We start from the raw sequence: 86,832 nt of genomic DNA, 5'->3' as shown, positions 1-86,832 counted from the left end.
TCAATGTCAAAGAGCAAACACCCAGAGGTCAAAAACAGGACCGTAACGCCAATCTCTCAGCGCACACAGCCACCAAATCTCTCCAAATGCCCCAGTCTTTCCTAAGCGTCAAATCGTCTCTCCGATCCGTCAATCCCCGTCTCTCCGGAGCGTCCCTAGCAGCGTCTCCGCCGCCCCGTTGTGCGCCTCAGCGCCGCCGGTGAGAGGCCTTCTAGACCTACTAACACCGACTCGCAACCCCTAATCATAAGAAAAATGACAGAATTACAAAAAATAACAAAAATAACCCAACATCAATCGCTTAGAGACCTAAATAAAACAAACAACAGTCGGTGAGAACATAAGCACAGTACTTATAAAAATATTCCGAACCTCGTTGCTCGCATACACGGTGTTGCGGCCACGATTGACCGAGCCCGCTATCTAATGGCAAGGCTGCGGTCAAAGACCCACAGCCGTGGCGCTGTTTCCTTGAAAGACATGGCTGTTCTGACGGAACCACGCAACCAGCATCTCTTTCAAGGCATTCACCTTCGGGCTTTGCTGTAAGTCTTCATGATTGAGGAGCCACACAGGCGCATAGGGCGTGAGCGGCAAATGCGGAAGCCGCACCAGCCCAGCGCATGCAGCCTCAAGAAACAAAGGCATGCGCAACACCCCCATCCCCGCTTGGGCAGCCGCCATCAGCGATCCCATATCGTCAAGACGCGCCCGAATCCTGACATTTGGGTGCACAGTCTGCACGATTTCCGGCACGGTGTCCTGGTGGATAAACAACAACCACTCAACCTGCGCCTTGTGGTCAAAAGCGGCAGCTTGAGAAATCTCGGGCGTCCCAAAAAACGCGCTTCGCTGGTCGCACAAGCGACGCCCGATCAAATGACCCTGCGGTTCATGGCTGATCCTCAGGGCGAGATCCGCTTCGCGGCGGCTCAGATCCAGAATGTCATAACTTGCCTTCACCTTCAGATCGATCTCAGGATACCGGGAAGTAAACTCCGCCAGTACCGGCGCCAGATGTGATTGGATCAAAAGCTGTGGAGCTGTAAAAGTCAAAGACCCAGAAAGTGCCGATTGTTTCCCCGCCAAACGCCGCATCAAGCTGAATTCTTCGTGCTCCATCCGCTCGGCCGTATGTGCGATTTCATGTGCCTCAGGCAAAGGCACATACCCTTCCGGGTGACGTTCAAACAAAGGATGGCCCAATGCATCTTCTGCACGTTGAATACGACGAGACACGGTTGTGTAGTTCACACCAAGGTGCATCCCCGCCTTGGACAGGCTACCCAATTGCACCACAGCTAGGATTGACCGGATGTCCTCCCAATTCAAATTTGCCATAAGACATCCTCGATTTGACCCCCATGCGAAATAGCACACCGGACTTGCAGCATCACGTATTTTCGCACGCAAAGCCTTCCGCCATACCTTGGGCATCTATTAGACGTGGAGATACCTTATGGCCTTTGCATATGTGAACCTGATCGTAACCAACCCTGAAAGCCTCGCGGCCTATCGTGAAAAGGCGAGCGACGCGCTTGCCCGTCACGGCGGCAAGGTTGTAGCAGCCGCTCCCAGTCAGACTGTTCTTGAAGGTGATGCAGAAACCGGTTTGGGCGTAATTTTAGAATTTGCCACAACCGACAATGCCAAAGCATGGATCGCTGATCCCGATTTGGCAGATGTACATGCCCTGCGCAAAGGTGCGGGCAACAGCACCATCACATTGCTTGGATAATATCTCAAGTTAAGCGAATGCTCAAATTCAATGAGTTCGCTGTTATCCGCTTGTCCAGTTGGGGGCAACATCGCGCCACGAGAAAGCACGATGCAAGTTTCTTTGGAACTGGCCGAAGCAAAACTGATATTAACACGAGCCCGTATCCGTAATGTGCCTACAATGACGGATACGGTGCGCGCCACACCCAAGCCATTTGGGTGAATGCTATAAGCCTGCATAAACAGAGGCAGGCGATCACCACCTGAAACGCGTAAAATACCCACAAAGTTCCATAGGTGGATAAACTGATTGTTAGGGCGCCTGACTGATACATCATGCCGGAAATTGATTTAGATAAGGACATTCCGCATGATTGGCTTCAATCGTTTTATAGCAACCTGCAGCACGGCACTTTTGTTGGGCACCGGTGCGATTGCTGCAGAATACAAGATCACGTCGTTGAACTGGGAGCCCTATGTGGGAGAAAACCTCTCCGAAGGCGGCGTTCTGGTAGATGTGCTGCGCCAAGCCTTGGCCCAAGCGGGTGACACACTTTCAGTAGACTACCTGCCTTGGGCCCGCGCAGTTTCAAAAGCCAAAGGCGACCAGGCAATCAGTGGCTACTACCCTGCTTGGCCCAGCGATATCGCAGAAGGATTCTTCGCGTCTTCGATTGTCTACAAATCCCCGCTTGGATTTGTGCAACGTACAGACAACCCCATCACGTGGAATACTCTTGAAGACCTAAAAGGCAAGTCTATCGTGGTAGTGAAGTCTTATGGCTACCCACCAGAATTTGAAGCTCTGATGGAAAGTGGTGATGTCACCATCCACGGCACTTCAGACGATGCTATGGTCGTAAAGATGGTCGCCGGAGGACGTGCGGATATCGGCGTGGTTGACCCATTTGTTATGGCAAACTCATTGGCCACAGACGCCAGCATGACTGGCCTGAGCGACAAAGTGGAATATAATACCCGCCATCTGGTGGAATACCCCTTGGTTCTGGCGCTGCGCGATACCGCCGAAAACCGAGCTATGGCTGCCAAACTCGAAGAAAGCTTGGACAACATGCCAATCGAGCAAATCGTGTCTGACGCGCTGAACTGATTTCAAAGCACGTGGTCAAACAAAAAAGTCGGTGCAAATCGCACCGACTTTTCTTTTTACAGAAACCTGCAGCTTATTCCGCCGCTATAGGATCTTTGATCTTTTCAACCTTCACCGCCGAGAACTTAAACTCCGGAATTTTCCCATAAGGATCAATCGCCGGATTGGTCAGAATATTAGCGGCCGCCTCCACATAGGCGAAGGGCACAAATACCATGTCCTCGGCAATCGCGCGATCCGCCCGCGCCATGATCTCTATCGAACCGCGGCGCGTCGACAGGCGCACCATCTCACCGGGTTCGACTCCCATCAATTTTAAAGTGCGCGGGTGCAGTGAACAATTGGCCTCTGGCTCCACCGCATCCAAAACACGAGATCTCCGCGTCATCGCCCCGGTGTGCCAATGTTCCAGCTGGCGACCAGTTGTCATAATCATCGGATAATCGGCATCGGGCGCCTCATCTGGCGGGATGACGGCCGCAGGTGTGAACCGTGCACGGCCTTCTGCCCGCGGGAAGCCATCTCCGAAGACAATAGCCTGACCGGGGTCGTTTTCTGACAAAGATGGATAGGTCACACTTTCGGTCTTGAGACGCTCCCATGTGATATTGTCGAGCGACTTCATGTTGAGCTTCATCTCATCAAAGACCTCAGACACGTCGCGGTAGCCCCAGTCCAGGCCCATTCGATCTGCAAGCTCAGTTGTGATCGACCAATCTTCGCGCGCCTCTCCTGGGGGTGGCACCGCGGGACGGACCCGCTGCACCTGCCGGTTGGTGTTTGAAACCGTGCCGTTCTTTTCATAAAGAGCCGAAGCAGGTAGGATAATATCTGCGTAGTTGGCAGTTTCTGTCAGAAAAATATCCTGAACGATCAGCAAATCCAGCTTCGCAAAGGCGGCGCGCGCGTGATCAACGTCTGGATCAGACATGGCCGGGTTTTCACCCTGAATATACATGCCCCTGATATTCCCCGCATAAACCTGATCGACAATCTCGGTCACTGTGAGGCCCTTCTCATGCGAGAAATCGCCGCTGTCCCACACTTGGGTAAAGGCTTCGCGCACGCCAGCATCCGTCACGGTCTGATAATCAGGTAGGAACATCGGGATCAGACCTGCGTCAGATGCGCCCTGAACGTTATTTTGCCCACGCAACGGGTGAAGCCCAGCGCCGGGTTTGCCTACATTGCCTGTCATCAAAGCAAGCGAAATCAAACAACGTGAATTATCGGTGCCGTGAATATGCTGTGAAACCCCCATGCCCCAGAAAATCAGCCCTGCTTTGCCATTGGCAAAGGTACGCGCCACCCGGCGCAATTGATCCGGAGACACACCACAGATATCTGACATTTTTTCAGGCGAAAACTGTGCCAGATGCGCCTTTTCTGCCTCCCAGTTCTCTGTGAATTTCTCGATATAACTCTGATCATACAGTCCTTCTTCGACAATCACATGCATGATTGCATTCAGCATGGAAACATCCGCGCCGGGCCGGAACTGAACCATTTCACTGGCAAAGCGACGCAGACCAATTCCACGGGGGTCCATAACGATCAACTTACCACCGCGTTTGGTGAACTGTTTGAAATAGGTCGCCGCAACGGGGTGGTTTTCGATCGGGTTGGATCCAATCACAATCGCCACATCTGCGTTCTCGATCTCATTGAATGTTGCGGTCACCGCACCGGATCCAACGTTTTCAATCAACGCCGCAACAGAAGAGGCATGGCACAGACGTGTACAATGATCGACGTTGTTGTGCTTAAACCCGTGCCGGATGAACTTCTGGAACAGATAAGCCTCTTCATTGGTGCATTTGGCAGATCCAAACCCAGCAACCAAACGGGGATCTTCCGCACGCAGATCCATCAGGCCTTTTGCGGCCAGATCCAGGGCTTCATCCCATGTGGCTTCGCGGAAATGCGTGCTCAAATCACCTGGGTCTACGTTCAGACCTTTTGCGGGTGCATCTTCACGACGGATCAAAGGCTTGGTCAGGCGATGCGGGTGATGAATATAATCATACCCAAAGCGCCCTTTTACACACAGGCGTCCCTCGTTGGCAGGGCCATTGATGCCCTCGACATATTTCACCTTGCCGTCCTTAACCTTCAGACTGACCAGACAGCCAACTCCGCAGAAGGGGCAGACACTTTCTGTCTCACTGTCATAATCTTGCAAGTCTCCCTGTCCGGTCTCATCCAAGACAGAGGATGGCATCAGCGCCCCCGTTGGGCAGGCCTGCACGCATTCGCCACAGGCGACACATGAAGACGCGCCCATATCATCCGCAATATCAAACACCGGGTAGGCATCATGGCCCCGCCCCGCCATCCCGATCACATCATTCACCTGCACTTCGCGGCACGCGCGCACACAGAGGTTACACGAGATACAGGCATCTAAATTGACCGACATCGCCACATGGCTGTCGTCCAGCAACGGAATGCGACCTTCCTCCAACGTGGGAAAGCGACTCTCAGCGATTTCGTTCAGCTCTGCCATATCCCACAAGTGCGAGGACTTATCATGCGCCTCTTCCTGTTTGGGCTGGTCGGTGACCAGCAGCTCCATCACCATTTTGCGGGCGTTTGTAGCACGCGCGTTGTTGGTGGTGACGACCATGCCTTCGGAAGGTTCGCGTATACAAGACGCCGCCAGCGTGCGCTCGCCCTCAATCTCAACCATACAGGCACGGCAATTGCCGTCCGGGCGATACCCCGGCGCAGGTTTGTGGCACAGATGCGGGATCTTGATGTCACGGCCATTGGCAACTTCCCAGATCGTCATGCCTTTTTCAGCCGTGACGTCCTGACCATCGAGGGTAAATGTAACTGTTTCTGACATGTCTTAAACCTCATCCGGGAAGTGTTTCATGGTCAGGCGGATCGGGTTTGGCGCAGCTTGCCCCAGACCACAGATCGACGCGTCCACCATCGTCTGGCTCAGCTCTTCCAAAAGCCCTTGGTCCCATTTCTTCTGGCTCATCAACTTCACCGCTTTTTCGCAGCCAACACGGCACGGCGTGCATTGTCCGCAGCTCTCGTCTTCGAAGAAGCGCAGCATATTCAGCGCGGCCTGTTTCGCGCTGTCTTTATCCGACAGAACAACCACAGCGGCCGAACCAATAAAGGTTCCATGAGGTTGCAACGTGTCAAAATCCAACGGGATGTCATTCATCGACGCGGGCAGCAGACCCGATGATGGTCCGCCCGGCTGATAAGCTTTGAACGCATGGCCATCCAGCATACCGCCTGCAGCGTCTATGATATCTGTGATTGTAGACCCCGCAGGCAACAGATGCACGCCCGGCTTCTTGACGCGGCCTGAGACGGAATAAGAGCGCAGACCGGTACGGCCGTTTTTCTCAACCGAATTTAGACACTCCGGGCCTTCGCGGTTGATCTTGCAAATCCAATAGAGCGTCTCAACGTTGTGCACCAAAGTCGGGCGGCCAAAGATACCCACCTGCGCCACAAACGGAGGGCGATGACGCGGCTCCCCCCGCTTGCCCTCAATCGATTCAATCATCGCGCTTTCTTCACCGCAGATATAGGCCCCTGCCCCGCGACGCAGATCGATATAGCCCGGTTCAACAATACCCGCGGCTTCCAGCGCAGCAATCTCACGCCGCAAAATCTCCAACACCGCTGGGTATTCATCGCGCATGTAGATAAAGGCTTTTTCCGCCTCAACAGCCCAAGCTGCGATCAACATGCCTTCAAGGAAGATATGTGGCGTGCGTTCCAGATAATAACGGTCTTTGAACGTTCCCGGTTCACCTTCATCACCATTTACAGCGATATAGCGCGGCCCTTCATTCGCACGTACAAAGCCCCATTTGGTGCCCGAAGGGAAACCCGCCCCACCAAGGCCACGCAAACCTGCCTCTTTGATTTTGGCTTGAACCGCTTCCCAATCACCGTCTGCGCGCAGCGCTTTCAGAACCGCATACCCCCCCTCGGCCGCATATGAGGCAAAGGTTTCATAATCAGGGATATGAGCATGGGTGTCATTTGCGGCAATTGCTGCCTGCACCTTTTCAGGGGTGGCATGATCAATATGATTGTGCCCGATTTCCAGCACCGGCGCAGTATCACAGCGGCCCATACACGGAGCACGCACAACGCGTACCTCAGACGCATCCAACCCATCTTCCAGTGCTTTTTGCAACTGCTCAGCCCCTGCCAATTCACACGACAGCGAGTCACATACGCGGATGGTCAGCGCAGGCGGCGGGGTCTCTCCTTCGCGCACCACATCAAAATGCGCATAAAACGATGCAACCTCATAGATTTCGGCCTGTCCAGTGCGCATCTCTTCAGCCAACGCCCGGATATGTGCAGCACTCAAATGGCCATAGGCATCCTGAATCAGATGCAGGAACTCGATCAGTAGGTCGCGATTACGAGCGCGCTCTCCCAGCAGGGCGCAGACTTCTGCATGGGCCTGATCGTCCAACTGGCGACCCTTTGGGGTTTTGCGCCCTTTACCTTTGCCAGATTTCCATACGCCTTTGTTCGTGTCCAACGGTGCCACTGCCTTCTCCCTTGCATGGGTGCCTTGTCCCTGATCTCATCACGAAATCATATCGTCAAATCCCAAATTTGGATTGCACGATAACGCAATCTTATTGACCAAATGCGTCAGCCACCTCTTTTAACACCCGCACCGTAGTGAGTTCGGGCTGTCGCTCCAGCGTTACCAGACAAATGGGTTTGCGCGGCGAAGGATCCACCAGATCCAACACACGTGTGCCTTCAATTGGGCCGATCGCCTCGATCAAAGCTCGTGGCAGGATCGTTGCAACAGACCCTTCACGCGCCATGATCATTGCAGACATAAAGCCCGTAGATTCTGACATCACATCTGGCCGAATGCCCTGTTCCTGAAAAATCCGATCCAAAATTGAACGGTTTTGCATCTGAGGTTCCAACAGGCTCAGCGGCAACTGCCCCGCCTCCTGCCAGCTGATCTCTTTCTCAAAGGCCGCAACCATCTTTTCAGGGGCAAACAGCACATAGCTCTCTTCATACAGGGGCTGCACCGTGATCAACTCCTGCCCGATGTTATCGGCATAGGTAATGCCTGCATCCATCGTTCCCTCATACAAACCCTGTTGTATGGCAAGTGCATTGGTCACCTCGAACCGCGCAAGCAGGCGTGGATGGGTTTTGTGCAATTGATTCACAATCTTTGCAGCATAAGCCGTCGCCGTCGGGATAACCCCGATGACCACAATGCCGGTCACTTCACCACGAAACGCTGAAATCTCCTGCTCCAGCGCACGCGCATCGTCCAACAAAGGCCGCGCACGGCGGACAATCATTTCCGCCTCTTCTGTCAGCCCCTGAAATCGGTTCCCGCGCCGCACCAGCGGCAAACCCAGGCGTTCTTCAAGATTTCGAATACGCATGGAGAACGCAGGTTGCGACATCCCACACTCTTGGGCTGCGCGGGCAAAATGGCGCAGACGCGCCAAGGCTGACAACAGTTTCAGATCGCGCAGTTCAATCATGGCCTAAATCTCTCACACTCAAACTCAGTTATCATGGTGCACCATGACGCAAATGGCACGCGAGAAGTCAGCGCCCCGTAATCTTTGTTCGACATCTGTATAATGTGGGCGCAAACATGGAAAAATTTCCGAAAAGGTGAATTTTATTCCAAAACAAGACAGGAAACAGAACACAAACACGATCTGCAATATGGCTATTTTATGACAAATGCGGTAACTCCACTGCAACATTAACTGGCAGAGCATGAAAAACAGTGTTCGACCTTCCTGCGCTACGCGCCACCCTCTCCGAAAAATATGACCTAGAGCCGTCTCCGACTCTGGCGTCTGAAATGGCTGACACTTATGCGCGCATGTCGCGTGTGGTAACGCCTGCTGACTGGGCGATTTATGCGCCCTACGTCAAAGCGATCAACCAGCTCAAGAAAGAGCGCAACGCTGTGATTTTGGGGCATAACTATATGACTCCAGAGATTTTTCACGGCGTCTCTGACTTTGTTGGGGACAGTCTGCAGCTCGCGATCAAAGCAACCGAAGTGGATGCAGATGTGATCGTGCAGGCCGGCGTGCATTTCATGGCCGAAACCTCAAAGATTTTGAGCCCCGACAAAACGGTGCTGATGCCCGATATGGAGGCTGGCTGCTCGCTCGCAGAATCAATCACCGCCGAAGGTGTTGAAGAAATGCGACGCCGCTATCCCGGTGCGCCTGTTGTGACTTATGTGAACACAACCGCCGAAGTGAAAGCCGCATCAGACATCTGCTGCACGTCTTCCAATGCAGCCCAAATCGTCGCTGCACAGGAAAGTCACACGGTCATCATGACGCCAGATCAATATCTGGCCCAGAATGTGGCCAAAGACGTGCCACAGAAAAACGTGGTCTGGTGGGAAGGCTCTTGTATTGTTCACGAACAATACACGGCAAAAGACCTGCGTGATTTTCGCGAATGGAACCCAGATACGCGCCTCATTGCACACCCGGAATGCCCACCTGATGTGGTTGCCGAGGCCGATTTTTCAGGTTCGACCAGCGGTATCATCAAATATGTGACCGACGAAAAACCGCAAAAGGCACTGCTGATTACCGAATGTTCAATGGCCTCAAATATCGCCGATGAGCTGCCCGAGGTTGATTTTGTTGGCCCCTGCAACATGTGCCCTTTCATGAAGAAGATCTCACTTGAAAAGGTCCTTTATGCCTTGGACACAATGACAGGTCAGGTTGAAGTGGACGCATTGGTGGCAGACAAGGCCCGTCTGTCTGTACAGCGTATGATTGACCTATCGCGCAAGCTGGGGCTCTAAACGCAAATGCACATGATCAAAACTGAACAGGTCGTCATCGTCGGGGCGGGCCTTGCAGCGCTTTATGCTGCGCTGAAACTCGCCCCTCGACCTGTTGTTTTGATCTCACCTGATCCACTGGGCTATGGGGCTAGTTCCGCGTGGGCGCAAGGCGGTGTTGCCGCCGCGATGGCGCAATCTGACAGTCCAGAAGATCACGCCCGCGACACGCTCATCGCGGGCGCTGGCACGGTCTCATCTGAGGTTGCAGATTTTGTAACCCAAGCAGCACGCGAACATATCTACGACCTCTCCGAAATCGGCACCGCTTTTGATCGCACAAAGACAGGCGATTATGTTCTGTCCCGTGAAGCTGCCCACAGTGCCGCCCGTGTTGTGCGTGTTCTGGGCGACCGCGCAGGCGCCGAAATCATGCGCGCACTGATCGCAAAGGCACAGAAAACCCCATCCATTCAAGTGCTTGAAGGCGTTCTGGCAGAAGGGTTGAAGCAGTCAGAGGGCAGAGTAACTGGCGTCTATATCACTGCGGCCAGTGGTTCTGATCCAATTCTCCTACAGGGTGCCGCCCATCTTCTGGCCGGGGGTGGATCTGGCGGGCTTTATTCCCGCACCACCAATCCAGCCCGAATTTGCGGGCAGGTGATTGGTATCGCGGCCCGTGCAGGCGCAACAATTGCAGATGCCGAATTTGTTCAGTTTCACCCAACCGCCATTGACGTAGACGAAGACCCTGCCCCGCTCGCCACCGAAGCCTTGCGCGGGGAAGGTGCTACATTGATCAATGCTGCAGGTGAGCGGTTTATGGCGGCGGTTCATCCAGATGCAGAACTGGCCCCCCGTGATATCGTCGCACGTGCAATCTACCAACAGACACAGGCGGGCAATCGCCCCATGCTGGACACCCGCAGCGTTTTGGGAGCACAGATCACAACGCTCTTCCCCTCCGTTGCAGCCGCTTGCCAACGCCACGACATCGATCCGGCCCGCGCACCAATCCCGGTGGCCGCAGCAGCTCATTACCATATGGGTGGCATCGCAACCGATTTAACCGGACAAACATCTCTCTCAGGTCTCTGGGCCTGTGGTGAGGCCGCTTCAACCGGGTTACACGGCGCAAATAGATTGGCCTCAAACGGTCTGCTAGAGGCTCTGGTTTTTGCGTCTTCCTGTGCGCTGAGCATTGCAGAAACCCTTGGGCCCTCCACATCTGTGGCGCATGAAATCACACCCACCTTCAATAAGCAGTCAACAGAACCCAATCCCAAGGCGGTTCTGGCTTTACGTCAGGCCATGACTGATGGCGCTGGTGTTGTGCGTGATGCGACCGGGCTGCAAAACACATTGGCAATCATCGCAGCCCTGGAAGATGCGCATCAAGACAACACAGGCTTTTGCAATATGACCGCAACAGCCACTTTGATTGCTGCAGCAGCCCTTTTGCGCACCGAAAGCCGCGGAGCACATTACCGCACAGATTTCCCAGAGCCCTGCGACGCGCAGGAAGAACGCTCTGAACTTACACTTGCAACCGCACTGGCGTTACGTGCCTCTGTTGTAAAGGACCTTCCATGACCTTCGCCGCCCTACCCGACCTTGTTCTGGAACCCCTCGTCCGCGCTGCCTTGATGGAAGATCTGGGAAGTTATGGCGACATCACCACGCGCACGGTGATCCCTGCAGGCACAACCTACAAAGCTCGCATCAACGCCCGCGAGACCGCCATCGTGTCCGGTATGCAAGTGGCTTCGCTGGCTTTTCGTTTGGTTGATCAAGGACTTGAAATCAAAACTGTAATCCAAGACGGCACTCCCTGCCGCGCCGGAGACACCTTGATGGAAATTACAGGCGATGCAGCAGCTATCCTGTCTGGTGAACGTGTCGCACTAAACCTTTCCGGCCGCCTGACTGGTATTGCCACGCTCACCGCTGCTTTGGTGGCAGAAACCAAAGGCACCAAAGCCCGGATCACCTGCACGCGCAAAACAACGCCGGGCCTGCGCATTGTTGAAAAACAGGCCGTGCTGCACGGCGGCGGCTTTAATCACCGCTATTCCCTATCTGATGCAATCCTGATCAAAGACAATCACATCGCCGCTGCAGGCGGGATCAAAGCTGTGCTTGAAGCAACCAAATCGCAGGCCTCTCACATGATGAAGGTTGAGATCGAAGTCGATACGCTTGCCCAACTGGAAGACGTGCTCAGCATCGGGGGAGCAGATGTTGTCCTTCTGGATAATATGTCACCAGACACATTGCGACGCGCGGTTGATATGATCAATGGCCGCCTCGTCAGCGAAGCCTCAGGCAATGTCAAACGTGAAACCGTGGCAGAAATTGCGGCCACGGGAGTTGATTATATCTCATCTGGCGCATTGACCCACTCCTATCGCACGATCGATCTTGGGCTTGATTTTTAGCGCGTGTTTCACGTGGAATCTTAGTCCGCTGTCTGGGCTGGCCGCATCGTGGCGACCAGTTCGGCCACTTTAATGCCCCACATCCGCATCTCAGACTTGTTCAGGATCACGCCATCCTCGGCCAGATACATCCAATCGGTTGCAGACAGTGTGTATCCGCCTGATGCTTCGGGCAAAATGATCTTGTAGATCAATCGCACCGTGGACCCGGATACCACGCCTTCGGCCTCTCCAACGACATCTGGGGCGGTCGCGGTAAAGCGATTGCCTTCCTGTTTGGTCAGCGTCCAATTACGGGTTTGGCTGGCTCCGTTGGAATAGGTGAAATCTTCAGCCAGCGTGCCTTTTCCATCTGCCCAAGCGCCTTGCATTTGCGCCACAAAACTATTCGTCACCTTGCCCAAAGGGCCATAGACAATCCCCTCAGCAACAATTGGCCCTGACAAATGTTTTTCAAGGATAAAGGCAGGCTCAGTTCCGGCATAATCCGCTGGTTTCTGTGCCCGAAAGCCAAAAAACACCGGCTTGGCGATCAACACACCCACCAGCAACAACAGAAGTAACGTGAGGAGTTTCATGAGGAGGTCTCCGATTTGGGGAGGGATAGAACAAGGCCAATGGCCAAAAGTTTGAGGAACAAGGGCAAGATTGCATAGGCAAAAACCAAGGCCCGCTGCCCCGTCGCATCATTGATACGTCCCGGCTGAAACCCTGCCCAATCCAAGAGGGGCAAGGCGACAAAGGCCGCCAACGCAAGCGCAAGTTTGCCTGCGCCAGACCAAATGCCAAAGGCAAGGCCGGCATTCAGCCCCTGACGTGCCAAGGCACGCGAAAACATAACGGGCAAAAGCAAAAGATCTGCCCCGCTTGCGGCGCCAGACGCTACACAGATCACCGCAAAGGCCAAACCATGCCCTGCAGACAGACCAGCAGCTCCAGCGAAAGAGACAATCGCCAAGCTCATGGCAATCAGCAGTGTTTTACGAATGCCGAGGTAATCGCTGATACGCCGCCAGACAGGCACCGAAATCGCGGCCGCCAGAAAGAAAAGCACCAAAAAACCGCCCGCTTGTCCGGGCAGGTGCAAGTGATCTTCGACAAAGAACAAAAACAAGGTGGCGGTCAGGGCAACTGGCAGGCTGTTCACCAGATAAAGCAGAACAATGCCCGTCGCTTTGGCCTTGGTAAGGGCGCCCCATGTCAAAGGATCTGTTTTTGCAGGGTGCTCTTTCCAGATCGGTCGGCATAACAGCGCGCACAGCAGGCATATCACTACCATTACCCAGCCAAAGACGGCATAACCATCGGTCTCTGCACTGATTTGTGACAACAGATCCGGTGCCAGCGCGGCCAAAATCACACCAAATAGCAAACCCGCCTCACGGTAACTGGCCATTCGGGTCAACGCCACGGTGTCTGCGCCCCCGGCAAGAACGGTGCTGCGCGCATAGATCAGCACCATCCCAAGGCTGTAAGCCGTAAATAAGACCACAAGCCCAAAGACCAGCCCGCCCAGCCCCTGCGCGACAGAAAAGACGAGAGGAAACCCAATCGCCAGCCCAACGCTCGCGATCAAAGCCAGCCAGCCATGCGCCGTGCTAAAACGATCTGCGATCCAGCCCAGCAGAGGGTCCTGCACCAGATCGATGATGCGCAGCAGCAGCAACAGACCACCCAGCGTCGCCAGCTCTAATCCCAAATGGACAGAAGCAAACCGAGGCAGGTGAATGTAGAGCGGCAATCCAGCCGCTGCCAACATCACCCCAAATAGGCTGAGCCTCAGCGGCCTCACCCGTTCGCCCCCCGGATTGTATCAATATCAGGCATGGGCCAGCTCAACCTGCACTACGTTTGTGTGCCCTACCGCAAAAGAAGCCGCGCAAATTTCCAGATAATACTGCCAGGTGCGCAAGAAACTTTCATCATGGCCCAGCGCATGAATCCGCCGCGATTGTCCTTGCAGGCGTTCGGCCCAGATCCGGCAGGTGTGCGCATAGTCTTGTCCAAATGCGAAATTATCCCGTACAGCCAACCCGGCACGGCTGGCTTGATCTGCGATCACCTGATCCGACAGAAGCATCCCTCCCGGAAAAACATATTGGCGAATAAAATCAGACGTCTTGCGATAGGTGTCAAAATAGCTGTCGCGCACGGTAATCGCCTGGATCACGCATCTGCCACCCTCTGCAAGGTTGCGCTTCAAGGTGGCGAAATAACTTGGCCAATGGCGTTCGCCCACAGCTTCGATCATTTCCACAGAAACGATATTGTCATATTGCCCCTGAACATCGCGATAATCACGTAGTTGAATGTCCGCTTTTCCATCCAGCCTGCAATCCGCATAACTGTACTGACTGGGAGAGACTGTCACACCGGTGACATCCCGCCCCTGATCGGCGGCTTGTTCTGCAAATCCACCCCAGCCGCAGCCGATTTCAAGCAAGCGTTCCCCAGACGACAGACGTGATAGAATACGTGCATTTTTATCATGCTGCGCCTGCGCAAGATCCGTCCCTGAATTGGCAAAAAGACCCGAAGAATAGGTCAGACCTTCATCCAGCCAAAGCTGATAAAATTCATTCCCCACATCGTAATGCGCGCGGATGTTTCTGCCTGATCCCTTGCGCGTGTTTGATCGCAATACACGGTCTACAAGGCGAAACCTTGCATTCGCCAAAAGCCCCGCTTTGTCGAATTGTCCCAATTGCTCCCGGTTCTGCAATGCAAACACCATCAGATTTTCAATCGATGATGTCTCCCACAACCCCGCAACATACGCCTCGCCAAGGCCGACCTGCCCATGCGCGGCCAAAGCTGAGACCGCTGCCCAATCCCGGATGTCCAGATCCACTTCAGCACCCGTATTGCCAAAACTGTAGATTTGCCCATCAGGCGTTTTCAGACGCAACCGACCGTTTGGAAGCGTTTCGCAGGTCGAAAGAAATTTCGTTTTCAACGCTTTGTCTGTCAGTCGCATAAGTCTCTCCTACCTGCGGGCCGCTTTGTTTGTTGATCTCGTTTACCAAGCGCATTGCACTGGCGATGCCGTCTTCGTGAAAACCATGCCGATTGTAAGCTCCGGCAAACCACGTGTTGTTTTGCCCCTGCATTGCGCGGATCTGGGTCTGCGCTTTTAACGCTGCGCGATCAAACATCGGGTGGGCAAATGTCACCTGATCATAGATTTTGTCTTCCGGGATATCGGCATCCGGGTTCAACGTCACAAACAGCGGATCCGTTTCTGGAATGCCCTGCAGCGCATTCATCCAGTAGGTGACACCAATAGATCCACGCTGCGCCCGATACGACCAGCTGGACCAGCAGGATCTGCGCTTGGGCATCTGGCTTTCGTCACAATGCAGAACCGCCTTGTTCGGTTGATACCGGATATTGCCTAGGGCCTCCGCCTCAGCGGCTGTTGCTCCGTCTCCAAGGATCGCAAGCGATTGATCCGAATGACAGGCAAGAATGATTTCATCAAATACCGCATCCTGACCGGTCTCTGTTTTGACATGCACACCCAACGCGTCTCTGTGAACATGCCGAACCGGCGTTCCCGTATGAAGGCGACAACCACGTGCTAGCAGTGCCGCTTTGATCCGGGTCACATATTCAACGCTCCCACCCTTAACAGTCCACCACTGATGCTGGCCAGATCCGGCAAGCAGCGCGTGATTGCGAAAGAACCTTACAAGGGAGCGCGCCGGAAAGGCTTCGACCTCTTCCGCAGGGGTCGACCAGATGGCACCACACATCGGCATCAGATATTTATCACGAAACCAATCCCCCAGCCCAAGATCCGTGACCAGTTCACCAATCGTTTGATCATCCCGTGTTGCCGCCGTTTCAGCCTTGCGGCCAAACCGCAGGATATCTGCAATCATGCCGTAATATTTTGGCTTCAACAAATTCCGCTTTTGTGCCGCGATTGCTTTGAGAGAGTTCAAACCATATTCAAGCTGGCCATCGTTAATGCTAACGCCAAAGCTCATCTCGCTTTTGATGACTGGCACATCCAGCGCGTTGAACAGCTTGGTAAGATGAGGGTAGGTTACGTAGTTGAACACAATAAACCCGGTATCCACGGGCTGATCGCCATTTTTCCCTGCAAGCACCGTTCGCGCATGCCCGCCCAGACGATCTGCGGCTTCGTAAAGCGTCACGTCATGTTGCGGCGACAGGTAATACGCGGCAGAGAGGCCCGAAATACCGCCCCCAACAATCGCAATCTTCTTGCGGGGCGCTTGGGTTTGATCCAACATTGATACCTCATCTGTTGTTTGTTTTGTAAAAGTTACGCAGCGTGCCCCCCCGCTGGATCACATTTCTCAAAAAAATAATCTTTACACGACCTTAGATGATCCAACGCTCCTTTTGCCACGTAATGCCTATATGATCGAACATATTGCAGCCCAGACCTATCACCGTCGCCAAGGCGCACTGCACAATGCATTCACTTATGGTGTCGATTTTGTGCTAACCGACCTGACTGAACCACAGCCAGGGCTGATTTCGAAAAACCGCTTTAATCTCTGGTCGTTACATGATCGCCACCATGGCGGACCACGCGGCAAAGGCCAAGGCCTGCCTTGGTTTCAGGAGGTTTTAAAAGCACATGATTTCCCGGTTGAGCAGGCAGAATTTCTGCTCCTGACACAGCCAAGCCTGCTGTGGTTTCACTTCAATCCCGTCAGTTTTTGGATAGCCTTGATTGATGGAAAGCCCTGCGCCTTTGTCGCCGAGGTCAATAACACCTTTGGCCACCGCCACTGCTATTTTTGCGCCCTGGATGGTTTTCGCAGCATCCAAGAACGCGACGTACTCCATGCGACAAAAATTATGCATGTCTCGCCCTTCCAACAGGTGGCAGGAACGTATCAGTTCCAACTGGCCTACACAGAAGACGACATCAAAATTCGTATTGATTACAAAAACCAAGGCGAAGGCGTGCTTGCCACCCTTAGCGGAAAACGTCGGCCCGCCACCAATAGGTCTTTGCTGTATGCAGCGATGCGTCGGCCTTTCGGGGCTGTGCGTGTCATCGGTCTGATTTACTGGCAGGCCCTCAAACTCTGGATAAAACGCGCGCCGTTTCTCAAAACCCCACCCCCACCCAAATTACCGCTGAGCAGTCAGATCACCCACGACACACGAGACCCTTCCTAATGGCGTTTCACGGGAAAACCATATGGCTGGTTGGGGCAAGCGAAGGTCTGGGCCTAGCCCTTGCGAAGCAGCTTGCTGCTGAAGGCGCGCAGCTCATTCTGTCAGCCAGGTCTGAAGATCGCCTGCACGAGATCGCCAAAAATCTGCCCAATGCCCGTGCGCTGCCGCTTGATGTCAGCGATCTGTCATCCATTCAACACGCCTATGCGCAGATCAAACATCTGGATGGCGTAATCTACAACGCTGGCGCGTATGAGCCGATGTCAGCACAGAACTGGAACACCAAATCTGCCCTAAATATGGTGGAGGTGAACCTTTCCGGTGCGCTTCGAGTCATCGGATGCGTTTTGCCGGATTTTCTGGCACAAGAAAGGGGTGACATCACGCTGATTGGGTCCTTGTCCGGCTATCGCGGACTGCCAAAAGCGATCGGATACGGCGCAAGTAAATCTGCTCTCATCAGCCTGGCTGAAACTCTGCGTCATGATTTGAAAGGAACCGGCGTCGGTGTGCGCCTTATCAACCCCGGCTTTATCCGCACCCGCCTGACAGATAAAAACACGTTTAAGATGCCAATGCTGATGGAACCAGAACAGGCCGCTCAAAAAATCTGCGCAGCCCTATTGCGAAAAAGATTCCGCACAGATTTTCCAGCACCTTTTTCTTGGGCAATCAGGCTATACGGCCTTCTCCCTGACGGGATTGTCTACCGCGGCAAATAAGCTGGAATGTCAGATCCGGAACAAAGGCTGCAACAACCGCGGCATCAACGCGCGAAACCGCAAGGGGGCATCCGTCGCGGCCAGACAGATACACGGCATCTCTGTGTCTGCAGTCGGTGTGTGTTCAATATCCTCATCGCCGATCTCAACATCGCCGACACCAAAAGACCCCAGTTCATCGTGAAAACTACCCTGCAGCACCAGTGTCAGCTCCAGACCATTGTGACTGTGATCCGGCACAGCTTGCCCCGGCGGGATATGCAAAAGACGCACAATACCACTGTCATCCGCAGACAGGATTTTCTGACGCACCCCCATGCCCAGACGCTTCCACTCTGGCTCCTTCCCACCCAGTGCCGCAATCACCGGCGCAGGGTAAATGCCCCTGCGCTCATAGGTTGGTGCAGGCCTGAACGGCTCGTCCAGCAAGGCCATCGTTTGGCCGCGTAGATGTCCAGACACTGAAATCCCGGGTGTGTCATCCAAAATGACACCACCAACGCTTTGATGCGCATGTAAGGCAGACCGGCATTCTGCACACATCGAAACATGTGTCGCCACCACGACAGAAAAGGCATGCGGCAACGTTCCGGCGGCATAGGCTGCCAACATACCATCGGGAATATGATGTTTGATTGCAGACACTTATCGCAACCCCTTCAATTCTTGGCGTAGCCGATTCAATCCAAGCCGGATGCGTGACTTGATTGTACCCAAAGGCAATCCAGTGCTTTTGCTTATCTCGCTATGGCTCAACTCACCCAAATAGGCCTGCTCAATCACGGCCCGTTGATCTGTGGTCAAATTGTTCAGGGCTTCGCGCAGCTGCGCTGCTTCCTGTTCAACACCGACAATCTGGCTGGCATCTTCCTCACATTCCGAGGCGTCACGCAGTTCTTCTGGAATAGGGCGGTTTTCTTTACGGGCCACATCGATCTGGCGGTTTCGCGTGATCTGATAAATCCAGGCAGAAACCTGTGCACGCTCAGGATCAAACAGCGCCGCCTTACGCCACACCGTCAGCATGACGTCCTGCACAATCTCTTCCGCTTGCCCGGCTGACGTCCCACCACGCATGACGAAACCTTTCAAACGTGGTGCGAAATGATCAAACAAATGCGAAAATGCCTGTTTGTCCCGCTGATCGCGGACCGCTAACATCCAGATGGTCTCAGGCGTCATCTGTGCTGTTTTAGTTTCTGCCACGGTCTTGCCCTGCCGAAATCGATCGTAACGGATCAGCGAAGCGTTTGACCGGTCACGCGGAATATCTAGACTGGGCATCATCATACACCCAATTACGCAGCAATCATCATCCTGGATCACTGCCTGACGACTATTTTTCACACCTCACAGAAAAAAGATAGAAAACGACCAGGCAATAGGCAATTTAATCCCCTAGGTAACGCTGCAACGCAGCCGGTGGGTTGTCCATCAATCGGGCCACAGCAACCGGCATGGTCACGGTGCCTTCGGCAACAACCACTGCTTCATCAGCGATACGTAAGGCATCTGCAGGATCATGGCTTACCATGATCGCATGCATCCCCGTCTCACGGCACAACTCAGCCACCAGATCCAGCATCCGTTTTTTTAACGCCGGACCAAGAGCAGCAAAGGGTTCATCCAGCAGCATCAAGGGACGCGCCTGTAGCAACACCCGTGCCAATGCCGCGCGGCTTTGCTGCCCGCCCGACATCTCTGCCGGTTTACGACGCTCAAACCCGGACAGCCCCACACGTTCCAGCGCGCCGGAAATCTGTTTGCGCTGCGCCGCATCTGGACGGCCTCTGGTCAAGGCAAGCGCAAGATTTTCCTGAATGCTAAGATGCGGAAACAGGTTGTTGTCTTGAAACACAATCCCCACTGGGCGCGCCGCCGGTCTGGCATGGCTGATATCACGATCTTGCCAGAAAATCGCACCGCTCACAGGATCGCTAAATCCAGCGATCACATTCAAAATTGTAGACTTCCCCGCCCCTGACGGTCCCAGCAGCGCAGTAATCTGCGCACCAAAGGCCAGATTGGCGCGGATCTCAAAATCCCCCTGTACAACTTTGATCTGATCAAGCCTCAGCACCGCTGCGCCCTCCTTTGTCAAACAGCCAAAACAGGCCAAGGCTCAGCCCCAACAGCAGCACTGCAGCCCCACGTGCTGCCTCCATCTGATAGCTGCCCATCAGGCGGTAAATCTGCAATGGCAGGGTTGAACTGTCACCATCGGCAAACAGCATAATGACCCCCAGATCCCCCATCGACAGCGCGGCTGTCAGCCCAGCAGCAAATCCTAAAGGACGGCGTAGCCGGGGCAGATAAACCACCCGCCACAGATGCCAGCCCGTCAGGCCAAGCGCAGCTCCAAGGTGCCCAAAATCCTGTCGCGCACTGTCCAATCCAGGCCGCAAAATACGCAACACAAAAGGCAGTGCCATCAAGGCGTTCACGATCATCGTCACCGGCAAAGCCACATCCGCAGGGCGTATGATCGGCTGCAGTAGCAAAAACGCACCGGTGCCAAGCACCAAACCCGAAACGGAAATCCCCAATAGTGCTGCTGCCTCGCCTGCACGCGACAACAGAGGAAGCGCAAGCGCAAGGGTAAGAAGCGTGGCCCCAAGCGCTAAGATCAGCGACCGCCCGGCAGCGCTCCAGACGAGGCTGGGCATATCCCCAAGGCCGGGCGCCCCCGCCACAGCCACCGCCAACAGGGGCACCAGCAGAAAGCTCGCAGCGAGCACAATCCAAATGACATCGCCCAACCGCGCGTCAATGCTGTGACCATCCCACCGGGCGACCCGACGGTCCAGACCTGCTCCCATCCCGCCTTTCGCTGCAAACCGCAGCGCAATGCCACCAGCAACCAAGCCCAGACACAGTTGCACAACCGCGAGCGTTGCCGCCTTACCCAGATCAAAATCAAACCGAAACGCTTGATAAATGGCCAACTCTAACGTCGTGGATCTTGGCCCGCCCCCCAAGGTCAGCGCCACCGCAAAAGAGCCAAGACAAATAACAAAAATCACCGCAAAGGCGCCCGGCACCAGCTGTTTCAGCATCGGCCATTCCAGCACGCGCCAGACCGGCGCATTCAGGGACGCGGCAAGCCGAAACCGTTCGGCTGGAATGGCCAGCCACCCCTGCAAAAGCAATCGCACGGCCAAGGGCAGATTAAAAAATACATGCGCAAGAATAACGCCGTGAAATCCATAAATATCCAAACGTGGCACGCCCAAAGGCGCCAGCGCCTGATTGATCAGCCCGCGGCCACCAAACACCGCCAAAAGCCCAAGAATCGCAACAATAACAGGTAAAATAAAAGGCGCGCCCATCACCGCAATCAGCGCCTCCCGTCCCCAAAACCGTCGACGGGCCAAAGCGCGGGCCACCGGAATGGCCAGCACCACACTGAACAGCGCTGAAACAGCCGCCTGTGTCAGGGTAAAGCGCAGGGCGGCCCAATCCGCAGGCCCAAGGCTGCCAAAACCGCCCCCACGCCACAACACCGCCGTCACGGGGAGAAGGATCATCCCCGCAACGATCAGTGCTGTGCTTATTGTGACAAGGCGCGACGCCATGCCTCGATTGCCTCATCGCGCAGCGCTGCTGCTTCATCTTCGCTATAAAACAGCACTTTTTCAGGGGTCGGCAGGCTCTGGAAACCTTCCGGCCACTCGCTTTCTGCCAAGGCTGCCGGGAACGACCAGTTTGAAGTCGGGATCATTGACTGGAATTCATTGCTCAGGATAAAGCCCATGAACTGGTCAGCCAGATCTGATTGATCCGTGGTTTTCAGCTTTGCGGCCAGTTCGACCATGAAATAATGTCCATCCTCAAAGATCGCTGCCGATTTGGTCAGGTCTTCTTCTGCGATGATGTGATAAGCCGGGGATGTCGTGTAAGACAGCACCATGTCAGCTTCACCATCGGTGAACATGCCATAGCTTTCAGACCAGCCTTTGGTCACGGTGACGATCTTTGGCGCAAGCTTGCTCCAAGCTTCCTCCGCCTTGTCGCCGTAAACATTCTGCACCCACAGAACCAGCGCCAATCCCGAGATCGAGCTACGCGGATCCTGAATAACCAAACGCAGATCGTCCGGCGCGTTCAGCAAATCGTCAAAGCTGGTCGGCGCTGTCTCAACCTTGGTGTTGTCATAGATAAAGGCCGTATGGCTGTAGTTAAACGGCAAGAAGGTATCATCTGCCCAGTCAATTGGCAGCGTCAGCGGTGAAGTATCCAACCCATGCGGCGCAAACAGACCGCTTTCGCGCGCTTTCTTGGTAATGTCGGAATTAAAACCGATCGCAACATCTGCTTCGGTGTTTGCGCCTTCCAACAACAGGCGCGGCAACAATTCACCCGTCTTATACTGAAGATCACAGCCACATTGTGCTTCAAACGCGGCTTCAATACCGGGGCCAGGTCCCCAGTCCGAAGCAAAGTAATCCGGGGCGTAGACCGCCAGCACAGGCGTATCTGCTACAGCCGCGCCAGCAAGCATCATGCCCGCAACAAAAGGAAGCGCTTTCATCGCAATCTCCAAAACTAGGGGCGGAGATTCGGGCATCATGTAACGAGGCCACCTTCCCTCCGCCGGTTCTAACCGGTTCAGGTTCAGCGGGTTTGCAGAACGCATCTCAGCCTACAGCAGGCTCCCCGAGGTATGAGTTCAATAATTCAGCATTTAAGCGGCGACAAGCAACAAAATTTCCCTACCTCGCAGCTGATATCACTTCGGTGAAACCAAACCCGCAATTGTCTCTGAAAATTCAGCCAATTGTGGCGCAAGCGGCGTCGTTTTGCGCCAAATCATGCCCAATGTGCGCGTCGGTCGGTCCGAGGGAAAGCGCGAAATCGCGACAGGCGTGGACCGTGTTTCAACCTCAACCGCCATTTCGGGAATCAACGTCAAGCCAATGCCTGAGGCCACCATCTGCACCAAAGTAGACAATGCACTCCCATCCAGCAGCTCACGCGGTTCAGCTGGGCGCATATCACAAAACGAAAGAGCCTGATCCCGAAAACAATGCCCCTCCTCCAGCAACAACAGTTGCATCTCGCGCAAACGGTCCCGACTGGGCACCGGCCAATCCCCCTGCCCCTGTGGACGCACCAAAACAAACTCTTCCTTAAACAGTACATGTTCAGAAAATCCGCTCTCTGAGAGCGGCAGCGCCACGATTGCACAATCCAGCCGCCCATCGCGAAGCTCAGCAATCAGATTTTGGGTCAACGTTTCCCGAATGCGCAATTCTATATTTGGGTATGCTTCAGACACACCAGATACAATTTGAGGCAACAAATACGGTGCAACCGTTGGTATGATCCCCAAACGAAAGCGCCCCGACAGCCCCGCCCCCGCCGCACGCGCGAGATCACCCAATTCGTCAACCGCGCGTAAAATTTCCTTGCTACGCTTTTGAAACTCTTCGCCAAAACTTGTCAGCCGCACATGCCGCGCCCCACGTTCAAACAGCAAAAGGCCCAAGGTTTCTTCAAGCTCTTTAATCTGCACAGACAAGGCAGGTTGCGATACCGCGCACAGGTCTGCCGCATGACCAAAGTGTTTTTGATCTGCCAAAGCTTCAAAATATCTCAACTGGCGTAAAGTGATTTTTGAACTGTGAAAACTCATAACTTTTTCTTATCGCAACTATGAAAAAATGCAACTTTTTTTAAACCCCCGCCTGCTGTTAGTGTGCCGACAAGAGACGATTCTGAACAGTATCGCACTCCTACGCACCATGACGAAAGCCAGATCGGAGATATTCAGCTATGACTGCACATGAGAGCAAAGGTGCCGGTAAATGCCCGGTGATGCACGGTGCCGCTGCAAGCGCTACCAACGACAAAGGACAAGGAAATAAAGATTGGTGGCCAAACCAACTTGATCTGAAAATCCTGCATCAGCACTCAACCAAATCCGATCCAATGGGTCCTGATTTCAACTACGCCGAAGCCTTCAAATCGCTTGATCTGAAAGCCCTGAAAGAAGATCTGTTTGCACTGATGACAGACAGCCAGGACTGGTGGCCAGCCGATTATGGCCACTATGGCCCACTGTTTATCCGCATGGCTTGGCACAGCGCCGGCACTTACCGCACCGCAGATGGTCGCGGCGGTGGATCAACCGGCAATCAGCGCTTTGCGCCTCTGAACTCCTGGCCTGATAACGTCAACCTCGACAAAGCGCGTCGTCTGCTGTGGCCGGTCAAAAAGAAATATGGCAGCCAGATTTCATGGGCTGACCTGTTCATCCTCGCAGGCAACTGCGCGATTGAAAGCATGGGTGGCAAAACCTTTGGTTTCGCAGGCGGTCGCGAAGACATCTGGGAACCCGAAGAAGATATCTACTGGGGCTCTGAGGACGAATGGCTGGCGGACGAACGCTATACTGGCGATCGTGAGCTGGAAAACCCGCTGGCAGCGGTTCAAATGGGTCTCATCTATGTAAACCCAGAAGGTCCAAACGGCCAACCCAGCATCCTGGCTTCTGCCCGCGACGTGCGCGAAACCTTTGCCCGTATGGCGATGAACGACGAAGAAACCGTGGCCCTGATCGCAGGTGGCCACACCTTTGGTAAATCCCACGGCGCAGGCCCCGAAGCGCACAAAGGCCCCGAACCCGAAGCGGCAGATGTCGAAGAAATGGGTCTTGGCTGGAAAAACGACATGGGCACCGGCGTTGGTAAAGACGCAATCGGCAGCGGCATCGAAGGCGCATGGACTCCAACCCCAACCAAATGGGATATGAGCTACTTTGGTGTTCTGTTCGGCTACGACTGGGATCTGGTCAAAAGCCCTGCCGGTGCATGGCAGTGGCAGCCTGTGAACCCAGCCGACAAAGACATGGCACCTGCAGCCCATGATCCAAACGAGAAACACTTTATCATGATGACCACCGCAGACATGGCCCTGCGGATGGATCCAGCCTATGAAAAGATCTCTCGTCGCTTCATGGAAAACCCAGAAGAGTTCGCGGATGCCTTTGCCCGCGCATGGTTCAAACTGACCCACCGCGATATGGGTCCACGTGCTCTGTATCTGGGTGACGAGGCCCCTACCGAAGAGCTGCTGTGGCAAGACAACGTTCCTGCTATTGATCACGCATTAGTGGACGACGCGGATGTGGCAGACCTGAAAGCCAAGATCCTCGCAAGCGGGTTGAGCGTCTCTGAACTCGTGTCCACGGCTTGGGCGTCTGCCGCAACTTTCCGCGGCTCTGACAAACGCGGTGGGGCCAACGGCGCCCGCATTCGTCTGGAACCACAAAACGGCTGGGAGGCGAACCAACCAGAGCAGCTGTCACGCGTGCTTGATGTGCTGGGAAAAATCCAATCAAGCTTCAACGCGGCGCAATCCGGCGACAAGAAAATCTCACTCGCAGATGTGATTGTTCTGGGTGGTTCTGCAGCGATCGAACAGGCGGCCGGCGCGGCGGGCGTTGACATTCAGGTCCCCTTCAACGCGGGTCGTACAGACGCAAGCCAAGAGCAGACAGATGTGAACAGCATCGCTGTTCTGGAACCTGAAGCAGATGGTTTCCGCAACTATCTGAAAAAGGACTATTCTGTTCCTGCCGAACGCCTGCTGCTGGACAAAGCTCAGCTGCTCACCTTGACGGCCCCTGAAATGACCGTTTTGGTCGGTGGTCTTCGGGTTCTGGGCAACAACCATGCTGGTTCAACGCACGGTGTCTTCACCCAGACTCCCGGTGTTCTGACACAGGACTTCTTTGTCAACCTGCTGGACATGGGCACCCAATGGACGCCTGCTGAACAAAACGGTGTCTATGAAGGCCGCGACCGTGCAAGCGGTGAAATCAAGTGGACTGCAACACGCACCGACCTGGTGTTTGGCTCCAATTCACAACTGCGCGCATTGGCAGAAGTCTACGCACAAGACGATGCAAAAGGCGCCTTTGTCAGTGATTTTGTTGCAGCTTGGGTCAAGGTGATGGAAGCAGATCGATTTGATCTGGTCTAAGATCTACACCCTTTAAAGACGACAGGCGGTCCAGCAATCCTGGGCCGCCTGTTTTGTGTTCGGCTCCTCACAAAACTTATCGTTTCCGAATGTTTCTACGGAATTTATGCCGCGCTTTGCTCTGCGCGCAGCAGCAGGCGCATGAAAACGCTTGCTGGATCTTCAACATAATCCCCAAAGGGCGCGCAATATTCATAACCAAGCGCTTCATAAAGCGCACGAGCAGCTTCAAATCCCGGGTGTGCCGAAGATCCCGTTTCCAGTACCAACGCCTTGTAACCCACTGCGCGCGCTTCTTCGGCAAGGTGATCCATCAACCGTTTGGCAACGCCGCGCCCCCGCAAGGCCTGTGCAACGTGTACAGATTTCACCTCAGCCGTGCCGTCTGGCAAGGCCACCAATCCACCGCAGGCCACGGGGGAATCCCCGTCATAGACAGCCCAAAACTGCATGCCCTGTGCCCGCATGTCCTGTGGTGTCAAAGCGTGGTCACTTCCATCAGGTGAATGGGCCTTGGAATGGGCAAGATGAGCTTCCAACAGAGGCAACATTTCGGGTGCAGCGGGATCAGCTAAGCGAATATCAATCATTTCGAAGCCATCACTCCTTTCTGTGAGTTACCTATTTAGGCGCTAAACACCCCCATGATCGCAAGTCTCCCTTATGCAGGTGACCTCTGTCTCAAGAGTATTTTATGTCCATCTATTGATAGATAGTCACATTTTTAAGATCCTAGCATTCTATTTTCAATTTAGCGGTAAATTTTGATCGTTTTTTAATCGCCACGATTTGTTGAATGGTTGAAAGTAGAACTTTATAATAATCTTTGGCTGGGTTTCTTATCCCACTCCACCCTCGACACAACGCCTTACTCGCACCTATTCAGACGTGCATATATTCCTCAAAAAACTGCATGAAACGATGCTCGCGCCTAAATCTCGAGGAGCATTTACTGTGACAGGAAATCGCACAAGATATTGCCCAAGTTTATTCAGCCGATTTCAAGCGCACTAAACTCAATACGCTTTTCACAGAGTTTGTTTCAAACGAGTTCTCCACTTCCCCGGAAGGCTTAGTTGCACAAATCGGGTGATAGATTCTCTGTTTGAACCCAGTGGGGTACCGTGGCAGATCTGGGTTACTACATCTGCTGATTGATGCACCAGGGTCCAGGCCGTGGGTGAATGAAACGCTCGCAGAAGTAAAAAGCGCCTGTGGTGAATGCTTCACTTTGGGGTGGATGAAAAATACTGGAAATCAGCGCGGTCGAGATCACGACAAGCAACGTCGGCGACGCCCCAACGCTGCCCGACCTGTTGGCGCAAATTCCACCGGATCAAAAGATCAACCCGGCCACCAGCGTTGGGGCCTATGACACGCGTAGATGCCATTATTCCTCCGCGTAAAAACGCGCAGCTTTGGCAAGCCAGCAACAGCTGGCGCCATTGCACCATTGCGCCAAACGAAGCCTTAAGAGCCTGCAAATATCTAGAGCAGGCTTTGTGGCGAAAACTGACCGGCTATCACCGTCAAAGCCGCGCAGAGAAAAAGATGAATTGCGTCAAACTTCTTGGCCCAGTGTCATGGCCCGAGACTGCGATCGCCAGGCTGCTTCGCTCCAGGTCCACGCCGCAGTGCTTAACCGCATTTGGCATGCCCGTCACAGAGTCCGGAGGATAAGTACCTGTGAAAAAATCATAAATCGACTTTCACCCAATCTATGCAACAGAGCCCACCTGAAACCTAAAGTCATATCATTGCTGCACAACATCTGAGCTATATTCGACACAGGAACAAGCAATTGCAGGATCTTTATTCGGCAACTTTTGGACGCTCAGACACCGAAGCTCCGGTTGCCCCTTCTTCTTCCATCTCAGGACTGTAAAAGAAATGCTGCGCTCGACCTGCATTCTTTGCAAAATACAAAGCCACATCAGCCTGATGCAACATGGTTGCAATATCCGGCTTTTCAAACGCTGTGGACAGAGATGTTCCTGCGCTTCCAGAAATATGGCATAGCTTATCCTCAAACGGAATCGGCTCTTCCAACCGAGCAATCAGGCGCTCTGCGATTTTTCGCAACATTTTACGATCCGTGAGATCGTCCAGAATCAAAACAAACTCATCGCCGCCCACGCGTACTGTCGTATCTGTTTGGCGCGTACATTCCACCATCACTTGCGCCACATGCTGCAACACCGCATCGCCTGCAGCATGCCCCATCGTGTCGTTGACCTGTTTGAAAAAATCGAGATCCACATGCATCAGCGCAAAATCGCGACCTGATTTTAGCAAACGTCCCAGCACGTGATCCATAGCACGGCGATTTTTCAGACCGGTCAACGTATCAGTAAAGGCCTGCTCCTCTGCGGCGATCTTTGCCCCTTGCAAGCGCGTGTTCAACTGTCGGGACGCTTCCATCGCCGCTGATTTCGCCTCAACAAGATACAACATCTCAATTGTTAGATCCGTTGGCGCAAAATCGGCGCTGGTCAGATCGTAATCCTGAACTGCTTCCAGAACAGATATACCAAAAGACAAATTGATAAACGCCCCACCGCAATTTGGTAACGGAGCAAGCATTCCTTTGATACCTGTTGAAGGTTCGCCCCGCATATTCATATGCAGCTTTGATCCTGCCGTGCTCAACAGATCCTGAAAGGAATGAACCCAGCGTGGCCGTGAAACTTCAAAAAAATCAAAGAAAGCCTGACCCACCCACTCTTCATCGGGGCGCAGTTTTTTGAGCGTAGGACCGGCAGATAAAATCTGCCCATCAGCGTCGACAATCACATGCATTGGGCTGACCTGATCAGCCAATTGTGCAAGCTGCTGTTGGGTAATCATCGCGCGCGCCCTCCAAGGTCAAAGACACGGCCTTCCGCAAATTGCGTTTCCACCAGTGAAATCGAAATCACATCTGCATCTTCGCGTTGGCCCGCATGATCTAGGATCACCAAATCGCCATAATCATCTGCCATCGCACGTAAGATGCCCATCATGACATTCGCATATCCTGCCAAACCCTCTTGGCAATAAAGGTCAAACTGCCCTGGCGCCTGCTCCACCAATTCCAATCCCGGCAGATGCAAATCAGACACGGCCAACCGCGCACGATCCGGCAAATCATCTAACGAATGTAAGAATTCGACGTAAGTAACCCCCCCAAAGCGAAGCAACCGTCTTAACGCTTCGGCCTTCGGATTCGAAACAAGAAACGTTCCCATATCTTCAAGCGTATCCGCCAGCGGACGCCCCAGAACATTTTCAAGTGCAACCAATACCTTTGCAGACTGCTCGTCAGGATAGATCAGCATCGCCTCGAACTCGGTGAACCCAAGTCCTGCATGTTCCATCACGTCTTTCCAGCGTTCCGTGCCGTAGGTGCTGGTAACAAACGCCTGTATCGCCGTATTGATCAGACCGTGCATTGGCGGGCCCCTTGATTCGTCTTTGCACCACTATGAATGCAGCTTCCTTAACAAAGGCCCAACATAAGTGGCTCACGAAAAATTCACCAAAACGAAGGAAGAAGGCACAAAACAATAGTGTGAAATCTTAGATATGCCCTTCGAAAAGAACGGCAATCTTTGATTTCACACCGCACTGGTTACAGTACGATTAATGATATTTTTGCGATATTTTCTTCAAGGGGAATTCCTGAGAGTTTTCGACATCCAAGCGGGGATTTCACCGATATTGTCCAAAACCACATCGGCAAAAGGCGCCAATTCAGAAGCGGACGCTGGCCCAGTCAAAACCGCAACACGCTGCATTCCGGCGGCGTGCCCCGCAATCAGATCGTGGCGACTGTCACCAACCATTGCGCAGCATTCAGGCGCAACATCCACCGCATGCGCAAAAGCCAGCAGGGGAGACGCATCTGGTTTTGCACCAAAACCACTGTCATACCCTGCAACAAAGGCAAATCGCTCTCTCACCCCGATCCGATCAAGCTGCTGAAATGCAGAATGCTCAGAATCATTTGTCATCACGCCCAGCGCCAAACCGCGCGCAAGCAGATCATCCAGAAAAGGGGCCAAAGGAACCGCTTCCGCAAGGGGAGCACGCGCTGCATTCTCCGCCAGATAACGTTCCAATTCAATCGCGTCCCAAGCAGGTAAATGCGGCAAAAGCGCCGCGGTCACCTCACCATTCGTCCCTGCGATAGCAAAGCTTTCAGGCAAAAAGACCTGTTGTTCCAAATCAAATTGCAGCGCCCCAGCCAATATCTGCGCTAGATCTTGATCGCCTTGCGCAAGCGATCGGATGATTTCTGCCGACCAGCGGTTCCATGTCGCTGCGAAATCAAACAACGTGCCGTCTTTATCAAACAGCAATGCTTCAACTGCCATAGCCCCTCCGATGCTTACCGAACAGTCTCCTATCAGGTCCAGTTGACCTGAGCACCCCCCGGCAGCATGTGCCGTGCCTGCATTGGCAACTCATAGCTGATACCGATGTGATCGCAGCACTGAATGACCCAGGCATCATCCATCATAAGAAAATCCAGAACGGATCCCAGAAACTCGGGTTCCGCGGCACGGGCACGTAAATCAGCCTCGCTCGCCCCGCTGGCACCAAGAAAGACAGGCAGCAACTCATCATTGCCCACCAGCCAGGCGAGAATTTGAAGGGCGAGGGTTTCAGCGGAGTGAGCGGATATTTGCATAGTTTCAACTTTAACAGAATACGAAATGATTTGTTAACCACTGTCGTAAACACTCAACCTTAACAGAGTGTAAGCGTCGAAAGGATCACAGGGTGCAAGGGACAATCCTTGTCATAGATGGCGTGGCCACCAATCGCATCATGTTAAAGGGGCAGCTTGCCGCTGCCTATTTCGATGTCTGTCTGGTCCAAGACCTAAACGCCGCGCGCGTGGCGATGACTGCAAACCGTCCCGACCTTGTTTTAACAGCAATGCAATTGCCCGATGGCAATGCCAACCTTCTCAAGGCTGAGATGCGCCGCGATCTTGATCTTTGGGATGTTCCCGTGATCGCGCTCAGCCCCTCTGACTGCCCAAAGACACGGCTGCATGGTCTGGCCGCTGGTATAGATGACATCCTACCGCTGCCAGTGGACGATGTCATTTTACAAGCGCGCATTCGCAGCCTGCTGCGCGCCTGCAATAGAAAGCATGAACTCCAACTCCAACGCAACGCGCACCAAGACATCGCACTGCCTTACAGCGACCCTGCCGATTTTAGCGACCTACATGAGGCACATATTGGATTTGTCATGGCCTCTCAGCACGCGGGCAGCTCCTTTGCAAACCCTTGGTCTCATGACCTTAAACACCTGCTCCCCGCCCGCATGACGGATCACTCTTTGGAAGATGTCAGTGATCTGATGTCCGCCTCCTCGCCTGATGTTATTGTGTTAGAGCTGACTGCAAACTCACATCCTCTGGCATTACGGCTCATCGCAGATCTGCGCGCCCGCGCCCCGACACGGCATTGTGCCGTCATCGCCATTCCCAATGGGGTGCCGTCCGAGGTCATCGCTGATGCATTAGATCGCGGCGCGCATGATATCCTTCACGCCGGTTTCAGTGCACAAGAGCTTGCCCTGCGTGTGACTGCATTGTTGCGACAGAAACGCCGCGAAGATCGTTTACGCGCCACCGTCAGAAAAAGCCTGCGTGCCGCCGTTGAAGACCCGATGACAGGGCTTCACAACCGCCGCTATGCGATCCCGTTTCTGGAACGTACAATTGCGCATTCCAAAATCAGCGGTCAGCCTTTTGCCGTGCTGATTGCAGACCTTGATCACTTCAAGCAGATCAACGACCGATATGGGCACCCGGTAGGGGATAAAATTCTCGTGGAAACAGCCCAGCGCCTGCAATCCCTGTCCCGCAAAAATGACCTTTTGGCCCGTATCGGTGGCGAAGAATTCATGATGGTGCTGCCCGATATGTCGCCGGTGGACACCGCACAAGTGGCCGCAACCTATTGCGAAGCTATTAACAATCACCGCTTTGAAATTGAAGGACAGGATCAGGCGATTACAATGACAATCAGCATTGGGGCAATCATTGGCGGTGGAGATCGTGAGGTCCCTGATACTGATACGCTTATCGCCAGTGCCGATCGCGCGCTCTACACCGCAAAGAACAACGGCCGCAATCGTGTCACCTTAGGCACCACAGATCCCGTAGCTGCCTAAAGAGGGCAGCACACCGTTAGGGATCTTTGGGCTTGTGGAATTTGCGGTGTTTTCCGCCGCGTTCAAGACGTTCTGCAAGATCGGCACGCGCTTCATCACTCATTTCAGCCACTTTCGCGAGCCAGGCGTCCTGCACCCGATCCTGAAACTTCTGGCGCGTCGCGCTCTGTTCCGTCAACACCGCCTCAACCGCTTGCACATCAAAGGGCTTGGCCTTCAAGGCCGCTGCAAGCGCTTGTGCCTCTGCCTGACGTTTGGCATGGAAATCCTTATGCCCTCCCTCGGCGTCACGCCGCAAAGACTGGCGGGTTTGTCGATCTAGATCCCGAAACAGCATACGCCCAAACGACTGGGATCCTCCAGTCTTAGGATGATCTTTCGCGCTGAAACGATACGCCGCCCCGGCCGCAACACCCACAACCGCAAGATTCAGCGCCAAAGACAGGCCCAATAGGATACGCAGCCATCTTGGAGATTTTGCTGTACTGTCAATCTTCATTCTATGTCCTCGGCAAAGACGTCTGCCAAATCAAAACTATCCACGGGCAACGCAGTGTCAAAAATTGCCCATACCTCTGGGTCCGCAAAAACCCCCGGCGGAGAAAGCCCAATCAAAAGCCCCGCGACACAGGCCGTCGCCAGCCCGGCTACCCCCAAGAAACCGCCCAACATATCAACCACAAGTCGCCAGCCTTCGGTCGGCGTTGCAGACTGATTGCGCGCCTCTTTCACCAGATTGTGCTGAACACTTGCGGCATCCGCAAGAACGGCCTGCTTTAACGCATCCGGCATCGAAGGTGGCTGTGCTCGGGCGGTAGCAAACAGCGCATCTAACGCATCATCAGAAATGTCGTCTTGCTTATCCATCTGCATACCCCAGTTCCGCACGCCTGCTTTGCAGCCCCTTGGCCAAAGCCCGTTTCCCACGCGCGGTCAAGCTTTCCACCGCTTCGACACCAATCTCCATAATCGCCGCAATCTCAGGATTAGACAAATCCTCTAGATGGCGCAAAACCACTGCCTGACGCTGGCGTGGTGGCAATTGCATCAGGGCAGCCTGCAACGCATCAAAACGTGCGTTTTCCTGCAACTGATCGACTGCGCTTTTTGCATCATCCTCGGGTTCGGGCACGGCATCAAGATCCAGAAAACCGCCACGCTGTCGGCGCTTCAAATCGATGCACAGATTCATCACAACACGATACACCCATGTTGAAACTTGGGCCTGCCCCGACTGCCAATTCGGCGCCATACGCCACAGGCGCATCATCGCCTCTTGGGTGATATCTTCGGCCTCGGCACGATTGCCCAGAACCCGCAAGGCAACGCCAAAGGCCCGCGGCATCAGCCGATCCGTCAACGCGCCTGCGGCATCTGGATCACCATTGGCAAACAACACCAAAAGCGCATCGTCGGTCAGACGGTTCGCTTCTTTCATAGGAGCCCCCACGTGTTGGGCGCTCCTTCTTGCAAGGTGTTGTGATCCATTGGACATCTTTCAGCAGTTAATTTTGCCCCGTCTGGGCCGCATCTCCCTTGGGATGTTTCTTGTGATGGCGATGTTTACGCGCCTCTTCAAACTCTTGTTTTGAGATAGCACCACTTTTGTCCGCATCCAAGCGCGCAAACATACGGCCTTCTCGTCCCGTTGCCGAAAGCTCGTCCTGACTCAACTGGCCATCTTCATTGGAATCAAGCCGTTTCATCATCTTTTCAGCCCGTTTTGCGGCCCGCTCACTCCCCTTTGCTGAAATTTCCTCCAGGCTCAATTGCCCATCTCCGTTGCTGTCTGTTGCCGAAAACCGTGCCGCTTTTACGGCATCCAGCTCTGCACGTGAAAGCTCTCCATTCCCATCTGTATCGATCTGTTCAAACCCAAGCCGCTGATGCCCTGCGCCGCCCGGTTTCGCGATCACAGCTCCGGTTGCCACAATGCTTGCCGCCGTTACCAACACTGCCATAAGCTTTACCTTGTTCATATCGCCTCTCCTTCGGCTCAAAATATCTCACAAAGCAGCCCTGTGCTGCTCTCTACACAGGCTAAAACGCAGCAACTGACGGCTTCCGTCGCAAAAAATTCAGAAATTTATGCTTGCCTCGCTGCGGCATCCCGCCGCACAGTCGCTCTACCTCTTTTTTCGCAGGTCTCTTTGCCCCACATAGAGCGAAACAATAGGAATGATCACATGTCAGATATCGTCGCGACAGACGCTGCCGACCGCCCATTAAAACCAGCCCTCTTTAAAGGCTGGCGTTGCCGTTGCCCCCGCTGTGGCGAAGGGCGGGCCTTGCATTCTTATCTCAAGGTCAACGAGACCTGCGGCAATTGCGGGTTGGACCTCAGCAAAGCGCGCGCTGATGATGGTCCTGCCTATCTGACCATTCTGATCGTTGGCCACCTGATGGCCCCAATCATGCATGTGGTTTACTTTGAATGGCAACCAAACCCATGGGTCACATTTTCTGTGTTCAGCTTAGGCTGCATCGTCTCTTCCCTGTTGTTGCTGCCCCGTATGAAGGGCATGGTCATCGCCTATCAGTGGGCGCGCAAAATGCATGGATTTGACAAAGACGACTAAGTCACGCCCTATGATGGCATCCATTTTTCGGAGGCCACATGTCCGCTTCATCTCCCGCGCAAGCTCAGGATAAATCAGCCATTCGTCAGGCCGCGACGGTGATCGTGCTGCGCGATGCACAAAGCGTTGATCCCAAAATTCTCATGGGGCAACGCGGGGCACAAGCGGCCTTTATGCCCAATAAATTTGTCTTCCCGGGCGGTGCCGTCGATGCATCGGATGCCGAGATCCCGCTGGCCACGCCCCTATCCGCACAAACCCTGCGCCAGCTTTCAGATCAGTCAGATCCTGCCTTGGCCCCTGCCTTAGCGGTTGCCGCCATTCGTGAACTCTGGGAAGAGACAGGCCTTGTTCTGGGCCATCCCGGCCACTGGTCTGTCCCTCCTCCTGCAGATTGGCAAAGTTTTGCGGAACAAGGCTATTTACCCACAGCCGGGGCCCTGCAATTTGTGTTTCGCGCCATCACACCACCCGGTCGCCCCCGCCGCTTTGACGCACGGTTTTTCCTTTTGGATGCCAGCGCAATTGCGTCTGACTTGGATGATTTCACCGCAGCCTCAGATGAACTCTCGCATCTGCAGTGGATCCCGCTCAGCAAGGTGCGCCAGTTTGATCTGCCCTTCATAACCCAGGTGGTTCTGGCAGAGGTGAGCGCCCGACTCCCAGACCTCACCCCGCCGGCAAGCGTGCCGTTTTTCAAAAACGATGATGAAGAAAGTCTGTTCCTGCGCCTCAAGGGGGCTACAGCGCCAGAACCAACCCCAGAATAGAAATCACCAACAAGCCCATTCCAACGATCTCGCGCTGGGTGATTTTTTCCTTAAAGAACAAAACAGAAGCCAAAAGCGATAGTAGCAATTCAGCTTGCCCAACCGCTTTGACATAGGCTGCGTTTTGCAGGCTAAAGGCCCAAAACCAGCAAAATGACCCGCCCATACTGGTCAGCCCAACCCAAATCGCCACGCGCCGCGCCTGCCAGACCCGTTTGATCTCATTGGGATCTCGCAGCAAAAGCCAACACAGCATCATTGTCGTCTGCAGACACACCACGATCGCCAGTGTGATCCCTGCACGCAACGCCGCATCCAGATCCCCCAACTGCAACGAAGCACCCCGATACCCAACCGCAGAAAAGGCAAACAGGATCCCTGACCCCAGCCCCAATTGCGAGGCCCGATTGGTTAGGTTCTGCCACCATTTTCCCTGCCCATCAGGCGATTTGGACAAGATCAGGACAGCCGTAAGCCCAACCAGAATAGCCCCCCAGGCGCCAAGGCTCATCTGATCGCCCAGCACAACCAACCCCAAAAGCGCAGTTTGAATCACCTCTGTCTTTTTAAACGTGATCCCAACCGCAAAATTGCGCTGTTTAAACAGCGCAACCACACAGACCGTTGCAAGGATCTGCGCCAGCCCGCCAATCGTCGCATAGACCCAGAACTGTCCCGTAAGGGAAGGCACCGCCTGCCCGCTTTGCTGCAGATATAGAAACAATAGCGCCAGAATAAACGGCGCAGAATACACAAATCGCGAAAACGTTGCCCCTGCCGGGCTCAGCGATACGCTGCTCAGAACTTTTTGCAACATAAAGCGAACAGTCTGAAAGCTTGCCGCGGCAAGCGATACAAAGATCCAAATAAACATACCGCCGTTATGTCAAACGCGCCGTGCACACTCCAGCGCTATTTCAGGCCCCATAGGATGCGCGACCAGATCCGTTCATAGACGATGTAGCAGCAAAACCCGACGCAGGTGTTGATCAGCGCTGTGGCCCCGCCCAGCATCACAGATCCCGTTGCCAGAAACCCGACAAGGCCCATCGTAATCAGCCCGATCACATTCCAGATCACCGCTTTGGTCAAAGATCTTTTTGTGGTTTCCATCTGCGCCTCGTGTTCTTTTTTGATTTCATCCAAAAGTAGAACAGATGCGCACTGTGCACTATTCTGAATTTAGTTCACAAATTTTAGCAACTGTGACAAAATAAAACACATGATGAATAAAGTAGACAAACGCGTAAGATCTGAACAGTTTCGCCGACGCCTTTTACAAGCGATGGAACGCAGCAACACCAATCAAAGCGCCCTCGCCCGCGACATTGGCGTCGACCGTTCCACAATTTCGCAACTGCTTAGCGATGATGGCGCGCGATTGCCAAACGCCCATGTCGTGGGCAGCTGCGCTGCTGCCCTTGGGGTGTCCGCAGACTGGCTGCTTTCTTTGTCAGACCGCCCCGAAAGCGCGGCAGAATTGCTCGCCATGAGCCTCAGCCTCAGCGAAGCGCCCCGCGCTTTGGTCGATGAACGTATCCTGCAATGGTATCTTGAGGCCGAGGGCTACAAAATCCGCCACGTGCCAGCTGCCCTGCCCGACATGCTGAAAACCCGCGCGGTCTTGGAATGGGAATACGCCCCGCATCTGGGACGCAGCGCTGATCAGGCCATCGGCGCCTCACAGGACCGGCTTGAACTCATGCGGCAAACCCAATCGGATCATGAAATTGCCCTGCCCGTCTACGAATTGGAAACCTTTGCAAAGGCAACCGGCTATTATCAGGGTCTGCCCAAAGATCTGCGTCTGGCGCAGCTTCAGCACTTTGCCGACCTCGCAGAGCAGCTCTACCCGCGGCTGCGGATCTATCTATTTGATGCGAAGCGTCTTTACTCAGCGCCGGTCACGGTCTTTGGTCCTTTGCTGTGCGTCTTTTATGCGGGCAGTCACTATATGGCCTTTCGCGATCGCAGCCGTATTGAAACCTTTACCCGCCACTTTGATCACCTAGTGCGCGAGGCCGATGTCACGGCCCGCGCGTTTCCGGGATACATTGAAGCCCTAAAGGCAGAGATTAGCTAACAGGCGACCGTGCCGCCCCCACCGCACGCCCAGCCCCCTCGGGCCGGGGCAATCCAGCTTGCGCCTTGCTGATCCGTTGTAAATTTGCCGCCAGATCAGGCCTAGGATCGCTTGCACGCCGGGTTTGAAGATTCACGTGCAACAGCATATGCTCTGCGGTGGCCAGCATCGTATCGCCGCGCCGCATTTCATGCCACAGCTGCATCTTTTTGCCTTCAGCCAACAAGACTTGCGTGTGAACCGTGATCGGATCTCCCGCATGGGCTTCGTCCAAATGGCGCAAATGCGTTTCAGCGGTGAAAAAGCTCCCGTCCGCCGCAATGTAGGCTGCATCACACCCAATGATTTCCATAAACCGGTCGGTGGCTTGCGCAAACGCATCCAGATATCGGCTTTCTGTCATATGGCCGTTGTAATCCGTCCAATCCAGCGGGATCACACGGTTCTGTGTCAACACGGGCTGCGTCAGATCCTTCAAATCTTCCAGCGTGGCCGCCAACCCGGCCGCCGGCAGGCCTTTGCGATCATGCGCGTTCTGCAAAGCACCTGCGCCTGCATCATTGGCCGCAAGCGCACGCATCATCGCCACAAGATTATCATCCCGCACCCGTTCCAACGCGCGGATCGACAGGTGCCCCGATTGCGCATCTGATTGCGACGCGATCAGATCCACCAGATCATCCGTGAAGTCTGGCACATCCATCAATTTGGTCCAGGGCCATTTCAATGCAGGCCCAAACTGCGCCATGAAATGCTTCATCCCCGCTTCACCACCAGCAATTCGATAGGTCTCAAACAATCCCATCTGAGCCCAGCGCAACCCAAAGCCGTAGCGAATGACGTTGTCGATCTCTTCGGTCGTGGCGATCCCGTCACGCACCAGCCACAAAGCCTCGCGCCACACCGCTTCCAGCAACCGATCCGCGATATGGGCGTCAATTTCCTTGCGGACATGCAGCGGATACATGCCCAATCCCTCAATGATCCCTTTTGCTCGGGTGAGCGTCGCCTCCGCAGTCCCGGCACCGGGCACCAGCTCCACCACGGGCAGCAGATAAACCGGGTTAAACGGGTGCGCGACCAGAATCTGTTCCGGGCGCACCGCCCCCTGCTGCAGCTCAGACGGCTTAAAGCCGCTCGTTGACGAGGCAATGATCGCTGTGGGATCAACATGCGCCTGCACCTCAGCCAACACCGTCTGTTTCAAATCAAGCCGCTCCGGCACGCTCTCCTGCACCCAGTCCGCGCCAGAAAGCGCCTCACGCAACGTCCCGCAAAACGTCAAGGTACCTTCAGGCGGCAGCACAACATTTCCCAAACCCGGCAAGGCTCTGCGGGCATTTTCAAGCACCTCACCCATCTTGCGCGCAGCATCCGGATGCGGATCAAAAACCCGCACATCCCAGCCATTCAACAAAAAGCGCGCGGCCCAACCGCCGCCAATGACGCCACCGCCAATAATCGCTGCTCTCATTTCATCTTGCCCCGTACTTACCAGAGAATGCCAATTGGATCTGCGCCCCGCGCAAGATCCAGCGCCGGGAGGCCCCTCGATGGGGCAGCCCGGCGCATATACCTTGCTTGAAACGCTTAGCGCGCAAGTGGTGCACGTTTCACAAGGCCAAGCCGCTTACGCACCTCTTCCGGCCCAATCACCCGCGCGCCCATGTTTTCAACCAGATTTGCCGCGCGCTCGACCAGCTGCCAGTTTTCCGCCAGCACTCCTTTGTCGAGCCATAGATTATCCTCCAGCCCAACCCGGATATTCCCCCCCGCAAGCACTGCCGCCGCCGCATAGGCCATCTGGTTGCGCCCCAGTGAAAAGGCCGAAAAGGTCCAATCCTGCGGCACATTGTTCACCATCGCCATAAAGGTGTTCAGGTCATCTGGCGCCCCCCAGGGCACCCCCATGCACAATTGCACCAGGGCCGGTCTCTCCAGAATACCCTGTTTCACCAGATGTTTTGCATACCAAAGATGCCCAGTATCAAAGGCTTCGATCTCGGGCTTGACACCAAGGTCGGTCATCATGCGCCCCATCGCAGTTAACATGCCCGGCGTATTGGTCATCACATAATCCGCTTCGGCAAAGTTCATCGTGCCACAATCCAACGTGCAGATCTCAGGCAGACATTCCGCCACATGGGCAACGCGCGCACTTGCTCCGATCATATCCGTACCATCCCGCCGCAGCGGCAAAGGGGCTTCGACGTCGCCAAACACCATATCACCCCCCATGCCTGCGGTTAGGTTCAACACCACATCCACATCCGCCTCGCGCACGCGTTCTGTCAGCTCACGATACAGCGCCAGATCCCGCGAGGGCGCACCCGTGTCAGGATCGCGCACATGACAGTGCACAATCGCCGCCCCCGCCTTGGCCGCAGCAATCGCGCTGGTCGCTATTTCAGCCGGGGATCGCGGCACATGGGAGCTGCGATCCTGCGTCGCCCCCGACCCGGTAACAGCACATGTAATGAAGACCTCACGGTTCATTTTCAGCGACATCGCAATATACCCCCTTTTCCTATGATTTATCCCCAGAGTGATCCCCGGATTCCTGTTTGAGACTCCCAGCACAGTGGCGCAGCCTTAGGGCAGACAGTTTACAACATGCGAATCGTACTTGATGAAATCCGCAAAAAACATCCTTCAGCCTGAACACCAGCCGCTGAAAACCGCCGTTCTGGTGCTTGATGAAAGCAATACTTTGTCTTTCGCAGCCGCCGTAGATCCCATGCGCGCTGCCAATCGTCTGGCCGGTCGTCCCGCCTTTGATTGGGACTATATCAGCGCCACAGATGAAACCCCGATGCTGACCTCAGGCCTCACCGTGCCCAGTTTTCCTCTGGCCCGGCTGGATGGCTGCGATCTTCTGATCGTGGTTGCAGGCTTTCAGCTTGCGCGGCATGCAACACCCAGCCTGCTGGCGGGCCTGCGCCGAATTGCGGCCAGCGGTGCAACCATCGCAGGTATTGATGGCGGCCCCTGGCTTCTCGCCGAAGCTGGCCTGCTAGACGGGCACACCGCCACCACCCATTGGGAAGATCTGGAAAACTTTGCCAGCCGCTTTCCCAATGTGAACAGCAGCACAGATCGCTTTGTCGTCTCAGAAGGGCGCATGACCTCTGGTGGAGCAACGCCTGCAGTTGAAATGATGCTGCATCTGATCAGCGCCCGCCATGGGGCCGGTTTTGCGGCGCGCGTGGCCGGGCTGTTTCTTTACGACGGCGAAGCCACAGCAGCCCGCCCGCAAAGCCGCCTTGGTGGACACAAGCACAATGCGCTCACCGCCAAAGCAAACGCGCTTATGGAAGCCTCGCTGGACGATCCCCTGCCCCTCGCCCAGATTGCCGAGGAACTGGGCACCAGCCCCCGCAGCCTGCAGCAGCAGTTTCGCCTGCGCCTGAACACAACGCCACAGGATCACTATCTGCAATTGCGCATGGCCGAAGCCCGACGGCTGGTCACAGACTCAGATCTGCCTTTGATCGAGGTCGCAATGGCCACGGGCTTTACCTCGCAATCCAGTTTTGCCCGCGCCTTTCGCACAGCCCACGGCCTGTCCGCGCGGGAATTGCGACAGGAAGAATTGCAGGCAGACCCCAAAGGCGAAACCAGCCTGCGCTCTGATGCACCAGCTCCCCGCGACACGCGCACAACCGCCACGCCGCTTGTGGTGCCGTCAAACACACCGCTCGGCGCGCTCCTTAGCAATCGGGCACGCCCCCACTGATCCCAGAGCGCCCACCGCACCGCGCACCGCGCGGTGCCACGCCCAACAGGCGCAAGCAGGCTTTGCCTGTTTCAGCGCTTGGCGGGAGCCCCCCGCCAAGCCTCAGCTGATATAAAACCAAACTGGTTTAAAACGGCATCGGATGGGCTTTATGCACCGCATTGATGTCCGCCAGCACCGCGTCGCTCAGCACGACGTCTTTGCCTTCAAGAATGTGCGCCAGCTGCGCTTCTGACGTCGCGCCAAAGATGGTCGAGGCCATAAAGGGACGCGTATTGCACCAGGCCAATGTCATATGCACCGGATCCAGATCATGGCGCTTTGCAACCTCAAGATAGGCTGCAACGGCCGCTAAAGCCCGCTCCGTCAGACGCCCCCCCAAATCATCACCGCCATGACTGCGGCTGACCGCCAAGCGCGACGCCTCAGGCGCTGCACCACCCTGATACTTGCCGGTTAACAGCCCTGTCGCCAAAGGAGAATAAGACAACAACCCCACATCCTCATAATGGCTCAGCTCAGCCAGATCCGTATCATACATCCGATACAGCATCGAATATTCATTCTGGATCGTCTGCACCCGTGGGCCACCGGTTTTCTCTGCCAATTGCAGCCATTGCGCAGTGCCCCAGGCGCTTTCATTGCTCAGACCAAAGGCCCGGATATTGCCTTTTGCGACATGGGCTTTCAGCCCCTCCAGAACCTCTTCCATATTGGCCAGAACATCCGCCCGCGTCTGTTCTGAGGCCGCAGGGTCGTAGGTCCAGTTCTGACGGAAGCAGTAGCTTCCACGGTTGGGCCAGTGCAGCTGATAAAGATCAATGCAGTCTGTCTGCAGACGTTTCAGCGACCCTTCAATGGTTGCATCCAGCGTTGCCCCTGAAATCGGCGCACCATCGCGCACGGCTGCAAACCCCGCACCGGAATGCTTGGTGGCGACCACATAATCATTGCGCCGGCCGGTTTTGGCAAACCATTCACCGATAATCTCTTCCGTGCGCCCAACTGTCTCGGCGCGGATCGGATTCACCGGATACATCTCAGCCGCATCGAGGAAATTAAGTCCGCCGTCCAAAGCCATATCCAATTGACGATGCGCACCCGCAACATCTGTTTGTGCACCAAATGTCATCGTGCCCAGACACAGGTCCGTGACCATAATATCGGTCTGCCCAAGAGCTTTCATTTTCATGTGTGAGATCCCTGAAAAGCTATAGTGTTGGCCCTAACCTATGCATTCTGGCCTACACTACAAGCCGCACATGACAGCCTGAAAACCGAAAGGGCCGCACCAAGGCGGCCCTTCTTCAACACTCTTTCCAATATCGCCCGTTATGCGCTCTCAGCGTCCTTGCGCTCCGCAGCGATCGCTTTGGGCGCGTCCGATTGATCCTCATCCGCCAAGGCACCGTTCACGACACCAGAAATCCCATTGTCCATCGACAAGCCCAGCTCTTCGCCCAGTTTCTTCAACGCAGGCATCTGCACCGCCATGCCCATGATCGAATCCAGCGCCTGATTAACAACGGGTTTGTCCCCTTGCCCGGTTCCGTCGCCACCCGATGTGCTGGCGCCAATGCCGCCAACCTGATGGATTTTGATGGTTTCGATCTTTTCAGCCGGTTTGACCATTTCCGCGACAATACCCGGCATCGCCTCCAGGCGAGCCATATCGATCTTCATCTTGATCAGCTCGGCAGACAGAACATTTTCCGCCTCAACAATGGCGCGTTTGCCTTCCGCCTCGGCGAGCATATCGTTTTTCTTCGCTTCCGCCCGAATGTTCAGCGCATCCGCCTCGGCCTGTGCTTCTTCACGACGCGCTTCTGCACGGTCTGCAGCCGCCTCTTTTTCGGCCTGCGCCGCCAGACGAATTGCGGTGGCTTCCTGCTCGGCCAGACGTTCGGCATTGATCAGCGCAATCCGCTTTTCACGCTCAGCCTCTGCAACCTCACGCGCGGTGGCAACAGCTTCTGTTGCTTTGGTCGCTTCCGCACGTGCCAGATCAGCTGATGCCCTTGCCCGGCTTTCTTCTTCAGACTTCTGCGCGATGATGATCTGGCGTTCCTGATTGGCCACCTCCAATTCGCGTTCTTTGGCGATTTCAGCTTCCTGCACCGCCCGTTCCTTGGCAATTTCCGCATCACGCAGCTTCGCCTCGCGGGCAATTTCAGCCGCCCGAACCGCCTCTTCACGGGCAATCCGCGCCCGTTCGGTTTCGCGTACACTGTCTTCAGAACGCGCTGCGATCTCAGCCGTTTGTGCCGCCTTTAAGGTTTCCAGCTCTTGCTGTTGTTCAATCCGCGCCTGTTCTTCATCGCGCTGAATATGCAGGCGCTGGCGCTCTGCTTCCATTTCCGCACGACGCACGGCCACGGCGGCCTCTGCATCAATCTGCGCGCGTTCCTTTTTGGAATTGGCAATCACCTCAGCCAGCTTGCGCATCCCCACCGCGTTGAACGCGTTGTTTTCATCCAGCGCCTCAAAGGGGGTCTGGTCCAAGGCTGTGAGCGACACAGATTCCAACGACAATCCGTTTTTCAACAGATCCTCAGACACCGCATTTTGCACCTCTTGTACAAAATCCGCCCGGTTTTCATGCAGCCCATCCATCGTCATCTGCGCCGCAACCGCGCGCAAACCGTCAATCAGCTTGCCTTCAATCATCTCACGCAGCTGTTCCACATCAAATGTGCGATCCCCCAGCGTTTGAGCCGCGCGCCCAATGCCTTCCACGGTGGCCATCACCGACACGTAAAATTCAACACCCACATCCACACGCATACGGTCTTGCGTGATCAAAGCCGCATCGCCGTTGCGCTGCACTTCCAGACGCAGGGTCTTCATGTTGACCGGGCTCACCTCATGCAGCAGCGGGATTACAATTGTACCGCCATCCATAATGACCTTTTTGCCGCCCGCGCCCGTCTTCACCAGACTGATTTCACGGGTAGAGCGGCGGTAAAGTCGCGACAGAACAATGCCCAGAAACAGCAGGCCAACAACAACCACGCCAACGACTAATATAATGAACTCCATAAGAAGCCCTCCTTCTTTGAAAATGTTGATAGTTCAGAAACCGTCCAAAACAGTGCGCCTGCGGTGTGGCTTGCGACACGGGTTAGGACACGGGGATCAAAACGTAACGGTTTTGCCGTCGGTCCCGCATCACCAGAACCTCGGTTCCCTGTGCAAGGCTTGTGCCCCGTTCAAGAGGAACAGCGCGCAGATGATGGCTATTGCCAAAACCATCAATCACCCGCACCTCAGCGGGTCGCCCGTCCGAGGCCGTGCCTTGCGTGATCACACCCCGACGGCGGCCCAGACTGCGTTCGGACAGGGCTTCGCTTTCGGTCTGCGGCAACAGGCGCGCAAAAGCTGCACCAAACCCACGGGCACAAAAAAGCGCAGTGGCGCCAGCCGCAGGGAGGGCAAGACCCAAGGGCGCGGTCAGGCCCCAAAACCGGTCCAACCCAAACTGCACGCCGGTGCCGATCAACCCAAAGGCCATTAGAAACACGGCCAGCCAGATCAGAAACGGCACTTTGCCCAAACCCAGCCACGCGGCAGGACCAACAGCAACAGCAGCCCCGCCACCGCCAGCGGCATCAAGCTCCATCATCTCAATATCTGCCGCCTCAATCGAACCAAGGTCGCCCAAGTCCAGATCAGAAATATCCGCGATGTCCGGCCCGTCTACATCCAGCCCCGCCTCTGCGTCACCGCCCATCAGGCTGCCGCCGATGACCAGCATCACCAGTTCAAGAGCCGTCAATCCAAGCACCACAGCCAAGGCCGTGGTAAAGGGGAGGAAACTTGGAAGCAGTAAAAAGTCGAACATCAAATTCCTTATCTGTATACTGTAGTATACCACATGTGGTAACGCGTCTGTGATATTACAAGAGACGCTCGCGTATAAATTGCACCTGTGCGCCTCCTTATTCTTCTATGCTGCATCGCCGCTGCACCGGGGGTGCATAAAGGGTGCATCGATGTCACCCCCCATTTTGTGAGGATCAAAGGAAACCACACCCACCTGCACCAGTGGGGGTTTCCGTACCCGCGCCCATGCGCTAGACGGGCACCAAACGTATTACGGGATAGATGGCATGGCACGCATTCTGATTACTTCGGCGATCCCCTATATCAACGGGATCAAACACCTGGGCAATCTGGTGGGCAGCCAATTGCCTGCAGATCTTTATGCACGCTTTCAGCGCGGTCGCGGCAACGAGGTGATGTTCCTCTGCGCCACAGATGAACACGGTACACCAGCCGAACTGGCCGCCGCAAAAGCAGGCAAACCGGTGGCTGAATATTGCGCCGACATGCATCAGGTACAGGCCGATATCGCCCAAGGATTTGGCCTGTCGTTTGATCACTTTGGCCGCTCGTCCAGCCCGCAGAACCACGCGCTGACACAGCATTTTGCAGGCAAACTGGCAGAGGCTGGTCTGATCCGTGAAGTGGTCGAAAAGCAGGTTTACTCCAATGCCGATGGTCGCTTTCTGCCTGACCGTTACATTGAAGGCACCTGCCCCAACTGCGGCTATGAAAAAGCGCGCGGCGACCAGTGTGAAGAATGCACCAAACAGCTGGACCCAACTGACCTGATCAATCCGCGTTCTGCTGTTTCGGGATCAACAGATCTGGAAGTGCGCGAAACCAAACACCTGTATCTGTGCCAATCCCAGCTCAAAGATGATCTAAACGCTTGGATTGACAGCAAATCTGATTGGCCCATCCTGACCACCTCCATCGCAAAAAAATGGCTAAACGATGGGGACGGTCTGCAAGACCGCGGCATCACACGTGATCTGGACTGGGGCATTCCGGTTAAAAAGGGCGATACAGACTGGCCCGGCATGGAAGGCAAAGTGTTCTATGTCTGGTTTGATGCGCCCATCGAATATATCGCAGCTTCCAAGGAATGGGCTGATGCCAACGGCAAAACAGATGCCGACTGGCAGCGCTGGTGGCGCACCGATATGGGCGCAAATGATGTGAAATATGTCCAGTTCATGGGCAAGGACAATGTGCCATTCCACACCCTGTCTTTCCCGGCCACAATCCTTGGATCAGGCGAGCCATGGAAGCTGGTCGATCACCTGAAATCTTTCAATTACCTGAACTATGATGGCGGTCAGTTCTCTACCTCGCAGGGGCGCGGTGTCTTTATGGACCAGGCGCTGGAAATCCTGCCTGCGGATTATTGGCGCTGGTGGCTGCTCAGCCATGCGCCGGAAAGTTCAGATTCTGAATTCACCTGGGAAAACTTCCAGCAATCCGTGAACAAAGACCTTGCCGATGTTCTGGGGAACTTCGTCAGCCGGATCACAAAATTCTGCCGTTCCAAATTCGGCGAAGAAGTGCCTGCAGGCGGCGCATATGGCGAACAGGAAGAGGCGCTCATTGCCGATCTCACCTCCCGCATTCAAGCCTATGAAACCCATATGGACGCCATGGATGTACGCAAATCCGCGCAGGAATTGCGCGCGATCTGGGTGGCTGGCAACGAATATCTGCAGTCCGCCGCACCATGGTCTGTATTTAAAACAGATCCAGAACGCGCAGCGGCGCAGGTGCGCCTTGGCCTGAACCTGATCCGTCTTTACGCCGTGCTCAGCGCGCCTTTCATCCCGCACGCAACAGAAACGCTGATGGCCGCACTAAAGAGCGAAGATCACATCTGGCCTGATAGCCTCGCAGGCTTCTTGAGTGCGTTGAAACCCGGCCATGCCTTCACCGTGCCCGACGTACTGTTTGCCAAGATTACAGATGATCAGCGCGAAGACTGGCAATCGCGCTTTTCCGGCACACGCGACTAAGCATAAAAATTACGCAGTCTCGCAAACGCTCCCGAAGCCGGGAGCGTTTTTCATTTATACGCGCCAAAACTCATGGCGCGGCATTTTGTCAGATTTGCACCGAATCAGATGATTCGAAAATGCCCTTTAACACGAAGGCGCGAACATCCATTTCGCCTTTTAATTAGGCTCTCGGCGGGTCGTTTTAGAAAAAAACAACCTCACCCTCGTTTTTTATCAAACCAGAAAGCCGCGGACCCCTAACTTTTATAAATTGAAAAAGATTCGAACCGCGCCACATTTCGATATCGCCAAAAAATTTAGCACACCGTTCAGAATAAACCAGATTTACCGAAAGATTGAGGCGAAAACAGAGCTGAATTTTCGCAGATCACACCGCTATTAGCGTCGACACAATTTGGCGAAATCCTACTTCCCGGCTTCGGAATGTCAACGCCTTGCAACTCAGATAATTTTGGTCAGTCTTAACTTTATGACAGATTATTTCGACGAGATGCTAAACCCAGACGGCTCGTATCGCGCCGCCTACAGTGACATTGGCCAATGGTTCAGCGAAGAAGACGCCGCGCGATTGCGCGCAAAGCAACGTGAGGCCGAAGAAGTCTTTCGCCTGACCGGCATCACCTTCAACGTTTATGGACAAGCCGACGCCGAAGAGCGGCTGATCCCTTTTGACATTATTCCACGCGTGATCTCTCGCAGCGAATGGCAAAAGCTATCGCGCGGGATTGAACAGCGCGTGCGTGCCATCAACGCTTTTTTGCATGATATTTATCACCGGCAGGAAATCGTGCGCGCCGGCCGCCTCCCCGCCGAGATGATTGCTGGCAACGAAGCATTTTTGCCGCAAATGCTGGGTGTTTCTCCGCCGGGCCGTGTCTATACGCATATCGTAGGCATCGATCTGGTACGCACCGGCCCTGATGAATTTTACGTTCTGGAAGACAATGCCCGCACCCCATCCGGAGTGAGCTATATGCTCGAAAACCGGGAAACTATGCTGAAAATGTTCCCCGAACTGTTCAGCAAAAGCCGCGTTCAGCGCGTATCAGACTACCCAACCAACCTGCGCCGGTCTTTGGCCGCCAGCGCCCCGGCCATGACCACGGGCGACCCGACAGTCGCCGTTTTGACCCCCGGCATTTACAATTCTGCTTATTATGAACATGCCTTCCTTGCCGATCAGATGGGCGTTGAATTGGTGGAAGGTCACGATCTGCGGGTCCGTGATGGACGGGTGTGCATGCGCACCACGCAGGGTTACAAAGCCATTGATGTGCTCTATCGCCGGGTCGATGATGAATTCCTTGATCCGCTGAATTTCAACCCCGACAGCGCACTGGGCGTTCCGGGCATTATGGATGTCTATCGTTCTGGCGGGATCACAATCGCAAACGCGCCGGGCACCGGTATTGCTGATGACAAGGCAATATATTCTTATATGCCTGATATTGTTGAGTTTTACACAGGCGAAAAGGCGATTTTGCAGAACGTCCCCACCTGGCGCTGCTCAGAACCTGATTCACTGGCCTACGTGTTGGATAACCTGAACGAACTGGTGGTCAAAGAAGTGCATGGATCAGGCGGCTACGGCATGCTGATTGGCCCGGCAGCAAGCAAAAAGGAACTGGCAGCGTTTCGTGCGAAACTGAAAGCCAAACCCGGCAATTACATCGCACAGCCCACGCTGTCGCTTTCAACGGTTCCGATCTTTGCCAAATCCGGGCTGGCGCCCCGCCATGTTGATCTGCGCCCCTTTGTTCTGGTGTCACCCGAAGGGATCAATATCACCCCCGGCGGCCTGACCCGCGTTGCGCTGAAAAAAGGATCTCTTGTGGTCAATTCAAGCCAAGGCGGCGGCACCAAAGACACCTGGGTACTGGAGGACTAAGCGATGCTCGGAAAAACTGCCGGAGGGCTGTTCTGGATGGCGCGCTATCTGGAGCGCGCGGAAAATACCGCACGACTGCTGGAAACAGGCCAACGCATGGCCCTGACTCGATCCAGCGGAAGCGATGATGAATGGGTTTCGGTCCTGCAAACGGCGGGTGTGTTGCAAGGATATCAAGCCAAATACGACGAAATCAGCAAAGACAATGCTATTGATTGGCTGCTGCGCGATCCGGACAACCCGTCATCGATCCGTTCCGTCGCCAAACTGGCCCGCGACAACGCACGTCTGGTTCGTACCGCCCTGACCTATGAGGTCTGGAGCGCGGTCAACGGCGGCTGGATGAGCCTGGAAAGCGCGCTGAAACGCCGCGTCGGAGAGCGGGATCTGCCCGGTGTCATCGAATTGGTCCGTGAACGTACCACATTGGTGCGTGGGGCCATTCTGGGCAGCATGATGCGCTGCGATATCTATGATTTTCTGCGTCTTGGCACCTATATCGAACGCGCGGATAATGTTGGGCGCATTCTGGACGTGAAATACTTTGTCCTGTTGCCGACCGCCTTTTCAGTGGGATCATCGCTCGACAACGTGCAGTGGGAAATCATCTTACGATCCGTTGGCGCAGGCGGCGGCTATCGGATCTTGCACGGACAAAAAAATGGTCCGGCTGAAATTGCTGATTTCTTGATTCTCGATGAACGGATGCCACGCAGTCTCAGTTTTTCTACGCGTAAATTGCTCGAAAACCTGAATTATCTAGGTAAGGATTACGGAACCGAAATGCCATCTGCCAAACTGGCTGCAGATCTTTATGGAAAATTCTCGGGCCGTGACATTTCCGAAATAATTGATCAAGGTTTGCATGAGTACATTCAAGATGTCCTCGGTGAGCTGGGGCGTCTCAGTGCCCAAATCGAAGTCGACTACCGGTTTTATGAGTAAACCTATGCAACTCAGGATTAAACACACCACCCGCTATGCATTTGATGCGCCTGTTCCTTTTGGATTGCAGCAGGTGCGCAAAACACCCAAATCCTTCCGAAACCAGAGCGTGCTATCCTGGTCCACCACTGTGATTGGCGGCAAGAAAGAACTGCAATTTGAAGATTTTCACCGCAACACAGTGGAACTGGTCAGCTTTGACATCAACACTGAGAGCATCGAGTTGATCTCAGAAGGGGTGGTTGAGGTTGCAGATCAAAATGGCATTACCGGCCCACATGAAGGGGCCGCGCCTTTGTGGTTGTTCAAGCGCCAAACTGATCGCACCAAGCCCGGCAAAGGAGTGCGACAGCTTCTGAAAAACATCACGGATGGATCCACCCTGGATCAATTGCATGCACTGTCAGCACATATTAAAACACAGATCGCCTATGAAACTGGCGCATCACAACCAGACTGGAGCGCTGAAGATGCAATCGCAGCCGGACGCGGCGTGTGCCAGGATCACAGCCATGTCTTTGTGTCTTGTGCGCGTGCCCTTGGCATTCCAGCCCGGTATGTTTCAGGATATCTGATGATGGATGATCGCGAAGTCCAGGATGCAACCCATGCTTGGGCAGAAGCCCATGTTGATGGATTGGGATGGGTTGGATTTGATGTCTCCAACGGCATTTCGCCCGATCAACGCTACGTGCGTGTTGCAACTGGTCTGGACTATAGCGAGGCGGCTCCGGTAATAGGAAGCCGAACAGGAGCCGCAGGTGAGGCGTTGAACGTCCATCTCGAAGTCGCTCAGCAATAGACGGAGACCAGCATGACCTATGCGGTTGGGATGCGGCTGAGCCGCGGCTTAGTGTTCATGTCAGACACGCGGACCAATGCCGGGGTCGACAATATCTCCACCTTCAAGAAAATGTTCTCCTGGAACACTCCGGGAGAGCGCACCATCACGCTTTTGACCGCAGGCAATCTGGCCACCACACAGGCGGTTGTCAGCCTTCTGGAAGAACGCACGAAATCCCCCGAAAACCGCGCGCCTTCAATCCTTGAAGCACCGACGATGTTTCAGGTCGCACGTATCGTTTCAAAGGCGCTAAAAGAAGTCATCGAGGTCCATTCCCGCGGCGGCCAGCAGGCAGATAGTGCGTTTCATGCAACCCTTATTCTGGGTGGGCAGATCAAAGGCGGGCAATCCCGTCTGTTCCTGATCTACCCTGAGGGAAATTTTATCGAAGCCGGAGACGACACACCGTTTTTCCAAATCGGTGAAACCAAATACGGCCGTCCAATCCTTGTCCGGGCATATGATCCGAATATGTCCTTTGCGGAGGCCATTAAACTGCTGCTGGTCAGTTTTGATTCGACCATAAAGGCCAATCTTGGCGTTGGCGCCCCGCTTGATCTGCAGCTTTACGACGAAGACAGCCTGGAAGCTGGCCGTAAAGAGCGTTTCGAAGCCGAAGATCCCTATTTCAAAACCATCTCCGAAAGCTGGGGCGGTGCTTTGAAACATGCGCTTGAACAATTACCGGATTTTGAAACTTAGGCGCTTTGACGAGGGAAAATACCCCCTCTCTCAACTCGATCGCTCGCGATCGTTCTACTTTTTGCGCAATTCGTTCAAACATCTGTACAACGCGCGTCGAGAGAGTATGTGTTAGGGATGCTTGATCTTCTTAGTGATATCCTGACGACGCTCTCCATGCGGGGCACGCTTTATTTTCGCACCTCTTTCACACGCCCCTGGGGCGTGGCGGTGCCCAATTATGAAAACGTCGCCCGGTTTCATTTTGCCCATCGGGGATCATGTCTGGTCGCTGTGGAAGGGGTGGAGGAGCCTGTGCAACTGGCACAGGGGGATTTGATCATCATCCCCCATGGTGCTGCACATGATCTGGTTTCAGATCCGGCCTCGGAGCGCACCGTTTTGCCGCTTGATAGGGTGCTCGAACAGTCCGGCTATGATGGCAGCGGTGTTTTGGTCTATGGCGGTGAAGAGCCACAAAGCGAAACACAGCTTATATGTGGTCATTTTTCGTTTGAACCGCATGCAAAACATATCTTGGTTGAGCGCCTGCCCCCCTACGTGCATCTTAAAAACTATGGCGAAACCGCTGGGAAATGGATGGAAGCCACCTTGCGGATGATCGGAGACGAGGCCGGGCGGCGCAGGATGGGGGGGGATCTGATCGCGCTCAAGATGTCTGAGGTTATTCTTGCGCAGGCCATTCGCGGATTTATCGAAAGCAACGAAGCCACAGCTTGGGGGCTGGCCGGGTTTTCAGATCCAAATCTGAGACGTGGGTTGGATGCGTTTCATCAGGCGGTCGAGCAAAGCTGGACGGTTGAAAGCCTTGCGCGGGCTGCAGGCATGTCCCGCACCAGCTTTGCTGTCTTATTCCAGCAAAAGATGGCCATGACTCCGATGGAATACGTAACGGGCTGGCGGATAGAAATTGCAAAACAGGTGCTGTTGAGCCCTGCAATGTCAATAACAGATGCGGCAGAACGGGCCGGGTATGCATCAGACTCAGCCTTTGCTCGCGTCTTCAAAAAAGAGACAGGGCTAACGCCTGCACGGTTTCGCAAGCTTGGACAGACTGAGGATGCGGTTTCTTGAACGATCTGCAATAAATCGAGAACGCGCGCACATGGGATAAAGCGCGCTCTTTCCCTAGGTTTCTTCCATCAAATGTTTGCATTCAACACAGGAAGAAAACCTCATGTCTCTGCGTTTTGTCACCAAATCCATCCATGCATATCTTGACTATCCCGTCGCATTTGGCCTGATCCTGATGCCGTTTATTTTTGGCCTCGGCACTGAAAATATGCTCGCGTTCTGGCTGTCTGTTGTGACAGGGGTTGCAGCCTTTGGGCTGACCGTTCTTACGGATCATCACCTAGGTATCTTTCGGGTGCTGCCTTACAGTCTCCACCTTGCAGTAGACGGCGCTGTGGGAGTGGTGTTTGTGGCCGCCCCCCTCTTACTGGGCTTTGCAGGTATCGACTTCTGGTACTACATGCTGCTGGGTCTGACCGTGCTGTCTGTGGTCAGCCTGCACAAAGCAGAGGACGTGCCCAGCGCAGCCTAAAGTACATGTCTCAGCGGCACGATCGCGCACAGGTGACATAAATCGGGGCTGACAGTGTCAGCCCCTTTTGTTTCAGTAAGAACATTAAAAATTACAAAAATGAAGGCTGGGAAACCCGCATTCCTTTCATCAAAAATTCCCTTATTCAAATAAACCAGATCGTTCCAACTTTTGTACAGTTAGTTCATAATACAGCTACCCACATTGCTATAACGGGCGACATATCCCAACTTATTTTCACGATCTAAGAGACGCGATGGTCGCACTCAGATCACAAGAAAAGGGAAATCCTATGATCAAGAAACTTGCATCCGCATCCGTTTTGATGACAGCTCTTGCCCTGAGCAGCACTGCAGCATTTGCAGCGGATGAATATAATGTCTCAAACGGTATTACAGCCGCAGGCGCGCCACTTGGCCTGCACGGTGTGGACCCGGTTGAATTCATCGCGACCGCAAACCCAACCGAAGGATCTGCAGCCTACGCAGCGGTTCACGATGGTGTTGCCTACTACTTCACCAGCGAAGCCAACATGAAAAGCTTTGAAGCCAACCCCGACGCATACCTGCCCCAAAACGGTGGTTTCTGCACCTTTGGTGTGTCTGTTGGCAAAAAATTCGACGGTGACCCAGAATATCACGCCGTCATCGACAACAAGCTTTATGTCTTCTTGAACCGCGCGATCTATGACGAGTTTGTAAAAGACAAAGCAGGCACCATCAGCAAAGCAGATGCGCAGTGGAAAAACATCCGCAGCACCGCTGTAAGCGACCTGTAAGACAGGTTCATATCCTACGACAAAGGCGGGCTTTTGGCCCGCCTTTTTTGGTTTCTGTGCGCTGCCAAAACTACCCTGTTTCAGCAAGATGATCTCGAGAGCGGGCGTAAAAAATAATACCTGATTAAAAAAGTCAGATTGACAATTCTTAGTAAACGAGTCAGATATGCTTCATCTAGCCAATCTGGCCGCGCCAGACCAGCCCGATGTGAGGATGACTTAATGACTGTTTTAGCGCGCACCCCCGGTGCGTTGAAATTACGCAACCAAACATAGGGCGATAGAGATGAACCAGATTGTGACCCCCAAAATGACCACCGCCACCGAAGTTTTCCCAACTTATCACGCGGAAGATCTGACCAAGAGCGGCACACAGGCCCGTATCTTGTTGAATGGTCAGGTTTACAGTCTGCGCATCACCCGCGCCGGAAAACTCATTCTTACAAAATAAACACGCCCTCTTTGGGGCACTCTCTTCTTTTGGTCAGGTTCTGCGTCACCGTCGGGCCTGTCCATTTACGACCTGACGTTTAAACCCGACAAGGAAATATCCCAATGATCTCTACCGCTCTGCGCGCCAGCACCGCAGCCGCTTTGTGCCTTGCTGCCAGTTCTGCATTTGCTGTGGAAAAAGCTGACGTACTAAATACTTACGCGGACATCGCCGCGGCCAAGTATGACGACAGCCTGTTGACTGCAAAAATCCTGCAAGCCGCTGTGGATGCGCTGATCGCAACACCATCAGCCGAAACCCTGCAAGCCGCACGCGACGCGTGGTTTGCAGCGCGTGTGCCTTATCAGCAGTCTGAGGTGTTTCGTTTTGGCAATGCCATCGTTGATGATTGGGAAGGCAAGGTAAATGCCTGGCCGCTGGATGAGGGGCTCATCGATTATGTTGATGCCTCTTATGGTGGTGCCACGGACGAAAACGCATTTGCCGCGCTGAATGTTGTGGCAAACCCCACGTTCACGCTCTCGGGCAAGACCATCGACACCAGCGATATCACACCTGCCCTCTTGGAAGGAGATCTGCATGAAGCCGACGGTGTTGAGGCCAACGTGGCCACAGGCTACCACGCGGTCGAATTCCTGTTGTGGGGGCAAGATCTGAACGGCACAGAGCATGGCGCGGGCAACCGGTCTTGGACCGACTATGCGACCGGAGCCGACTGCACCAACGGCAATTGCGAGCGTCGCGGCGATTACCTGAAAGCCGCCACTGATCTTTTGGTCAGCGATCTGGAATGGATGGCGGCACAGTGGACCGCAAAGGGCGACGCACGCAGCACGCTTTTGTCAGATGAAGATGCAGGGATTTCTGCCATCCTGACCGGTATGGGGTCTTTGTCTTACGGTGAGACCGCAGGTGAGCGAATGCGCCTTGGTGTCATGCTGAATGACCCGGAAGAAGAGCATTCCTGTTTCGCTGACAACACGCACAACGATCACTACTATGATGGTCTTGGCGTGCAAAACGTCTATCTTGGCCAATATGTGCGCGTTGACGGCACTCTGATCTCTGGCCCATCCGTTTCAGATCTGGTGAGCGCGGAAAACGCCGCTCTTGATCTTGAAGTTCGCGGCAAGCTTTCCACCACTATGCGTGCTCTGGGACAGATTAAAACCGCTGCTGAATCGGGTTTTTCCTATGATCAAATGTTGGCAGCAGGCAATGCGAAAGGCGAAGCCCTGATCATGTCTGGTGTAAACGGGTTGATCGATCAAACCCGCTCGTTTGAACGCGCGATTGTTGCGTTAGACCTGAACAACGTGGCCATCGAAGGGTCCGATTCATTGGACAATCCAAACGCTGTCTTCCAATAAACAACACACCCGGAGCGTTGATCCGCAATGCTCCGGGCTTTTTATAATATTGCATCCCCCAGCCCTGCGTTTCAGACTAGATTTCGGCTAAATTGCTGCGCATCGCCAGAGAGTTTCAGACACAACATGCCTCGTTTCGTCTTCAATACCGATATCATGCGGACCTCGGTGTCGTGCATCGCCACATCCCTGCTTCTCTGCGCTCCAGTACGGGCAACAGATCTGCCAGAAATGGCTTTTGCGGATCCACACCTAAACAGCCTGCCACGCACCGCAGATGAAACCGCGCGCATTGCAACGGTTACCGCACCCGCCACAGATTTCAGCGCGCCAGAACCCTTTGAAACACGACAGGCCGGCACCGCAACAACACGTGCGCGCCATGATCGTGATGCCTTTTCCCAGCCAAGTGCAAACCTGACATTTGAACAGGAACTGGGGTTCAAACTTGGCAATGCATTGTTTGAAAAACTCTGGGTCTTTTCGCCCTCTTCCACGCTGGCCTCTGATGGGTTAGGGCCGCTTTACAACGCGCGATCCTGTCAAAGCTGCCATGTCAAGGATGGGCGCGGCCATGTTCCGCAAAGCGCTGATGACAATAGTATTTCCCTGTTTCTACGCGTTTCAATACCTGGCCCAACACCTGCCGAAATGGCAGCGGTTCACGACTATATCGGCACGCTGCCTGATCCCACCTACGGGGGGCAGCTGCAGGACTTTGCAGCGCCCGGCCTTGCGCCTGAATACAGGTTGGATACCACTTACGAAGACGTCAACGTCACGCTGAATGGTGGTGAAATTGTCACCCTGCGCAAACCAACCTATCGCGCGGCCAATCTGGGCTATGGTCCCTTGCACACCGATGCCATGCTGTCGCCCCGGATCGCCCCCAGCATGATCGGCCTTGGCCTGCTGGAGGCCATTCCTGCCGCAGATATCCTTGCCCATGCAGACCCAGAAGATGCAGACCGCAACGGGATTTCAGGGCGCGCCAATCTGGTGTGGTCTGTTGAACATGATCAGATCATGTTGGGTCGCTTTGGCCTGAAAGCGGGCATGCCAACGGTGCATGAACAATCCTCGGGTGCGTTTTCTGGTGATATCGGCATCTCCACCCCCCTATTTCCGGCCCCCTGGGGCGAGTGCACAGAGGCGCAGGCAGCCTGCCGCACAGCACCACATGGCGATGATGATATACGCGAAACTGAAATCAACGCGCCCAACATGGATCTGGTCAGCCACTACAGCCGCAATCTGGCTGTTCCCGCGCGGCGCGACGTCGATGATCCACAGGTTTTACGCGGCAAAGAGGTGTTTTACACGGCAGGCTGCACCAGTTGCCACACACCTAAATTTGTCACCCACCGTCTGGAAGAACGGCCAGAACATAGTTTTCAGCTGATCTGGCCTTATAGCGATATGTTGTTGCACGATATGGGCGACGGCCTTGCCGATCACCGCCCCGAGCATCGCGCAACAGGCCATGAATGGCGCACGCCGCCGCTTTGGGGCATTGGCCTCGCCCAACAAGTCTCCCCCATTGCGAGCTTTCTACACGATGGCCGCGCACGTACCCTGTTAGAAGCCATCCTGTGGCACGGCGGTGAAGGCGAAACAGCCCGCGATCATGTTATCGCCCTGCCGCCAGAGGAGCGCGCAGATCTGATCCGCTTTCTGGAGAGCCTGTGATGTGGAAATCATATACATTAGCCCTGTCTCTGGCTCTGTCCGCGCCCTCGCTCATGGCGGCCCCGCTTGCGCCTGAAATCACCACATCCCAGATCCAGCCAGCCTTTGCTGCTTTGGCGCAACGGGCAGACAGCCTTGCGCACCGAACGACAACCCATTGCCTGTCTGACCCGGCCCAGATGACCCAAGCCTATCATGACGCATTTGATGCCTGGATTGCCGCCAGCCACTGGCGCTTTGGCCCGACAGAAACCAACACACGCGGCTTTTCGCTTGCCTTTTGGCCCGACAATCGCGGCAAAACCCCAAACGCCGTGCGCGCACTTTTGGCCAAAGCGACGCCTGAAACATTAAAGCCTGCGAATTTTGCCGACCAAAGCGTTGCGGCCAAAGGGTTTTACGCTTTAGATTTCCTGCTGTTTGATGTCGATCTACAAGGTAAGGTACCCTCCCAAAACCGTTGCGATCTGGCGCAGGCGATCACCCACGATATTGCCAGAATTGCGGCAATACTCAACACAGAATGGCAACACGAGTTTGCCTCTCTCATGACAGCTCCCTCTGCGCGCTACGCCACCGCAGCAGAGGCCACCCAAGAGCTGTTCAAAGCTCTTACAACCGGGTTGCAGTTGAATGATGATCTGCGACTGGGGCGCCCTCTTGGCACGTTTGACCGTCCCCGCCCCAAACGTGCCGAGGCCTACCGATCAGAGCGTTCCCTGCGCCACCTTATGGTCTCTCTCGAAAACCTGCACCTGCTTGCACTGGCCCTCGCGGTTGAGGCACCAGAGGTCAGGTCCACCTTGGATCGCCAGTTTTACCGGGTGATCAGCCGCGCCGCCCGGCTGGATGACCCCACGCTGGCTGGCGTGAGCGATCCGCAAAAACGCCTGCGGATTGAGGCCGTCAAACAAGGCATACAGGATTTGCGCAGCACCGTCGCAACACAGCTGGGGCCACATCTTGGCGTGTCTGCTGGGTTTAATTCGCTGGATGGTGACTGATGGCAAAATCTTCAAGACGCAGCTTTCTTGCCGGTCTGGTCGCAGCCAGCGCATGGCCGCTTCCCAGTTGGGCGGATCTGGGCAGTCCCGCATTTCTATCGGCCGGGCGCGCGCCCTCTGGGCAGGATATGGTTGCCGGGCTTGATTTACAGGGCAATAGGCTGTTTCAGCAGGTCTTGCCGGGACGTGGTCATGCGTTTTGCGCGCATCCACGCCTCCCCCACGTCATTGCCTTTGCACGCCGACCAGGCCGATTTGCGCATGTGCTTGACTGCAGAACCGGTAAGACACTTGCGCAGCTGCAGCCACCTGACGGCTACCATTTCTATGGTCACGGTTGCTTTTCCACCGATGGGACACGGTTGTTCACCACTGAAAACGACTATGAAAATGCGCGTGGTGTGATTGGCGTGTGGTCGGTCCAGGACACCTACCAGCGTATTGGCAGTTTTTCCTCTGGCGGTATCGGCCCGCATGATATGGCAGGTTTACCAGATGGCTCTTTTGTTGTCGCAAATGGAGGGATTGAAACCCACCCCGATACCGGGCGCAGCAAGCTCAATCTGGCGACAATGCAATCAAACCTCAGCTACCTGTCTGAAGAAGGCGTGCTGCAGGACCAAATCACACTTTCGAATGACTTTCGCTTAAACTCTATTCGACACCTTGCTATCGCGCCCGACGGCACGGTGGCCTTTGCTATGCAATGGCAGGGCGACATTGGATTAGACTTGCCGCTTGCAGGCCTGCATAAATTCGGCACACCTGTCCGCCTTTTGGCAGAAGACGATATCAGGTGGCGCGAAATGAAAGGGTATGGCGGCTCTATCGCTTTTGATCACGGTGGCACCCATCTGGCGATCACCTCTCCACGTGGCAACAGGCTTTTAGTACTCGATACAGCGTCTGGCTCAATTCAGGTTGAGCACGTTCTGTCAGACGTCTGTGGCGTCGCACCACAGGCGCAGGGCTGGTGCGCCACCTCTGGAACCGGTCAAATCCTCACCATTGGGGCGGCGCAGGCGACCCTTCTTAAACAAACCCAATTTCAGTGGGACAATCATCTGGTCGCACTATAAGGCATACATCCAAGCAAAACCCAAACGCAGCCAATTCGAAAGCATTTCGAAAATTAAGCGTGACTCCGTTATTCTAATTTGCTACCCAATCGCAAGCGAAAGGAAAGCAAATGGATGCTCTTGAGCGGCAAAACGAAATTCTTCAACTGCTGGAACAATTTGATCGGGTCGAGGTTGATGACCTTTCCCAGCGCTTTGCTGTGTCGTTGCAAACCATTCGCACCGATCTCAGAGATCTATCTTCGCGTGGCGCGCTTTCACGGGTGCACGGGGGGGCCGTGCGTATCAGCGCAGGCGCAAGCCGCGACTATGCGGACCGGAGACGCCTGAATGCCGATGGCAAACAGGCCATGGCGACCCTCGCAGCGGATCTGATCCCCGACAATTGCTCTTTGACGCTGAATATCGGCACATCAACAGAACAGGTTGCACGCGCGCTGTCCAATCATCGCGACCTAACCGTGCTGTCCAATAACATCAATATTATCAATCTCATGATGGGTGGCCCCGCAAAAGAGCTGGTTTTGATGGGCGGCACAATCCGTCAAAGCGACGGCGCGATTGTGGGGGAAGACGCGGTTGAATTCATCAACCGATACAAGGTTGATTTTGCCATCATAGGCGCCTCTGCCATGGATGCGGACGGCGCAATCATGGACCACGACGCCCGCGAGGTCTCTGTTGCACGGGCAATTTTGCAAAACGCGCGCACCAAAGTGCTGGTCTGTGACGGAAGCAAATTTGACCACGCAGCCCCGGTTCGCATCTGCGATGTCTCGGATCTGGACGTGATGATCACAGACCGCGCCCCGCCTGCCTCTTTCCTAAAAGCCGCAACAGCGGCTGCTACCCGAATTCTAACAACTGAGGAAACACCCTCAGAAACCGAAAGTTGACCTCATGACAGATCAAAAGATCACAGATCTCTTTATCATTGGCGGCGGCATCAACGGCTGCGGCATTGCGCGTGATGCGGCAGGTCGGGGCCTGAGCGTATCACTGGCTGAAATGAACGACCTTGCCTCTGCCACCTCATCAGCAGCAACCAAACTGTTCCACGGTGGGTTGCGCTATCTGGAATTCTTTGAGTTCCGTCTGGTTCAGGAGGCCCTGATCGAACGTGAAGTTTTGCTGAAAGCGATGCCCCACATCTCATGGCCGATGCGGTTTGTGCTGCCGTTTCATAAAGACATGCGCTTTGACAGCGAGACACCAACCTCCCGTCTGTTGACCAAAATCATGCCATGGATGAAAGGCCGCCGCCCCGCGTGGCTGATCCGTCTGGGGCTGTTTCTGTATGACACGCTTGGCAAACGCGGCATCTTGCCCGGCACCACCAAAATTGATCTGACCACCAGCCCGCTGGGCCAGCCAATCAAGGATAAGTTCAAAACCGCTTTTGAATATTCCGATTGCTGGGTCGAAGATGCCCGCCTTGTGATGATGAATGCCCGTGACGCACAGGCCCGCGGTGCGGAGATTATGACGCGCACCAAAGTCATCGGTGCCGAACGCACCGACGATCACTGGATTATTCGCTTGGAAGACACCACAACCGGTGAGACGCTGGAGCGACGCGCAAAACTGCTGGTCAATGCGGGCGGCCCTTGGGTTGCAGATGTTTTGCATCAGAAACTTGGCCAAAACAGCAAAGAAAACGTGCGCCTTGTGCGTGGCAGCCATCTGGTTGTGCCCAAGCTTTATGATCATGATCGCTGCTATTTCTTCCAAGGCACCGATGGTCGGATTATTTTTGCCATTCCGTATGAAGAAGATTTCACCCTAATCGGGACCACGGACGCAGATCACACAGATCCGCAGACCAAACCTGAATGCACGGATGAAGAACGCGATTACCTCTTGGCCTTTGCGTCGCAATATTTTGAAAAACCCATCGCCAAAGATCAGGTGGTCTGGAGTTACTCTGGCGTGCGCCCACTGTATGATGATGGCGCCAGCTCTGCCACAGCGGCGACACGCGAATATGTCTTGTCACTCGATACAAAAGCGGCCCCACTTCTGAATGTGTTTGGCGGCAAAATCACCACCTATCGCAAACTGGCCGAAGCGGCGCTTGTGAAAATCGGCGCAGCCCTCCCCGGCGTCAGCGGCGCCTGGACCGCAGGCGTCGCACTTCCCGGTGGGGATTTCCCAGTTGAAGACGTAAAGGTGCTGCAAGATAAGCTTGCGATGGATTACCCCTTCCTGGACCCTTATGCGACCCGCCGCATGATCCGCGCCTATGGCACCGAAGCCTGGGAGGTTCTGGGCGACGCAACTCAGGCCGAAGACCTCGGTCAGGCTTTTGGAGCAACGCTAACAGCGCGGGAACTGGACTGGGCAATTGCACGCGAGTGGGTGCGCTCAGGCGAAGACTTCCTGTGGCGCCGCACAAAATTAGGTCTGCGCTTGGACGAATCTGAACGGTCCGCAGTTGAGACCTACATCAAAGAAAAAGTCGCACTGCCAAACTCATAAAGGCAAAAGAGTAAAGGGGCGGCTCCCGCCCCTTTTCCGTGACCCCGATTTAAAATCGGCCTCCCTCAAAAGCGTTGGGCCGGGCGGTGGCGCTGCCGAAGGCAGCGCCACCGCCCCCCGGCGATTTGCGAAGCAAAGCGCAAAACCTCTAGCCGAAGCAATCAGCTTTGCTCCAAACGTCAGCTCAGAATTCGACCCCTTTCTGTGCTTTGATACCTGCGCGGAAAGGATGTTTGATCTGCTCCATATTGGTCACAAGATCAGCGATCTCAATCAATTCTTCCTTGGCATTGCGCCCTGTCAAAACCACATGGGTCATTGCCGGTTTCTGCTCCACCAGAAACTCCAGCACCTCATCCAGATCCAGATATTCATAGCGCAGCGCAATATTGATCTCGTCCAAAAGCACCATCGTGTTGCGCTCATCCAGGATCATCTCTTTGGCCTTTTCCCAGCCTTTACGCGCCGCCGCGATATCGCGCGCCTTGTCCTGCGTTTCCCAGGTGAATCCCTCGCCCATCGCGTAAAACTGGCATAAATCACCAAAGTTTTCTTCGATCAGGGTCCGCTCTCCAGTGGCCCAGGCGCCTTTGATAAACTGCACCACCGCGGAGGGCATCCCATGGGCGATACAACGCATGATCATACCAAACCCAGAAGAGGATTTCCCCTTCCCTGGCCCGGTATGGATGATGATCAGGCCTTTTTCGCCATCTTTATTCTGCATCATTCGATCGCGGGCGGCTTTCTTCTTGGCCATCTTTGATGCATGGCGCGCCGCGTCTTCTTCCGAAATGTCCACCTCAGATTTCTCACTCATGCCAATCTCCTCATGGTTTCACATCTCTTGACAAGGAAGCCCCCTATGGCGCAAGGGGATTGTTGTTGGTTCCCGGGGAAACCTGGGCGAAGAGGGAATGTGACAAAAAGCAGACTCAAAACTCTGCCTTTAAAAGCACAGCCGCCCCCGCGACCGTGACCGGATGAGACGACCAAATGCCACTGGGGGCCAAACCCCGGGAAGGCTGGTCGTTCACAAAGCAGCTGCTTTGACATCCGCAAGCCGGGAGACCTGCCAACACAGATGTAAACGGGCGGACGGGGTGTTCCGCGACCTGTCACGCAACGTCAGACTGGCGTTCGTGCTGGCCATCCCCAACCTGCCGGACGCAAAAGGAGTTGCGCCCAGATGGCTGAAGAAACCAAACCCGCAGAGGTCTTGCTGACCGTCTGTACAACCTGCCGCCGCGCAGATGTGGACCCGGAAGGTCCCCGTCCCGGCGCAATCCTGCTTGACGCACTCACCGAGGCTGGCCTGCCCGAAGGCGTTGCCATTCGCGGCGTCGAATGCCTCTCGGCCTGCACACGGGGCTGCTCCATGGTGCTCAGCGGTGGGGCTGATCGCTATTCTTATGTTTACGGTGATCTTGATCCAGCTGAACACGTGGCAGATATTCTGGCCGGTGCTGCGGCTTATGCCAAAACCACCGATGGCCTTGTGCCCTGGCGCGAACGCCCAGTTGTGTTTCGCAAACAATCCATTGCCCGCATCCCGCCCCTTGCCTTGCCGGAACAGGAGTGATCCCCATGACCGCATTGAATAAAATTCCCGTCACTGTCATCACTGGGTTTCTGGGCGCTGGTAAAACCACGCTGATCCGCCATCTGATGCAAAACCCACAAGGCAAGCGTCTGGCTGTGGTAGTCAATGAATTTGGCACCGCCGGTGTAGATGGTGACATTCTGAAATCCTGTTCAGATGACAATTGTCCAGCTGAAAACATTATGGAGCTGGCCAACGGCTGTATCTGCTGCACCGTGGCCGATGATTTCATTCCCACCATCGAACGCCTGATGGCACTGCCTGAGACACCTGAACACATCATTATCGAAACTTCGGGTCTGGCCCTGCCGAAACCTTTGCTCAAAGCCTTTGACTGGCCTGCAATCCGCTCTCGCATCACTGTAGATGGGGTGATTGCACTGGCCGACGCGGAAGCCGTCGCCAAAGGACAATTTGCCACCGATCTTGATGCAGTTGAGGCCCAGCGCGCCGCCGACGAGGGGATTGATCACGAAACGCCTTTGTCAGAACTGTTCAAAGATCAGATCTCATGTGCGGATATCATCCTGTTGTCCAAAGCAGATCTTGCTGGCGGAGACGGCGTTGAAACAGCCCGTGCCGTGATCGAAAAAGAAGCGCCGCGTAAATTGCCCGTTCTGCCGATGACAGAAGGCGTGATTGATCCGCGCGTGATTCTTGGTCTGGAAGCGGCCGCCGAAGACGATCTTGAGGCGCGCCCCAGCCACCACGAACATCACCATCATCACCACGACGACGATCATGATCACGAGCACCACCATCATCACGATCACAGCCATGATGATTTTGAAAGCATCGTGGTTGAAATGGGAGAGGTTGCCGACCCCGAAGACCTGCAAAATCGCATCATCGCCATGGCCCGCAGCCGAAACATTCTGCGCGTAAAAGGCTATATCGCGGTTCAAGGCAAACCGATGCGCATGTTGGTTCAGGCCGTGGGCGAACGTCTGCGCGCGCAATATGATCAGCCTTGGGGCAGCCAGCCGCGCAAAACGCAGCTGGTTGTGATTGCGGAACACGACAATATTGATACCGCAGGCATCCACGCAGATCTGGGGGCGTAATATGCCCACCGGCGCGTCCCTTTTGTCACGCATGCCTCCGTCTGGCCTGACAGCCCGGCGGTGCCTGCATTGGAGCTGATCCATGCACGTCGTCTTTCGTGAAAGCCACGGTCTAGATCAGACAGACACGCCACAGGATTTGGGGCAAACGCCTGCAGATCTTGTGGTCTTGTCGTTTTCCGACAGTGATCTCGGCGCGTTTGCCGCCGGGTGGCAGCGCGGGCGTGCGCGCCTGCCCAGCCTGCGCCTTGCCAATTTGGTGGCTCTGAAACACCCGCTTTCTGTTGATGTCTACGCAGAACAAACCCTTGATGGCGTAAAAGGCATTCTTGTGCGCCTGATTGGCGGGGAAAGCTATTGGCCTTATGGCCTGGCAACACTGCAGGATCTGGCGCGGCGTAAAGGCCTTGCGCTTGCCATCCTGCCTGCCGATGGTCGCGAAGATCCCCGGCTGGATGAACTTTCGACCCTACCTGTCTCTACGCTGCGACGTCTGCAGGCGCTGTGTGACGCTGGCGGCGCTGTCGCAGCACAAGCCGCACTGGCTCAGTTCTCACTTGCTGCAGGGCTTTATGCGGGCCCCGTGCGTGGCGTTAAATCCATATCAGAATATGGGTTTTACGACCCAGACGACGGCGTCATTGATCCACCTTGCAAGGGCGACAAACCTCTGGTTCTGATCAGTTTTTATCGCTCTTACCTCACCGCAGCCGATACCGCCCCGATTGACGCGCTGATCGCTGAATTGCGCGCGCGCGGCTATGCGGCCTTTGGTCTGTTCACAACCAGCCTGAAATCCCCCGCCGCCGCAGAGTGGGTTCGCACCACACTCCCCGCGCTTGCGCCCGCAGCGATCATCAATGCAACCGCCTTTAGCGCGCAAGGATCCGATGGCAGCGCCTCCCCTTTGAACACAACCGGCTGCCCTGTCTTCCAGGTGGCGCTGTCCACCGCACGACGCAAGGATTGGGCCGAGGCCGACCGCGGCCTCTCTCCTGCAGACCTTGCAATGCATGTGGTCCTGCCCGAGGTTGATGGACGTCTCTTTGCAGGTGTTGTCAGCTTTAAAGCGCCGGGGAAAAAAGATCCTGACCTTGAATATTCCCGCTTTGCACATCGCGCCGATGCAGCTCGGGTGTCTGCGGTTCTGGATCGCGTCGAGGGCTGGTTACAACTCGCCACCACTCCAGCCGCTGAAAAACGCGTGGCGCTGGTACTGTCGACCTATCCGGGCCGCGATCACAATCTGGCCCATGCAGTGGGTCTGGACGCCCTTGCCTCTTGTGAACAGATCCTCAAAACGCTCAAAGATCACAAGTATGATGTCGCTGCGCAATCTGATCTTGGCCAGCGCCTCGGCACTGAAACATGCGCCCTGCCGCTGGAGCAATACCAACACGCGCTCGCGCAACTGCCCGAGGCGCTGCAAACGCGCCTTGCCGCGGCCTGGGGCGCGCCACAAGACGATCCGGATCTGCGCGACGGGGCGTTCCATTTCAAAGCCATCCGCAGCGGCAAAGCCCTGATTGCGCTGCAACCCGAACGGGGCGAGGTGAAAACCCGCGTAGACGACTATCATGATCTCGACCGCACCCCGCGCCATGCCTATGTGGCCTTTTACCTCTGGCTACAGGCACAAGTCGATTGCCTCACCCATATCGGGGCTCATGGCACGCTTGAATGGCTGCCAGGAAAATCAGTCGCCCTCTCTGAAACCTGCTGGCCCGAGGCGCTCACCGGGGCTTTGCCTGTGGTCTATCCTTTTATTGTCAATGATCCGGGTGAAGCAGCGCAGGCAAAGCGGCGCATCGGTGCGGTAACTCTTGGCCATTTGCCGCCCCCCCTGGCGCAAACTGCACTGCCCGAAGGCATGGCTCGACTGGAAAGTCTGCTGGATGAATATTCAACGGCGGATGGACTGGATCCAGCCCGCCGCGATCGCCTGATCGATGATATCCGCGCCGAAGCCCAGGGCACCGGGGTTGAAGCTGATCTGGGCCTGACGGCTGACACCTCACCTGCCGAAGCCATCACCCGGATTGATGCCTTTGTCTGCGACATCAAGGAAAGCCAATATGGCGACGGGCTGCATATCTTTGGCACCGGCAGCTGCGGTGCCGCGGAACAGGCAGGCCTGATTGCGGCTCTGAACGGGCAGCTTGTGCCGCCCGGCCCCTCCGGATCCCCGTTTCGGGGGCGCACAGATGTGATGCCCACCGGGCGCAACCTCTTTACAACCGATCCACGGGCGGTGCCTTCCCGCGCGGCGCATGCGCAAGGGGTCAAACTGGCGGAAGAGCTGTTGCGCCGCCATCTTCAGGACCATGGCGACTGGCCCAAAGGGCTGGTCATTGATCTTTGGGGATCTGCCACCATGCGCACCGCTGGGGAAGAATTTGCAATGGCCCTGCATCTCGCGGGCCTGTCTCCACAATGGGATGACGCCTCAGAACGTGTTTCAGGCTTTGAAATCCTGCCTCTGGCCCTGTTAAACCGACCGCGTATTGATGTCACGTTGCGGGTCTCGGGCCTGTTCCGGGATGTCTTTCCCGGCCTGGCCCAGATGTTTGAAACCGCCGCAGCCGCCTTGGCTACGCGCGACGAAAGCTCTGCCGACAATCCTTACAATCAATCTACACCGCGTGTCTTTGGCCCCAAACCGGGTCAATACGGTCTCTCTATGGGCGCGCATCTGGACGATTATACGCCCGAAGCCCGAAGCGCTGCAGGCGAAGCCTGGCTGGCAGCCTCATCACACGCGATTGATGCAAAAGGGGAAATCACTCTCGCGCGGGAAGCATTGGAAACCCGTCTGGAAACTGCGGACAGTTTTGTACACCTGCAAGACCTGCCTGAAACAGATCTTCTGGTCGCAAGCGATTACGCCGCGCATGAGGCCGGCTTTGCAGCCGCCATGGCCCGATTGGGGCGCGCAAAACCTGCGCTGTATCATATGGATGCCACACGCCCCGATCAGCCCAAGGCGCGCGATCTAAGTGAAGAGATTGCCCGTGTGACCCGCGCGCGCGCGGCCAATCCCGACTGGGCCTCTTCCATGATGCGCCATGGGTTCCGGGGCGGCGCGGAAATCGCTGCCACCCTTGATCATATGGCAGCCTTTGCGCATCTGGCAGAGGCCGTGCCCGCGCATCTCTTTGATCTTTATTTCGAGGCCACGCTTGGGCGGCCAGATCTGGTTGACTTTCTGGAGCAGGAAAACCCTGCCGCCCTGCAGGCGATGCGCGACCGATTTACCGCGCTGCGGGCAGCAGGGTTGTGGCAGACTCGCCGCAATTCAATCCTCGCAACCTTGGAGGGGGGTGCATGAGCGGTGCACCAAAGGTGTATGGATGGTGCCCCGGTGCATTGCGTCCAATGATGTCCGGTGATGGGCTGATTGTACGCCTGCGCGCGCCCCTTGGTCGTCTGTCCCAAAGACAGGCCCATGGCATTGCAGATCTCTCTCTCTCCTGCGGCAATGGTCTGATGGATCTGTCATCACGCGGAAACCTGCAGCTGCGCGGCATCACAGAGGGCAGCCATGCTAAACTCCTGTGTGGCTTAGATAAACTTGACCTTCTGGATACGGACGTGACGCAGGAAGCCCGCCGGAACATCCTATGTACACCGCTTTGGCAACAAGGCGACCTGACCCACCAGGTGGCAGACCAGCTTGCCGATGCCCTCTCCAAAGCAAGCGATTTGGCACTGCCCTCAAAATTCGGCTTTGCAGTCGACTGCGGATTGACGCCAGTTCTACAAGACATATCCGCCGATATTCGTTTTGAATATCATACAGATACCGAGGTTCTTCTGGTTGCTGATGGCGCACCAACCGGTCGACCAACCCCTGTTGCAGACGCGGCGGAGGCCGCTGTCGAACTTGCCCTTTGGTTTCTCTCCCATGGCGGCGCACCCGAAGGTCGCGGCAGGATGCACCGTCTCATCGCGCGCCGCGGGCCACCACACGCGCATGGAACACGCCGGCGCAAAAGCGCTTTGAAGCCACGTCCCGGTACAACCGCCAGCGGCTGTTTTGTGGGGCTGGAGTTCGGTCAGATCTCAGCAGAAACCTTACACCAATTGGCTGATCGCTCTGCCCTGCGGCTAACGCCTTGGCATATGCTTTTGCTCGAAGAGGTTAACCAAATTACGCCCTTACCCGGTCTGATTCTGGAGGCAACGGATCCGCGCCTGCAGGTCTTTGCCTGTACCGGCGCACCCGGCTGCCTGCAGGCGCTTTCCTCCACCCGTGCCTTGGCGCGTGATCTTGTCGAACATATCCCACCGGGTCAAACCCTGCATATCTCTGGCTGTGAAAAAGGATGTGCCTATCCCAAAACAGCTTCGCTTGTGTTGCGCGCAACAGAAACTGATTGCTTTGACCTCATCCATAATGGCACAGCCGCAGATGAATCAAAAATGTCACCTCTAGATGCTGCCGCTCTGCGCGCCTCGCCTGATCTATTGCAAAAGAGTCCGTAACCCATGCCACACACTTATGAAACAAATGGCGCAGCGATCTACGCTGAAAGCTTTGCGACGATCCGAGCCGAAGCCGATCTGGCGCGGTTCAACAAAGATGAAGAAAGCGTTGCAGTCCGCATGATCCATGCCGCCGGCATGGTGGGTCTGGAAGAGCACATCGTTTTTGCAGATGATATGGCCCGCGTGGCACGTGATGCATTGGCTGAAGGTGCTCCCATTCTGTGTGATGCCTATATGGTCTCTGAAGGCATCACACGTCCGCGTCTGCCTGCCAACAATGACGTCATCTGCACCCTGCGTGACCCCAAGGTGCCGGAACTGGCAAAAGAAATGTCAAACACGCGGTCTGCTGCCGCACTGGAGCTGTGGCGCCCGCAACTGGCAGGTGCGATTGTTGCAATTGGCAATGCCCCCACGGCCTTGTTTCATCTACTCAACATGCTGGAAGACCCGGCATGCCCGCGCCCGGCCGCTATCATCGGATGTCCCGTTGGATTTGTGGGCGCCCGAGAGTCTAAAGACGCTTTGATGCAAGATCGCCCTGTGCCATCGATGATCGTGCGCGGCCGCCTTGGTGGATCGGCAATTACTGTGGCAGCGGTCAATGCGCTTGCCAGCTGGAAGGAATAAGACGCCATGACCGCTGGCAAAATCATTTGTGCAGGCCTTGGCCCTGGTGACCCCGACCTGATGAGCCTTCGCTCTTACCGGGCCATTCAGGGCGCGCGCCATGTGGCCTATTTCCGCAAAGCAGGTCGAAAAGGGCAGGCCCGGACATTGGTCGCAGATCTTTTGCCTGCTGGCGTGGTAGAACACGCGATGGAATATCCGGTCACCACCGAGATCCCTTTCTCGGATCCTGAATACAACCGGCTCCTTTCAGAATTCTATGATCAATGGGCTGAAACGCTTGCGGAGATGGCGCAGACAGAAGAAGTGGTAGTGCTATGTGAAGGAGACCCTTTCTTATACGGCTCGTTCATGCATCTTTACACACGTCTGCAAGGGCGTTGCCCGGTTGAAGTCATCCCCGGTATCACTGGCATGTCGGGTTGCTGGACCGCCTCTGGCCAGCCGATCACCTGGGGGGATGACGTGCTGACTGTTGCCATGGCAACGCTCAGCGAGGACGAACTGGCCCGTCGTGCCGCAGACACAGATGCGCTTGTTGTGATGAAAATCGGGCGAAATCTTCCAAAGCTGCGACGCGCTTTAGAACGGGCCGGACGCAGCGAGGACGCATGGTTGATTGAACGGGGCACAATGCCCGGAGAAACCGTGCAGCGCCTGTCAGAGATCAGCGGACCCGTTCCTTATTTCTCGATTGTCTTAATTCACGGACAGGGACGCCGCCCATGACACCCGTTACATCCGGTTCGCTGATTGTCGCAGGGCTTGGTCCGGGCGATGATGCATTGATCACGCAAGAAGTGCGTGACGCAATTGATCAGGCCACTGATATTGTTGGCTATATTCCCTATGTAAAACGTATTCCCGCGCGCCCCGGCCTGACCCTGCACGCCAGTGACAACCGTGTCGAGCTGGAGCGGGCCTCCCATGCTTTGGAAATGGCCGCGGCCGGACAGCGCGTGGTTGTGGTTTCCTCCGGTGATCCCGGTGTTTTTGCAATGGCCTCAGCCCTGTTTGAAGCCCTGGAAACTGGCCCCAAGGCCTGGCTGGATCTTGATATTCGTGTTTTGCCGGGTATTACCGCGATGCTGGCTGCAGCGGCACAGATTGGTGCACCCCTTGGGCATGATTTTGCAGCGATCAACCTGAGCGACAATCTAAAACCGTGGGATCTGATCGAAACCCGCTTACGGGCTGCTGGGGAAGCCGGGTTTGCCATGGCCTTTTACAATCCCCGCTCCAAATCACGTCCGCATCAGTTTGCACGGGCTTTGGAAATCTTACGCGAAGCTTGCGGCCCGGATGTGTTGATCTCATTTGCCCGCGATGTGACCAAACCCACACAAAAGATCCTCACCGTTACACTCGCTGAAGCGCGCGCCGAAATGGCGGATATGCGCACCATGGTTGTTGTTGGCAATCGTGATACCCGCCGCATAGGGCCGCATGTCTATACGCCCCGTTCCGTCACATGATCCGTCGCAAGCCATTCCATAACGTCAGCCACAGTGGCAAAGATCTGGCGGTCTGGGACCTGAGGTCGCTCAATCAAAATGACCGGCAGATTCAGGTTGCGCGCCGCTTTCAGCTTGGCCACAGCACCCGTCCCCCCTGCGTTTTTTGCCACGACATGGGTAATGTTATGTGCACGCATCAGGGCGAGATCTCCGTCCACATCAAAGGGACCCCGGGCGATCACAGCCTGTGCATAGGGCAACGGCAAATCCGCGACAGGCGGATCCACCAAACGCAGCAGGTAGAAATTGCGGGCCTTGGCCACAAACGGATCAAGCGTTTGTTTGCCAATCGCCAGAAAGACACGCGCGCCCTGTTCGGGAAGGGCTGCAACCGCAGCCGCAATATCCGCAACAGGCTGCCATCGATCTTCCGGCCCAGGCTGCCAAACCGGTCGCTGCAACGCGCACAGTCGCGCCCCTGTTTCGTGACAGGCAGCCACCGCATGTGCGCTCATCTGCGCTGCAAACGGATGTGTCGCGTCAATGACATGCGTGATCTTTTTGCTTGTGATATAGTCCACCAGACCTGCCACGCCCCCAAACCCGCCCTGCCGCATGGGCAAGGGTTGCAAGACCGGGCGTTTGGTGCGGCCTGCATAGGAAAACACCGCCCGACGCCCGGCTTTGGCCAAACAAGCCGCCATTTGCGACGCTTCTGTTGTGCCTCCAAGCAAGAGGATGTGCTCCATGTCTGACACCACTGCCTCTCCCTGGTTGACAATTGTTGGCCTGGGCGAAGATGGCCTGTCTGGCCTGTCAGATGCAAGCCGATCTGCGCTCAAAGATGCTCAGATCATCTTTGGCGGACCACGCCATCTTGATCTGGTGCAAGCAGGCCCTCGCGGGCAGGCCTGGCCGGTTCCGTTTTCAACCAGTCCCGTTATAAAACACCGTGGAAGCCCTGTGGTGGTTCTCGCCTCTGGCGATCCTTTCTGGTTTGGTGCGGGGGGGTCTTTGATGCGCGATCTTGCGCCAGAGGAATGGGTGTCACACCCTGCACCTTCGTGTTTTTCACTTGCAGCCAGCGCATTGGGCTGGAAACTCGAAGAGAGCCAGTGTCTTGGCCTACATGCGGCCCCCTTTGAACACTTGCGACCGGTGTTAAGCCGGGGTGTCAAATTGTTGTGCACCTTGCGCGATGCGCAGGTACCGCAGGCGCTGGCAGACTGGCTGACGCAAAACGATCATGGCGATGCAACGCTGCATATCCTTGAGCGTCTTGGCGGACCTGCACAATCCATTCACAAATGCGCAGCACGCGCGTATCAGCACACCTGCAGGGGGGCTCCGGTTCTTGCGGCCATCGAGGCCACAAGCGCCGGGCTGCCGCGTGCTTCGGGGCTGTCGGATCACCATTTTCAAAACGATGGGCAAATCACCAAACGTCCTATCCGCGCGCTGACACTTTCGGCGCTGGCCCCACGCCCGAATGAATTGTTATGGGATATTGGCGGCGGTTCAGGCTCTATTTCGGTTGAATGGTGCCTGTCTGCGCCCGCGGCCCGGGCGATCACGTTTGAGGTTCGTGCTGATCGTTTAAAAAACATTCAGGCAAATGCTGCATTATTTGGTCTCTCCCACCGGATCTTCCCCGTCCTTGGCTCCGCGCCTGACATTCTCAAGGACATTGAGACCCCCGATTGCGTCTTTGTGGGTGGTGGCGGGTCCAAAGCGCTTTTTGCACATCTTTGGCAGATCTTACCTGTTGGCACCCGGATCGTTGCAAATGGTGTCACGCTTGAAACTGAAACCGTGTTGATGACTGCGCATCAAGACTATGGCGGCCATCTGTTGAAAGTAGACCTGTCAGAGGTTGCAGCTCTTGGACGTATGCGCGCATGGGATAGAAGCCGCCCTGTTATCCAGTGGAGCGTCACACGATGAAAATCGCAGGCATCGGATTTAAAAGCTGCGTCCCCTCTTCCACGTTGGAAGAGGTCCTGAAACAAACAGGGCAGACAACAGACGCTATCACAGTTTTACGTTCAAAAGCACAGATCCCGGCCTTTCAGAGCTTTGCACAAAAGCTGGCCCTGCCGGTGATCTTGCTTGACGAAGACGATATAGTCGGCGAACAGACCCCTACTTTTTCTGCGCGGATCAAAACGCGCTTTGGCACCGGTTCTGTTGCAGAAGCGCTCGCGCTTGTTGTGGCCCGTCGTTATGGACAAGACGTGCAACTGATCCACCCAAGAGACATATCAGCGGATGGCCAAGCCACCGTCGCAATTGCGGAGACCCGATCATGACTGTTCACTTTATCGGAGCTGGCCCCGGTGCCGCTGATTTGATCACCCTACGCGGCCGAGATCTGATCGCAGCCTGTCCTGTCTGCCTTTATGCAGGTTCTCTGGTGCCTGAAGAGCTGTTGCAGCACTGCCCAGAGGGCGCCCATATCGTCAATACGGCCTCCCTCTCATTGGATGAGATCATCGCAGAAATCAAAGCGGCACATAACGCTGGAAAAGATGTGGCGCGGCTGCATTCAGGGGATCTGTCAGTGTGGTCTGCCATGGGAGAACAGTTGCGCCGCCTGCGCGCCGAAAAGATCCCTTATGATGTGACACCTGGCGTGCCCTCTTTTGCGGCCGCAGCTGCAGCACTGGGGGCCGAATTGACATTGCCTGGAGTGGCTCAATCGCTGGTTTTAACCCGCACATCCGGACGTGCCTCAGCCATGCCTGATGGCGAAACGTTGGAAAACTTTGGCAAAACGGGTGCCACGCTGGCGATTCATCTTTCCGTTCACGTGTTGGAAGATGTGATTGCGCGTCTCATTCCCCATTACGGCGCAGATTGTCCTGTGGCTGTCATCTGGCGTGCCACATGGCCGGATCAACGCATTGTAAAGGCCACGCTGGAAACCCTCGAAGAGGCAACCGAGGGCGAGCGCGGACGCACCGCCCTGATCGTCGTGGGACGTGCAATCGGAGCAGAGGAGTTTGACGAGAGCTGTCTTTATGCAGGAGATTACGATCGTCGCTACCGTCCGGTCGGCACCCATCCCCGTTTTCCTGAAGGACAAGACACATGACACATGGGTTGATGATATCAGCACCCGCCTCCGGGACGGGCAAAACAACTGTAATGCTAGGCCTTCTGCGCGCGTTTCAGGAAGATGGCTTGTCCGTGCAGCCGTTCAAAAGCGGCCCTGATTACATCGATCCGGCCTTTCACCTTGCAGCTGCGAAACGTGCCTCGTTCAATCTGGACAGCTGGGCGATGGATGCGCCGCTTTTCAGCGCCATCGCTGCGCAATCCTCTGGAGCAGATATTTGCATCGGTGAAGGCTCTATGGGGCTTTTTGATGGTGTTGCAACACGCGGGCAAAACGGATTTGGCAGCTCTGCAGAGACGGCAAAACAGATGGGCTGGCCTGTTGTTCTGGTCATTGATGTGGGGGGGCAAGCGCAATCAGCAGCTGCGACAGCCTTGGGGTTTAAAGCCTATGACCCTGAGCTGCCCTTTGCGGGGGTGATTTTGAACCGGGTCGCCAGCCCGCGCCACGAACGTCTGACCCGGCTGGGGATGGAACGTGCTGGCATTAAAGTCCTTGGTGCGCTCCCACGGCGCGGAGACCTTGCCCTGCCGGAACGGCATCTTGGATTGATACAAGCGGTTGAGCATCCTGATCTTGAGGCTGCGATCTCTGGCTACGCTGCCTTTTTGCGCGAACATGTTGATCTTGACGCGTTGCGCGCGGCCGCCTTTGGCGGCCGCGCGCCCGCGGCGCGGGGGGGCATGGCAGGCCAAGGCTTGCCATGCCCCCCCGCGCAACGCATCGCGCTCGCGCGCGATGCGGCTTTCTCATTCACCTATCCACATTTATTGAAAGGGTGGAAAGACGCCGGCGCTGAGATCTTACCTTTCTCACCCTTGGCAAATGAAGCCCCTGCTGCAGATGCTGATCTTGTCTGGCTGCCCGGAGGCTATCCAGAACTTCACGGTGGCACATTGGCCAATGCCGAAACCTTCAGAAAAGGCTTACAAAAACACGCTGAGACCAAGCCTGTTCACGGTGAATGCGGCGGCTATATGGCCCTTGGCGCCGCACTTATAGATAAAGAAGGCAATCGCCATCAGATGGCAGGCCTGCTCGGGCTTGTGACCTCTTACGAGAAGCGCAAATTCCATCTTGGGTACCGGCGCGCCGTCTTGCAGGCCCCAATGCCCGGATTTTCAGCGCAGCAAGCTCTGCGCGGGCACGAGTTCCACTATTCAACGATCTTGGATGAACCTGACGCCCCGCTTGCGGAAGTCTTCGATGCCGATGGCAAACCAGTCCCAGAAACCGGGTCGATAAAAGGCCATGTCACCGGCACCTTCTTTCATCTGATCACCGGAGAAACAGCATGAGCGGATTTGTCAGCTTTGTTTCATCCGGCCCGGGTGATCCCGACCTTCTGACACTCAAAGCCGTCAAACGACTTGAGCAGGCTGAGGCTATTCTGTTTGATGATCTTTCTTCCGGTCCGATCTTATCACATGCTCATAAGGATGCGGATCTTGTCGGCGTCGGAAAACGCGCTGGGCGTCCCTCTCCCAAACAAGACCACGTGAGCACACTTCTGGTCGAATACGCCCAAAGCGGCGCGCGTGTTGTGCGCCTGAAATCCGGTGACGGAGGTATCTTTGGCCGCCTTGAGGAGGAACTCCTTGCGTTGCGCGCGGCTGGCATTCCTTATGAAATCATCCCCGGCGTCACCGCTGCCTCAGCCGCGGCCGCGGCTGCAGGCATCCCCCTGACGCGCCGCATGACCGCGCGCCGCCTGCAATATATTACAGGGCATGGCATTACGGGCGCCTTGCCCGAAGATCTGAATATGCCAGCCCTTGCTGATCCCGAAGCCACCACCGTTGTTTACATGGGCAAACGCACCTTTGCCGAACTGGCTGAAAAATTGATTGCGGCCGGACTTCCTGCAGACACTCCAGCCTTGGTGGCCATCGGTATCTCTACCCCGGATCAAGATCTCAAACACGCCACTGTTGGAGCGCTGCCAAAATATCTGAACGCGCTTGAAACCACAGCCCCTATTTTGATCCTTTATGGCCCTTTGGCAGATATGGACGCGTTTCCAGATGTATGAGCTGACACTCATCGGGATTGGCACCGGTAACCCGGATCACCTCACACTTGCAGCGGTGCGCGCGCTCAACGCGCAGGATCTGATCCTGATCCCCAACAAAGGTGCAGGCAAAGATGATCTGGCGGCGCTTCGTCACGACATCTGCGCGGCGGTCATCCATTCACCCGGCCCGCATATCACCGAGTTTGAGCTGCCGGAACGTGACACCCGCACGCAAGACTACCGCCGACGCGTGGATGACTGGCATGATATCATTGCCGATATCTGGTGGCAAAACATAACCACCACATGTCCCGATGGCGGCAAAATTGGCTTCCTCGTCTGGGGTGATCCATCGCTTTATGACAGTACGATGCGCATCGCTCAGCGCCTCAAATCCCGTGCCGCGATCCAACTCACCGTTATTCCCGGCATCACATCAATACAAGCGCTTACCGCAGCACATGCGGTGCCCTTGAACGAAATCAACGGCGCTGTAACCCTGACAACTGGTCGCCAGATCCGCGACGGTGGGTGGCCCGCCTCGGCCGAAACTGTTGTTGTCATGCTCGATGGGCAATGTTCTTTTCAAACCTTACCACAAGACGGGTTACACATTTGGTGGACGGCTTATGCGGGCATGAAAAATGAAATTTCGATCAGCGGGCCACTTGCACAGGTTTCGACAGACATTCTTGAAAGACGCGCGCGAGCGCGGCAGGAACACGGGTGGCTGATGGATATCTACATGCTGCGCCGTTTTGCGGTTTAGCTCAGGTTCCTTATCTCTTTAAGTGATGTTTGCAGCCTTCAAGCCATTAAAAATTTATTTATTTATCACAACATGTATCGACGGGGCGGATTGGCAAACTCGGATCATGCACTGATACTGGCAATCATTAACCCTTCATATAACGATGAGATTGAGGACCCGAGTTCAGCTACACAGGGAGAGGTTCAACACAGGGCATGACACTCAAATTTAGGCGAAACTCGGTCACAAACTTAGACTGTTTGCAGTGATGTGTCGTCAGTTCCCCATCCATCAATGAAACAAGATCGCGGCTGATTGCCAGTCCAAGCCCGGTGCCGTTCTGAGTTGTATCGGGGCGAGCGTCAAATTGAGTAAACCGCTGAAAAATCGCGTCTTGGTTTGCAAAATCGACACCAATTCCTGTATCAAAAATAGATATTTGCAATCCCAAAGGATCATTATTTTTATCTGAAAACGTCGGCACCACCTTAAGCAAGATATGCCCCGTATCAGTGAATTTTACTGCGTTTGCAGTCAGATTGTTTACAATCTGCCCCACACGCACCGCATCTAACTTATAAAGTCGATGCAGACTATCATCCAACTCAAGCGCGACTTGTATCGGCTTTTCCAAGCGATGCACCAAGCCCCTCGTTGTTTCCAACCACTGATTGGCAAGAGAGCGGATATTTGCTTCATGCGGGTTTATCTCAATGCTGCCTGAATCCAGTCGGGACAGATCCAACACATTGACCAACTGTTCAAGCAGACGTTGCGCCGCGCGATGACCAACCGCAGCTTGCTGCCGGTGCCGGTCTGGTACATCCTCCCCCTCTTTGATCAGATGGAACAGACCAAGAATAGAATTGAGCGGATTGCGCACCTCATGGCTCATATTGCCCAGGAACGTCGTCCGCGCCTGAGCAGCCTGGTTCGCGACCTTCTCTGCCTGCTCACGTGCTTGAATTTCATCCTTAAGTTCAGAAATATATCCAGAAACCCGCGCACGATAGCCTTCTACGGACATGCCAATCTGATCTAACGCATCCAGTTTGGAATGCCTCTTGCGGTCCAGTTTCAGTGCAGCACGAGCTTCCAGTGGGTTTGCATCAGACACATGGGCCGCGATTTTCAGCAAATGACGAATAATCATTCGATGCATAACAACCAACAAGGCGAGAGCTGCGAGATAAGCCTTTGCAACATTCGAAATCAATATAGTCCAGAATTCCGCCCAGATCCGGTCGCGTACAGCAGCCAAAGAGAGCTGAACCGTCAGCGTTCCGACAGAGGTCTCTCCGCGAGAAGCATGTGTCCGGGTCAGCGGATAGCTCCGCGAGATTGCCTCCATATCGGAGCTACCCTGCTCCCAGGAGTGGCCGGTCGGCGTATGCAATTCAACGTAGGCAACCGCTTCCGCAGTTAAGATGCCACCTAAAACGGTTTCAACTTGGTCAAAATCAAACTCCCAAAGTGCATGTTTAAGCGTGGGCACCATTGTCTGATCAATCTGATCAAGAACCTGTTCCACATCCATCTTTTGACGATTAAAACTGGAGTAGATCTGAATTGCCGTTGAAAAAACCGACAAGATACCGCTGATAATCAACGACGCCATCACAAGCCGTAGGCTCAGCCTATCAAAAGCAAATGATTTTATTGCTTTAAACATAAAAACCTTCCTAAACGCCTTCCCATGCGCAGAAAAGCGCAAGCGAACCAAAAATCGCATCGTACCTACGAGGCCCTGTAGACGCTCCGGGTATCGAAATTAGCGCTAGCAGGTTAAGGAAATATATTCATTGACAAAAACAGGCATCGCATGTGGGAAAGATCATGGATAGCGCTACTGTTGCAACAGCCTTGCCACCTGCACATGGCAGCCTTGCATTCTGCCAAAACTGTCCCACAAAGAGGCCCGAGGCATATACATTTCAGCTTTCTGATGCTAAGGGGCCACTTCTGCCGAGGCGTGAACAGCTTTTGCAGCTTGTTTTCTCGCTCTTACGGATCTGCACAACATGACCTCTCCCCTATTTGATGCGCTTAAAGAGCGCGGCTATGAAACCCTAACCAGCGTTCAGGAAGCCGTCACCGCGCCAGATCTGGAAACGCGCGATCTGTTGGTATCCGCCCAGACCGGTTCGGGTAAAACCGTCGGATTTGGTCTTGCCATTGCCCCTACCCTACTTGGAGATGCGCAAAAATTTGGCCCCGCAGCCGCCCCGCTTGCACTGGTCATCGCACCAACGCGCGAACTTGCCCTTCAGGTCATGACAGAATTGCGTTGGCTCTATGGTAACACAGGTGCGCGCATTGCCTCTTGTGTCGGCGGCATGGACGCACGGGATGAGCGACGCACGCTAGAGCGCGGTGTTCATATTGTTGTAGGCACGCCAGGGCGCCTTTGCGATCACATCAACCGTGGCGCGCTGGATATGACAGCGCTACAGGCAATTGTTCTGGACGAAGCGGATGAAATGCTGGATCTGGGCTTCCGCGAAGATTTGGAATTTATGCTGGGCGCCGCACCAGAAGAGCGCCGGACTTTGCTGTTTTCGGCCACCGTTTCGCCGATGATTGCCAAACTGGCGGAACAGTTTCAAAATGACGCCCAGCGTGTGAGTACAATTTCCGCCGGGGGCCAGCACAGCGATATCACCTATCAAGCGCTGCGCGTTGCACAACCCGATGCGGAAAACGCAATTATCAACGTGCTGCGCTTTCATGAAGCTGAAAATGCCATCGTCTTTGCCAACACCCGCGCGGCGGTAAACCGGCTGACGGCGCGCCTGTCCAATCGGGGCTTTTCTGTCGTCTGTCTTTCTGGTGAGTTGAGCCAAAGTGAACGCAGCCACGCATTGCAAGCGATGCGCGATGGACGCGCGCGTGTCTGCGTCGCAACAGATGTGGCGGCACGCGGGATCGACTTGCCCAAGCTTGAATTGGTCATCCACGCTGATCTGCCCACAAATACCGAAGCCCTGCTGCACCGTTCAGGCCGGACCGGGCGCGCAGGACGCAAAGGATTTTCCGCGTTAATCGTACCACCCAAGATGACCAAACGCGCGGAACGACTGCTAAAGTGGGCCAAGGTCAAAGCGGACTGGCAAGACGCCCCCTCTGCAGAAGCAGTTCTGGAACGTGACGAAGAACGCCTGCTGGCAGATCCTGCATGGAACGAAACACCAAGCGAGGTGGAAACTGCCTTTGCTGCAAAACTGGTTGAAGCCTATTCACCTGAGCAGATCGCAGCCGCCTATCTGCGCCTGTACCGAACCCGCCATTCCGCACCGGAAGAGCTGCTGGATCCAGGTGCGCGCCCCGAACGCAAAGAGCGCAAAGACAGATCTGAATTTGGCCCCAGCAAATGGGTCTCGCTCTCGATTGGGCGGGAACAGCGGGCAGAACCCCGCTGGCTGCTGCCTCTCTTATGCCGGGCGGCAAACCTGAACCGCGAGCAGATCGGTGCAATTCGCGTGCAATCCAATGAAACGCTGGTGGAAATTGCTGAACCAGCAATGGCTGGGCTAAAGCAAAACCTGCCTGCGAACAGCGTTCTGGAAGATGATATCAAGCTAAGCTTTGTGGAAGGCACCCCTGATCTGGGTCGCCCACAGCCACATCGCAAAAGCCCGCGAGGGGATGCAAAACCCCGGTTCGATAAGAAACCGCGTGGGGACAAACCCGCTTATAAACCTGATGGCGGCAAGCCCAAGGAAGAGCGCAAACCATGGTCAAAAAAGCCAGCTGACGGGGACGACGATCGCCCAAAGATCAAAGCAAAACCCGCATCTAGCAAACCACGCGCAGACCGGGACGACAAAGCCCCCCGCAAACCGCGTGAAGAGAAATCCCCACGTGGGAAAAGCGATCGCGCTCCGCAGCGTGGTTTTAAAGGTTCTGGCGAAAAACTTGCTGGAAAATTCAATGACAAACCTTCTGGAAAATCCGGAGGCAAACCCAAAGGATCAAGCGAGGGAAAACCCTCTGACAAACCCTCAGGCAAGTTTGGCAAAGCAGCCTATAACCCCTCTGCCCGCCTCAGCCGCAAAGGAAAGCCCGGAGGCAAACCGGGTGGTAAATCTGGCGGTAAGCCCGGCGCATGGGACAAACCCAGACGCAAGTAAGACATAACACCTGTAATCAGCAAAGGCGCTTTGGCAACAAAGCGCCTTTTGTCTTGCGTTTTTTCCTGACTATGAGATTTCAAAGAGATGCGCTTTGTCACCCTTATCTCTGTTCTCATCGCGGCTTTTGGCATCGGAATCGGTGTGTATTATATCGCGTTTTCGTCTTTCAGTACGGCAGAGCTGGCCAAAGCACGCGCGCGCCTGTCTCTCTATCACAGCACTGTTGTTGCGGAACTAGAGCGATTTTCGCATCTGACCTATGTGCTTGCACGGGATCCATTTGTGATCGACACAGCCTTGGGCGCGGACCGAAACGCCCTGAACCACCGTCTGCAAGAATTTACGGAACAGGCCGGGCTAGAGGCGATATATCTGATCGACCACACAGGCGACACGATCGCTGCGTCAAATGCAGGCAGCGAATTGAGCTTTGTCGGACAAAACTATGCCTTTCGCCCTTACTTTCAGGATGCCATGAAAAATAGCCAGGGGCGCTTTTATGGTATAGGCACCACCACAGGACGACCCGGCTATTTTATCGCAGATCAGGTGCAGACCGGAACAACGGATCGCTTAGCCGTCATAACCCTGAAAATTGATCTCTCTGCCCTTCAGGACAGCTGGCGGGCCTCGGGTGAGGATGTTTTGCTGGTGAACGGGGATGGCGTTGTTCTTCTGTCCGCAAATCCCAATTGGCGCTATCGTAGCCTGTCCCCACTCACAGATGTGCAGCGCCAGCGCATCGCTGATGCACGCCAATTTACAAACCAGCCCCTTACGACATTGAACTGGTCCAAACCCAGTCAGAACCGGGCTTTGATCGACGGGCAAGATGCGCTGCACGTCATGGCCACGGATCTGCCGCATGGCTGGAAACTCCATTATTTCACCAGCGATGACCGCGCTGTGACGCAGGCGTTGCTGGTCGCAGGATCTGTCTTTCTTTTGGCAGCCAGCGCCTTGATCCTGTGGCAACTGCGCCGCGCCCGCCATATGCGACAGGCCTTGCAGCAATCCGCATTGGAAGAAGCTCTGCTGCGACAAACCAATTCTCGTCTTGCCCGTGAAATCGAAGATCGACGCACCGCAGAACGTCGCCTAAAGCGCACCCAAGGAGAGCTGGAACGCGCAGGCCGTCTTGCCGCACTTGGGCAGTTGGCCGCCTCGGTGACTCATGAACTTGGCCAGCCCATTGCCGCGATGCGCAACCATCTGATCGCGGCACAAATCAGCAAATCGCCCCCTGAAACATTAACTGAGCGAATGAACAGCCTTGTGGAGCGCATGGAAGGGATTACGCGGCAGCTTAAATTTTTTGCCCGCAGCGATGATGAACGGTTTGAAACCTTTGACCTGTGCGCCGCACTACAAGCCGCTTTGGACCTGATCGACAGCAACTTGCAGGCCGGGAACGTGGAGCTGCACACATCCATGCCCGATTTCCCCGTCCTTGTGCGCGGCAATCGCTTGCGGCTGGAACAGGTGATGATCAACATTTTGCGCAATGCAATTGATGCAATGGACGATCTCGACAACCGGCAGCTTGATGTCGAAATCGATCAAAATGATCACAGCATCTGGTTTGAGGTGCGCGACACCGGTCACGGCTTAGGCGATGCAACCCTTGCTGACCTTCGTGAACCCTTTATCACCACACGCGAAAGCGGACGCGGTATGGGGCTTGGCCTTGCGATTTCGGCTTCTATTGTAAAAGATCACGGGGCAGAGATGCGCGCCGAAAACCGCCCCGACGGGGGGGCGCTTTTTCGCGTAACTCTACCTTGCCCGGAGGCTCAGGAAGGATCTCATCCGTGACCGACACAACGAAGTTTTCCGTTCTTGTCGTCGAAGACGATAAATCAATGCGCCTGTCCCTGATGGAACTGCTAGAGGCCGCGAACTGGCACGTCGATACCGTTGCCCGCGCTGAACTGGCGCTTGATCGCCTAACAAAGGCGCAGCCCGACGTGATCCTATCTGATATCCGCATGCCCGGCATGTCAGGGATTGATCTATTACATCAATTGCAGGGAACCGGAGCGCCACCGATCGTGTTGATCTCTGCCCATGGTGACATTCCTACAGCGGTTCAGGCCATGCAGGATGGCGCTTACAGCTATCTGGAAAAACCCTATGATCCGCGCCGTTTGCTCTCTGTTTTGTCACACGCAGCAGAACAACACCGGATGCAGCATCAAAATCAACGCCTGAAAGAGCGCCTGACGCAGTTGGCTGGGCTTGATCGTACCCTGTTGGGGCAATCCAAACAGATCATGCGCTTGCGCGATGATATTCTGGATCTGGCACAGGTACAGACCAGTGTCTTGATCCAAGGTGAGACCGGCACCGGCAAAGAGCTGGTGGCGCGCGCTCTGCATGATCTTGGCCCAAACAGTGATGGACCTTTTGTTGCCGTCAATTGCGCTGTTCTCTCGGCTGAGCGGTTCGAACAAGAGATGTTCGGCACTGTTGACGACCCATCTGGCTATATTTTATCTGCGATTGGTGGCACCGTTTTTCTAGATGAAATCTGTGCCTGCCCGCTGCCTGCACAGGCCAAACTGCTGCGGGTGCTTGAAGACAAGCAGGTTTTACCAGTCGGGGCGGATACACCGATTGCGGCGAACTTCCGCGTGATCTCTGCAACCAATCAGGACATCATTGTTGCAACCTCTGCCGGGCAATTTCGCGCCGACCTTCTATATCGGATCAACACAATGGCGCTGACCCTTCCCCCCCTCCGTGGGCGGCGGGATGATTTGATGCTGTTGTGCATTGAATTCATGCAACAGCTGGCACAAGTCTATGAAATCGCGCCTCCCGTGCTGACTCCCGATGACCTGACGCAACTGATGATGCATGAATGGCCTGGCAACGTGCGCGAATTGCGCAATGTGATTGAACGGCGCATCCTTGCCGCCCGACGCGGCGGCGGCAGCATGGAACAAGCCCTGCAAGCAGACCCCTTGCCCCAAGATGTGCCTGAGACCCTGCGTGAAGCTGTCGCATCCTTTGAGCGTGAACTGATCAGCAAGGCAATCCGGACCCATCAGGGCCGCATGGATGCAGCCGCCGAAGCTTTGGGGATCGGGCGGCGCACATTGAACGAAAAAATCGTGAAATTGGGCCTGAATAAAGACGCTCTCTTGTAGCCAATCTGGCTCTGCGGAAATCCGCAGGGGCATTAAAACTGCATAAGCGGATTTCTACATAGGCAAGTTTGATTGATTTCGCGATGCTTTGTGAGGAAGACTGATGTCTGAACTAAATTAAAAACAGCTTGGATAAATCTGGGAGGATACCATGCGTCATCTACTAAGCCGTACCGCGCTTGTTGCCATTGCAGCGACCTTTGCAACAGAATCACTGGCCACCGAATGGAACGTGTCTCTTTGGGGCAAGCGCCGCGCTTTCACCGAACATGTTGAAAAACTGGCTGAACTGGTTTCTGAAAAAACCAACGGTGAATTCACGCTGAACATTTCCTATGGCGGCCTGTCTAAAAACCGTGAAAACCTTGATGGTATTTCAATTGGTGCGTTTGAAATGGCGCAATTCTGCGCGGGGTATCACCGTGACAAAAACCCATCGATCACCGTGCTAGAATTGCCGTTTCTTGGCATTTCCTCGCTGGAGCAAGAAGTCGAAGTCTCAATGGCGCTTTATGACCATCCTGCGGTCAAAGAAGATCTGGGACGCTGGAACGCGATCCCTATCATGCCCTCTCCGCTGCCACAGTACAATCTGGCAGGTGTCGGCGACAAACCTGAATCTTTGGATGATTTCAAAGGTCTGACCGTCCGCGCGACTGGCGGCATTGGTCAAGCTCTGACCAGTGTTGGCGCTGTACCGACGTCAATGTCTGCAACCGAAGTGCGACAGGCGATGGACAGTGGTGTTGTCAAAGCCGTCGCTTTTGCACCCCATGCACATATGTCCTTTGGCACCATCGAGAATGCAACGTGGTGGACAACAAACCTGAACCCCGGCACCGTAAACTGCCCTGTGGTTGTAAACTCTGACGCGCTTGACTTCCTGACAGACGCAGAACGCGAAGCATTGCTCAGCTCTGTTGATGAGGCGCTGGAGCATTATGTAGACACATATAACTCCAAAACCATGGCAGCCTGGGGCCCAGCGCTGGAAGAGCGCAACATTACTCAAGTCACCTTTGGTGAGGATGAGCTGGCCTCGTTCCGGGCAACTGCGGCACCAATTGCCCAGACATGGATCGAAGAAAACGCCAGCCGTGGCCTGCCTGCGCAGGAACTTTATGACATGGTCACAGCAAAGATTGCTGAAACCGCCAAGTAAGGCACATGTCCCTGCGCCGCAAATACAGGCGGCGCAGGGCTTTTGCCCTCTCCTGACATCTTAGAATAGAAAGGTCTGCGATGGCTGGCTCTTCGCTGGTGCTGAGCGATGACAGCACCCTTTCCAAAATTGACCGTAGTCTTTACGCGGTCGAAAAACAGCTCGCCCTGCTCAGCGGGCTGGCGGTCTTTTCATTGATGCTTCTTGCGGTCTGGTCCGTTGGTGGCCGCAATATCTTTAACCAGCCCCTGCCTGGATATGTGGACTGGATCGAACAGGCCATGCCGCTGATTGCTTTTATGGGCGTCTCGTTCACCCAACGCGATGGCGGCCATATCCGCATGGATATTCTGGTGGGGGCTTTGAAAGGTCGCCCGCTTTACATTGCTGAAATCATTACAACGCTTGCGATGCTTATCCTCATGCTGCTGCTTGTTTGGGGCACCTGGTCGCATTTTTCGCGTTCCTTTGACTTTGCAATGCCGATGTGGAGCCGCGACAGTTCGATGGATATCAGCCTGCCGCTCTGGCCTGCAAAACTGCTCGCGCCTGTGGCATTTGGTGTTCTCGTACTGCGTCTTGTCCTGCAGTTGGTGGCCTATGTGCGCGCCTTTATCCGCAATGATGACACTCCAATCGCTGTTCCATTGGTTGCAGATGCAGCCACACAAGCGGCCATGGAAGCCGAACAGCTGACCGGCCACGACGACACATCCGCCAAAAAGGATCAGAACTGATGGAACCTATTGATATCGGATTGATCGTCTCAGGCGGCCTCCTTGTGATGGTCGTCTTGGGCATGCGGGTGGCTTTTGCCGCGGGACTTGCAGGCATGATCGGCTTGATCTGGATTTTCTGGGCAAAGGCTGGCTATGATCCATCGCGTTTTGGCAAGGCGCTGACCATCGCCGTTAAAACTGCAGGTCAGGTACCCCATTCAAAAGTGTCCAGCCAAGCGCTTAGCTTGATTCCAACCTTTATTCTGATCGGCTATCTTGCCTATTACGCCGGCCTCACAAAAGCCCTGTTTGAAGCTGCCAAACGCTGGCTTGCTTGGGTTCCGGGCGGATTGGCTGTCTCTACCGTCTTTGCGACAGCTGGATTTGCAGCCGTGTCCGGTGCCTCCGTAGCCACCTCAGCCGTCTTTGCCCGCATTGCCATCCCTGAGATGCTGAAAATCGGCTATGATAAACGTTTTGCGGCAGGCGTCGTGGCGGCAGGTGGCACCTTGGCTTCTTTGATCCCGCCCTCTGCAATTCTGGTGATCTATGCGATTATTGTGGAACAAGACGTGGGTAAGTTGCTGCTGGCTGGCTTTATTCCCGGTGCTTTTTCAGCACTGATCTACGGGCTTTTGATCATT

80 protein-coding genes, 1 pseudogene and 2 riboswitches (1 of these 83 cut by a window edge) are annotated in these 86,832 nt (G+C 55.1%); of the genes and pseudogenes, 48 read left to right on the top strand and 33 right to left on the bottom strand.

Features of this window, described 5'->3' with window-relative positions; translation table 11 throughout:
• Nucleotides 1-441: 441 nt before the first annotated feature.
• Nucleotides 442-1,341, bottom strand: coding sequence for a LysR family transcriptional regulator (locus tag BLP79_RS13760; RefSeq protein WP_090219844.1), 900 nt, complete (start codon nt 1,339-1,341; stop codon nt 442-444).
• A 118-nt stretch (nt 1,342-1,459) separates the two neighbouring features.
• Between BLP79_RS13760 and BLP79_RS13755 the strand changes: the two genes are divergently transcribed.
• Nucleotides 1,460-1,738 (top strand): DUF1330 domain-containing protein, encoded by a 279-nt coding sequence (locus BLP79_RS13755; protein WP_090219843.1) that lies wholly within the window; start codon nt 1,460-1,462, stop codon nt 1,736-1,738.
• Between the two features lie 351 nt (nt 1,739-2,089).
• On the top strand, nt 2,090-2,830 hold the full coding sequence (locus BLP79_RS13750) for a substrate-binding periplasmic protein (RefSeq protein ID WP_090219841.1): 741 nt from the start codon (nt 2,090-2,092) through the stop codon (nt 2,828-2,830).
• A gap of 73 nt (nt 2,831-2,903) precedes the next feature.
• Here BLP79_RS13750 and fdhF read toward each other — a convergent pair whose 3' ends face one another.
• From fdhF to BLP79_RS13735, 3 genes are all read right to left on the bottom strand, one after another.
• Nucleotides 2,904-5,678 (bottom strand): formate dehydrogenase subunit alpha, encoded by a 2,775-nt coding sequence (fdhF, locus tag BLP79_RS13745; RefSeq protein WP_090219836.1) that lies wholly within the window; start codon nt 5,676-5,678, stop codon nt 2,904-2,906.
• A 3-nt stretch (nt 5,679-5,681) separates the two neighbouring features.
• The gene (locus BLP79_RS13740; RefSeq protein WP_090219834.1) at nt 5,682-7,370 is read right to left on the bottom strand and encodes an NAD(P)H-dependent oxidoreductase subunit E; all 1,689 of its coding nucleotides are present in this window, start codon (nt 7,368-7,370) and stop codon (nt 5,682-5,684) included.
• A gap of 91 nt (nt 7,371-7,461) precedes the next feature.
• Nucleotides 7,462-8,349 (bottom strand): LysR family transcriptional regulator, encoded by an 888-nt coding sequence (locus BLP79_RS13735; protein WP_090219832.1) that lies wholly within the window; start codon nt 8,347-8,349, stop codon nt 7,462-7,464.
• A gap of 254 nt (nt 8,350-8,603) precedes the next feature.
• Between BLP79_RS13735 and nadA the strand changes: the two genes are divergently transcribed.
• From nadA to nadC, 3 genes are read left to right on the top strand one after another with little or no spacing between them, the layout of a single operon-like run.
• Nucleotides 8,604-9,656: a quinolinate synthase NadA gene (gene nadA, locus BLP79_RS13730; RefSeq protein ID WP_090219831.1), complete on the top strand. Its 1,053-nt coding sequence runs from the start codon at nt 8,604-8,606 to the stop codon at nt 9,654-9,656.
• A 6-nt stretch (nt 9,657-9,662) separates the two neighbouring features.
• On the top strand, nt 9,663-11,228 hold the full coding sequence (locus tag BLP79_RS13725) for an L-aspartate oxidase (protein WP_090219830.1): 1,566 nt from the start codon (nt 9,663-9,665) through the stop codon (nt 11,226-11,228).
• The gene (gene nadC, locus BLP79_RS13720) at nt 11,225-12,073 is read left to right on the top strand and encodes a carboxylating nicotinate-nucleotide diphosphorylase (protein WP_090219828.1); all 849 of its coding nucleotides are present in this window, start codon (nt 11,225-11,227) and stop codon (nt 12,071-12,073) included. The genes BLP79_RS13725 and nadC overlap by 4 nt, the downstream gene beginning before the upstream one ends.
• 20 nt (nt 12,074-12,093) lie before the next feature.
• On the opposite strand, the gene BLP79_RS13715 is transcribed toward nadC, so the two are convergent.
• Genes BLP79_RS13715 through BLP79_RS13700 form a run of 4 tightly spaced genes read right to left on the bottom strand, consistent with a single transcriptional unit; the run spans nt 12,094 to nt 16,335 of the window.
• A complete protein-coding gene (locus BLP79_RS13715; RefSeq protein ID WP_090219827.1) occupies nt 12,094-12,651 on the bottom strand; it encodes a DUF3833 domain-containing protein in 558 nt (185 codons plus the stop codon).
• Nucleotides 12,648-13,865, bottom strand: coding sequence for an MFS transporter (locus tag BLP79_RS13710; RefSeq protein WP_232716491.1), 1,218 nt, complete (start codon nt 13,863-13,865; stop codon nt 12,648-12,650). Before BLP79_RS13710 ends, BLP79_RS13715 begins: the two co-directional genes overlap by 4 nt.
• A gap of 27 nt (nt 13,866-13,892) precedes the next feature.
• Nucleotides 13,893-15,050 carry an SAM-dependent methyltransferase gene (locus BLP79_RS13705; RefSeq protein WP_090219873.1) on the bottom strand — a complete coding sequence of 386 codons (1,158 nt, stop codon included), beginning with the start codon at nt 15,048-15,050 and terminating at the stop codon, nt 13,893-13,895.
• Complete coding sequence (locus BLP79_RS13700) at nt 14,962-16,335, bottom strand: NAD(P)/FAD-dependent oxidoreductase (RefSeq protein WP_090219824.1); 1,374 nt, start codon at nt 16,333-16,335, stop codon at nt 14,962-14,964. The genes BLP79_RS13705 and BLP79_RS13700 overlap by 89 nt, the downstream gene beginning before the upstream one ends.
• Before the next feature lie 130 nt (nt 16,336-16,465).
• Between BLP79_RS13700 and BLP79_RS13695 the strand changes: the two genes are divergently transcribed.
• Entirely contained in the window at nt 16,466-17,239 is a 774-nt protein-coding gene (locus BLP79_RS13695) for a DUF1365 domain-containing protein (protein ID WP_090219822.1), read from the top strand.
• The gene (locus BLP79_RS13690; RefSeq protein ID WP_090219821.1) at nt 17,239-17,961 is read left to right on the top strand and encodes an SDR family NAD(P)-dependent oxidoreductase; all 723 of its coding nucleotides are present in this window, start codon (nt 17,239-17,241) and stop codon (nt 17,959-17,961) included. Before BLP79_RS13695 ends, BLP79_RS13690 begins: the two co-directional genes overlap by 1 nt.
• A gap of 9 nt (nt 17,962-17,970) precedes the next feature.
• On the opposite strand, the gene BLP79_RS13685 is transcribed toward BLP79_RS13690, so the two are convergent.
• The 6 genes from BLP79_RS13685 to BLP79_RS13660 form a co-directional block, all read right to left on the bottom strand.
• Nucleotides 17,971-18,606 carry a ChrR family anti-sigma-E factor gene (locus tag BLP79_RS13685; protein ID WP_090219819.1) on the bottom strand — a complete coding sequence of 212 codons (636 nt, stop codon included), beginning with the start codon at nt 18,604-18,606 and terminating at the stop codon, nt 17,971-17,973.
• A complete protein-coding gene (locus BLP79_RS13680; RefSeq protein ID WP_408607951.1) occupies nt 18,607-19,248 on the bottom strand; it encodes a sigma-70 family RNA polymerase sigma factor in 642 nt (213 codons plus the stop codon).
• A gap of 103 nt (nt 19,249-19,351) precedes the next feature.
• A complete protein-coding gene (locus BLP79_RS13675; protein ID WP_090219818.1) occupies nt 19,352-20,041 on the bottom strand; it encodes a thiamine ABC transporter ATP-binding protein in 690 nt (229 codons plus the stop codon).
• Nucleotides 20,028-21,536 carry a thiamine/thiamine pyrophosphate ABC transporter permease ThiP gene (locus tag BLP79_RS13670; RefSeq protein WP_090219816.1) on the bottom strand — a complete coding sequence of 503 codons (1,509 nt, stop codon included), beginning with the start codon at nt 21,534-21,536 and terminating at the stop codon, nt 20,028-20,030. The genes BLP79_RS13675 and BLP79_RS13670 overlap by 14 nt, the downstream gene beginning before the upstream one ends.
• A complete protein-coding gene (locus BLP79_RS13665; protein WP_090219870.1) occupies nt 21,512-22,492 on the bottom strand; it encodes a thiamine ABC transporter substrate-binding protein in 981 nt (326 codons plus the stop codon). The genes BLP79_RS13670 and BLP79_RS13665 overlap by 25 nt, the downstream gene beginning before the upstream one ends.
• 37 nt (nt 22,493-22,529) lie before the next feature.
• A riboswitch (TPP riboswitch) is annotated at nt 22,530-22,630 on the bottom strand.
• A gap of 60 nt (nt 22,631-22,690) precedes the next feature.
• Complete coding sequence (locus BLP79_RS13660) at nt 22,691-23,596, bottom strand: hydrogen peroxide-inducible genes activator (protein WP_090219815.1); 906 nt, start codon at nt 23,594-23,596, stop codon at nt 22,691-22,693.
• A 140-nt stretch (nt 23,597-23,736) separates the two neighbouring features.
• On the opposite strand from BLP79_RS13660, the gene katG reads away from it, so the two are divergent.
• The gene (gene katG, locus BLP79_RS13655; RefSeq protein WP_090219813.1) at nt 23,737-25,947 is read left to right on the top strand and encodes a catalase/peroxidase HPI; all 2,211 of its coding nucleotides are present in this window, start codon (nt 23,737-23,739) and stop codon (nt 25,945-25,947) included.
• Between the two features lie 104 nt (nt 25,948-26,051).
• Here katG and BLP79_RS13650 read toward each other — a convergent pair whose 3' ends face one another.
• On the bottom strand, nt 26,052-26,537 hold the full coding sequence (locus BLP79_RS13650) for a GNAT family N-acetyltransferase (RefSeq protein WP_090219811.1): 486 nt from the start codon (nt 26,535-26,537) through the stop codon (nt 26,052-26,054).
• Nucleotides 26,538-27,061: 524 nt separating this feature from the next.
• Between BLP79_RS13650 and BLP79_RS20015 the strand changes: the two are divergent.
• A pseudogene (locus BLP79_RS20015) lies at nt 27,062-27,627 on the top strand (transposase); the annotation flags it as partial.
• A gap of 132 nt (nt 27,628-27,759) precedes the next feature.
• Here the strand turns inward: BLP79_RS20015 and BLP79_RS13640 are convergent.
• The 4 genes from BLP79_RS13640 to BLP79_RS13625 all read right to left on the bottom strand — a co-directional run bounded on the left by BLP79_RS13640 (nt 27,760) and on the right by BLP79_RS13625 (nt 30,619).
• Nucleotides 27,760-28,794: a GGDEF domain-containing protein gene (locus BLP79_RS13640; RefSeq protein WP_090219808.1), complete on the bottom strand. Its 1,035-nt coding sequence runs from the start codon at nt 28,792-28,794 to the stop codon at nt 27,760-27,762.
• Nucleotides 28,791-29,378, bottom strand: coding sequence for a heme NO-binding domain-containing protein (locus tag BLP79_RS13635; protein ID WP_090219806.1), 588 nt, complete (start codon nt 29,376-29,378; stop codon nt 28,791-28,793). The genes BLP79_RS13640 and BLP79_RS13635 overlap by 4 nt, the downstream gene beginning before the upstream one ends.
• Nucleotides 29,379-29,594: 216 nt before the next feature.
• Nucleotides 29,595-30,302, bottom strand: a complete 708-nt coding sequence (locus BLP79_RS13630; RefSeq protein WP_090219805.1) for an HAD family hydrolase — start codon at nt 30,300-30,302, stop codon at nt 29,595-29,597.
• A 32-nt stretch (nt 30,303-30,334) separates the two neighbouring features.
• On the bottom strand, nt 30,335-30,619 hold the full coding sequence (locus tag BLP79_RS13625; RefSeq protein WP_090219803.1) for a DUF3572 domain-containing protein: 285 nt from the start codon (nt 30,617-30,619) through the stop codon (nt 30,335-30,337).
• Nucleotides 30,620-30,711: 92 nt separating this feature from the next.
• Here BLP79_RS13625 and BLP79_RS13620 point away from each other — a divergent pair, with 92 nt between their 5' ends.
• The gene (locus tag BLP79_RS13620) at nt 30,712-32,121 is read left to right on the top strand and encodes a diguanylate cyclase (protein ID WP_090219801.1); all 1,410 of its coding nucleotides are present in this window, start codon (nt 30,712-30,714) and stop codon (nt 32,119-32,121) included.
• A gap of 16 nt (nt 32,122-32,137) precedes the next feature.
• On the opposite strand, the gene BLP79_RS13615 is transcribed toward BLP79_RS13620, so the two are convergent.
• The 4 genes from BLP79_RS13615 to BLP79_RS13600 form a co-directional block, all read right to left on the bottom strand.
• Nucleotides 32,138-32,620 (bottom strand): periplasmic heavy metal sensor, encoded by a 483-nt coding sequence (locus tag BLP79_RS13615; RefSeq protein WP_090219800.1) that lies wholly within the window; start codon nt 32,618-32,620, stop codon nt 32,138-32,140.
• Complete coding sequence (locus BLP79_RS13610; RefSeq protein ID WP_139163215.1) at nt 32,617-32,988, bottom strand: hypothetical protein; 372 nt, start codon at nt 32,986-32,988, stop codon at nt 32,617-32,619. The genes BLP79_RS13615 and BLP79_RS13610 overlap by 4 nt, the downstream gene beginning before the upstream one ends.
• The gene (locus BLP79_RS13605; RefSeq protein ID WP_170830502.1) at nt 32,981-33,559 is read right to left on the bottom strand and encodes an RNA polymerase sigma factor; all 579 of its coding nucleotides are present in this window, start codon (nt 33,557-33,559) and stop codon (nt 32,981-32,983) included. The genes BLP79_RS13610 and BLP79_RS13605 overlap by 8 nt, the downstream gene beginning before the upstream one ends.
• A 67-nt stretch (nt 33,560-33,626) precedes the next feature.
• Nucleotides 33,627-34,100, bottom strand: a complete 474-nt coding sequence (locus BLP79_RS13600) for an EF-hand domain-containing protein (protein ID WP_090219794.1) — start codon at nt 34,098-34,100, stop codon at nt 33,627-33,629.
• A 207-nt stretch (nt 34,101-34,307) separates the two neighbouring features.
• Between BLP79_RS13600 and BLP79_RS13595 the strand changes: the two genes are divergently transcribed.
• Nucleotides 34,308-34,700, top strand: a complete 393-nt coding sequence (locus tag BLP79_RS13595; protein WP_090219793.1) for a DUF983 domain-containing protein — start codon at nt 34,308-34,310, stop codon at nt 34,698-34,700.
• A gap of 38 nt (nt 34,701-34,738) precedes the next feature.
• Nucleotides 34,739-35,470: an NUDIX hydrolase gene (locus tag BLP79_RS13590; protein WP_090219792.1), complete on the top strand. Its 732-nt coding sequence runs from the start codon at nt 34,739-34,741 to the stop codon at nt 35,468-35,470.
• Here the strand turns inward: BLP79_RS13590 and BLP79_RS13585 are convergent.
• Both BLP79_RS13585 and BLP79_RS13580 read right to left on the bottom strand, forming a co-directional pair.
• The gene (locus BLP79_RS13585) at nt 35,442-36,344 is read right to left on the bottom strand and encodes a DMT family transporter (protein ID WP_090219790.1); all 903 of its coding nucleotides are present in this window, start codon (nt 36,342-36,344) and stop codon (nt 35,442-35,444) included. The two genes, BLP79_RS13590 and BLP79_RS13585, sit on opposite strands and share 29 nt — an antisense overlap.
• 38 nt (nt 36,345-36,382) lie before the next feature.
• Complete coding sequence (locus tag BLP79_RS13580) at nt 36,383-36,583, bottom strand: DUF2061 domain-containing protein (RefSeq protein ID WP_090219868.1); 201 nt, start codon at nt 36,581-36,583, stop codon at nt 36,383-36,385.
• A gap of 109 nt (nt 36,584-36,692) precedes the next feature.
• Here BLP79_RS13580 and BLP79_RS13575 point away from each other — a divergent pair, with 109 nt between their 5' ends.
• A complete protein-coding gene (locus BLP79_RS13575) occupies nt 36,693-37,553 on the top strand; it encodes a helix-turn-helix domain-containing protein (RefSeq protein WP_090219788.1) in 861 nt (286 codons plus the stop codon).
• Here BLP79_RS13575 and BLP79_RS13570 read toward each other — a convergent pair.
• Together BLP79_RS13570 and bcoG are read right to left on the bottom strand one after the other, a co-directional pair.
• Nucleotides 37,546-39,027: a carnitine 3-dehydrogenase gene (locus BLP79_RS13570; RefSeq protein ID WP_090219787.1), complete on the bottom strand. Its 1,482-nt coding sequence runs from the start codon at nt 39,025-39,027 to the stop codon at nt 37,546-37,548. The genes BLP79_RS13575 and BLP79_RS13570 overlap by 8 nt on opposite strands.
• 116 nt (nt 39,028-39,143) lie before the next feature.
• Nucleotides 39,144-40,061 (bottom strand): 3-dehydrocarnitine:acetyl-CoA trimethylamine transferase BcoG, encoded by a 918-nt coding sequence (gene bcoG, locus BLP79_RS13565; protein ID WP_090219785.1) that lies wholly within the window; start codon nt 40,059-40,061, stop codon nt 39,144-39,146.
• 121 nt (nt 40,062-40,182) lie between these two features.
• On the opposite strand from bcoG, the gene BLP79_RS13560 reads away from it, so the two are divergent.
• Entirely contained in the window at nt 40,183-41,289 is a 1,107-nt protein-coding gene (locus BLP79_RS13560) for a GlxA family transcriptional regulator (protein WP_090219783.1), read from the top strand.
• A gap of 127 nt (nt 41,290-41,416) precedes the next feature.
• Here BLP79_RS13560 and BLP79_RS13555 read toward each other — a convergent pair whose 3' ends face one another.
• From BLP79_RS13555 to BLP79_RS13545, 3 genes are all read right to left on the bottom strand, one after another.
• Nucleotides 41,417-42,481, bottom strand: coding sequence for an aldo/keto reductase (locus BLP79_RS13555; RefSeq protein ID WP_090219781.1), 1,065 nt, complete (start codon nt 42,479-42,481; stop codon nt 41,417-41,419).
• Nucleotides 42,482-42,621: 140 nt separating this feature from the next.
• Nucleotides 42,622-44,328 carry a flotillin family protein gene (locus BLP79_RS13550; protein WP_090219779.1) on the bottom strand — a complete coding sequence of 569 codons (1,707 nt, stop codon included), beginning with the start codon at nt 44,326-44,328 and terminating at the stop codon, nt 42,622-42,624.
• 82 nt (nt 44,329-44,410) lie between these two features.
• Nucleotides 44,411-45,130 carry an OB-fold-containig protein gene (locus BLP79_RS13545; protein ID WP_090219777.1) on the bottom strand — a complete coding sequence of 240 codons (720 nt, stop codon included), beginning with the start codon at nt 45,128-45,130 and terminating at the stop codon, nt 44,411-44,413.
• Between the two features lie 268 nt (nt 45,131-45,398).
• Here BLP79_RS13545 and metG point away from each other — a divergent pair, with 268 nt between their 5' ends.
• From metG to glpD, 15 genes are all read left to right on the top strand, one after another.
• Nucleotides 45,399-47,117, top strand: a complete 1,719-nt coding sequence (metG, locus tag BLP79_RS13540) for a methionine--tRNA ligase (protein ID WP_090219776.1) — start codon at nt 45,399-45,401, stop codon at nt 47,115-47,117.
• A gap of 472 nt (nt 47,118-47,589) precedes the next feature.
• The gene (locus BLP79_RS13535) at nt 47,590-49,008 is read left to right on the top strand and encodes a circularly permuted type 2 ATP-grasp protein (protein WP_090219774.1); all 1,419 of its coding nucleotides are present in this window, start codon (nt 47,590-47,592) and stop codon (nt 49,006-49,008) included.
• 3 nt (nt 49,009-49,011) lie between these two features.
• On the top strand, nt 49,012-49,953 hold the full coding sequence (locus BLP79_RS13530; RefSeq protein WP_090219773.1) for an alpha-E domain-containing protein: 942 nt from the start codon (nt 49,012-49,014) through the stop codon (nt 49,951-49,953).
• A gap of 4 nt (nt 49,954-49,957) precedes the next feature.
• On the top strand, nt 49,958-50,755 hold the full coding sequence (locus BLP79_RS13525; protein WP_090219771.1) for a transglutaminase family protein: 798 nt from the start codon (nt 49,958-49,960) through the stop codon (nt 50,753-50,755).
• A gap of 12 nt (nt 50,756-50,767) precedes the next feature.
• Nucleotides 50,768-51,499 carry a proteasome-type protease gene (locus tag BLP79_RS13520; protein ID WP_090219770.1) on the top strand — a complete coding sequence of 244 codons (732 nt, stop codon included), beginning with the start codon at nt 50,768-50,770 and terminating at the stop codon, nt 51,497-51,499.
• Between the two features lie 117 nt (nt 51,500-51,616).
• Nucleotides 51,617-52,573: an AraC family transcriptional regulator gene (locus BLP79_RS13515; RefSeq protein ID WP_090219768.1), complete on the top strand. Its 957-nt coding sequence runs from the start codon at nt 51,617-51,619 to the stop codon at nt 52,571-52,573.
• Nucleotides 52,574-52,676: 103 nt separating this feature from the next.
• A complete protein-coding gene (locus BLP79_RS13510) occupies nt 52,677-53,045 on the top strand; it encodes a hypothetical protein (protein WP_090219767.1) in 369 nt (122 codons plus the stop codon).
• Between the two features lie 292 nt (nt 53,046-53,337).
• Nucleotides 53,338-53,823 carry a YHS domain-containing (seleno)protein gene (locus BLP79_RS13505; RefSeq protein WP_090219765.1) on the top strand — a complete coding sequence of 162 codons (486 nt, stop codon included), beginning with the start codon at nt 53,338-53,340 and terminating at the stop codon, nt 53,821-53,823.
• A gap of 286 nt (nt 53,824-54,109) precedes the next feature.
• Nucleotides 54,110-54,274 (top strand): hemin uptake protein HemP, encoded by a 165-nt coding sequence (gene hemP, locus BLP79_RS13500; RefSeq protein WP_090219763.1) that lies wholly within the window; start codon nt 54,110-54,112, stop codon nt 54,272-54,274.
• A gap of 104 nt (nt 54,275-54,378) precedes the next feature.
• Nucleotides 54,379-55,647, top strand: coding sequence for an imelysin family protein (locus BLP79_RS13495; RefSeq protein WP_090219761.1), 1,269 nt, complete (start codon nt 54,379-54,381; stop codon nt 55,645-55,647).
• A 156-nt stretch (nt 55,648-55,803) separates the two neighbouring features.
• Nucleotides 55,804-57,336, top strand: coding sequence for a di-heme oxidoreductase family protein (locus BLP79_RS13490; RefSeq protein ID WP_090219867.1), 1,533 nt, complete (start codon nt 55,804-55,806; stop codon nt 57,334-57,336).
• Nucleotides 57,336-58,340, top strand: a complete 1,005-nt coding sequence (locus BLP79_RS13485; RefSeq protein ID WP_090219760.1) for an imelysin family protein — start codon at nt 57,336-57,338, stop codon at nt 58,338-58,340. Before BLP79_RS13490 ends, BLP79_RS13485 begins: the two co-directional genes overlap by 1 nt.
• Nucleotides 58,340-59,419, top strand: a complete 1,080-nt coding sequence (locus BLP79_RS13480; RefSeq protein WP_090219758.1) for a DUF1513 domain-containing protein — start codon at nt 58,340-58,342, stop codon at nt 59,417-59,419. The genes BLP79_RS13485 and BLP79_RS13480 overlap by 1 nt, the downstream gene beginning before the upstream one ends.
• A 110-nt stretch (nt 59,420-59,529) precedes the next feature.
• On the top strand, nt 59,530-60,315 hold the full coding sequence (locus BLP79_RS13475; protein ID WP_090219756.1) for a DeoR/GlpR family DNA-binding transcription regulator: 786 nt from the start codon (nt 59,530-59,532) through the stop codon (nt 60,313-60,315).
• A 4-nt stretch (nt 60,316-60,319) separates the two neighbouring features.
• The gene (glpD, locus tag BLP79_RS13470) at nt 60,320-61,897 is read left to right on the top strand and encodes a glycerol-3-phosphate dehydrogenase (protein ID WP_090219755.1); all 1,578 of its coding nucleotides are present in this window, start codon (nt 60,320-60,322) and stop codon (nt 61,895-61,897) included.
• A gap of 184 nt (nt 61,898-62,081) precedes the next feature.
• On the opposite strand, the gene cobO is transcribed toward glpD, so the two are convergent.
• A complete protein-coding gene (cobO, locus tag BLP79_RS13465; protein ID WP_090219753.1) occupies nt 62,082-62,717 on the bottom strand; it encodes a cob(I)yrinic acid a,c-diamide adenosyltransferase in 636 nt (211 codons plus the stop codon).
• Between the two features lie 49 nt (nt 62,718-62,766).
• A riboswitch (cobalamin riboswitch) is annotated at nt 62,767-62,991 on the top strand.
• A gap of 95 nt (nt 62,992-63,086) precedes the next feature.
• Here cobO and BLP79_RS13460 point away from each other — a divergent pair.
• From BLP79_RS13460 to cobJ, 7 genes are all read left to right on the top strand, one after another.
• Nucleotides 63,087-63,479 (top strand): DUF1636 family protein, encoded by a 393-nt coding sequence (locus tag BLP79_RS13460; protein WP_090219752.1) that lies wholly within the window; start codon nt 63,087-63,089, stop codon nt 63,477-63,479.
• Nucleotides 63,480-63,484: 5 nt separating this feature from the next.
• Nucleotides 63,485-64,564, top strand: coding sequence for a cobalamin biosynthesis protein CobW (gene cobW / locus BLP79_RS13455; protein ID WP_090219750.1), 1,080 nt, complete (start codon nt 63,485-63,487; stop codon nt 64,562-64,564).
• 82 nt (nt 64,565-64,646) lie between these two features.
• Nucleotides 64,647-67,892 (top strand): cobaltochelatase subunit CobN, encoded by a 3,246-nt coding sequence (gene cobN / locus BLP79_RS13450; RefSeq protein ID WP_090219748.1) that lies wholly within the window; start codon nt 64,647-64,649, stop codon nt 67,890-67,892.
• Entirely contained in the window at nt 67,889-69,049 is a 1,161-nt protein-coding gene (gene cobG, locus BLP79_RS13445) for a precorrin-3B synthase (RefSeq protein WP_090219746.1), read from the top strand. The genes cobN and cobG overlap by 4 nt, the downstream gene beginning before the upstream one ends.
• Nucleotides 69,050-69,052: 3 nt before the next feature.
• The gene (locus tag BLP79_RS13440; RefSeq protein ID WP_090219744.1) at nt 69,053-69,682 is read left to right on the top strand and encodes a precorrin-8X methylmutase; all 630 of its coding nucleotides are present in this window, start codon (nt 69,053-69,055) and stop codon (nt 69,680-69,682) included.
• A 6-nt stretch (nt 69,683-69,688) separates the two neighbouring features.
• A complete protein-coding gene (gene cobI / locus BLP79_RS13435; protein WP_090219742.1) occupies nt 69,689-70,411 on the top strand; it encodes a precorrin-2 C(20)-methyltransferase in 723 nt (240 codons plus the stop codon).
• Complete coding sequence (gene cobJ, locus BLP79_RS13430) at nt 70,408-71,157, top strand: precorrin-3B C(17)-methyltransferase (protein WP_090219740.1); 750 nt, start codon at nt 70,408-70,410, stop codon at nt 71,155-71,157. The genes cobI and cobJ overlap by 4 nt, the downstream gene beginning before the upstream one ends.
• Here cobJ and BLP79_RS13425 read toward each other — a convergent pair.
• Nucleotides 71,133-71,888: a cobalt-precorrin-6A reductase gene (locus tag BLP79_RS13425; RefSeq protein WP_090219737.1), complete on the bottom strand. Its 756-nt coding sequence runs from the start codon at nt 71,886-71,888 to the stop codon at nt 71,133-71,135. The genes cobJ and BLP79_RS13425 overlap by 25 nt on opposite strands.
• Between BLP79_RS13425 and cbiE the strand changes: the two genes are divergently transcribed.
• Genes cbiE through cobF form a run of 6 tightly spaced genes read left to right on the top strand, consistent with a single transcriptional unit; the run spans nt 71,887 to nt 77,040 of the window.
• Nucleotides 71,887-73,083 carry a precorrin-6y C5,15-methyltransferase (decarboxylating) subunit CbiE gene (cbiE, locus tag BLP79_RS13420; RefSeq protein ID WP_090219736.1) on the top strand — a complete coding sequence of 399 codons (1,197 nt, stop codon included), beginning with the start codon at nt 71,887-71,889 and terminating at the stop codon, nt 73,081-73,083. The genes BLP79_RS13425 and cbiE overlap by 2 nt on opposite strands.
• A complete protein-coding gene (locus BLP79_RS13415) occupies nt 73,080-73,448 on the top strand; it encodes a cobalamin biosynthesis protein (RefSeq protein ID WP_090219734.1) in 369 nt (122 codons plus the stop codon). Before cbiE ends, BLP79_RS13415 begins: the two co-directional genes overlap by 4 nt.
• The gene (gene cobM, locus BLP79_RS13410) at nt 73,445-74,233 is read left to right on the top strand and encodes a precorrin-4 C(11)-methyltransferase (protein WP_090219733.1); all 789 of its coding nucleotides are present in this window, start codon (nt 73,445-73,447) and stop codon (nt 74,231-74,233) included. The genes BLP79_RS13415 and cobM overlap by 4 nt, the downstream gene beginning before the upstream one ends.
• The gene (locus BLP79_RS13405) at nt 74,230-75,555 is read left to right on the top strand and encodes a cobyrinic acid a,c-diamide synthase CobB (protein WP_090219731.1); all 1,326 of its coding nucleotides are present in this window, start codon (nt 74,230-74,232) and stop codon (nt 75,553-75,555) included. The genes cobM and BLP79_RS13405 overlap by 4 nt, the downstream gene beginning before the upstream one ends.
• Nucleotides 75,552-76,289: a uroporphyrinogen-III C-methyltransferase gene (gene cobA / locus BLP79_RS13400; protein ID WP_090219729.1), complete on the top strand. Its 738-nt coding sequence runs from the start codon at nt 75,552-75,554 to the stop codon at nt 76,287-76,289. The genes BLP79_RS13405 and cobA overlap by 4 nt, the downstream gene beginning before the upstream one ends.
• Entirely contained in the window at nt 76,282-77,040 is a 759-nt protein-coding gene (cobF, locus tag BLP79_RS13395; RefSeq protein WP_090219727.1) for a precorrin-6A synthase (deacetylating), read from the top strand. The genes cobA and cobF overlap by 8 nt, the downstream gene beginning before the upstream one ends.
• 169 nt (nt 77,041-77,209) lie before the next feature.
• On the opposite strand, the gene BLP79_RS13390 is transcribed toward cobF, so the two are convergent.
• The gene (locus tag BLP79_RS13390; protein ID WP_170830501.1) at nt 77,210-78,694 is read right to left on the bottom strand and encodes a sensor histidine kinase; all 1,485 of its coding nucleotides are present in this window, start codon (nt 78,692-78,694) and stop codon (nt 77,210-77,212) included.
• A gap of 349 nt (nt 78,695-79,043) precedes the next feature.
• Between BLP79_RS13390 and BLP79_RS13385 the strand changes: the two genes are divergently transcribed.
• The 6 genes from BLP79_RS13385 to BLP79_RS13360 form a co-directional block, all read left to right on the top strand.
• Nucleotides 79,044-81,152: a DEAD/DEAH box helicase gene (locus BLP79_RS13385; protein ID WP_090219723.1), complete on the top strand. Its 2,109-nt coding sequence runs from the start codon at nt 79,044-79,046 to the stop codon at nt 81,150-81,152.
• A gap of 87 nt (nt 81,153-81,239) precedes the next feature.
• Nucleotides 81,240-82,970 carry a sensor histidine kinase gene (locus BLP79_RS13380; protein WP_090219721.1) on the top strand — a complete coding sequence of 577 codons (1,731 nt, stop codon included), beginning with the start codon at nt 81,240-81,242 and terminating at the stop codon, nt 82,968-82,970.
• A complete protein-coding gene (locus BLP79_RS13375) occupies nt 82,967-84,307 on the top strand; it encodes a sigma-54-dependent transcriptional regulator (protein ID WP_269799324.1) in 1,341 nt (446 codons plus the stop codon). The genes BLP79_RS13380 and BLP79_RS13375 overlap by 4 nt, the downstream gene beginning before the upstream one ends.
• Nucleotides 84,308-84,458: 151 nt before the next feature.
• Nucleotides 84,459-85,469 carry a C4-dicarboxylate TRAP transporter substrate-binding protein gene (locus BLP79_RS13370; protein ID WP_090219719.1) on the top strand — a complete coding sequence of 337 codons (1,011 nt, stop codon included), beginning with the start codon at nt 84,459-84,461 and terminating at the stop codon, nt 85,467-85,469.
• Nucleotides 85,470-85,549: 80 nt separating this feature from the next.
• Entirely contained in the window at nt 85,550-86,206 is a 657-nt protein-coding gene (locus BLP79_RS13365; RefSeq protein WP_090219718.1) for a TRAP transporter small permease subunit, read from the top strand.
• Nucleotides 86,206-86,832: the 5' end (the start) of a TRAP transporter large permease gene (locus BLP79_RS13360; RefSeq protein WP_090219716.1), read on the top strand. It continues 774 nt past the right edge of the window; only the first 627 of its 1,401 coding nucleotides appear in the window; its start codon is at nt 86,206-86,208; the stop codon falls past the right edge of the window. Before BLP79_RS13365 ends, BLP79_RS13360 begins: the two co-directional genes overlap by 1 nt.

This window comes from Epibacterium ulvae (assembly GCF_900102795.1).
Taxonomy (GTDB): Bacteria; Pseudomonadota; Alphaproteobacteria; order Rhodobacterales; family Rhodobacteraceae; genus Epibacterium; species Epibacterium ulvae.
Note: the sequence above shows the minus strand (reverse complement) of the source record. Positions and strands in the feature narration are given on the sequence as shown.

Coding starts and splice junctions, on each gene's coding strand:
- BLP79_RS13725 (WP_090219830.1), top strand. CDS start 9,663: ATGCACATGATCAAAACTGAACAGGTCGTCATCGTCGGGGCGGGCCTT.
- BLP79_RS13575 (WP_090219788.1), top strand. CDS start 36,693: ATGATGAATAAAGTAGACAAACGCGTAAGATCTGAACAGTTTCGCCGA.
- BLP79_RS13670 (WP_090219816.1), bottom strand. CDS start 21,536: ATGGCGTCGCGCCTTGTCACAATAAGCACAGCACTGATCGTTGCGGGG.
- BLP79_RS13750 (WP_090219841.1), top strand. CDS start 2,090: ATGATTGGCTTCAATCGTTTTATAGCAACCTGCAGCACGGCACTTTTG.
- BLP79_RS13485 (WP_090219760.1), top strand. CDS start 57,336: ATGTGGAAATCATATACATTAGCCCTGTCTCTGGCTCTGTCCGCGCCC.
- cobW (WP_090219750.1), top strand. CDS start 63,485: ATGACCGCATTGAATAAAATTCCCGTCACTGTCATCACTGGGTTTCTG.
- BLP79_RS13560 (WP_090219783.1), top strand. CDS start 40,183: ATGAAATCCGCAAAAAACATCCTTCAGCCTGAACACCAGCCGCTGAAA.
- cobA (WP_090219729.1), top strand. CDS start 75,552: ATGAGCGGATTTGTCAGCTTTGTTTCATCCGGCCCGGGTGATCCCGAC.
- BLP79_RS13580 (WP_090219868.1), bottom strand. CDS start 36,583: ATGGAAACCACAAAAAGATCTTTGACCAAAGCGGTGATCTGGAATGTG.
- BLP79_RS13635 (WP_090219806.1), bottom strand. CDS start 29,378: ATGCACGGTCTGATCAATACGGCGATACAGGCGTTTGTTACCAGCACC.
- katG (WP_090219813.1), top strand. CDS start 23,737: ATGACTGCACATGAGAGCAAAGGTGCCGGTAAATGCCCGGTGATGCAC.
- BLP79_RS13460 (WP_090219752.1), top strand. CDS start 63,087: ATGGCTGAAGAAACCAAACCCGCAGAGGTCTTGCTGACCGTCTGTACA.
- BLP79_RS13615 (WP_090219800.1), bottom strand. CDS start 32,620: ATGAAGATTGACAGTACAGCAAAATCTCCAAGATGGCTGCGTATCCTA.
- BLP79_RS13735 (WP_090219832.1), bottom strand. CDS start 8,349: ATGATTGAACTGCGCGATCTGAAACTGTTGTCAGCCTTGGCGCGTCTG.
- BLP79_RS13405 (WP_090219731.1), top strand. CDS start 74,230: ATGACACATGGGTTGATGATATCAGCACCCGCCTCCGGGACGGGCAAA.
- BLP79_RS13380 (WP_090219721.1), top strand. CDS start 81,240: ATGCGCTTTGTCACCCTTATCTCTGTTCTCATCGCGGCTTTTGGCATC.
- fdhF (WP_090219836.1), bottom strand. CDS start 5,678: ATGTCAGAAACAGTTACATTTACCCTCGATGGTCAGGACGTCACGGCT.
- BLP79_RS13600 (WP_090219794.1), bottom strand. CDS start 34,100: ATGAACAAGGTAAAGCTTATGGCAGTGTTGGTAACGGCGGCAAGCATT.
- cobF (WP_090219727.1), top strand. CDS start 76,282: ATGTATGAGCTGACACTCATCGGGATTGGCACCGGTAACCCGGATCAC.
- BLP79_RS13545 (WP_090219777.1), bottom strand. CDS start 45,130: ATGTTCGACTTTTTACTGCTTCCAAGTTTCCTCCCCTTTACCACGGCC.
- cobM (WP_090219733.1), top strand. CDS start 73,445: ATGACTGTTCACTTTATCGGAGCTGGCCCCGGTGCCGCTGATTTGATC.
- BLP79_RS13415 (WP_090219734.1), top strand. CDS start 73,080: ATGAAAATCGCAGGCATCGGATTTAAAAGCTGCGTCCCCTCTTCCACG.
- BLP79_RS13550 (WP_090219779.1), bottom strand. CDS start 44,328: ATGGAGTTCATTATATTAGTCGTTGGCGTGGTTGTTGTTGGCCTGCTG.
- BLP79_RS13475 (WP_090219756.1), top strand. CDS start 59,530: ATGGATGCTCTTGAGCGGCAAAACGAAATTCTTCAACTGCTGGAACAA.
- BLP79_RS13640 (WP_090219808.1), bottom strand. CDS start 28,794: ATGATTACCCAACAGCAGCTTGCACAATTGGCTGATCAGGTCAGCCCA.
- cobI (WP_090219742.1), top strand. CDS start 69,689: ATGACCGCTGGCAAAATCATTTGTGCAGGCCTTGGCCCTGGTGACCCC.
- BLP79_RS13625 (WP_090219803.1), bottom strand. CDS start 30,619: ATGCAAATATCCGCTCACTCCGCTGAAACCCTCGCCCTTCAAATTCTC.
- BLP79_RS13370 (WP_090219719.1), top strand. CDS start 84,459: ATGCGTCATCTACTAAGCCGTACCGCGCTTGTTGCCATTGCAGCGACC.
- BLP79_RS13490 (WP_090219867.1), top strand. CDS start 55,804: ATGCGGACCTCGGTGTCGTGCATCGCCACATCCCTGCTTCTCTGCGCT.
- BLP79_RS13385 (WP_090219723.1), top strand. CDS start 79,044: ATGACCTCTCCCCTATTTGATGCGCTTAAAGAGCGCGGCTATGAAACC.
- BLP79_RS13510 (WP_090219767.1), top strand. CDS start 52,677: ATGTCTCTGCGTTTTGTCACCAAATCCATCCATGCATATCTTGACTAT.
- BLP79_RS13590 (WP_090219792.1), top strand. CDS start 34,739: ATGTCCGCTTCATCTCCCGCGCAAGCTCAGGATAAATCAGCCATTCGT.
- BLP79_RS13440 (WP_090219744.1), top strand. CDS start 69,053: ATGCCACACACTTATGAAACAAATGGCGCAGCGATCTACGCTGAAAGC.
- BLP79_RS13690 (WP_090219821.1), top strand. CDS start 17,239: ATGGCGTTTCACGGGAAAACCATATGGCTGGTTGGGGCAAGCGAAGGT.
- cobO (WP_090219753.1), bottom strand. CDS start 62,717: ATGAGTGAGAAATCTGAGGTGGACATTTCGGAAGAAGACGCGGCGCGC.
- BLP79_RS13660 (WP_090219815.1), bottom strand. CDS start 23,596: ATGAGTTTTCACAGTTCAAAAATCACTTTACGCCAGTTGAGATATTTT.
- BLP79_RS13535 (WP_090219774.1), top strand. CDS start 47,590: ATGACAGATTATTTCGACGAGATGCTAAACCCAGACGGCTCGTATCGC.
- hemP (WP_090219763.1), top strand. CDS start 54,110: ATGAACCAGATTGTGACCCCCAAAATGACCACCGCCACCGAAGTTTTC.
- BLP79_RS13495 (WP_090219761.1), top strand. CDS start 54,379: ATGATCTCTACCGCTCTGCGCGCCAGCACCGCAGCCGCTTTGTGCCTT.
- BLP79_RS13650 (WP_090219811.1), bottom strand. CDS start 26,537: ATGATTGATATTCGCTTAGCTGATCCCGCTGCACCCGAAATGTTGCCT.
- BLP79_RS13425 (WP_090219737.1), bottom strand. CDS start 71,888: ATGGAGCACATCCTCTTGCTTGGAGGCACAACAGAAGCGTCGCAAATG.
- BLP79_RS13630 (WP_090219805.1), bottom strand. CDS start 30,302: ATGGCAGTTGAAGCATTGCTGTTTGATAAAGACGGCACGTTGTTTGAT.
- metG (WP_090219776.1), top strand. CDS start 45,399: ATGGCACGCATTCTGATTACTTCGGCGATCCCCTATATCAACGGGATC.
- bcoG (WP_090219785.1), bottom strand. CDS start 40,061: ATGTCGCTGAAAATGAACCGTGAGGTCTTCATTACATGTGCTGTTACC.
- BLP79_RS13390 (WP_170830501.1), bottom strand. CDS start 78,694: ATGTTTAAAGCAATAAAATCATTTGCTTTTGATAGGCTGAGCCTACGG.
- BLP79_RS13525 (WP_090219771.1), top strand. CDS start 49,958: ATGCAACTCAGGATTAAACACACCACCCGCTATGCATTTGATGCGCCT.
- BLP79_RS13715 (WP_090219827.1), bottom strand. CDS start 12,651: ATGAAACTCCTCACGTTACTTCTGTTGTTGCTGGTGGGTGTGTTGATC.
- BLP79_RS13555 (WP_090219781.1), bottom strand. CDS start 42,481: ATGAAAATGAAAGCTCTTGGGCAGACCGATATTATGGTCACGGACCTG.
- cobN (WP_090219748.1), top strand. CDS start 64,647: ATGCACGTCGTCTTTCGTGAAAGCCACGGTCTAGATCAGACAGACACG.
- BLP79_RS13595 (WP_090219793.1), top strand. CDS start 34,308: ATGTCAGATATCGTCGCGACAGACGCTGCCGACCGCCCATTAAAACCA.
- cobJ (WP_090219740.1), top strand. CDS start 70,408: ATGACACCCGTTACATCCGGTTCGCTGATTGTCGCAGGGCTTGGTCCG.
- BLP79_RS13585 (WP_090219790.1), bottom strand. CDS start 36,344: ATGTTTATTTGGATCTTTGTATCGCTTGCCGCGGCAAGCTTTCAGACT.
- BLP79_RS13700 (WP_090219824.1), bottom strand. CDS start 16,335: ATGTTGGATCAAACCCAAGCGCCCCGCAAGAAGATTGCGATTGTTGGG.
- BLP79_RS13365 (WP_090219718.1), top strand. CDS start 85,550: ATGGCTGGCTCTTCGCTGGTGCTGAGCGATGACAGCACCCTTTCCAAA.
- BLP79_RS13705 (WP_090219873.1), bottom strand. CDS start 15,050: ATGCGACTGACAGACAAAGCGTTGAAAACGAAATTTCTTTCGACCTGC.
- cbiE (WP_090219736.1), top strand. CDS start 71,887: ATGTCTGACACCACTGCCTCTCCCTGGTTGACAATTGTTGGCCTGGGC.
- nadC (WP_090219828.1), top strand. CDS start 11,225: ATGACCTTCGCCGCCCTACCCGACCTTGTTCTGGAACCCCTCGTCCGC.
- BLP79_RS13480 (WP_090219758.1), top strand. CDS start 58,340: ATGGCAAAATCTTCAAGACGCAGCTTTCTTGCCGGTCTGGTCGCAGCC.
- BLP79_RS13570 (WP_090219787.1), bottom strand. CDS start 39,027: ATGAGAGCAGCGATTATTGGCGGTGGCGTCATTGGCGGCGGTTGGGCC.
- BLP79_RS13610 (WP_139163215.1), bottom strand. CDS start 32,988: ATGGATAAGCAAGACGACATTTCTGATGATGCGTTAGATGCGCTGTTT.
- BLP79_RS13680 (WP_408607951.1), bottom strand. CDS start 19,248: ATGATGCCCAGTCTAGATATTCCGCGTGACCGGTCAAACGCTTCGCTG.
- BLP79_RS13760 (WP_090219844.1), bottom strand. CDS start 1,341: ATGGCAAATTTGAATTGGGAGGACATCCGGTCAATCCTAGCTGTGGTG.
- BLP79_RS13505 (WP_090219765.1), top strand. CDS start 53,338: ATGATCAAGAAACTTGCATCCGCATCCGTTTTGATGACAGCTCTTGCC.
- BLP79_RS13755 (WP_090219843.1), top strand. CDS start 1,460: ATGGCCTTTGCATATGTGAACCTGATCGTAACCAACCCTGAAAGCCTC.
- cobG (WP_090219746.1), top strand. CDS start 67,889: ATGAGCGGTGCACCAAAGGTGTATGGATGGTGCCCCGGTGCATTGCGT.
- BLP79_RS13665 (WP_090219870.1), bottom strand. CDS start 22,492: ATGAAAGCGCTTCCTTTTGTTGCGGGCATGATGCTTGCTGGCGCGGCT.
- BLP79_RS13515 (WP_090219768.1), top strand. CDS start 51,617: ATGCTTGATCTTCTTAGTGATATCCTGACGACGCTCTCCATGCGGGGC.
- glpD (WP_090219755.1), top strand. CDS start 60,320: ATGACAGATCAAAAGATCACAGATCTCTTTATCATTGGCGGCGGCATC.
- BLP79_RS13605 (WP_170830502.1), bottom strand. CDS start 33,559: ATGAAAGAAGCGAACCGTCTGACCGACGATGCGCTTTTGGTGTTGTTT.
- BLP79_RS13530 (WP_090219773.1), top strand. CDS start 49,012: ATGCTCGGAAAAACTGCCGGAGGGCTGTTCTGGATGGCGCGCTATCTG.
- BLP79_RS13520 (WP_090219770.1), top strand. CDS start 50,768: ATGACCTATGCGGTTGGGATGCGGCTGAGCCGCGGCTTAGTGTTCATG.
- BLP79_RS13695 (WP_090219822.1), top strand. CDS start 16,466: ATGATCGAACATATTGCAGCCCAGACCTATCACCGTCGCCAAGGCGCA.